Origin of the sequence: Caproicibacterium argilliputei (assembly GCF_029211325.2) — a bacterium.
Classification (GTDB): domain Bacteria; phylum Bacillota; class Clostridia; order Oscillospirales; family Acutalibacteraceae; genus Caproicibacterium; species Caproicibacterium argilliputei.
Genome location: NZ_CP135996.1, coordinates 2,181,298 through 2,296,640, shown reverse-complemented (window position 1 = coordinate 2,296,640; position 115,343 = coordinate 2,181,298). Strand labels below are relative to the sequence as shown.

Annotated in this window: 102 protein-coding genes, 4 tRNA genes and 5 pseudogenes (2 of these 111 only partly in view); 83 read left to right on the top strand and 28 right to left on the bottom strand. The window is 52.0% G+C overall.

Annotation, left to right across the window (positions count from 1 at the left end):
- Positions 1–1,214, bottom strand: the 5' portion of a protein-coding gene (locus PXC00_RS11035) for a response regulator transcription factor (protein ID WP_275845157.1). 316 nt of this gene lie to the left of the window's left edge; only the first 1,214 of its 1,530 coding nucleotides appear in the window; it begins with the start codon at positions 1,212–1,214; its stop codon lies off the left edge, out of view.
- Between the two features lie 280 nt (positions 1,215–1,494).
- On the opposite strand from PXC00_RS11035, the gene PXC00_RS11030 reads away from it, so the two are divergent.
- The 6 genes from PXC00_RS11030 to PXC00_RS11005 all read left to right on the top strand — a co-directional run bounded on the left by PXC00_RS11030 (position 1,495) and on the right by PXC00_RS11005 (position 9,975).
- The gene (locus PXC00_RS11030) at positions 1,495–2,421 is read left to right on the top strand and encodes an ABC transporter permease (protein WP_316934963.1); all 927 of its coding nucleotides are present in this window, start codon (positions 1,495–1,497) and stop codon (positions 2,419–2,421) included.
- 13 nt (positions 2,422–2,434) lie between these two features.
- On the top strand, positions 2,435–3,358 hold the full coding sequence (locus PXC00_RS11025) for a carbohydrate ABC transporter permease (RefSeq protein ID WP_275845156.1): 924 nt from the start codon (positions 2,435–2,437) through the stop codon (positions 3,356–3,358).
- Between the two features lie 57 nt (positions 3,359–3,415).
- On the top strand, positions 3,416–4,924 hold the full coding sequence (locus PXC00_RS11020) for an ABC transporter substrate-binding protein (protein ID WP_275845155.1): 1,509 nt from the start codon (positions 3,416–3,418) through the stop codon (positions 4,922–4,924).
- Positions 4,925–5,053: 129 nt separating this feature from the next.
- On the top strand, positions 5,054–6,388 hold the full coding sequence (locus PXC00_RS11015) for a glycoside hydrolase family 30 protein (RefSeq protein WP_275845154.1): 1,335 nt from the start codon (positions 5,054–5,056) through the stop codon (positions 6,386–6,388).
- 384 nt (positions 6,389–6,772) lie between these two features.
- A complete protein-coding gene (locus PXC00_RS11010) occupies positions 6,773–7,957 on the top strand; it encodes a glycoside hydrolase family 5 protein (RefSeq protein ID WP_407654271.1) in 1,185 nt (394 codons plus the stop codon).
- Positions 7,954–9,975, top strand: a complete 2,022-nt coding sequence (locus PXC00_RS11005; RefSeq protein ID WP_316934962.1) for a beta-galactosidase — start codon at positions 7,954–7,956, stop codon at positions 9,973–9,975. Before PXC00_RS11010 ends, PXC00_RS11005 begins: the two co-directional genes overlap by 4 nt.
- 123 nt (positions 9,976–10,098) lie before the next feature.
- Here PXC00_RS11005 and PXC00_RS14165 read toward each other — a convergent pair whose 3' ends face one another.
- A complete protein-coding gene (locus tag PXC00_RS14165; RefSeq protein ID WP_407654270.1) occupies positions 10,099–10,248 on the bottom strand; it encodes a hypothetical protein in 150 nt (49 codons plus the stop codon).
- Between the two features lie 143 nt (positions 10,249–10,391).
- Positions 10,392–10,862, bottom strand: coding sequence for a hypothetical protein (locus PXC00_RS10995; protein ID WP_275845152.1), 471 nt, complete (start codon positions 10,860–10,862; stop codon positions 10,392–10,394).
- Between the two features lie 457 nt (positions 10,863–11,319).
- On the opposite strand from PXC00_RS10995, the gene PXC00_RS10990 reads away from it, so the two are divergent.
- Genes PXC00_RS10990 through PXC00_RS10975 form a run of 4 tightly spaced genes read left to right on the top strand, consistent with a single transcriptional unit; the run spans position 11,320 to position 15,129 of the window.
- Complete coding sequence (locus PXC00_RS10990; RefSeq protein WP_275845151.1) at positions 11,320–12,372, top strand: sulfate ABC transporter substrate-binding protein; 1,053 nt, start codon at positions 11,320–11,322, stop codon at positions 12,370–12,372.
- 37 nt (positions 12,373–12,409) lie between these two features.
- Positions 12,410–13,249 (top strand): sulfate ABC transporter permease subunit CysT, encoded by an 840-nt coding sequence (gene cysT, locus PXC00_RS10985; RefSeq protein WP_275845150.1) that lies wholly within the window; start codon positions 12,410–12,412, stop codon positions 13,247–13,249.
- Positions 13,250–13,255: 6 nt separating this feature from the next.
- Entirely contained in the window at positions 13,256–14,065 is an 810-nt protein-coding gene (cysW, locus tag PXC00_RS10980; RefSeq protein WP_275845149.1) for a sulfate ABC transporter permease subunit CysW, read from the top strand.
- Positions 14,066–14,070: 5 nt separating this feature from the next.
- Positions 14,071–15,129, top strand: coding sequence for a sulfate/molybdate ABC transporter ATP-binding protein (locus PXC00_RS10975; protein ID WP_275845148.1), 1,059 nt, complete (start codon positions 14,071–14,073; stop codon positions 15,127–15,129).
- Positions 15,130–15,194: 65 nt separating this feature from the next.
- Here PXC00_RS10975 and PXC00_RS10970 read toward each other — a convergent pair whose 3' ends face one another.
- The gene (locus tag PXC00_RS10970; RefSeq protein ID WP_275845147.1) at positions 15,195–16,244 is read right to left on the bottom strand and encodes a LacI family DNA-binding transcriptional regulator; all 1,050 of its coding nucleotides are present in this window, start codon (positions 16,242–16,244) and stop codon (positions 15,195–15,197) included.
- Between the two features lie 249 nt (positions 16,245–16,493).
- Here PXC00_RS10970 and PXC00_RS10965 point away from each other — a divergent pair, with 249 nt between their 5' ends.
- The 10 genes from PXC00_RS10965 to PXC00_RS10920 all read left to right on the top strand — a co-directional run bounded on the left by PXC00_RS10965 (position 16,494) and on the right by PXC00_RS10920 (position 27,912).
- A complete protein-coding gene (locus PXC00_RS10965; protein WP_275845146.1) occupies positions 16,494–18,173 on the top strand; it encodes an adenylyl-sulfate reductase subunit alpha in 1,680 nt (559 codons plus the stop codon).
- Entirely contained in the window at positions 18,157–18,471 is a 315-nt protein-coding gene (locus PXC00_RS10960; protein WP_275845145.1) for a 4Fe-4S dicluster domain-containing protein, read from the top strand. Before PXC00_RS10965 ends, PXC00_RS10960 begins: the two co-directional genes overlap by 17 nt.
- Before the next feature lie 11 nt (positions 18,472–18,482).
- Complete coding sequence (gene cysD / locus PXC00_RS10955) at positions 18,483–19,379, top strand: sulfate adenylyltransferase subunit CysD (protein WP_275845144.1); 897 nt, start codon at positions 18,483–18,485, stop codon at positions 19,377–19,379.
- Complete coding sequence (locus PXC00_RS10950; protein ID WP_275845143.1) at positions 19,379–20,989, top strand: sulfate adenylyltransferase subunit 1; 1,611 nt, start codon at positions 19,379–19,381, stop codon at positions 20,987–20,989. The genes cysD and PXC00_RS10950 overlap by 1 nt, the downstream gene beginning before the upstream one ends.
- 592 nt (positions 20,990–21,581) lie before the next feature.
- Positions 21,582–22,871: an MBOAT family O-acyltransferase gene (locus PXC00_RS10945; RefSeq protein ID WP_316934961.1), complete on the top strand. Its 1,290-nt coding sequence runs from the start codon at positions 21,582–21,584 to the stop codon at positions 22,869–22,871.
- Positions 22,872–22,887: 16 nt separating this feature from the next.
- A complete protein-coding gene (locus PXC00_RS10940) occupies positions 22,888–23,874 on the top strand; it encodes a hypothetical protein (protein ID WP_275845141.1) in 987 nt (328 codons plus the stop codon).
- Between the two features lie 280 nt (positions 23,875–24,154).
- Positions 24,155–24,901 (top strand): hypothetical protein, encoded by a 747-nt coding sequence (locus PXC00_RS10935; RefSeq protein WP_275845140.1) that lies wholly within the window; start codon positions 24,155–24,157, stop codon positions 24,899–24,901.
- A gap of 85 nt (positions 24,902–24,986) precedes the next feature.
- The gene (locus PXC00_RS10930) at positions 24,987–25,685 is read left to right on the top strand and encodes an ABC-2 family transporter protein (protein ID WP_316934959.1); all 699 of its coding nucleotides are present in this window, start codon (positions 24,987–24,989) and stop codon (positions 25,683–25,685) included.
- A gap of 38 nt (positions 25,686–25,723) precedes the next feature.
- Complete coding sequence (locus PXC00_RS10925; protein WP_275845138.1) at positions 25,724–26,662, top strand: ATP-binding cassette domain-containing protein; 939 nt, start codon at positions 25,724–25,726, stop codon at positions 26,660–26,662.
- A 527-nt stretch (positions 26,663–27,189) separates the two neighbouring features.
- Positions 27,190–27,912: an NAD-dependent protein deacylase gene (locus PXC00_RS10920; RefSeq protein WP_275845137.1), complete on the top strand. Its 723-nt coding sequence runs from the start codon at positions 27,190–27,192 to the stop codon at positions 27,910–27,912.
- Positions 27,913–27,983: 71 nt separating this feature from the next.
- Here the strand turns inward: PXC00_RS10920 and PXC00_RS10915 are convergent, their stop codons facing one another.
- Positions 27,984–28,316, bottom strand: coding sequence for a DUF1540 domain-containing protein (locus PXC00_RS10915; protein ID WP_275845136.1), 333 nt, complete (start codon positions 28,314–28,316; stop codon positions 27,984–27,986).
- A 57-nt stretch (positions 28,317–28,373) separates the two neighbouring features.
- Positions 28,374–29,576 (bottom strand): bifunctional phosphopantothenoylcysteine decarboxylase/phosphopantothenate--cysteine ligase CoaBC, encoded by a 1,203-nt coding sequence (coaBC, locus tag PXC00_RS10910; protein WP_275845135.1) that lies wholly within the window; start codon positions 29,574–29,576, stop codon positions 28,374–28,376.
- Between the two features lie 188 nt (positions 29,577–29,764).
- On the opposite strand from coaBC, the gene PXC00_RS10905 reads away from it, so the two are divergent.
- Together PXC00_RS10905 and PXC00_RS10900 are read left to right on the top strand one after the other, a co-directional pair.
- Entirely contained in the window at positions 29,765–30,412 is a 648-nt protein-coding gene (locus PXC00_RS10905; RefSeq protein ID WP_275845134.1) for an ECF transporter S component, read from the top strand.
- Between the two features lie 55 nt (positions 30,413–30,467).
- On the top strand, positions 30,468–31,247 hold the full coding sequence (locus PXC00_RS10900; protein WP_275845133.1) for a type III pantothenate kinase: 780 nt from the start codon (positions 30,468–30,470) through the stop codon (positions 31,245–31,247).
- Between the two features lie 43 nt (positions 31,248–31,290).
- Here the strand turns inward: PXC00_RS10900 and PXC00_RS10895 are convergent, their stop codons facing one another.
- The 5 genes from PXC00_RS10895 to PXC00_RS10875 all read right to left on the bottom strand — a co-directional run bounded on the left by PXC00_RS10895 (position 31,291) and on the right by PXC00_RS10875 (position 36,381).
- Positions 31,291–33,312 carry an ABC transporter permease gene (locus PXC00_RS10895; protein ID WP_275845132.1) on the bottom strand — a complete coding sequence of 674 codons (2,022 nt, stop codon included), beginning with the start codon at positions 33,310–33,312 and terminating at the stop codon, positions 31,291–31,293.
- Entirely contained in the window at positions 33,305–34,072 is a 768-nt protein-coding gene (locus PXC00_RS10890) for an ABC transporter ATP-binding protein (RefSeq protein WP_275845195.1), read from the bottom strand. Before PXC00_RS10890 ends, PXC00_RS10895 begins: the two co-directional genes overlap by 8 nt.
- A 270-nt stretch (positions 34,073–34,342) precedes the next feature.
- Positions 34,343–34,555, bottom strand: a complete 213-nt coding sequence (locus PXC00_RS10885) for a hypothetical protein (RefSeq protein WP_316934958.1) — start codon at positions 34,553–34,555, stop codon at positions 34,343–34,345.
- Between the two features lie 162 nt (positions 34,556–34,717).
- Positions 34,718–35,710 (bottom strand): sensor histidine kinase, encoded by a 993-nt coding sequence (locus tag PXC00_RS10880; RefSeq protein ID WP_275845128.1) that lies wholly within the window; start codon positions 35,708–35,710, stop codon positions 34,718–34,720.
- Positions 35,707–36,381: a response regulator transcription factor gene (locus PXC00_RS10875; protein WP_275845127.1), complete on the bottom strand. Its 675-nt coding sequence runs from the start codon at positions 36,379–36,381 to the stop codon at positions 35,707–35,709. Before PXC00_RS10875 ends, PXC00_RS10880 begins: the two co-directional genes overlap by 4 nt.
- Positions 36,382–36,754: 373 nt before the next feature.
- Here PXC00_RS10875 and PXC00_RS10870 point away from each other — a divergent pair, with 373 nt between their 5' ends.
- Together PXC00_RS10870 and proC are read left to right on the top strand one after the other, a co-directional pair.
- Positions 36,755–39,142, top strand: coding sequence for a phosphoketolase family protein (locus PXC00_RS10870; RefSeq protein ID WP_275845194.1), 2,388 nt, complete (start codon positions 36,755–36,757; stop codon positions 39,140–39,142).
- Between the two features lie 233 nt (positions 39,143–39,375).
- Complete coding sequence (proC, locus tag PXC00_RS10865; protein ID WP_275845126.1) at positions 39,376–40,170, top strand: pyrroline-5-carboxylate reductase; 795 nt, start codon at positions 39,376–39,378, stop codon at positions 40,168–40,170.
- Between the two features lie 71 nt (positions 40,171–40,241).
- On the opposite strand, the gene PXC00_RS10860 is transcribed toward proC, so the two are convergent.
- The 7 genes from PXC00_RS10860 to PXC00_RS10830 form a co-directional block, all read right to left on the bottom strand.
- Positions 40,242–40,943: an alpha/beta hydrolase gene (locus PXC00_RS10860; protein ID WP_275845125.1), complete on the bottom strand. Its 702-nt coding sequence runs from the start codon at positions 40,941–40,943 to the stop codon at positions 40,242–40,244.
- A 163-nt stretch (positions 40,944–41,106) separates the two neighbouring features.
- Entirely contained in the window at positions 41,107–42,078 is a 972-nt protein-coding gene (locus PXC00_RS10855) for an ABC transporter ATP-binding protein (RefSeq protein WP_316934957.1), read from the bottom strand.
- Entirely contained in the window at positions 42,078–43,100 is a 1,023-nt protein-coding gene (locus tag PXC00_RS10850) for an ABC transporter ATP-binding protein (RefSeq protein WP_275845123.1), read from the bottom strand. Before PXC00_RS10850 ends, PXC00_RS10855 begins: the two co-directional genes overlap by 1 nt.
- Before the next feature lie 6 nt (positions 43,101–43,106).
- On the bottom strand, positions 43,107–44,099 hold the full coding sequence (locus tag PXC00_RS10845) for an ABC transporter permease (RefSeq protein ID WP_275845122.1): 993 nt from the start codon (positions 44,097–44,099) through the stop codon (positions 43,107–43,109).
- Positions 44,100–44,108: 9 nt separating this feature from the next.
- The gene (locus tag PXC00_RS10840; RefSeq protein ID WP_275845121.1) at positions 44,109–45,062 is read right to left on the bottom strand and encodes an ABC transporter permease; all 954 of its coding nucleotides are present in this window, start codon (positions 45,060–45,062) and stop codon (positions 44,109–44,111) included.
- A gap of 333 nt (positions 45,063–45,395) precedes the next feature.
- Complete coding sequence (locus PXC00_RS10835) at positions 45,396–47,120, bottom strand: peptide ABC transporter substrate-binding protein (RefSeq protein ID WP_316934956.1); 1,725 nt, start codon at positions 47,118–47,120, stop codon at positions 45,396–45,398.
- Between the two features lie 844 nt (positions 47,121–47,964).
- Entirely contained in the window at positions 47,965–49,761 is a 1,797-nt protein-coding gene (locus PXC00_RS10830; RefSeq protein ID WP_275845118.1) for a peptide ABC transporter substrate-binding protein, read from the bottom strand.
- A 501-nt stretch (positions 49,762–50,262) separates the two neighbouring features.
- On the opposite strand from PXC00_RS10830, the gene PXC00_RS10825 reads away from it, so the two are divergent.
- The 14 genes from PXC00_RS10825 (at position 50,263) to PXC00_RS10760 (ending at position 64,822) form a co-directional block, all read left to right on the top strand.
- A complete protein-coding gene (locus PXC00_RS10825; RefSeq protein WP_275845117.1) occupies positions 50,263–51,429 on the top strand; it encodes a phosphopentomutase in 1,167 nt (388 codons plus the stop codon).
- A gap of 120 nt (positions 51,430–51,549) precedes the next feature.
- Positions 51,550–52,680, top strand: a complete 1,131-nt coding sequence (locus tag PXC00_RS10820) for a BMP family lipoprotein (protein ID WP_275845193.1) — start codon at positions 51,550–51,552, stop codon at positions 52,678–52,680.
- A 119-nt stretch (positions 52,681–52,799) separates the two neighbouring features.
- Positions 52,800–54,341: an ABC transporter ATP-binding protein gene (locus PXC00_RS10815; RefSeq protein ID WP_275845192.1), complete on the top strand. Its 1,542-nt coding sequence runs from the start codon at positions 52,800–52,802 to the stop codon at positions 54,339–54,341.
- Positions 54,325–55,455: an ABC transporter permease gene (locus PXC00_RS10810; RefSeq protein WP_275845116.1), complete on the top strand. Its 1,131-nt coding sequence runs from the start codon at positions 54,325–54,327 to the stop codon at positions 55,453–55,455. Before PXC00_RS10815 ends, PXC00_RS10810 begins: the two co-directional genes overlap by 17 nt.
- A complete protein-coding gene (locus PXC00_RS10805) occupies positions 55,445–56,365 on the top strand; it encodes an ABC transporter permease (protein WP_275845191.1) in 921 nt (306 codons plus the stop codon). The genes PXC00_RS10810 and PXC00_RS10805 overlap by 11 nt, the downstream gene beginning before the upstream one ends.
- Positions 56,366–56,431: 66 nt before the next feature.
- A complete protein-coding gene (locus PXC00_RS10800; RefSeq protein ID WP_275845115.1) occupies positions 56,432–56,689 on the top strand; it encodes a TfoX/Sxy family protein in 258 nt (85 codons plus the stop codon).
- A gap of 29 nt (positions 56,690–56,718) precedes the next feature.
- Positions 56,719–57,384 carry a deoxyribose-phosphate aldolase gene (deoC, locus tag PXC00_RS10795; RefSeq protein ID WP_275845114.1) on the top strand — a complete coding sequence of 222 codons (666 nt, stop codon included), beginning with the start codon at positions 56,719–56,721 and terminating at the stop codon, positions 57,382–57,384.
- 25 nt (positions 57,385–57,409) lie between these two features.
- The gene (locus PXC00_RS10790; protein ID WP_275845113.1) at positions 57,410–58,744 is read left to right on the top strand and encodes a pyrimidine-nucleoside phosphorylase; all 1,335 of its coding nucleotides are present in this window, start codon (positions 57,410–57,412) and stop codon (positions 58,742–58,744) included.
- 280 nt (positions 58,745–59,024) lie between these two features.
- Positions 59,025–60,557, top strand: coding sequence for a DEAD/DEAH box helicase (locus tag PXC00_RS10785; protein WP_275845112.1), 1,533 nt, complete (start codon positions 59,025–59,027; stop codon positions 60,555–60,557).
- Between the two features lie 25 nt (positions 60,558–60,582).
- Positions 60,583–61,551 carry an alpha/beta hydrolase gene (locus PXC00_RS10780; RefSeq protein WP_275845111.1) on the top strand — a complete coding sequence of 323 codons (969 nt, stop codon included), beginning with the start codon at positions 60,583–60,585 and terminating at the stop codon, positions 61,549–61,551.
- Positions 61,552–61,626: 75 nt separating this feature from the next.
- Complete coding sequence (locus tag PXC00_RS10775) at positions 61,627–62,889, top strand: hypothetical protein (protein WP_275845110.1); 1,263 nt, start codon at positions 61,627–61,629, stop codon at positions 62,887–62,889.
- Between the two features lie 22 nt (positions 62,890–62,911).
- The gene (locus PXC00_RS10770; protein ID WP_275845109.1) at positions 62,912–63,571 is read left to right on the top strand and encodes a DUF6320 domain-containing protein; all 660 of its coding nucleotides are present in this window, start codon (positions 62,912–62,914) and stop codon (positions 63,569–63,571) included.
- Positions 63,572–63,595: 24 nt separating this feature from the next.
- Positions 63,596–64,360 (top strand): threonine/serine exporter family protein, encoded by a 765-nt coding sequence (locus tag PXC00_RS10765; RefSeq protein ID WP_316934955.1) that lies wholly within the window; start codon positions 63,596–63,598, stop codon positions 64,358–64,360.
- Between the two features lie 9 nt (positions 64,361–64,369).
- Positions 64,370–64,822, top strand: coding sequence for a threonine/serine exporter family protein (locus PXC00_RS10760; protein WP_275845190.1), 453 nt, complete (start codon positions 64,370–64,372; stop codon positions 64,820–64,822).
- 67 nt (positions 64,823–64,889) lie between these two features.
- Here the strand turns inward: PXC00_RS10760 and pap are convergent, their stop codons facing one another.
- Positions 64,890–66,401: a polyphosphate:AMP phosphotransferase gene (pap, locus tag PXC00_RS10755; protein ID WP_316934954.1), complete on the bottom strand. Its 1,512-nt coding sequence runs from the start codon at positions 66,399–66,401 to the stop codon at positions 64,890–64,892.
- Between the two features lie 258 nt (positions 66,402–66,659).
- Between pap and ruvC the strand changes: the two genes are divergently transcribed.
- The 13 genes from ruvC to PXC00_RS10690 all read left to right on the top strand — a co-directional run bounded on the left by ruvC (position 66,660) and on the right by PXC00_RS10690 (position 79,686).
- A complete protein-coding gene (gene ruvC / locus PXC00_RS10750) occupies positions 66,660–67,169 on the top strand; it encodes a crossover junction endodeoxyribonuclease RuvC (RefSeq protein WP_275845106.1) in 510 nt (169 codons plus the stop codon).
- Positions 67,170–67,181: 12 nt separating this feature from the next.
- The gene (gene ruvA, locus PXC00_RS10745; protein WP_275845105.1) at positions 67,182–67,787 is read left to right on the top strand and encodes a Holliday junction branch migration protein RuvA; all 606 of its coding nucleotides are present in this window, start codon (positions 67,182–67,184) and stop codon (positions 67,785–67,787) included.
- A gap of 27 nt (positions 67,788–67,814) precedes the next feature.
- A complete protein-coding gene (gene ruvB, locus PXC00_RS10740; RefSeq protein WP_275845104.1) occupies positions 67,815–68,870 on the top strand; it encodes a Holliday junction branch migration DNA helicase RuvB in 1,056 nt (351 codons plus the stop codon).
- Between the two features lie 59 nt (positions 68,871–68,929).
- Positions 68,930–70,279 carry a phosphoglucosamine mutase gene (gene glmM / locus PXC00_RS10735; protein WP_275845103.1) on the top strand — a complete coding sequence of 450 codons (1,350 nt, stop codon included), beginning with the start codon at positions 68,930–68,932 and terminating at the stop codon, positions 70,277–70,279.
- 53 nt (positions 70,280–70,332) lie between these two features.
- Complete coding sequence (locus PXC00_RS10730) at positions 70,333–71,193, top strand: class I SAM-dependent methyltransferase (RefSeq protein ID WP_275845102.1); 861 nt, start codon at positions 70,333–70,335, stop codon at positions 71,191–71,193.
- 67 nt (positions 71,194–71,260) lie between these two features.
- Positions 71,261–72,133: an energy-coupling factor transporter ATPase gene (locus tag PXC00_RS10725; protein ID WP_275845101.1), complete on the top strand. Its 873-nt coding sequence runs from the start codon at positions 71,261–71,263 to the stop codon at positions 72,131–72,133.
- Complete coding sequence (locus PXC00_RS10720) at positions 72,130–72,996, top strand: energy-coupling factor transporter ATPase (RefSeq protein WP_275845100.1); 867 nt, start codon at positions 72,130–72,132, stop codon at positions 72,994–72,996. Before PXC00_RS10725 ends, PXC00_RS10720 begins: the two co-directional genes overlap by 4 nt.
- Positions 72,993–73,805 carry an energy-coupling factor transporter transmembrane component T family protein gene (locus PXC00_RS10715; protein ID WP_275845099.1) on the top strand — a complete coding sequence of 271 codons (813 nt, stop codon included), beginning with the start codon at positions 72,993–72,995 and terminating at the stop codon, positions 73,803–73,805. Before PXC00_RS10720 ends, PXC00_RS10715 begins: the two co-directional genes overlap by 4 nt.
- A gap of 37 nt (positions 73,806–73,842) precedes the next feature.
- A complete protein-coding gene (truA, locus tag PXC00_RS10710) occupies positions 73,843–74,601 on the top strand; it encodes a tRNA pseudouridine(38-40) synthase TruA (RefSeq protein ID WP_275845098.1) in 759 nt (252 codons plus the stop codon).
- Positions 74,594–75,853 (top strand): DUF5711 family protein, encoded by a 1,260-nt coding sequence (locus tag PXC00_RS10705; protein WP_275845097.1) that lies wholly within the window; start codon positions 74,594–74,596, stop codon positions 75,851–75,853. The genes truA and PXC00_RS10705 overlap by 8 nt, the downstream gene beginning before the upstream one ends.
- Before the next feature lie 92 nt (positions 75,854–75,945).
- Positions 75,946–76,572, top strand: coding sequence for a CvpA family protein (locus PXC00_RS10700; RefSeq protein WP_275845096.1), 627 nt, complete (start codon positions 75,946–75,948; stop codon positions 76,570–76,572).
- Complete coding sequence (locus PXC00_RS10695; RefSeq protein WP_275845095.1) at positions 76,556–77,170, top strand: CDP-alcohol phosphatidyltransferase family protein; 615 nt, start codon at positions 76,556–76,558, stop codon at positions 77,168–77,170. The genes PXC00_RS10700 and PXC00_RS10695 overlap by 17 nt, the downstream gene beginning before the upstream one ends.
- 215 nt (positions 77,171–77,385) lie before the next feature.
- Positions 77,386–79,686, top strand: a complete 2,301-nt coding sequence (locus PXC00_RS10690) for an ATP-dependent Clp protease ATP-binding subunit (RefSeq protein WP_275845094.1) — start codon at positions 77,386–77,388, stop codon at positions 79,684–79,686.
- An 82-nt stretch (positions 79,687–79,768) separates the two neighbouring features.
- Here the strand turns inward: PXC00_RS10690 and PXC00_RS10685 are convergent, their stop codons facing one another.
- A complete protein-coding gene (locus tag PXC00_RS10685) occupies positions 79,769–80,656 on the bottom strand; it encodes a DegV family protein (protein WP_275845093.1) in 888 nt (295 codons plus the stop codon).
- Positions 80,657–81,013: 357 nt separating this feature from the next.
- Here PXC00_RS10685 and PXC00_RS10680 point away from each other — a divergent pair, with 357 nt between their 5' ends.
- The 6 genes from PXC00_RS10680 to PXC00_RS10655 all read left to right on the top strand — a co-directional run bounded on the left by PXC00_RS10680 (position 81,014) and on the right by PXC00_RS10655 (position 84,122).
- Entirely contained in the window at positions 81,014–82,057 is a 1,044-nt protein-coding gene (locus PXC00_RS10680; RefSeq protein ID WP_275845092.1) for a hypothetical protein, read from the top strand.
- Between the two features lie 247 nt (positions 82,058–82,304).
- On the top strand, positions 82,305–83,633 hold the full coding sequence (locus PXC00_RS10675; protein WP_275845091.1) for an MATE family efflux transporter: 1,329 nt from the start codon (positions 82,305–82,307) through the stop codon (positions 83,631–83,633).
- A gap of 121 nt (positions 83,634–83,754) precedes the next feature.
- Positions 83,755–83,828: transfer RNA gene (locus tag PXC00_RS10670), tRNA-Gly, on the top strand.
- Positions 83,829–83,840: 12 nt separating this feature from the next.
- Positions 83,841–83,917 (top strand) — tRNA-Arg (locus PXC00_RS10665).
- A gap of 4 nt (positions 83,918–83,921) precedes the next feature.
- Positions 83,922–83,998, top strand: a tRNA-His gene (locus PXC00_RS10660).
- A gap of 49 nt (positions 83,999–84,047) precedes the next feature.
- Positions 84,048–84,122, top strand: a tRNA-Gln gene (locus PXC00_RS10655).
- Between the two features lie 77 nt (positions 84,123–84,199).
- Here the strand turns inward: PXC00_RS10655 and PXC00_RS10650 are convergent.
- From PXC00_RS10650 to PXC00_RS10625, 6 genes are all read right to left on the bottom strand, one after another.
- Positions 84,200–85,291, bottom strand: coding sequence for a tyrosine-type recombinase/integrase (locus PXC00_RS10650; RefSeq protein WP_275845090.1), 1,092 nt, complete (start codon positions 85,289–85,291; stop codon positions 84,200–84,202).
- Positions 85,292–85,357: 66 nt separating this feature from the next.
- Entirely contained in the window at positions 85,358–85,588 is a 231-nt protein-coding gene (locus PXC00_RS10645; protein ID WP_275845089.1) for a hypothetical protein, read from the bottom strand.
- Positions 85,589–85,743: 155 nt separating this feature from the next.
- On the bottom strand, positions 85,744–87,168 hold the full coding sequence (locus PXC00_RS10640) for a zinc ribbon domain-containing protein (RefSeq protein ID WP_275845088.1): 1,425 nt from the start codon (positions 87,166–87,168) through the stop codon (positions 85,744–85,746).
- Positions 87,169–87,297: 129 nt separating this feature from the next.
- Complete coding sequence (locus PXC00_RS10635) at positions 87,298–87,528, bottom strand: type II toxin-antitoxin system MqsA family antitoxin (protein ID WP_275845087.1); 231 nt, start codon at positions 87,526–87,528, stop codon at positions 87,298–87,300.
- A 3-nt stretch (positions 87,529–87,531) separates the two neighbouring features.
- Positions 87,532–87,852: a DUF4258 domain-containing protein gene (locus PXC00_RS10630; RefSeq protein ID WP_275845086.1), complete on the bottom strand. Its 321-nt coding sequence runs from the start codon at positions 87,850–87,852 to the stop codon at positions 87,532–87,534.
- A gap of 231 nt (positions 87,853–88,083) precedes the next feature.
- Positions 88,084–88,428 (bottom strand): helix-turn-helix domain-containing protein, encoded by a 345-nt coding sequence (locus PXC00_RS10625; RefSeq protein WP_275845085.1) that lies wholly within the window; start codon positions 88,426–88,428, stop codon positions 88,084–88,086.
- Between the two features lie 252 nt (positions 88,429–88,680).
- On the opposite strand from PXC00_RS10625, the gene PXC00_RS10620 reads away from it, so the two are divergent.
- The 12 genes and pseudogenes from PXC00_RS10620 to PXC00_RS10570 all read left to right on the top strand — a co-directional run bounded on the left by PXC00_RS10620 (position 88,681) and on the right by PXC00_RS10570 (position 99,113).
- Positions 88,681–89,625, top strand: coding sequence for an IS5 family transposase (locus tag PXC00_RS10620; RefSeq protein ID WP_316935217.1), 945 nt, complete (start codon positions 88,681–88,683; stop codon positions 89,623–89,625).
- Positions 89,626–89,701: 76 nt separating this feature from the next.
- The gene (locus PXC00_RS10615; protein ID WP_316934953.1) at positions 89,702–90,343 is read left to right on the top strand and encodes a LytTR family DNA-binding domain-containing protein; all 642 of its coding nucleotides are present in this window, start codon (positions 89,702–89,704) and stop codon (positions 90,341–90,343) included.
- Positions 90,344–90,354: 11 nt separating this feature from the next.
- Positions 90,355–90,798, top strand: a complete 444-nt coding sequence (locus tag PXC00_RS10610) for a preprotein translocase subunit YajC (RefSeq protein WP_275847045.1) — start codon at positions 90,355–90,357, stop codon at positions 90,796–90,798.
- A gap of 105 nt (positions 90,799–90,903) precedes the next feature.
- Positions 90,904–93,013: pseudogene (locus PXC00_RS10605) on the top strand (DNA topoisomerase).
- On the top strand, positions 93,010–93,312 hold the full coding sequence (locus PXC00_RS10600) for an immunoglobulin (RefSeq protein ID WP_275847047.1): 303 nt from the start codon (positions 93,010–93,012) through the stop codon (positions 93,310–93,312). The pseudogene PXC00_RS10605 and the gene PXC00_RS10600 overlap by 4 nt, the downstream one beginning before the upstream one ends.
- A gap of 68 nt (positions 93,313–93,380) precedes the next feature.
- A pseudogene (locus PXC00_RS14160) lies at positions 93,381–94,361 on the top strand (ArdC family protein); the annotation flags it as partial.
- Between the two features lie 57 nt (positions 94,362–94,418).
- Complete coding sequence (locus tag PXC00_RS14155; protein WP_407654336.1) at positions 94,419–95,882, top strand: YodL domain-containing protein; 1,464 nt, start codon at positions 94,419–94,421, stop codon at positions 95,880–95,882.
- A gap of 1 nt (position 95,883) precedes the next feature.
- Positions 95,884–96,087 carry a transposon-transfer assisting family protein gene (locus PXC00_RS10590; protein WP_275847051.1) on the top strand — a complete coding sequence of 68 codons (204 nt, stop codon included), beginning with the start codon at positions 95,884–95,886 and terminating at the stop codon, positions 96,085–96,087.
- Between the two features lie 105 nt (positions 96,088–96,192).
- Positions 96,193–97,005, top strand: coding sequence for an ATP-binding protein (locus PXC00_RS10585; protein WP_275847052.1), 813 nt, complete (start codon positions 96,193–96,195; stop codon positions 97,003–97,005).
- 38 nt (positions 97,006–97,043) lie between these two features.
- Positions 97,044–98,009 (top strand): IS5 family transposase, encoded by a 966-nt coding sequence (locus PXC00_RS10580; protein ID WP_316935212.1) that lies wholly within the window; start codon positions 97,044–97,046, stop codon positions 98,007–98,009.
- A 196-nt stretch (positions 98,010–98,205) separates the two neighbouring features.
- On the top strand, positions 98,206–98,547 hold the full coding sequence (locus tag PXC00_RS10575) for an STAS-like domain-containing protein (protein WP_275847062.1): 342 nt from the start codon (positions 98,206–98,208) through the stop codon (positions 98,545–98,547).
- A gap of 11 nt (positions 98,548–98,558) precedes the next feature.
- A complete protein-coding gene (locus PXC00_RS10570) occupies positions 98,559–99,113 on the top strand; it encodes a hypothetical protein (RefSeq protein ID WP_275847060.1) in 555 nt (184 codons plus the stop codon).
- Positions 99,114–99,156: 43 nt separating this feature from the next.
- On the opposite strand, the gene PXC00_RS10565 is transcribed toward PXC00_RS10570, so the two are convergent.
- Positions 99,157–99,723 carry a hypothetical protein gene (locus PXC00_RS10565; RefSeq protein WP_275847058.1) on the bottom strand — a complete coding sequence of 189 codons (567 nt, stop codon included), beginning with the start codon at positions 99,721–99,723 and terminating at the stop codon, positions 99,157–99,159.
- A gap of 93 nt (positions 99,724–99,816) precedes the next feature.
- Positions 99,817–99,990 (bottom strand): hypothetical protein, encoded by a 174-nt coding sequence (locus PXC00_RS10560; RefSeq protein WP_275847056.1) that lies wholly within the window; start codon positions 99,988–99,990, stop codon positions 99,817–99,819.
- Positions 99,991–100,012: 22 nt separating this feature from the next.
- On the opposite strand from PXC00_RS10560, the gene PXC00_RS10555 reads away from it, so the two are divergent.
- The 14 genes and pseudogenes from PXC00_RS10555 to PXC00_RS10505 all read left to right on the top strand — a co-directional run.
- On the top strand, positions 100,013–100,366 hold the full coding sequence (locus PXC00_RS10555; RefSeq protein ID WP_275847054.1) for a TnpV protein: 354 nt from the start codon (positions 100,013–100,015) through the stop codon (positions 100,364–100,366).
- Positions 100,367–101,640: 1,274 nt separating this feature from the next.
- Positions 101,641–102,968: pseudogene (locus PXC00_RS14150) on the top strand (N-6 DNA methylase); the annotation flags it as partial.
- A gap of 65 nt (positions 102,969–103,033) precedes the next feature.
- A complete protein-coding gene (locus PXC00_RS10545) occupies positions 103,034–103,402 on the top strand; it encodes a helix-turn-helix domain-containing protein (protein WP_316934952.1) in 369 nt (122 codons plus the stop codon).
- Positions 103,396–104,058: an IS3 family transposase gene (locus tag PXC00_RS10540; protein WP_316935216.1), complete on the top strand. Its 663-nt coding sequence runs from the start codon at positions 103,396–103,398 to the stop codon at positions 104,056–104,058. Before PXC00_RS10545 ends, PXC00_RS10540 begins: the two co-directional genes overlap by 7 nt.
- On the top strand, positions 104,055–104,240 hold the full coding sequence (locus PXC00_RS14145) for an IS3 family transposase (RefSeq protein ID WP_407654335.1): 186 nt from the start codon (positions 104,055–104,057) through the stop codon (positions 104,238–104,240). The genes PXC00_RS10540 and PXC00_RS14145 overlap by 4 nt, the downstream gene beginning before the upstream one ends.
- 208 nt (positions 104,241–104,448) lie before the next feature.
- A pseudogene (locus PXC00_RS10535) lies at positions 104,449–105,744 on the top strand (tetratricopeptide repeat protein); the annotation flags it as partial.
- Positions 105,725–105,862: pseudogene (locus PXC00_RS14140) on the top strand (hypothetical protein); the annotation flags it as partial. The pseudogenes PXC00_RS10535 and PXC00_RS14140, both read left to right, overlap by 20 nt.
- A gap of 57 nt (positions 105,863–105,919) precedes the next feature.
- Entirely contained in the window at positions 105,920–107,605 is a 1,686-nt protein-coding gene (locus PXC00_RS10530) for a DUF4274 domain-containing protein (RefSeq protein WP_275845504.1), read from the top strand.
- Between the two features lie 25 nt (positions 107,606–107,630).
- A complete protein-coding gene (locus PXC00_RS14135) occupies positions 107,631–107,852 on the top strand; it encodes a DUF4240 domain-containing protein (RefSeq protein WP_407654334.1) in 222 nt (73 codons plus the stop codon).
- A gap of 407 nt (positions 107,853–108,259) precedes the next feature.
- Positions 108,260–109,177 (top strand): ABC transporter permease, encoded by a 918-nt coding sequence (locus tag PXC00_RS10525; protein ID WP_275845503.1) that lies wholly within the window; start codon positions 108,260–108,262, stop codon positions 109,175–109,177.
- A gap of 26 nt (positions 109,178–109,203) precedes the next feature.
- Positions 109,204–110,100: a carbohydrate ABC transporter permease gene (locus tag PXC00_RS10520; RefSeq protein ID WP_275845502.1), complete on the top strand. Its 897-nt coding sequence runs from the start codon at positions 109,204–109,206 to the stop codon at positions 110,098–110,100.
- Positions 110,101–110,136: 36 nt separating this feature from the next.
- Positions 110,137–111,732, top strand: a complete 1,596-nt coding sequence (locus PXC00_RS10515) for a DUF3502 domain-containing protein (protein ID WP_275845500.1) — start codon at positions 110,137–110,139, stop codon at positions 111,730–111,732.
- 76 nt (positions 111,733–111,808) lie between these two features.
- Positions 111,809–113,908, top strand: coding sequence for a beta-galactosidase (locus tag PXC00_RS10510; RefSeq protein ID WP_275845499.1), 2,100 nt, complete (start codon positions 111,809–111,811; stop codon positions 113,906–113,908).
- A gap of 16 nt (positions 113,909–113,924) precedes the next feature.
- Positions 113,925–115,343: the 5' portion of a sensor histidine kinase gene (locus tag PXC00_RS10505; RefSeq protein WP_316934951.1), read on the top strand. It continues 432 nt past the right edge of the window; 1,419 of the gene's 1,851 nt are visible here — the first part of the coding sequence; its start codon is at positions 113,925–113,927; its stop codon lies off the right edge, out of view.

Genomic DNA, 115,343 nt, shown 5'->3' with positions numbered 1-115,343 from the left:
GAATTGCGCTTTTCTCGCTCTCCTTTTTCTGCGTAAAAGGTTTGAATACGGCCCGAAAGATATTGATGCATTTCCTTAAGTGTTTGCACACGGTCAAGAAAGGAGCCGGAAAGCTGGGGTATGGTATCCTTTCTACAGGCGTACTGCTGTTCTGCCCGCAGAATTTCGCAGTCGAGTTGATAGTATAAATTTTTGATATTAAAATTCAAAATTGTATGGTCCTCTGTCAGTTTGTAAAAAAATTGTACAAGCCGTTTTTGCACATCTTCCTGTTTCCCACACAGAAGCTGCTTGAAAAATGCACTGCGCGTGGCTTCGGGCAGTTCTGCTTTCCATTCGGACTGTGGTTCGTCATAGAAAGCGAAAGCGTTCCACCCTTTATAAGAGAGGGCAAGCACTGCGCTTTCAGCAGACTGGAGCGAGTCAGAGAGCAGTTCTAACTTGGAAACAGACTTTCCAATACCCAAAAAGCAGGGGCTGTTTTTTCCTGCCAAGCGTAAGAGTGTTTCACAAATCTCGGGCCATTGCTTCTCTCGGTTAAAGTGAAGCGAAGATGAGCCGGAAAGCAAAACAAACATGGAAGTGGGTCCGGCAAGGTCAGCAGTAAAGTGGAGGTGCTGATTTGGAAACTGCAGCTGCAGAGCAGTTTGGCAGGTTTCGGCAAGACCGGCTGTGGAACATCCCTTTGCTTGCAGCTTCATAATGCCGACACGGAAGGTTTTATCATTGCGCAGGTTTTTCTGCTGCTGCCATTGCGGAAAAACCTGCAGGGCGTCTGCGCGCTCTTTGGCGTCCGCACACAGCAAAGTATGTAAGCAGCTGGTTTCCTGCTGGTTCAGGCGGTGCAGGCAGCGAGTGGCCTTACGAACCGCGTCGGACAGCTCTGCAATGGAAACTGGCTTTTCAATATAACTGACAGCGCCTAAGTGAATGGCAGCCATCAAATATTCCTTATCGGAATAACCGCTGATAAAAATGATTTGGCTGTTTGGGAACCGTCTGTGAAACTGTGAACACAACTCAATGCCGCTGATACCGGGCATACGGATGTCAGACAGGATAATGTCCGGCTGAAAGGTATTGCTAATCTGCAGTGCGTCATTTGCATTTGCGGCGGTTCGTATGCTGTCGATGCCAAGCTTTCGCCAAGGCATATGGTGCAAAAGCCCATTGCGAATTAAAGGTTCGTCCTCTACAATCATGAGTTGAATCATGTGCTGCTGCTCCTCTCATACACACTTCCGGTCATTTTTATGAAAGATGGGGAAAAGTACAGGCTGTTCTCCTGTATTATAGCACAAGACCCTATATAGAATAAACATAAAAATTTAATTATCAAGCAGAATGATGTGCAAATGATAAAAAACATTATTTTTTCCTCTTTATCGTAATATTTTTCTCTTACAAATTTTAGGGTAACTTTGTATACTATTTTTATCAAATGAAAAGAAAGTATATGAAAAATCACATTACTGAGGAAAGGGAGAGAACATTGTGAAAGCACATTTTCAGGGATTTGCCTGTGAGGTTCGCCGCAACCGGGCATTGTTTCTTATGATTCTGCCGGCCACAATTTTTACGTTCGTATTCTTTTATCTGCCGATGTCGGGGCTTGTGCTGGCATTTAAGAATTACCGGTTCAACCTTGGCGTGTTTGGAAGCGAATGGAACGGAATCGAAAATTTCAGGTATCTATTTTCCTCCGGAACCGGCTGGCTGATTACCAAAAACACGATTCTTTATAACATTGTCAACTTAATTACCTCGCAGGCACTGGCGATTATCATTGCCATTTTCATTACGGAAATGAACGCCAAGGTCTTTAAAAAAATCACGCAGTCCGCCATCTTTCTACCTTACTTTATTTCATGGGTCATTGTAGGAACGTTTGTGTATGCGCTTTTTAATTACGAAACCGGTCTGCTGAACCATGTGATTACCAGTCTGGGCGGAAAGCAAGTGAATGTATACTCCATGCCGTGGGTATGGCCGATTATCATTTGCTGCTTTAATTCCTGGAAGTGGTGCGGCTATAATTCCGTCATTTATATTGCCGCGATTGTAGGCGTGGATCAGGGCATCTATGAGGCGGCTTACATTGACGGTGCCAAGATTTCTCAGCGCATTCGGTATATCACACTGCCTTGCATCCGACCGATGATTATCATTATGCTGCTGCTGCAGGTAGGGCGGATTCTCCGCGGGGACTTTGAAATGTTCTATCAGATTGTGGGCAACAACGGACAGCTTTTTAATTCCACAGATGTCATTGACACCTATGTGTTCCGTTCTTTGCTGCAAAACTCAAACCTGGGCATGACGGCAGCCGCGTCTTTTTATCAATCCACTTTGTGCTTTATTATTATTGTAGTCGTCAATTCCATCGTCAAGCATGTAGATGCAGATTACGCATTGTTTTAAGGGGTGAGTAAAAATGAAGCAAACAAAAAGTGCGGTTGTGCAGACGCAGAGTCACATACGCTTGCCGGCATCTTCAAAAGTATTCTATGTTATTTGCTATATGGTTGTAACCATTGTAGCGCTTTTATGTCTGATACCGTTTATCATTATGATCTCTGCTTCATTTACGTCGGAGCAGTACATTCGATTTCATGGATTCAGTATTTTGCCGGCGGATTTTTCCGTAAAAGCCTATCAGCTGATTTTTAAATCCCCGCTGATGGTGGCGCAGGCCTACGGGGTATCCATTTTGATTACCGCCGTGGGAACCGCCATTGGAATGGTGCTGACGACGATGACAGCTTATGTAATCAGCCGCAAGGATTTTAAGTATCGCAATAAGTTTTCTTTCTATTTTTACTTTACAACTCTGTTTAATGGCGGCATGGTTTGCACGTATATCTTCTATATTCAGTATCTCCATTTAAAAGATAACTTATGGTCGCTGATTCTGCCGGGGCTTTTCAATGTGTTTTATCTGCTCATCATGCGTAGCTTTGCCGCGGAGATTCCCAAAGAGCTGATTGAATCCGCAAAAATTGACGGCGCCGGTGAATGGCGGACTTTCGGACAGATTGTGCTGCCGCTTTTAAAGTCAGGCATGGCCACCATTGGACTTTTTATTGCGCTGGGATACTGGAACGACTGGTACAATGCCATGCTTTACATCAATTCCGAAACGAAGTATCCCCTGCAATATATGCTGTACAATTTGTTGCAGAAGACCGAGGCATTGGCACAGATCGCCAGCCGCGCAGGCATACCGACTGCCGATTTGCCTTCTAATACATTGAAGATGGCCATGGCAGTGGTGGCGACTGGGCCGATTCTGGTTGTTTATCCGTTTGTGCAGAAATACTTTGTGAAAGGCATTACCATTGGCGCCGTGAAAGGCTGAAACCCTTTTTGGAATAGCAGGTATATCAATCCACATGAAAAAGGAGAATGAAAAGGTATGAAGAAGAACAGAATTATTTCTCTGGTTCTGGCTGGTGCATTGGTGCTGGGCAGCATGGGCGGCTGTGGGGAGCAGAAGACAGCGTCTAAATCTGTCAGCACCTCCGGAAAGCTGGATACTTCAAAAGAAGTTGATCTGGTGATGTACGTGATCGGTGACCGTCCGTCAGGGCAGGATGCAGTTGACAAGAATTTTAATGAGCTGATTAAAAAGAAGTTAAACTGTACTTTGAAAATCAACTGGATTCCTTGGGCAAACTACGCAAATAAGTATCCGCTGATTTTTTCTTCCGGCGAGTCATTTGATATGGCGTACAGTGCGACCTGGCTGAATTTCTACTCGATGGCACAAAAGGGCGCATTTATGAATCTGGATGATTTGTGGAAGACCTATGCGCCGAAAAACTATGCCGCGCAAAGCAAGGCGGCCCTGCAGGAAGCGAAGGTTCAGGGACACTATTACTGTGTTCCGACGCTGTTGCCGACATACAGCGCGTATGGCCCGTTGTACCGTACGGACATTATGAAGGGTACAAATTGGAATGGGAAAATGGATTCGTTTGAAGATGTGGAAGCGTACTGCGATATAGTAAAGAAAACACATCCGGAAATGGAGCCGCTGAATATTTATTCGGCCGGTTCTGAATGGGACGACACCTGGATGAAGTCTAAAGGGTATCGCTCTACGACCGGGACGACCAATGATTTTCTGTTTCTTGACCCGACACAAAAGGATCCGAAACTCTTTACTTATTATGAAACACCGAATATCAAGGACTTTCTGAGCATGATGACACGCTGGAACAAAAAGGGCTTCTTCACGAAATCTGCACTCTCTGATACAGACTCCACAAAGTTGCAAAACGGGAAGGCAGCCATGATGACCTATAATTTGGACAACCTCTCGAACTTTGCAGTGCTGCACCCCGAATATGACATGAAGTTCAACAACTTTGACAAGCACGTATTCCATTTACCTTATACACAGGACTGCATGGTGATTTCCAATACTTCGAAAAACCCGGAGCGTGCAATGGCGCTGTGGGACTTGATCACCAGTGACCGTGAAGTGTTTGATGCCTTTATGTACGGCATTAAAGGAAAAACCTATACCCTCAATGATAAAGGGCAGTATAAGATTACAGATAGCAACCAGTATGCCGCTTCTGATATGTGGGCGGCACGCACGAAAGAATTTAATCGTGATGCTGCCGGTACACCGGAGTCCTATACGCAGTGGAAACAGACATTCGAGAAGCAGATTTCTTCCGATAATTCTTCGGAAAAATACGCCGGATTTTCCATTGACACATCAAAAATTGAAACAGAGTATGATGCCTGCGTAAATGTCCAGAAGCAGTACTGGTGGCCGTTGGAATTAGGCTATACCGATGCTTCTTCTGGCTTGGAGCAGTATAAACAGCAGATGCAGGCTGCCGGTATTGAAAAAGTACGGGCGGAACTGCAAAAGCAGCTGGATGCTTATGTGGCCAGCATGAAGTCATAAAGAAGCGTATGAAACAGATTTTTCGTTAATGCCGCGTCATACGGTATAACCGGGCCGGCGGCTTTTGCCGCCAGTCCGGTTTTTGAAATGCTTTTTTGAACTGGAGCAGGCGATGATCAGGAGGTTTTTATGAACATACAATGGTTCCAAACAACCACGGCACAGCCGTTTTTTCAAAGGAATATTTTGCCTTTACAGGAAGAAAGCCCAAACACCCTGCAGCTTACCGGTGCGCGGGGACAAACGCTGCGGGGATTTGGCGGGTGTTTTAATGAGTTGGGGTACTTGGCACTTGCCCACGCAAATGCCGCACAGCGGCAGGCGTGGATGCAGACACTGTTCAGTCCTGCAGAGATGGGGCTTTGTTTTTGCAGGATTCCTATTGGCGCAAGTGATTATGCAGCCGAGTGGTACAGCTGCGATGAAACAGAAGACGACTATGCGCTTCGCCGGTTTTCCATCGCTCGGGACCGTCGGTATTTAATCCCTTATATCCGGGAAGCACAGGCAGTGAATCCGAATTTGCAGTTTTTTGCATCGCCTTGGAGCCCTCCTACTTGGATGAAAAAACCGAAAGCCTATAACTATGGCACGCTGCGCATGGAGCCGAAGGTATTAGCCGCATACGCACACTACCTGCAGCGGTTCGTGCAGGAATATCGGCAAGAGGGCATTCCGATTGTGCAGGTGCATGTACAAAATGAACCGTTTGCCGACCAGAAGTTTCCTTCCTGCCGTTGGAGCGCAGAGGCTTTCCGCGTGTTTATCGGCGAGTATCTGGGTCCTGTTTTTGAGAAAGACCGAGACGGAGCAGATATTTTTTTGGGCACTTTCAATGGGCCGGAGGAAATGACGCTGCTGCCCGGCAACCGGATTCAACTGGAAAACTATAACCGGTATGTGGATTCTATTTTGTTTGACCCGCAAGTACTGCGCTATGTCAAAGGAATTGGCTATCAGTGGGCAGGGCGTACAGTCATTGATAAAACGCATCTGAGCTTTCCGGAGTTAGAGCTGATTCAAACAGAAAATGAATGTGGAGACGGTACAAACAGCTGGGCATATGCACAGTATATGTTTAGCCTGATGTGCCATTACTTTCGCTGCGGCGTTACAGCGTATGTTTATTGGAACTTCATCTTGGAGGCCGGCGGGGAGAGTACTTGGGGTTGGAAGCAAAATTCCATGGCTACGGTGGAGAAAGATGGAACGGTCTTATATCAGCCGGAGTTTTATGTTATGAAGCATTTTGCAAGGTTTGTGCGCCCCGGCGCAGCGGTACTTGGTTTGTCCGGACATTGGAGCAGCGCTGCTACCGCATTTGAAAACCGGGACGGAAGTCGGGTATTGGTTATGCAGAACGCACTGGATCGTGCAGAGCCGGTTACCCTTTGTGACGGTGGCAGAAAGTTGACGGTGGAACTGCAGCCACGTTCATTTCACACATTTGTTGAAACAGAGTAGGTAAGAAGCAGCTTATAGGTTTATGCCATTGCATACCATTTGTCTTTCTGCTACAATTCAGCAAAAAGAAGGGGTACGTTATCCGTGCATATCCTTTGCAGAAGCAATGGCAAATATTACGGGAATGGACGTTTCATGAACAGAATCGGATGGGTATGATTTGTCGCAGCTTTGTGAAAATGCCAAGCCCAAAATTCTTAAGAGCAATTATGGGAAAAACGACATAGGCTATACGCTGAGATGGGTGCCAAGTGATGGAGAAATGCCGGAAAACAGAAAGCGGTACTGTTGTGATGCAGCAAAGATTATAAGATTTCCGCTACTTGCGTAAAATCTGTCGACAGCGGGAGTTCGATCAAACTGAAAAATTGGAGGTTATCAATCGTGGAACAAGTAAAAGGCGTCAATTTAGGAAATTGGCTGGTACTTGAAAAATGGATGAATCCTGCTTTGTTTGCAGGAACCGATGCCGCGGATGAGGATGCGCTTCCGCGGCAGCTGCCGCGGGAAGTTTATGAGGCGCGCATTGCCATTCACCGTTCGGAATATATTACGGAACGGGATTTTCTTACCATTCATTCAATGGGATTAAATACTGTGAGAATTCCAGTTCCGTATTCTATATTCGGCGACTGCCCGCCGTTTCTGGGCTGTGTGCAGGAGCTTGACCATGCGTTTGCGTGGGCAGAGCAATATGATTTAAAAATTCTCATTGACCTGCACACGGTTCCGCACGGGCAAAACGGCTTTGACAATGGCGGTATCAGCGGCGTGTGCAAATGGGCACAGGAACCGGAGAGCGTTCTCTTTGCACTTTCTGTTCTGGAGCGTTTAGCAAATCGTTACGGGCACCGGAAGGGACTCTGGGGAATAGAAATTTTAAATGAACCGGCAATGGGTTCTCTGTTTGAAGCCATGCAAGTGCAGAAGCGCTATCCGCCTGCAGATCCAGAACTGGCGAAGGGCAGTAAAAGTATTCCGCAGACCTTTCTTCGGAAGTTTTATACAGATGCATATCACCGGATGCGCCGCTACCTTCCTACTGAAAAATATGTGGTGTTTCATGATGGCTTTCAGCTGACTGCATGGAAGGATTTCATGCAGGAGAAGGAGTACCAAAATGTTGTCTTGGACACGCACCAGTACCTGATGACGGCAGAAATGATGGGCTGCCCGCAAACCCTGGACGGGTACCTTTCCTATATCCACGAGCATTTTGCAAGGGGAATTGCGGAAATGCAGAACCATTTTCCTGTCATCTGCGGGGAGTGGTGTCTGTTTAATTCCCTTGCCTGCGGCTGTGATACTAAGGGTGGACAGACCGTTTTGAACGGGCAGAAAAACACGCCGCAAAACATTCTGAGCGATGTACAGAAACAGGAAATTTACCGTGCCCTGGCGCAGGCGCAGCTGCAGGCATGGGCGAAAGGTTCCGGCTATTTTTATTGGAGTTATAAGCTTTTGACAGATACGGTAAATACGACCGGTTGGGCTGGCTGGGAAAGCTGGGATTTCGGCAGGTGCGTGGATTTCGGCTGGTTCCCACGGCAGAAAGAAGAGAATCATTGAAAAACCGTCAGCTTTTGTTTGGAGCGGCCTATTACCCGGAATATCTGCCCTATGACCGAGAGGAGCAGGACTTCCAAATGATGCGCCGCGCCGGCATGAATGTCATCCGCATAGCAGAATCCACCTGGAGCACGCTGGAGCCGCAGGACGGTAGATTTTGCTTTTCTTTGCTGGACCGGACGCTGCAGCGCGCGCAGCAGGCCGGTTTGCAGGTGATCCTTGGTACACCGACTTATGCGATTCCACCGTGGCTTGCGAAAAAGCATCCGGAATTTCTGGTGGTAACCGAAAAAGGCCAGGCACATTACGGGCACCGGCAGCTGATGGACCTTGCAAATCCGGATTTCCGCTTTTATGCAGAACGGGTGATTCGCGCTTTGCTGGCACACGCCGCAAAGCACCCTGCGGTGATTGGGTTTCAACTGGACAATGAAACGAAGCATTATCACACGGCTTCTGTGTGGGTGCAGCGTCTTTTTCGCTCGTATCTCATGCAAAAGTTTCACACGCCGCAGCAGTTGAACCGTGCCTTTGGTCTGGCGTATTGGAGCAATGCAATTGAAGACTGGAATGATTTCCCAGATATGCGCGGGTGCGTCAATGCGGGGCTGGCCTGTGAGTTTGACCGGTTTCGGCGCAGTTTGGCGGCGGATTATTTAAAATGGCAGGCAGAGTTGGTAAATGCGTACAAACGCCCGGCACAGTTTATTGTCCATAACTTTGATTTTGAGTGGAAGACGTTTGGTACACCTCCCGCACCGGACGGGTATTCTTATGGGGTGCAGCCGGATATCAACCACTTGGAGGCAAGCGCGGCACTGACCGTTTGCGGCGCTGATATTTACCATCCAACCCAAGACAAGCTGACTGGTGCGGAAATTGCGTTTTGCGGAGATTCTACCCGTTGCCTGAAGCAGAAAAACTATCTTGTCTGTGAAACACAGGCGCAGGCATTTCCGGCGTGGACGCCGTATCCCGGGCAGCTGCGCCTGCAGGCATACAGCCATTTGGCCACCGGCGCAAATGGAATGCTGTACTGGCACTGGGGAACCACTTATAACGGCGTTGAAACGTACTGGCGCGGTTTGCTGGGGCAGGACTATGCGGAAAACCCGCCGTATCGGGAAGCGTGTGTCATTGGGCGGGAATGGGAGCATCTTGGCGACAAACTGTATGGGCTGCAGAAAAATAATCGGATTGCTTTGGTGGTGGATACGCTTTCCCTTCATGCGCTGCGTTGGTTTCCAACCGGGAAGGAACTTTCCTATAACGATGTGGTTCGCTGGATGTATGATGCTTTGTACACAGAGAACATGGAATGTGATGTTGTGGATATACACGGACTGGATTTCAGCCGCTATCACATGCTGGTGGTGCCGGCGCTGTATTGCGCCAGTGAAGAAACGCTTGAAAAATTAGACCAGTTTGTAAATGCGGGTGGAGTTCTGGTCAGCTCGTTTCGTTCCTTTGTGGCGGACGAGCAGCTTTCGGTTTGGGCGGATACACCGCCGCACCGTTTGGCGCGCTGTTTTGGAATGCACTACTGCCAGTATACGCTGCCGCACAACGTGACCCTGCAGGGGGAGCCGGTTTTAGACTGGATGGAGCTTTTGGTACCGGACAGCGCGGAAACAGTGGCGCAGTACACACATCCGGTGTGGGGTGCTTACGCAGGCATTACACGGGCCAAATACGGAACGGGGACAGCTTATTATATCGGCTGTCATACAACAGAAAAACTTTTAAAGTCAGTCTTTGCGCAAGCAGCAGAGGATGCAGGTCTGACAGCGGAAATTCCGCAGACTTCTTTTCCGGTTATTCTGCGCAGCGGCAGCACAGCAGGAGGAGAGCGCTGGCACTATTTGCTGCATTACAGCAGGCAAAGTCGACAGTGGTGCTGCGCTTACCCACGGGTAAAAGATTTGCTGACCAATCAGGTGTTTTGCCGTGGGGAAACGGTCCCTTTGGCGGCTTGGGATGTGCGGATTTTGCAGGACGTTCCGGAGCAAAATTCCTAAATGCATCTGCTCTGTCAACGGTTTTGTACGGCACCTTTATTCGCCTGTAGGGTCTGAAGGGTTCCTCTTTTCTGTTTTTGGTTTTGGTTCGATACAATCGATTCAAGAAAGGCATTTGTACAGTCAGACTGCACAGATGCCTTTCTTTTTGACGGGATGGATGTAGGGGATGCTCCGGTCTAAGACGTTTTTCACAAACGGGCTGAACCCGCCATAACAGCACTTGCTGATGAGAATCAGTTCGTCACATTGGGAAAGTCCCCATATCGCCATACTTGTCGCGAATCACGCACTGCGCCGGGGTTTTGATCCAGCACCCAAAGCAACCGGTGCAATGGTGTATGGTACGGTCATCTCCGATTACCCGCATCTCGGTACGGGGTAGCAAAATCTTTTAAAGCTGTTCCTTTGTTAAGTCATGAACAAGTAGTCGCATGGTTTCCCTCCTTGATTCTTTGCAGAAAAGATGCATATGCAAATTGGATTTTCGCGGAAACAATTTCACGAGAAAAATATACAGCATCTGCCGCAATTATGCAGGCAATGCCATGGGTGTAGAGCATCATATGGGTATACAGTTTTTCTGCATCCGATGTGGAAAGGCCGAGTGTCGCTGAGATATCCTGTGTAACGTCTGTTCTTGCATACATCCGGTAGAAGTCTTCGATACTGCTGGCTTTGAGGTAAGGAGATTGGAAAAGGAAGCAAAACAAAAACTTTTCGTCCCGCGCAAAGCTGATATGGCAGTTCTCGATGGACGCAAAGTATTTCCTTCGGTCTGCATGGGCATCCACATAGCGGTCAAGATACTTTTCCCATGCAAAAACAACTGCTGCGTCAATCCTTGCATACTGCCGAAGCAGCTGTAAATCGGTTGTACCGAACAATTCATTCTTTTAGCAATGTTTCTGGCATTGATTTTTAGTTTGGGCATAAGGACCCTCCTTTCTATTATTACAACAGTTATATAACATATGTAATGATAAGAAAGTGTATGTTGTCAACAGCTGCCGCCGGTAAACAGGAAAAGGGAGTGCAGAATAGCACAGCCGTATTGCTTGCAGGACAATTCAGATTGCAAATGCAAAGCGCGTACAGGAGATTTTCACCTGTACGCGCTTTGCGGTATAAACGAGTGCCGGATGCTCCTAGCACGGAAGGAGCACACTTTTGCAGACAGCAAACGTTTTCCTAATTTTCAATTGCAAAGTGTTGTCTGAAAACATATACTATATTTCATATAAGTCTTATATAACATATATGATTAAATTGGCTGGCGTTCCGACTGAAACGGTTTAGGAGAAACGCCTTGTGCAGAAAAAGTGACACTGGGGGGATTTGACCGTGGGCAATCGAAAGCTGCTCCATACCAGAACCATTGCGTGCGGGCTGTTGGCGGCAGGACTGCTGAACCTTTTTGCCGGCTGCGGCAGCCGCGCGCAGCAGGCATCCTTAAGCGGTTCCGCAGCGGTTTCCATCGTGAATGTTTCTTACGATGCGACACGAGAATTTTATGAAGAGTACAATGCGCTGTTCCAAACCTACTGGGCGAAAAAGACAGGGCAAAACGTGGAGGTTACCCAGTCACACGGCGGTTCAGGAAAGCAGGCGCGCTCCGTTCTGGCGGGGAATGAGGCAGACGTTGTAACGCTGGCGCTGGAAAGTGACGTGGATGAACTGCAGAAAGCCGGTTTGACGGCGGATGGGTGGATTCATCAGCTGCCCAGTGACAGTGCGCCTTATACCTCCACCATTGTGTTTTTGGTTCGTAAGGGAAACCCCAAAAACATCAAAGACTGGAATGACGTGGTCAAATCCGGCAGGCAGGTCATTACGCCGAACCCGAAAAGTTCAGGAGGAGCCAAGTGGAATTTTCTGGCTGCCTGGGCATATGCGGACCGGCTGTACGGCGGAGAGGAATCCAAGGATCTGGCGTTCATGAAAGCTTTGTACAGAAACGTTTCCGTGCTGGATTCCGGCTCCCGCGGGGCGGCTGCGACCTTTGTGGAAAACGGACAGGGGGATGTTCTGCTGACCTGGGAAAATGAGGCTTTCCTTGCCATGCGCGAGCATCCGGGCGCGTTTGAAGTGGTGACGCCGTCTGTCAGCATTTTGGCACAGCCGTCGGTGGCGGTTGTGCATACATACGCCAAGAAGCACGGCACCGAGAAAGTGGCAAAAGCGTATCTGCAATATCTGTATTCGGATGAAGCACAGCGGTTGGAAGCTCAAAACGGCTATCGGCCGACAAACAAAAAGATCCTGCAGGAGTTTCGCCGGAACTTTGATTTAAAGGTTCAGCTGGTAACCATTGCGGATGCGTTCGGAGGCTGGAGCAAGGCAGATCAAAAATTCTTTGCGGATGGCGCTGTCTTCGATCAAATTTATGAGAAGTAACCGCACTGCCGAACCATCATTTTGAGGAGGAAAAATCATGCCAGCGTTCAAAAAAGCAGCTCAAAACCGGGTGATTCCGGGATTCGGCCTTTCCATGGGGATTACCGTTTCCATGCTGAGTCTGGTTGTATTGATTCCCCTATTTTCCATCGTTGTGTATCTTTCCGGCTGCTCTTTTTCTGCTTTTTGGCAGGCGGTTACTGATGCAAAAACAGTCGCCGCGTATCGGGTAAGCCTGACTTGCTCCGCGGCTGCGGCTGCTGTGAATGCGGTTATGGGAACGCTGCTGGCATGGGCGTTTACCCGCTACCGGTTTCCGTTTTGCCGCCTGCTCAATGGAATGATAGAACTTCCTTTCGCACTGCCCACTTCCGTTGCGGGGATTTCTTTAACGGCTATGTATTCTGAAAAAGGGTGGGTTGGCAGCTGGCTCAGCCAGTTTGGCATCAAGATTTCTTATACCACGGCCGGTATCACCATGGCGATGATTTTTATTGGGATGCCCTTTGTTGTTCGCTCCATTCAGCCGGTTTTGGAAAAGCTGAATCCGCAGTATGAGGAGGCGGCTTTGACTATGGGGGCCAGCCGGACACGGATTTTTTTCAAGATTCTGCTGCCCGAACTGCTGCCTGCCATTTTAACCGGCTTTGGTCTGGCTTTTTCCCGTGGTCTGGGCGAGTACGGAAGCGTTGTTTTTATTGCGGGCAATATTCCTTACCAGACGCAGACTGTACCGCTGCTGATTATGAATCAACTGGAGCAGTTTAACGATGCGGGGGCAACCTCGATTGCGCTGGTCATGATTCTGTTTGCATTTCTGCTTCTTCTCGGCATGAACTTCATCCAAGCCCGGGTCAGCCGAATCGCGAGGGGGTAAAAACACATGAAACAAAAAGTGGTGAAATGGGTCATGATTGCAGTGGCCGCGGCTTTTTTAACGGTCATGCTGGTGCTGCCTTTCATTACGGTGTGCACCTATGCGCTGAGTCAGGGCTGGCGCGTGTTTTGGGCGGCGGTTACGGATGTGTATGCACAAAAAGCACTTCGTCTGACGCTGCTGGCAACGGCCATTGCCGTGGCGGTTAATACCGTTTTCGGCGTGTTTGCGGCGTGGGCGGTCGGAAACTTCCGGTTTCGCGGGCGGCAGGTGCTGGCGGCGCTGATGGATATTCCCTTTTCGATTTCTCCGGTCATTGTTGGGCTGATGTTCCTTTTGATCTTCGGGAGAAACGGGTGGGCGCACCCGCTGCTGGATCATTGGAATGTGCAGGTGGTGTTTGCGGTTCCGGGCATTGTGCTGGTCACCGTTTTTGTGACGTTCCCGTTTGTTTCAAGGGAGCTGATACCGGTGATGCAGACACGCGGACATGAAGAGGAAGAGGCGGCGGCTCTGATGGGTGCCAAGGGATTCACCATATTCCGAAAGGTTACGCTGCCGCATATCAAATGGGCACTGTTGTATGGAGTAATCCTCTGCACAGCCCGCAGCTTGGGGGAGTTTGGCGCGGTGTCGGTGGTGTCGGGCCATCTGCAGGGAAAGACCGACACATTGCCGCTGCACATTGAGGCCCTGTTCAATGCGTTTCATCTGTCCGCTGCCTTTGCGGTTTCCACCATTTTAATGTGCATGGCGTTCGTGATTTTGGTTTTGCGCAGCCTGGTGGAATATCGCTTGGAGAAAGAAGAGAGGTAATAAGTATGGATGTCGAGCTGAAAAACATCAACAAAAGATTCGGTTCCTATCAGGCGGCGGATGCTGTCAGCTTTTCAATTCCCAAGGGAGAGCTTGTTGGGCTGCTGGGCCCTTCCGGCAGTGGAAAGACAACGATCCTGCGGATGATTGCCGGACTGGAAACGCCGGACAGCGGCAGCATTTTTATTCACGGAAAAAAAGTCAATGACTTGCCCGCCGGTGGAAGAGGCATCGGCTTTGTGTTTCAGAGTTACGCACTTTTCCGGTATAGGACGGTTTATCAGAATATTGCGTTTGGGCTGGAAGTGCAGAAGCGGGAAAAAGCGTTTATCAAAAAGCGGGTTGACGAACTGATTCATTTAATTGGTCTGGAGGGTTTGGAAAACCGGCGGCCGTATCAGCTTTCAGGCGGACAGTGCCAGCGGGTCGCATTTGCCCGTGCGCTGGCGCCCAATCCGCAGCTGCTGCTGTTGGATGAACCGTTTGCAGCCATTGACGCGAAGGTTCGTAAAGAACTGCGCCTTTGGTTGAAGCAGACCATCCATCGCGTGGGCGTCACCAGTATTTTTGTGACGCACGATCAGGAAGAAGCGGTTGAGGTGGCGGATGAAATCATTATTATGAATCAAGGCAGGATTGAGCAGATGGGAACACCGCTTGACATTTATAAGAATCCTGCCACGCCGTTTGCCGCCCGGTTTATCGGCGAGCCAATTGTCCTCTGCGAGTACGGACAGCTGCATGGGTTTGCCACTGTACCGGAGTACGCGCACGCGGTGCTGCGTCCGGAATTTGTGCGTGTGACCAAACTGGAGCAGGAGCTTTATCCCAATGCCGCCGAGCACGCTGTGGTCGAAGAAGTGCTTTTCCGCGGAAGTGTGTTGGAACTGCGGCTCCAGCTGGGCGAAATCCGCTTTTCGGCTTATCGCCAGCTGGAAGATGAGACAGTCGCGGTCGGGGAAACTGTCAGCGTGCTGATTTACCGCTTATACCTTTATAATGAGCAGCAGGTGCAGCTGGTCGAAAACACCTCTTTAAAAACGGAGCAGACTTTCGTCATTTAAAAAAGTGCCAAGGAGACGTTGGCACTTTTTGAAAACGAAACGGCACCCCTCTCGCTTCCGGCGGCTCAGACAACAACCTCTTTCTGCGAAATTGGGTCGCAGCACTGCTGAACGACGCTTTTTCGAATCATTAAGCTGCTTGGCAGAAACGTGCGCAGTGGAAGCGTGTGCTTCTTTTCAATGCGGTCAATCAGCGTTTTCACAGCCAGACGCCCCATTTCCGACGCGGGCATACTGACGGTTGTCAGCATCGGAGATGCATAGCCGGAAAGGTCGATGTTGTCTAAGCTGATGATTGAAAGCTGTTCCGGCACTTTGATCTTTGCTGCTGCAAAGCGGTGCAAAGCGGCGATGGCGGTTACATCCGCCGCGCAGAAGACTGCAGTCGGCAGGTGCCCGTGCTTTAAAAGCTGATTGGCACCCAAATAACCGCCCGCTGCGTTTTGTGGGCAGTCGCAGATCCATTGGGGAGAAACTTCCAGCCCGCTTTCCTGCAGCATATCCAAATACGCGCAGTAGCGAACTTCGTGATGTGTTTCACCGATATAACCGATTTTTCGATGCCCGCAGTGCAGCAGGTAGGCAATGGCGGTCTGCGCGGCTTCGTAGCCGTCACAGAGAATCTGGTCGCACTTTACGGGAATGGCGCTGCGCCCCACGTAGACGAAGTTTTTATACTGGTGCTCCAGAAATCGGATGGAGTCGCTTCTGAATCGCCCGAGCACGATGGCGCCGTCCGTTTTTGTATGCCGGATTTTTTCAGGAACGGAGTCCTGCACATCTAGCAGGGAGTAGGAAAGCCGTACCGGGAAGCCGTATGCCAGAGCCTGCTGCTCAATGGTGCGGGCAAGCTGCTCGAAAAAAGGGTTTTCCTCCAAACATTCGCTTCTGCCCAAGATGCAGGCAATGGAGCCTGCGGGGGCAGACACGGCGGGAAGCTTTCCGCACTTCAGGGCGCGGGCGTGCAGGTTGGGTGTGTAGCCAGTTTCCTTGATGATTTTCCAAACCTGGTCGCGCACTTCTTTGCGGGCGAAGCTGTTGTCAGGAGAATTGATAATTCGCGAAACAGTGGAAACGGATACGCCGGCCAAAGATGCGATTTCTTTCAGTGTCAAGTGACTCCCTCCTGTCAATGGGTGTGCAGCGATTACAAAGTATATATATTTTATATGTTTTATATGATTTATATCATACGCCTTTCCCATGCAGGACTTCAAGTGAAAATACAGAAAACGTTTGCGTTGTTTTTTGGCAGGTGTGCACAGGTGTGTGTAACGTTTGCGGAAATTTCGCTGGTGTTTTTCTCTGCCGGTGTCTATAATATTCTATATCATATATGATTACTATGTAAAGAAGGTGATGACATGGATTTGGCTGTGAAATGGATGGATACGGACTTTTTAATTGTGGGCGGCGGCGCGGCAGGATGCTACGCCGCGTTAACCTTTTGTAAGCATACAAAAGGCCGTGTCCTTCTTGCGGAAAAAGCGAATATCCAGCGCAGCGGCTGTTTGGCGGCAGGTGTCAATGCATTGAACGCTTATATCACTGCGGGCAAGACACCGCAGGATTACGTTGACTATGCAAGGCAGGACGCGGAGGGAATTGTACGCGGGGATTTGCTGCGCACCATGGCAGAGGGTTTGAATCGCACCGTCAGCACACTGGAATCCCTCGGACTGACCATCCTCAAAGACCGGAACGGGAAGTATGTGGCACGCGGTACCCGCAACATTAAAATAAACGGGGAAAACATCAAACCCCTTTTGGCGCGGGCGGTGGCGGCACAAACACAGGTTACGGTGCTCAATGAGGTCAATGTGTTTGACTATATTGTGAAAGACGGCAGGGTGTGGGGTGCCTATGCGGTGGGAGTCAAAGAGCCGGTTTTGTATGTGCTGTCTGCCAAAGCAGTGCTGTGTGCTACGGGCGGCGCTTCCGGTCTTTACCGACCGAACCATCCCGGATTTTCCCGACACAAAATGTGGTACCCGCCGTTTAATACCGGCGCGGGGTATGCCATGGGCATTCGTGCCGGTGCGGAAATGACAACGCTGGAAATGCGCTTTATTGCACTGCGCGTAAAGGATACCATCGCTCCGACCGGCACACTGGCACAGGGCGTGGGCGCTAAACAGATCAATGCACTTGGAGAAGTTTACGAGCAGCACTACGGGCTTACCACTTCCCAGCGGGTTTACGGTACGGTGCAGGAAAACCTTGCGGGACGAGGCCCCTGCTGCCTGCGCACGGAGGGAATTTCCGCACAGCAGGATTTGGATCTGCAGAAAGCATACCTGAACATGGCACCCGGTCAGACCCTGCGCTGGCTGGAAAGCGGGCAGACGCCGCGTTTGCGCAATGTGGAAATTGAAGGTACGGAGCCTTACATTGTTGGCGGGCATACCGCCAGCGGTTACTGGGTGGACACCGACCGGCAGACCACTTTAAGAGGTCTGTTCGCGGCGGGAGATGTGGCAGGCGGATGTCCGCAGAAATATGTAACGGGTGCTTTTGCGGAGGGGGAAATTTCCGCAAAAGCGGCGGCGGCTTCTTTGACCGAGCCGCAAGTTTTGCCGGACGCACAGGAGGTGCAGGCGAAAAAGGACTGGATTGCCTCCTTGTTTGATTCGCGCGGCGCATCAGCGGAAACCGATGCGCTGGAGGAAGCCATGCAGGCAGTGATGGACGAATATGCCGGCGGTATTCAAACACAGTATCGCTTTTCGGAAGCGTCCCTGCAAACCGCAGACAAGCGGATTGGCGAGCTGCAGCAGAGGGCAAAAGGGCTGAAAGCCGCCGAACCGCAGGAGGTCGTTTATATTTTGGAACTACTGGACCGCCTGACGCTCTGCCGCGCCGTGATTGCGCATTTAAGGGCGCGGCGCGAAACGCGGTGGCACAGCTTTGCCGAGTATACGGACTATCCGCAGCAAGACCCTGCGTGGGATCTTTATGTGAATTCACGCATGAAAAACGGAAAGCTGGAGATGGTTTTCAGACCACTGGTGAAGGAGCAGGATAGATATGAGCATTTCCATTAACCAGAAACGCTGTATCGGATGCGGCCGGTGCTGCAGGGTGTGCCCCGGAAGCCTGCTGCGTCTGAATGAGGCGGGCAAAGCGTTCCTTCCGCATCCGGAGCGGTGCTGGGGCTGCACGTGCTGCATCAAAGAATGTCCCACGCAGGCGGCGGCGCTGTATCTGGGCGAAGACATGGGCGGCCTGGGCGGAAAGATGACCGTCCGCAGAGAGGGTACCCGGCTTCACTGGATGGTGTCTATGCCTGACGGAAGTACAAAAACCATTGTGGTGGACAGCCGCAATGCAAATCAATATTAGGAGTGATTTCCGTGCCACTTTCTCATTTGGATCAGTTAGAAGCGGAGGCAATTTATATTTTTCGCGAGGTTGCGGCGGAGTGTGAGCGTCCCGTTATGCTCTATTCCATTGGTAAGGATTCCTCTGTGATGCTGCACCTGGCCCTTAAAGCCTTTTACCCCGAAAAACCGCCTTTCCCGTTTTTGCATATTGATACGGGATGGAAGTTTCATGAGATGATTGCGTTTCGGGACCGGCGTGCCAAAGAGCTTGGTATTCAAATGCTGGTACACCGCAATGAAAAGGCTATCGCCGCAGGGGTCAATCCCTTTGATTACGGTGCAGCTTATACAGACATCATGAAAACACAGGCGCTGAAAGAGGCGCTGACACAGTACCACTTTACGGCTGCTTTTGGCGGAGGGCGGCGTGACGAAGAAAAATCCCGTGCAAAAGAGCGCATCTTTTCCTTTCGTAACGAGCATCAGGCTTGGGACCCGAAAAACCAGCGACCCGAAATGTGGAAGCTGTACAACACCCAGCTTCATAAAGGGGAGAGTATGCGGGTATTTCCTATTTCCAATTGGACGGAAAAAGATATCTGGCAGTACATCCGGCGGGAAAATATCGAAATTGTCCCCCTGTATTTTGCGGCAGAGCGGCCGGTTGTGTACCGTGACGGAGCCATCATTATGGTGGATGACGACCGGATGCGGCTGCTGCCCGGCGAAAAGCCGCAGATGAAAAAGGTGCGCTTTCGCACGCTGGGCTGCTACCCGCTGACCGGCGGAATGGAATCGGACGCGGATACACTGGATAAGGTGATTGCCGAAACACTTTCAGCGGTGACTTCTGAGCGGACCAGCCGGATGATTGACAAAGAAGCAAACGGCAGTATGGAACGGCGCAAGCGGGAGGGATATTTCTAATGAATAACTTGGAAAACGGACTTTTAAAATTTATCACCTGCGGCAGTGTGGACGACGGCAAGTCCACACTGATTGGTCATATCCTGTATGATGCAAAGCTGCTGTACGCAGATCAGGAGCAGGCGCTTTTGCTGGACAGTCAGGTCGGCAGCCGCGGCGGCGCGATTGATTATTCCCTGCTGCTGGACGGCTTAATGGCGGAACGAGAGCAGGGGATTACCATTGATGTAGCCTACCGCTACTTTACAACAGAGCGTCGCAGCTTCATCGTGGCGGATACGCCCGGTCATGAGGAGTATACACGCAATATGGCGGTGGGCGCCTCCTTTGCAGACTTGGCGGTCATTCTGGTGGATGCTTCGCAGGGGGTTTTGGCGCAGACCCGGCGCCATGCGCGTATCTGTGCGCTGATGGGAATTTCCTATTTTGTATTTGCGGTTAACAAAATGGATCTTGTACAGTACAGCCAGAACCGTTTTGCGGAAATTGTGCAGGAACTCAACAAACTGTGCGGGGAGCTGAAACTGGTTCATACCGTTTATATTCCGGTTTCCGCGACAGAAGGAGACAACGTGACGCGCCGCTCTGAGACCATGCCGTGGTACAGCGGCGAAACGCTTCTGGAGCATTTGGAAACCGTGGACGTTTCGTCGGGAACACCGGAACGCGGCTTCTATATGCCGGTGCAGCGGGTCTGCCGGCCGGACCACACCTTCCGCGGCTTGCAGGGGCAGGTTGAAAGCGGAACCCTTTCCGTGGGGGAATCCTTGACGGTGCTGCCCAGTGGCGAATCCGCAGTGGTAAAATCTATTTTGACGGGAAAGCAGAACCTGCAGTGCGCACAGCAGGGGCAGGCAGTTACGGTGCAGCTTGACCGCGAAGTGGATGCCTCGCGCGGCTGCGTTTTAGAGCGGAATGCGGATTTGAAAACAGCGAAAGAATTTACCGCGGCCCTTTTGTGGATGGATGACCGCGAGCTTGTTCCCGGAAACGCCTGGTGGATAAAGCTGGGCAGCAAAATGCTGCCGGCTGCAGTGACAGAAATTGATTATCGAATCGATGTGAACACCGGGAAAAAACTGCCCGCACAGACCATTGTTAAAAATGGAATTGCGCGTTGCAAGCTGGTGCTTTCCGAGCCGGTCGTGCTGGATGAATTCCGCAAACATCGAACAGCCGGCGCATTTATTCTCATTGACCGTGTCAGTTGTGCGACTTCTGCCTGCGGCGTGGTAGAAGAAATCGGGGAGAATCAGCGGGAAGGAGTATTCCTGCGTGACGGCTCCAAACAAATACAGGTTTACTTATTTGACCGCTTTTTCTATCACGCAGAACTGCACACCGTTTTGCGTTATCGTGCAAAGCCGGTTGTATACGGCAAGGGAGAGAAACTGCCCCTGCAGCAGGAAGCGTTTGCTTATCCGACGGATTTCGATTTGGCAGCGGACGGCATGACTGCAAGAATTCGCAAAGGGGTGTTTTTAGGCTTTGGAAACCATGACGAAGCAGTTCTCCTGCTTGACGAAAACGGCATCGAAGCGAAGCTTGGCTGCGCGCAGAGCTTCAGCAGGTACCGTAAAATCACCGTTGGAAAGCCGGAACGTCCATAACCGGCAATGTGATTGACGGATGGCAATTTTGCAGAAACGCCGCAGTCCAGCGGCCGTTTTCGGCGAAAAGTTTGCCCGTTTGTTGCTGCTAAAAAATCTTTTGACGCAGAAAAATCCAGAAAATCAGCCATTTTTCTGGATTTTTTTGTGTCCAATTTTATGCATACCTGCAAGCTGAAAAATGTCTCCTCTGCTTTTTTTCGATTCTGTAAAGGAGAGTGCCTGTTGGAATATTATCCTAATATCAAAAACAAAAATCAGAAGTTTTGCGAATTTTTTTGTTTTGAAATTGACCGCGCTTCACACAAATGCTATACTAATTTTAATTGGATTGTTTCACTGTCACTGCAATGATTTCACATGGGAGACGTTCCCAACTTGTTCTGTACCTTGGTACAAGGGAAAGGAGAACGGGGCTATTTCTATTTTTTCTGTAGAGTATCTCTTCTTTGTTCCGGCTTGTGCGCTTCTTTACCGCGTGCTACCCAAACGCTTAGGCATCTATGTCCTTTTGGCGGCGTGTGCCTTTTATTATCTGACATGGACGCCGGCAGCTTTTCCAATTCTTTTGGGCGTTGCAGCGGTTTCTTTCTTGGGCGGCCTTTGGCTGCAGAAATGCCAGAAAAAAAGAGGCGCGGTGCTTGCGGGTGGCATCATTCTGACCGTTGCTGCGCTGCTGGTCTGTAAGTATGCGGCATTCTTCACCGCTGCGATGCAATCCCTGCTGCGGCGTTTCTCCATTTCGGTTTCTCTCCAATCGCCGAATTTTCTGCTGCCGGTTGGCATTTCCTTCTTCACGCTGCAGGCAGTGTCGTATCTGGTGGATGTTTATAAGCAGAAACTTTCTGCGGAACGAAATTTTTTGTTTTATTTCCTGTATATGAGTTTCTTTCCCTCTGTTACGTCCGGCCCCATCTGCAGAGCTGGTGCGCTTCTGCCGCAGTTCCGGCAGAAGCATATGGTGACATACAGTCAAGTGAAACATGCCTGCCTGCGTATGCTTCGGGGGTACTTTTTAAAACTGGTGATTGCCAACCGCATTTCGCCTTGGGTGACTCTGCTTTATGCCGCACCGGAAAAGTACGCGGGCTTGCCTGTGTGGAGCGCGGTCGTGCTGTATGCGTTTGAAATTTACACGGACTTTGCGGGATACACGGATATTGCGCTGGGTGCGGCGGAGTTGTTTGGGTTCCGTCTGCCGGAAAATTTTGATATGCCTTACCTTTCCAGAAGTATGCGCGAGTTCTGGCGGCGTTGGCATATTTCGTTCTCCACGTGGCTGCGGGATTATATTTATATCCCGCTGGGAGGCAGCCGCTGTTCCAAACTGCGGAAGTACGGCAATGTGTTGGTAACCTTTACGGTCAGCGGCTTTTGGCATGGGGCAAGTTGGAACTTTGTCCTGTGGGGAATGCTGCACGGCATTTATCAGGTTTTCGGCGGCATTTTGGCGCCGCTGAGAGCGCGCGTATGCGCGGCACTGCACCTTTCCCCAAAAGGGAAGCTGCACATTTTTTTGAGTACCCTGTTTACATTCGGCTTAGCGGACTTTGCCTGGATATTTTTCCGTGCAGAGAGCGTCAGCAAAGCGCTCAGAATTGTGAAAAGCCTGTTTTACAGTGCGCACACATCCTTTTTAAGCCTTGTTTCAGCCCAGTTTGCCAATGGGATCGCCGGTTTCGCGTTGGTGGTCGGGTGCCTTGTACTGATGGCTGTGCTGGAAATGGTGCAGTACAGCCGCGGACCGCTTTATCCCAAGTGGCTTCAGCTGCACGGCGTTCTGCAGTGGCTCAGCGTGTTTGTGCTTCTGTGGGTGGTTCTCGTTTGCGGGGTTTACGGGCCGGGTTACAGTGCGCAGTCATTTATTTATGCGAAGTTTTAAAGGAGGAACCGAAAGCGTGAAGCAGCATAAAATTTCCCGCCGGGTGCTGGGGCTTGTTTCTCTGGTACTTTGCCTTTGTTTTGGACTGGCATTTTTAAACGAGTACATGGTGGATAAAGGGCATTACCGTGACTTGAAGCGGATTCTTTATACGGATGCGAAAAACAGCTATGACCTTCTTTTTGCCGGGGGCAGCCACATGAGCGGCGCAATCAATCCCCAGTATTTCGAAAAGGAGTTCGGCGTGAAGTCTTATAACACTTCCACCGGTGGGCAGGAATTTTATGAAACGTATTATTTGCTGAAAGAAGTTTTAAAGCGACAAAGCCCGCAGGTTGTTGTGCTTGATATTTACTATGCGCTTAACAGCTCTCCTTACGGGGATGAGAGTTTTGCACATCGCGTTTTGGATCCCATGAAACTCAGCAGCAACAAAATAGAGGCAATTCAAGCTTCAGTAGCACCCAAAAGCCGAAAAGCGTATTTCTTTCCGTTCTTGCTGTACCATGATCGCTGGAGCGATGCGGCGGAGCTGGTGCAGGAGTGGAGCGATTACATAGGAGAGTACACAGGTGCGCTGGGTTTTGCCGGAGGCGCGCAGCAATATGGCAAAGCAATGACTTATGACGATTGGTCGTATTCCGTTTGCACGCCGCTGGCAGAAAAGCAGGAAGCGTATCTGCAAAAGTTTTTCCAGTTGGCGCAGGATGAGAACTTTCAGCTTGTGCTGATTAACTTTCCCTGTGAGATGGACAGCGATGAGCTTACGGAATGGGCGGGTGACGCTCCCGGGAAGCTCAATCAGATTCGGAAAGAGGCCGCCGCGGCAGGCGTCCTTTTCCTAGATTTGAACCGGCCGGAGCAGATGGAACAGATGGGGTTTGATTTTGCAACGATGATGAACAATGCATCACACGTCAATTATAACGGCGCCTACACGGTAACGGAATACGTGGGAAAATATCTGCAGACTCATGCTTCACAGCTGTTTGACCTTTCGTAACGGACTGCTCGCGAATGCCTTTTTGGGGAGGCGTTACACAGGGAAAGATGGATTCTTTTCGGCGCTGAAAAAAGCAGAGAGAATTGTAGACTTTATCTTGCTAATGCTGCAGAGATGTGATAAACTGAAACAACCAGAAAATATTGGGAAAAATCATCACCCTTTGCCGCAGGAAGTATGAAGCAGTCTGGAAAGCGGCAATGTGAAGCTTGGCGCAGGTCATTTTTGCGCGGCGATTTTTATACAAACGTAATTCTTCGGTGCAGGGAGGGGGATAGCAATGCTGCTCCATTTTATGCGGATGCAGTTTTGTAAGATAAAACTTTATAAAGCTTCCGTCGCTGCAAATTCTATTTTTTCAGTTTTGGCAATTTATGTGATGTTTTCTTTGTATCGCCTGCTGCCAGACAGCGGTTACTCACAAAGTTACCTGCTGCAGTATGTAATCCTTGCGGTCCTGCTGGAGCAGACAGCCGCCACCGCTCGAATCCCCATCTTTTGTAAAACTGTCAAAAAAGGAACCGTTGTAAAGTATTATAAATATCCACTTTCCCTGTATGTGCAGTTCTTTTATGAGGAACTTGGTGAAACGTTCTTTTCTATTTTGTGCAATAGTCCGCTGCTTTTGTTTGCTTTAATCGTTGCCGGAAGGCCTGCGCCTTCGGTTTTTTTATTTTTTACCGCGTTTCTTTTGTCACAGATCGTTTCAATCCTGCTTACGTTAAATGTTTTCAGCTTAACCTTTCTCTTGTGGAACTATAAAAGTTCAAAGGCCATTTTAACAGCAGTCAGCGGGATTTTTTCGGGTTCGATGATCCCGCTGATCCTTTTGCCCAAATGGTTTACAGATGTAGCCTATAAAACTCCGTTTTCGTATATGGTGGATTTTCCAATTCATGTATTGCTAGATGACAAGCCGGATCTTTACGGCCTAATTCTGCAATGCGGCTGGATTGTTTTCTCTTATGCAGCCGGCAAGGTGATTTATAAAGCAGTCGAGCCGAAAATGAATATTTATGGTGGGTAACATGAGAATGAAACTGTTCTTGCAGTATTGGAAAATGAGTATTCACTCGCAGATTTCTTATAAAAAGGATTTTGCGGCAGAACTGATGGTGTGGTTCTTCTATTCCAGCGTTCCGTTTTTTGCATTATCGTTGCTGCTGGAGAGATTCGGAAGAATCGGGAATCTTTCGATTGGACAGATTGCTGTGTTGTATGGAATCAGTCAGATTTCATATGACCTTGCCCGTATGGTGGGCAGAGGATTCGACAACTTTTCGGAAATTGTCTTTTCTGGAGATTTCGATTTATTTTATATTCGGCCATTAGGAATCCTTTGCCAAGTGTTTGCCAGCGATTTGTTTTTACGGCGGATGGCAGGTATCCTGCAGGGATGCGCTTTGGTACTGTACGGAGTCGAGAAGCTCCGCCTGTTTTCGCCGCTAAACTTTGCGGAAATGATCCTCATCATTTTTTCTGCATTTTTTATGTATCTGGCTTTTTTTATCCTGCGTGCTTCATTGACATTGGTTACTTTGAGAGAAAATGTTTTTATCGGTTATTTGTTTGACCTGGTTTCGCAAACCGGGTATTTCCCAATTCATTTGCTTAAAAATCCTATCAGATTTATCTTAACATATCTCTTGCCAGTTGGTTTATGCATTTATTATCCGGTGATGAACCTTTTACTTGGCTGGCACACAAGCAGGTACCTTTTTCTTTCTATGGCAGTCAGCTTTTCTGTGTTTATGGTTTCTCTGCTGCTGTTCTCACTGGGGAGAAGACATTATCAGAGTATCAATAATTAGCTTGCATTGTTTAAAACTGAGGAAGAGGAACAGAGCCTATGATTGAAATTGATGACATTACCTATGGATACAGCCGCGGAGCACCCGTGTTCCGTGGATTCTCTGCGAAAATGTGTGATGGAGAAGCTTGGGGCCTTGTCGGTTTTAACGGTGCCGGAAAATCGACATTGTTGAAAATCATTTTAGGGATTATCAAACCGAAAACAGGCCATGTGGAAATAGATGGAAAGGAGACTTACAAACATCGCAGAAAGCTGATGTATGAAATCGGCGTAACATGGGGGCAGAAACCGACCTTGTGGTGGGACGTGCCTGTCCGTGAAAGCTATCAAATGCTGAAGAGCATCTATAAAATACCGGCGGAAACGTTTAAACATCGGTTGGAAGAATTGGATGCGGCATTTTGCGTATCAGCATATTGGAAACAGCCACTCAGAACTTTGAGTTTGGGGCAAAGGGTCAAGGCGGAGATTGTTGGTTCCCTGTTGCATACGCCCCAGATTCTCATCTATGATGAGCCTTTTCTTGGGCTGGATTTTTTAACGCGCAAAAAAATCATTGAAACCCTGCTTGTCTATCGACGAAACCATCCCTGCACCTTTCTGTTAACGTCGCATAACCTTGCGGATATTGAGGAACTGTGTGACCATTTTCTGCTGATCAGTTCCGGGGAAACTTTGTATCAGGGCCGCGTGGAGGCAGTTACCCAAAATTTTTGTTCAAAACGAAAAATTAATGTGTCCTATCAAAATGCTTCCTTTCATCTCTCAGAGAGTTTGCAGCGCCAGGTGAAGTTGTCTGACAAAGCGGAGAACGTAAAGCAGATTTTTTTCGATACGAAGCAAATTGGATATCAGAAAATTCTACAGGATATTTTAGCTTCTAACACAATCTGCAATATTAAAACGGATGATAATTTACTGGAACAGGTTATTGAGAATTTGGTTTCCACAGCAAACGCGGAACATGGTGCATAATGCGCTTGCTGCTTTAAAGACCAGCTTACGGGAGCCGGAGCGCGGCGGTATAGTGGCTCGATTGTCAAGATAAAAAGCAGACCAAGATTTAATGAACTTGATATTTTCAAATTGTTTTGCTACGTGACCCGTACCGCCAAGAATGATTGCGGTCAGATAGACAAATCCGTGGCGTAATTTGATATAAGTGATGTCAATGAACCAAGCTTGATTCGGGCGGGTAATCACTGCGCCGGATTGTCCGTATGCAGCCGGTCAATCAGATCTTTTGCTGCCCGTTCTTGCTCCGAAGAGTCAGCCGATGAGATGAAGTTTCCACAAAATCCCCAGGAACGTCATCAAAAGTGCAATTGTAAGGAGCAGGGTGTGCAGAATATTATCAGCCTGCTTCGGAAATTTTGCCATGCGCCCGCCTCCCTATGTCTGTGATGAGTTCAGTATAGCACAGGCGGGTACCGGAAAACAAGCGGGGGTCTTGCTGTTCCGGACAAAACGCGCTAAGATAAAGGCAGAAAGAAGGGAATGCCATGGAACAGATTGCGCAATTGCAGAGAATGCTGGATGCAAGCAGCAAGGTTGTGTTTTTCGGCGGGGCAGGTGTTTCCACAGAAAGCGGAATTCCGGATTTTCGCAGCACTGACGGACTTTACAACCAGAAGTATCCCTATCCGCCGGAAACCATGCTGAGCCACACCTTTTACCGGCAGCACACAACGGCTTTTTTTGACTTTTACCGGGACAAGATGCTTTATCCGCAGGCTAAACCGAATGTCGCACATAAAAAGCTGGCAGAGCTGGAGCGGGCAGGAAAGCTGACCGCCGTGGTTACGCAGAACATAGACGGTCTGCATCAGGCAGCCGGCAGCAAGCAGGTTCTGGAACTGCACGGCAGTGTTCTGCGCAATTTCTGTGAATCGTGCGGAAAGGAGTACCCGGAGGAGGCAGTCCTGAACAGTATCGGAATCCCGCGGTGCCCCTGCGGCGGAATTATCAAGCCGGACGTGGTGCTGTATGAGGAGGGGCTGAACCAGGAGATTTTAGAGGCCGCCGTGCAGGCCATTGAGCACGCGGATATGCTGATTGTGGCGGGAACTTCGCTGGTGGTGTATCCGGCGGCGGGCTTAATCCGCTACTACAGCGGCAGGCGTCTGGTGCTCATTAACCGCACGCCCACTTCTGCGGACAGCGAGGCAGACCTGGTGCTGCACGCGCCGGTGGGAGAGGTGCTGGGGCAGCTTCAGGTGAACTGATGGCTGTCCATTACAAAAAGGCTGTTCTGTGTCGTTTTCACAAGACATAGAACAGCCCTTTTTCAGCGGATTTACCGCATTTTAAATGTGCCGCATTCTGTTTCAGACTTACAGGTTGCATTCTGGCAGTTAGAGCCGCGCACCGCTACATCATCTGCACTGCACTCGCCCTGTTGGTTGTAAATACACTTTTCCGCTTCGCAGCGAATGTGCAGCTGCGGATTGGGACTGGAGCAGCCGCAACTGTTCTGTGCACTGTCAGAGCCGCTTTTCTGTTCAAAGTCGGCACAGCAGGTTTGCTCACAGCCGCAGGCTGACTTGCCGCCAACCATGATGTCGGGGCGGCAGCAGTTGCGGGAACTGTTGTTGATGCATTCCGTAACGGAACATTTCAGATTCGTCATTGTCATACACCTCTTTTATTTTTGGATATGACAATAGAATGCGTCAAAAAGAAAGGATTATGTGCGGCGCAAATGCAGCAGAGCAGACCAAATCCTGCCGGCCGCTTCATATTTGCTCAGTTTTGGCAGCGCTTCGGCGCCGTCTTTGGTCAGCAGTGTTAGCACGTTGGTGTCGGCGCCGAATCCGGCTCCTTCTATTTTCAGGCTGTTGGCGGCAATTAAATCCGCGTGCTTTTTTTGAAGTTTTTTTCTCGAATTTTCGAGCAGGTCGCACGTTTCCATGGAAAAACCGCACAGCAGCTGATGCGAAAGCTTGTGGTCACCCACATACTGCAGGATATCCTTTGTGGGAGCCAAGGGGATGGCCGGCAGCGCGCCGGCGCTTTTTTTGATTTTTTCCGTGGCGGTCTGTGCCGGACGATAGTCGGCAACGGCGGCGGAAAAAGCCAAAAAATCTTGCTGCGGAGCGGCGGCTGTAACGGCGTCAAACATTTCAGCGGCGGAGCGAACCGGAATCGTGTGTACAAACGGCGGCGGTTCCAGCGCGGTGGGGCCGGTGACCAAAGTGACCTGCGCGCCGCGGCGGGCGGCATTTACGGCAAGCGCAGTCCCCATTTTTCCGGTGGAATGATTGGTGAGAAAACGCACGGGGTCCAGTGCCTCCTGCGTTGGCCCGGCAGTCACCAAAACGCGCAGGCCCGCCATGTCCTTTTCCTCGGCAAGCTGCTGCAGCACATACTCGACTAGCACCGCAGGCTCCGGGAATTTTCCGGCGCCAGTGTCGCCGCAGGCCAGGCGACCGCAGGCAGGCTCCACAACTGTCCAGCCGTAATGCCGCAGCTTGTCCAGATTCTCCTGCGTGACGGGATTTTCATACATTCCCGTGTTCATGGCGGGGGCAATCATCTTCGGACAGCGGCAGGCCAGCACGGTGGTGGTCAGCATATCGTCCGCCAGACCATTTGCCAGTTTGGCGATGCTGTTGGCAGTGGCGGGCGCTACCAGTACCAGATCCGCCTGTTTGGCGAGTGCCACGTGCTCGACGCTGTAAGAAAAGTTCCGGTCAAAGGTATCTGTTACGCATTTGTGCCCGGTGACACCCTCAAAGGTGACGGGGGTTACAAACTGCGCGCCGCTTTTGGTTAAAAGGGTGTGCACAGCGGCGCCCTGCTGCGTGAGTTTGCTGGCGAGCGCGGCGGCCTTGTAAGCGGCGATACTGCCAGTAACGCCCAGAAGTATGGTTTTGTTTTGAAGAAGCAAAGTTCAGCCCTCCCTGTATGTTTCTGCCTTGCGGGTTTGAGTGCTTTTTTAAAAGTATAGCACAATCCGGTGAAAGACAGCAAAGGAATCGGAAAGTATTTTCTTTTGAGGCGGTTTCTGCTATAATGGGTTTTGTTCAAATTTGCGCTGCATCTTGTCAAAAGAGCGGCAGCAGGAGGAAATGAAAGATGAAAAAAGATGCAAAGTACTACCGTTTTACGCTCATGGCCCTGTTTGCAGCCATCACATTGATTATGGGGCTGACACCACTGGGGTACATTCCACTTCCGTTTATTAAGTTGACCATCCTGCACATTCCGGTGATTTTGGGGTCGGTGTTGCTGGGGCCGGGGTACGGCGCCGGCCTGGGGGTGCTGTTTGGACTGACCAGTCTGCTGAACAACACGATGGCACCGGCGCTGACTTCCTTTACATTTTCGCCGTTTGTGCCGCTGCCGGGCACGACGCAAGGCACACCGGTGGCGCTGCTTGTCTGTTTTCTGCCGCGGATTCTGGTTGGGGTTTTTCCCTATTTTGTGTATCAATGGCTGCAAAAACGCCTGAAAGGCCGCCGAAAAACCACTGCGGCGCTTGCAGTCAGCGGTGTTGCCGGTTCTCTGACGAATACCCTTTTGGTCATGGGGCTCATCGGCTTTCTGTTTCGGGATGCGTACGCGGCGGCAAAGGGAATCGCGCCGGATGCCGTGACCGAAATCCTGCTGGGCATTGTCGGGTTTAACGGCGGCATTGAGGCTGTGGCGGCCGGCGTTCTGACGGCGGCGCTTGGCATCGTGCTGCAGCGCCTAGTACAGCCGGACAGGGATAGGACAGTTTGACAGATTTTTACGCGCACAGCGGATGTGCGTGTTTCTTTTAGAAAGGCGAGTTTTTATGATTATAGCGATTGATGTTGGCAACACAAACATTGTTCTGGGCTGTTTGGACAGTGAATATACGTATTTCACAGCGCGGCTTTCCACGGATGTCCAGAAAACCAGCGACGAATATGCCCTGATGATTCGCAACCTGTTCCATTTGCATGGCATTGACCGGCACGGGGTGGAGGGCGCCATCATTTCTTCTGTTGTACCGGCGCTGTCGGTGCCGCTGCAGGAGGCGGTGCGCCTGGTAACGGGAAAAATTGCGCTGATTGTCAGCTCCGGGCTGAAAACCGGGCTTAACATCCGAATGGATAATCCGGCAACGCTGGGGGCGGATTTGGTGGTGGACGCAGTCGCGGCGTTGGCTGCATACCCCAAGCCGATTTTTATTTTTGACATGGGCACGGCAACGACGCTCTCTGTTATTGACGAAAAGGGCAGCTACATCGGCGGCATGATCATGTCCGGCCCGGTGGTGGCTTTAAATGCACTGGCAAATAACGCAAGTCAGCTTTCCCATGTGGATCTGGACACGCCGCAGCGGATGATTGGGCAGAACACCAAGGACTGTATGCGCTCCGGCGCGGTTTACGGTCACGCAGCCATGATTGACGGCGTGATTGACCGCGCGGAGGAGGAATTGGGCGCAAAGGCTACGGTGGTGGCAACCGGTGGTGTCGCGCCGACCATCGTGGCGCAGTGCCGCCATTCCATCATTTTGGACGATACACTCATGCTGAAAGGACTTTTAATTCTGTACCGCAAGAATACCAAAACGATAAAGGCATAAAAAGAAACAGCCGCACGGAAACTTATCCGGGCGGCTGCTTTTCTTATGCCTGTTTGGCTGGAGAAACAATTTTGTAGTAAGTGCGTGTTGTAGCACTGTAAACCAAGGTATAAACGATTGCGAACACCGCAACGGTACAGACCGTGCACAGCGCAAAAAGCGGTACGTTGCCCAAGTACATTGCCTTGAGCAGGAGCGTCATAAAGCGGAACACCCCCGCCATGTGAATGACTGCCACAAGCAGCGGCAGGAAAAAGACAATCAGAATTTGGCTGTGAATGGATTTTTTGACCTCCGCGCGGCTCATGCCAACCTGCCGCATAATCCGGTAGCGGTCCGCATCCTCATAGCCTTCAGAAATCTGCTTGTAGTAGATGATGAGCACGGTTGCCATTAGGAACAGAATGGAAAGGAACAAGCCGAGGAACAGCATCCCGCCGTACATTTCGTGAAAAGCATTTTCCGCATCTTGCCGACAGTCAACAGAAGAGGAAACAGTGCCGTTATTACTCTGCGTGATTTCCGAAATACTGGAGAAAGCACTGTGCATCAGGTTGATTTTCTGTTCCGGTGTGCCGTCGGTATTAAACGAAAGGGAGTAGGCATATGCGGTTCTCGAAGCATCCACAAAACCGTGCAGGGCCTTTTCCTGCCCCTTCTGCAGCGTGTCCAGAACCTGCTCGTCTTTGACAGCGATGATGTATGTATCGCCTAAGGCTGCGCTTTTGCTGAAAGGCGTGCGGGACAGCTGCTTGGTAATCTGAAAGGTCTGCCCCAAAATGGAAAAAGAGGTGGGGAGCGAAGCGCGGTTTGCATCGTAGACGGCAACTTCACCGTTCTGCAGGGAAAGCGGCACGCCCATCGCTTCCTGATAGGATTTCGCAGTCAAAAAATAAAAATGGGTGGAGTTGCTGCTGTAATATTCGTCGGTGCTGGTCGGCAGCCGATAATTGCCGTTTGCAGTTGGAAAAGCTTCTACGCATAGGTAGCTGGTTCCGTGTTCGTCCCGGATGGTTTTGCTAAGGGAATCAAACGCGATGGCATTGTTAAATTTTTTTTGAAAGGATTTCCCATCTACTTTCGGGGTGTTGTACATGGTGACCGTATAGTCATATGGGTACTGGGTGTCCAGTACGTCATTTGCGCCGATGTTGAGTGAAACCGTCGCAGAAATCATCACAATGACCATAGTTGCCAGAATGCAGATGCTCGCCAGACCGGCAGCGTTTTGCTTCATCCGGTATAAAAGGCCGGAAACAGCCGTAAAATGATTCGTTTTGTAATAGAATTTTTTGTGCTTTTTCAGCAGCTTGAGTAGGGCGACTGTGCCGGCAATAAAGAGAAAATAGGTGCCGATAATCACTAGAACCACAGCGAGAAAGAAATTCCGAATGGCGGCAATCGGTTCGTTGGTGGTCAGGGCAATGTAGTAGCCGATGCCGGTCAGGACAAGCCCCAGCACCGCGAGAAACCAGTTTGCCTTCGGCTCTTTTTCACCGACATTGCCGCCGCGCAGCAGTTCCACCGGATTGGAAAGGTGGATTTTAATGCGGTTCAGTACCAGCAACAGCAGGAAAATACCCGCAAACAGAATCAACGTCTCTGCAATTCCCGTGCTGTCGATAAAGAAGGTGAATGCGTCTGTCACATTGGTCAGCTTGTAAAGCAGCAGCAAAAACAGCTTGCTCAGCAAAATACCCACAGCAAAACCGCAGAGCATGGTGATTCCGTAGGAGTAAACCGTTTCCCAACCGAAAATGCGGCCGATGTGCCGCTTTTCCATGCCGAGCACGTTGTAAAGCCCAATTTCCTTTTGCCGCCGCTTCATGAGAAAGCTGTTGATGTACAGCAAGATAATCACGGCGAAAATACCGATGATGTAAGTGCCCATTTGCAGAAAGACGGTTTGGGTTTGGTGGTCCTCTAAAGCCGGGTTGTGCGTCAGAAACGAAATGATGTAAAACATTGCAGCGGTGATGGAGCTTGCAGTAAAGTACGGAATGTAAAATTTGCTGTTTTTCTTGAGATTCTGTGCGGCGAGCTTTGCGTAAAAGGTCTTACCCATTCTTTTCACCGCCTGTTGCAATCAGAGTCAGGGTATCGGAAATTTTCGCGAACATTTCCTCCTCGGTATTCCGGCTGCGGTAAATTTGATGAAAGATTTCCCCGTCGCGGATAAACAGTACCCGGCGTGCGTGGCTGGCGGCCATGACACTGTGTGTAACCATGATGACGGTTTGCCCGGCGGCATTCAGGCTGTCAAAGACTTTCAGCAGTCCGTCGGCGGAGCGGGAATCCAGTGCGCCGGTGGGTTCGTCTGCCAGCAGCAGCTTGGGCTCGGTGATGATGGCGCGTGCCACAGCGGCACGCTGCTTCTGTCCGCCGGAAACTTCGTAAGGATATTTTTGCAGAAGCTCTGTCAGGCCCAGCTTGGCGGCGATGGGGTCCAGCTTTTCTTTCATTTCGGGGTATGCCTTTCCGGACAGCACCAGCGGTAGAAAAATGTTGTCTTGCAGGGAGAAAGTGTCCAGCAGGTTAAAGTCCTGAAAAACAAAGCCAAGGTTGTTCCGCCGGAAAGCGGATAAATCCTTTTCTTTTAAGTCGGACAGGCGCTTTCCGTCCAGAATGACCTGACCGGAAGTAGGGGTATCCAGTGCCGCAAGGATGTTCAGCAGGGTGGTTTTGCCGCTGCCGCTTTCTCCCATGATGGCAACGTACTCGCCCTGCTCTGCAGAAAACGTGACATTGCGCAGCGCTTCTACGTGTGTTCCACCCAGGCGGGTGGTATAAATTTTTTTCAGGTTACTGACCTCTAAAATTGCCATGTAGCGAATGACCTCCCGTTCGTTGATGATTCCAGTATAGCAAGTGCAGAAGCGCCCTGCCATCGAATCAACTTACGTTTTGCAGGTCAATCTTACAGTTGTGTAAGGTTGGAGGCTTGCAGCCGGAACCTGCTTCTTATTAAAGGTCGCGGCGGGTTTCACCACCATACCCCGCCACTTCCTGAAAGAGCGGCGGAAAATAACCTGTTCGAAGCACCGCCTTTACGTTGACGCAGACTGTAAAAGAAAGGAAAGCACGCTCCGTGAACTTCAGCACACCGCCAGCGGGGGCTTCCCCGCGCACACCGCCCGCGGGGACTTCCCCGCCGCTTTCGCAAAGAACGGCGGAAAATAACCTGTTCGAAGCACCGCCTTTACGTTGACGCAGACTGTAAAAGAAAGGAAAGCACGCTCCGTGAACTTCAGCACACCGCCCGCGGGGGCTTCCCCGCGCACACCGCCCGCGGCAGGCTTTGTCCACACTCCGTTCCTTTCTGAAAGAGCGGCGGAAAGCAGCCTGTTCGAAGCACCGCCTTTACGTTGACGCAGACTGTAAAAGAAAGGAAAGCACGCTCCGTGAACTTCAGCACATCGCCAGCGGGGGCTTCCCCGCGCACACCGCCAGCGGGGGCTTCCCCGCGCACGCTATTCGAAGGGAAGATGGTTGCTTTCCAGACCAATTTTTACGATTGTACCTTTGCCGACTTCCGATTCAATAGAAAAGGTGTGCGACAGTTTGCCCAGAACCCGCCTGCATAAATACAGCCCGATACCGGTCGACTTTTTATCCGTGCGCCCGTTGTAGCCGGTAAACCCCTTTTGTCCGATGCGCGGCAGATCCTCCGCCGCAATGCCGATGCCGGTGTCTGCGATGACCAGAGTGTCGGGGGACTGCAGGCGGATTTCTACCACGCCGCCGGATTTGGTGTATTTCAGCGCGTTTGAAAGCAACTGCTCCACGACAAACAGAAGCCACTTTTCATCGGTAAGCACCGTATAGGCAACCGGCTGATACCGCAGGGCGATTTTTTGCCGGATGAACAGCGGCGCGTATTTGTGAATCGCTTGTTTCAGAATGCTGTCCAGAGAATACCGTTTAAACACAAAGTCGCTGGTTTCACTGTCCAGACGCAGATATGACAGAACCATGCCCACATATTCCTCAATTTTAAAAAGCGAGTCTGTCAGCGCGGAGCGTTCCCTGCTTTCATCATCCTGCAGCAGGATGTGCATGGCGGCAATCGGCGTCTTAATCTGATGCGCCCACAGCGTGTAGTACTCCACCATCTCCCGGCGGGAACAGTCCTGCTCGGCGGCCATTTCTGCGGCGGTACGGTACAGCGCTTGCAGCAGAGTCTGATAGTCCTTCTCAACTGGCGATTTCGGCGCAGGCAGGCAATCCAAACCGTACTTTACCCGTTCGGTAAGGTCCTGCAGGGCGAAGTGCTTTTTCCGAAAGTGCAGAAAATCAAGGAGCAGAAACAGCAGACCGATAAAGCCGCACAGCAACGCGGCGTAACCGACCGCATCAAGCGGCAGACTGTATAGTGCAAAAATGGTGCAGAAAATCAGTAGAACCACGGTGAAATAAACGATGGTTTTGCTGTGCATCCGCAGATACGAGAGAAAAAGTTTCATGATTTCACCAGATATCCTAGACCTTTTTTAGTAAGGATTAAATCGTTTAGGCCAATTTTAGCAAGTTTGCGGCGCAGGCGATTGATGTTGACCGTCAGCGTGTTTTCATCAATGTAGCAGTCCGTTTCCCACAGCCGTGCCATTAAATCTTCACGCCGCACCACTTTGCCGGCGCTTTCAAACAGGGACTGCAGAATTTTCAGTTCGTTTTTGGAAAGCGCGGTTTTCTGTTCGTTAAAAGTAACGGTTGCCTCCGAAAGGTTCAGGATGGCGCCGCCGCACGCCAGCAAATCCTCCGGCGTGCCGAAAGCATAGGTTCGCCGCAGCACCGCCTGAATTTTTGCGGTCAGAACGTTCAGGTCAAACGGTTTCGCAATAAAATCATCCGCGCCCAGATTCATTGCCATGACCATGTTCATGTTGTCTGCCGCAGAGGAAAGAAACAGGATGGGCACCTTGGAGATTTGCCGGATTTGTTCACACCAGTGAAATCCATTGTAAAACGGAAGCGAAAGATCCAGCAGCACCAGCTGCGGGTCAAAGGCGGCAAATTCTAAATCAACCGCGTGAAAGTCCCGCACTGCCTTTGGCTGCATTCCCCAGCCGCTCAGGTGCTTGGCCACAGCAGACGCAATAATGGCATCGTCCTCAACAATCAAAATTTTGTACATTTGCCGGCTCCTTTCTCTGTTTTCTTTTCCACATTGATTATAACATATTTGTTGCGGAAAAGCAGTCGGCGCTTTTCTATCAGCATTTTGCAGTAGAATTTGTACAGGAGTAAAAACATGTCTATACAATTTTGCAAAAAACACAGAAAAGTATTGACAAATAATTCACAACAGAATATGCTTATTACAAATGACCAATGCCTGATCATTAACAAGCAACCTACTTGTATTGTTGAAACTTGCGAATTTGTCAGTACCAATGTTGCAAAGCACATCAAAACACTGTAAAATTTGTCAGTGCAGGCTGCCTGCTGACCATGCAGACAATCGGTCAACTCTAACAGAAAGAGACTGATTCTAAATGACAAAAGCCATGCAAGACCAGGGGTGTGTGGAAAAGCAGCCCCTGACCGATGACTATCTGAAAAAGATGGATGCATACTGGCGTGCTGCCAATTATCTTGGCGCAGGTCAGCTGTATCTGCTGGACAATCCGCTGCTCAAGCGCCCGCTGACCATGGACGACGTCAAGAAAAAGATTGTCGGCCACTGGGGCACTGTGCCCGGGCAGAACTTCGTTTATGTGCACCTGAATCGTGCCATTAAGAAGTATGACCTTGACATGATCCTGATTTCCGGTCCGGGCCACGGAGGCAACTTCTTCGTAGCCAATACGTACCTGGAGGGCACTTACAGCGAAGTTTACCCGAACATCAGCCGGGATGAGGAAGGCATGAAAAAGCTCTTCAAGCAGTTCTCTTTCCCCGGCGGAATTTCCAGCCACGTTGCGCCGGAAACCCCCGGCTCCATCAACGAGGGCGGCGAGTTGGGCTACTCCATTGCCCATGCGTTCGGCTCTGTGTTTGACAACCCGGATTTGATTACCGCCTGCATCGTGGGCGACGGCGAGGCGGAAACAGGCCCGCTGGCCACCAGCTGGCACTCCAACAAGTTCCTCAATCCGGTTTCCGACGGTGCTGTGCTGCCGATTCTGCACCTGAATGGCTACAAAATCAGCAACCCGACCATCTTCTCCCGGATGTCCCACGAGGAAGTGGAAAACTTCTTCAAGGGCTGCGGCTGGAAGCCGTACTTTGTCGAGGGCGACGACCCGATGACCATGCACCGCAAGATGGCGGAGACACTGGATACGGTTGTTGAGGAGATCAAGGCGATTCAGAAGCACGCCCGTGAAACCGGCGATGCAACCCGCCCGCAGTGGCCGATGATTGTTCTGCGCACCCCGAAGGGCTGGACTGGCCCGAAAGTGGTGGACGGCAAGCAGATTGAGGGTACATTCCGTGCCCATCAGGTGCCCATGACCATGGAGGCTCCGGAGCATCTGCAGCAGCTGAGCGACTGGCTGCACAGCTACCATCCGGAAGAGCTGTTTGACGAAAACGGCCACTTGGTTCCGGAACTGCAGGCACTGGCGCCGACTGGGGAGCATCGCATTGGTTCCAACCCGCACGCCAACGGCGGCAAGCTGCTGCACGACCTGCGCCTGCCCGACTTCCGCGATTATGCGGTGGATGTGCCGGCACCCGGCGCTGTTGAAAAGCAGGATATGATTGAGCTGGGCGGTTTTGTCCGCGATATTTTCAAGCTCAACAAAGCCAGCCGCAATTTCCGTATCTTCGGGCCTGACGAAACGATGTCGAACCGTTTGAACAAGGTCTTTGAGGAAACGAACCGTGACTGGAACGCAAAACATCTGGACAACGATGAATTCCTGGCAACAGACGGCCGCGTGATGGATTCCATGCTCAGCGAGCATATGTGCGAGGGCTGGCTGGAAGGTTACCTGCTGACCGGCCGTCATGGTTTCTTTGCAAGCTATGAGGCGTTTATCCGCATTGTGGACAGCATGGCTGCCCAGCACGCGAAGTGGCTCAAGGTTTGCAACCAATTGCCGTGGCGCCAGCCGATTTCTTCCCTGAACCTGATTCTGACTTCCAACGTGTGGCAGCAGGATCACAACGGCTTTACCCATCAGGATCCCGGCTTCCTTGACCATATTGCCAATAAGAAAGCGGATGTTGTGCGCCTGTACCTGCCGCCGGATACGAACTGCCTGCTGTCTGTGTTTGACCACTGCGTGCGCAGCAAGAACTATGTGAACGTTATGGTTACTTCCAAACATCCGCGCCCCCAGTGGCTGACCATGGAGCAGGCTGTCAAGCACTGCACCCAGGGCATCGGCATCTGGGAGTGGGCAAGCAGCGACCAGAACGCAGAGCCTGACGTGGTCATGGCGTGCTGCGGCGACACCCCGACGCTGGAAACACTGGCGGCAGTCACCATTCTGCGTGACAGCCTGCCGGAGCTGAAAATCCGCGTAATCAACGTGGTTGACCTGATGAAGCTGGAGCCGAGCACCAAGCATCCGCACGGCCTTACCGACGTGGACTACGACGCACTCTTCACCACCGATAAGCCGATTATCTTTGCGTTCCACGGCTACCCGACGCTCATTCATGAGCTGACTTACCATCGCCATAACCGCAACCTGCACGTCTGCGGCTACCGCGAAGAGGGCACCATTACAACTCCGTTTGATATGCGTGTACAAAACGAGATCGACCGTTTCCATTTGGTCAAGGATGTCATCAACCGCTTGCCGCAGCTTGGCAATCGTGGGGCATACCTCATCCAGAAGATGAACGATACCCTCGTTGCGCATAAGCAATATATCAGCACTTACGGTCAGGATCTCCCTGAGGTTCGCGACTGGAAGTGGCACACGCCGGAACAGAAGTAAGCGCTGCTCCGAAAAAAGGACTGTGGCTGGTATTCCTTGGCAGCCGCTGAATCTTGCACTCCGATAGAAAACATGTAGAACCGCACCCCACTTTGTGAACTTTGGCAAGGCGGGGTGCGGTTCTGTTTGGCGGCAAAGCTGTGCTTGCGCTTTTGCGTAAAAAAGTCTAAAATAAAATTAACCTGTACAGCTTTCACTTGTGCCGGAAATGAAGGAAAAGGAGCCTGAATCATATGAAACTTGGATTTATCGGCTGCGGAAATATGGCAAACGCCATGATGGGCGGCATTATCCGTAACGGCCTTTGCAAGCCGGAGGAAGTTTTAGCTGCCAATCCGTCTGCTCCCGCTTTGGAAAAGGCGAAAAAGAATCTGGGGATTTCTACAACAGCTGACAACACCGAAGTGGCGAAGACCTGTGATGTGGTGGTGCTGTCTGTCAAACCGCAGTTTTATGAGGAAGTTATTGCCGAGATTCGGAATGCAGTGCGCCCTGAGCAGCTGGTGGTTACCATTGCACCCGGCAAAACGCTTGCGTGGCTTGCCGAGCAGTTCGGTAAGCCGGTGCAGATTGTGCGCACAATGCCCAATACGCCGGCTTTAGTGGGAGAGGGAATTACGGCTGCCTGCCCGAACGAAAACGTCTCAGAGGCTTCTCTGGACTGCGCAATGCGTATCCTGAAAAGCTTCGGCAAGGCGGAGATCATTCCGGAGCGATTGATGGATGCGGTGGTTTCTGTCAGCGGCAGTTCACCCGCCTATGTGTTTCTGCTGATTGAGGCCATGGCGGACGCCGCTGTTGCGGATGGAATGCCGCGCCAGCAGGCGTATACTTTCGCGGCTCAGGCGGTGTACGGCAGTGCGAAGATGGTGTTGGAAACTGGCAGGCACCCCGGTGAGCTGAAGGATATGGTGTGTTCTCCGGCAGGCACAACGATTGCCGCTGTGCGTGTGCTGGAGGAAAAGGGCTTTCGCGCCAGCATTATGGATGCCATGAAGGCTTGTACCGAAAAAGCCAAGTCCGTATAAATGAATCTCATAAAAAAATGAGTACAACAAAAGACCGAAAGCAGTTTTTCTATCCTGCTTTCGGTCTTTTGTTAGGTCGCTAGTTCGGTATGCATCCAACTACTGGCAAACGCGAGCTGCTCTTTGGTGTGAAACCAATGCTCACCGTTTTCCATGACGGTCAGACGGCAGTGGTGCGCTTTTACAAAAGCATCTAAAACCGAGCGCTCTGTCATGGAATCGGTCGAGCCGTACAGAATGGCAGTCGGTACATCCCAGCATTCCACCGGATGTGCTCGGACGTAACAGAGATATGCCCAGTCCAAGGTTTCTCCGAAAGCGGTTGGAATCTGTTTTTGTGTTTGCAGCTGCGCTTCCGTTACGCCGCTCCACTGCATCATGTTTTGAATCAGCTGTTCCATGTTCAGAATTGGAGAGTGAAACAGACAGTGCTGTATCGGGCAGTCCTGATAAGCAAGCAAACTGAAGTATGCCCCGATGCTGCAGGCGTACAGGGAAATTGCCTGCCAGTGCTTCCGGGCGTATTCCCAGATGCTGTGCAGGTCTTGGGTGCTGTTAGGAATGTCACAGGGGGTAGGCAGATTTTTACGGTCACCGTGTTGCGGCAGGTCAAAGCTTAATACTTGAAAGCCGCGGGCTGTGGCTTCCGCAGCAAAGTCGGCTGCGTCCGCTTTGCTGCCTTGCTTTCCGTGTACGAAGAGATAAACGCGCTGGGACGGCTCTCCCCACAGCACAGCGGGAATTTGGGAAATCGTAAGGTTTTGTGTATGCAATTTATGCCTCCTGACTCGTTTCGTGAAGCATGGGGTGGTACAGCTGCGTGTTCTGTGAAAATCCCGCAGATTCAAAATAAAAGAGAGCAGCAAAATCGAAAGTATTTCCGGTTTTGCTGCTCTCTTTGCTTGGCTCGGTTATAAAAGGAAATTGTATTTTGTGTTAGGCTTTTTCTGCCTCGACTTTGTGGCAGGCAACAAAGTGATTCGGGCGAACCTCTCGCAGTACCTGGGTCTGGGTAAGGCAGGTTTCATCCGCATAGGGGCAGCGGCCTGCGAAGGGGCAGCCCGGCTTCGGGTTAATAGGGCTGGGCACATCGCCGGAAAGCACCTGAATCTGCTTTTGCGCCTCTTTGTCCGGGTCCGGAATCGGCACAGCGGCCAGCAGCGCCTGGCTGTAGGGGTGCATGGTGTGTGCGTAAATTTCATCGCTGTCTGCCAGTTCCAGCAGATTGCCAAGGTACATGACCGCGATGCGGTCTGAAATGTACTTGACGATGTTCAGGTCATGGGCAATGAACATATAGGTCAGGCCCAGTTTCTGCTGCAGATCTTTGAGCAGGTTAATAATCTGGCTTTGAATGGAAACGTCCAGAGCGGAAATCGGTTCGTCGCAGACGATGAATTCCGGCTCAATCGCCAGTGCGCGGGCAATGCCGATGCGCTGGCGCTGACCGCCGCTGAACTCATGCGGGAAGCGGTTTGCGTGCTCGCGGTTCAGTCCGACGGTTTCCAGCAGTTCATAAACACGCTCCTGACGCTTTTGAGCGTCATACATATTGTGAATTTCCATGCTCTCCGCAATAATCGTACCGACCGTCATACGGGGGTCCAGTGAAGCGTAAGGGTCCTGGAAGATAATCTGCGCTTTTTCAGAGTAAGCGAAACGGTCGCGCGTGTGCTGCAGGTTCACCGGCTTGCCGCGGTACTTGATGGTACCTTTGGTTGGGTGGTAAATACCCATGACCACACGGCCCAGCGTGGACTTGCCGCAACCGGACTCGCCGACGATGCCCAGCGTTTCGCCTTTGTAAATATCCATGGTAATGTCGTTCACGGCAACCAGCGTCTGCTTTTTGCCAACATGAAAGTGTTTGGAGATATGCTCCAGCGTAATCAGCTTTTCTTTTTCCATTATGCGTCGGCCTCCTTGCTTTCACTGGATTTTTCAGCGCTGCCGGGGAAGTCGGAATGCAGACGCCAGCAGGACGCGGTGTGGTTTTCACCGACGGTAAATTCCGGCGGCTGCTGCTGCCGGCAGATTTTCATGCAGTGCGTGCAGCGGCTTGCAAACGCACAGCCCTGCGGCGGCGCATACAGATCCGGCGGGGTGCCGGGAATGCTGACCAACTGCTCGTCACGGTTTGTTTCAATGGTTGGCAGGCTGCGCAGCAGTGCGGAGGTGTAAGGATGTGCATGGCGGTAAAAGATGTCTTGTACACTGCCGTGCTCCACTACCTTGCCGGCGTACATAACCGCCACACGGTCTGCAAGATTTGCCACAACGCCGAGGTCGTGGGTAATCAAAATGATGGCGGTGCCCGTTTTTTCGCGGATCTCACTCATCAGTTCCATAATCTGCGCCTGAATGGTCACATCCAGTGCCGTAGTGGGCTCGTCAGCAATCAGAAGCTTCGGGTCGCAAGAGAGCGCCATGGCAATCATGGCGCGCTGCCGCATACCGCCGGAAAATTCGTGGGGATACTGCATGGCGCGCTGTTCCGCATTTGGAATCTGCACCATCTTCAGCAGCCGTATCGCTTCTTTTTTACATTCAGCAGTAGGCAGGTGCTTGTGCTTGCGCAGGGTTTCTGTCAGCTGCTTGCCGACGCGCATGGTCGGGTTCATGCAGGTCATCGGGTCCTGGAAAATCATGCTGACCAACTGACCGCGGATGTCCTGCATTTCTTTTTCAGTTGCGGCGACAATGTCTTTGCCGCAAAGGGTGATGCTGCCCTCCTTAATGCGGGCGGGGGGCATGGGGTTGAGCTTCATGATGGTCTGTGCGGTCACACTTTTACCGCAGCCGGACTCACCGACAATTGCCAGGACTTCGCCCGCGTCCACATGCAGGGAAACGCCGCGCACAGCGTGAACTTCGCCTGCATAGCTGTCGAACGAAACATGGAGATTGTCAACTTTCAGTACCTGTTCCATTGTAAGTTACCTCCTCAGTTTCGGATCGAATGCATCGCGCAGCTGGTCGCCCAACAGGTTGAAGGACAGCATTGTAACACAAATGAAGAGAGCCGGCACGACCAGCTCAAACGGATACTGCTGGAACACAGCGATGCCGTCGTTGGCCAGAATACCCCAAGAAGAATTCGGCGGGGCAATGCCCAGACCCAGCATGGACAGAAATGCTTCGGTAAAGATGATGTTTGGAATGTCCAATGTGACATTGACGATAATAACGCTCAGAATATTCGGCACCAGATGGCGTGCGATAATCCGCCGTGGTTTGGCGCCCATGGCTTCTGCGGCAATCAGGAATTCCTGCTCTTTGAGTGCCATAACCTGGCCGCGCACCAGTCGTGCCATGCCGGTCCAGCCGGTAATGGAGTAGGCGATTATGATACTGCCCAGACCGCGGTCCATGACAATCATCAGCAGCATTACGATGATGAGGTAGGGGATACCACTGATGATTTCCAGAATACGCATCATGACGTTGTCGACTGCACCGCCGAAGTAACCGGAGATGCCGCCGTAAACCACGCCGACCACACAGTCAATCAGCGCAACAGCAAAGGCAACGGTCAGCGAAACACGCGCGCCTGCCCAGGTGCGTACCCAGATGTCGCGCCCCAGTGCATCGGTGCCGAAAATGTGGACATTGCCGCTGGTGGGGTCAACAAACATCGGCGGTTTGTTGGAAAACGCCACGTGCTGCTCGGAAATTGAAAATGCACTGAAAAACGGAATGAAAACAGCGCCGAGAATCAGTAAAATCAAAAGTACAAGGCAGACCATTGCGGTGGGGCTGCGGCGCACACGGTTAAAGGCATCTTTCCAGAAACTGATGGAAGGCCGTGCAATGGCTTCCATATCGGCGGCGTCGGTGCCGACGCGCTCAAACGCTTCGGTATCAATGTGACCGTTCGGATCATACAGCAGCGCCTCTGTTTGCGCTGCAGGCTGCATTTTTTTTGCCATAGGTCTTCCTCACTCCCTTCCGCCGGTCAGCTTGACACGCGGATCAATCAGACCGTAAACAATATCGACCACAAAGTTTGCAAAAACAAGGAACGCGCCGTAGAACAAAGTCGTGCCGGAAATAACCGTGTAGTCATTTGACTGTACACACTGCACGAAGTATTTGCCCATGCCGGGAATGGTGAAAATGTTTTCGACCACGAAAGCACCGGTCAGTACGGCAGCTACCAGCGGCCCCATGACAGTGACCACCGGCATAATGGCGTTGCGCACGGCGTGCTTCCAAATAATCTGGTTGCGCGAAAGCCCCTTTGCCTTAGCGGTTTTTATATAATCCTGACTTAAAACATCCAGCATACTCGTTCGCATCAATCGGCTGATGGTCGCCATGGAACCGAACGCCAGCGCGAATGCGGGCAGAATCTTACTGTTGGGGCTGTCCCAGCCGATGAGTGCAAAAACGTGCACACCGGTTGCCTGGTACAGCTTCAGGCCAAGGAAATACTGAATCAATGCGCCAATGATGAAGGACGGGACGGAAACACCAATCAGTGCAACAAACATGGCTGCGGTGTCGCCGGCTTTTCCGCGGTGTATGGAGGCAACCACACCCAGCAGCAAACCAATGAAAAACGCAAAAATCAACGACCGGATGCCGAGATCCAGAGAAACCGGAAAAGCCTGGCCGATGATGTCTGTAACCGCGCGCTTGTCAGCCAGTGAAACGCCTAAGTCGCCGTGAAGGATGTTGGCAATATAAACAATAAACTGGACAAAAAGCGGCTTGTCAAGCCCGTACTTTGCGTACAGGGCGTCTTTGGTTGCCTGCGGAATGGCTTTCGCACCGACAAACGGGTCACCGGGGACCATGTGCATGAGCCCAAAAGTTACTGCGATGAGCACGAAAATCGTGATCAGCGAGTAAAGCAAACGTTTCAAAATGTACGAAACCTGTTTTGGCAAGCAAAATCAACTCCTTTAATTTTGCAGCGGCAGCTTCCGCGGGTCAGCGCAGCGGCGACGGGCCGTCCCGAACCCCGTGGCAGTCGACTGTTTCGGCGGTACTGTGCTGTGAATAAATTTTTTGCAGATTTCCATGAGAAAGAGCAGGAGGCTTCTGCGGCCTTGTCGGTTTTCGGAAAAACCGAGCGGGGATTTATGAACTGCAGGGGAGCATTCCCTTGCTTATGAAGGCTGCAAACCAAGGAAGGGTTTGCAGCTTTCATAAGCAAATAGAGCCACGGTAGCCATGGCTCTATTTGCAGGTGAAACAAAATAGAGATGATGCTGAAAGGATTACTTCGTTGTAATCTTCGCTCCGTCAGTAAAGTCATACTCCTGGAAGCCGGAGCGGGTCATGCCGGAAATCTTCGCGGAGGTTACATAAGGAACCACCTGGAAGTACAGCGGGTATACGGCGCAGTCTGTGGAAGCAACCAGTTTTTCTGCTTTGCGCAGGTCATCCTGGCGCTTTGCGGCATCCGATTCTTTTGTGGCTGCGGCAATCAGCTTGTCATATTCCGGATTGGAGTACTTGCCGTTGTTGTTGCCGTTGCCGGTGGTCCACATATCCAGGAACGTCATGGCGTCGTTATAATCCGGCGACCAGCCTGCCATAACGATATCGAAGTCACCTTGGTTCATGGCGGCAATCCGTGCCTTAAAGGACATTGGTTTCAGTTCCACGCTGATTCCGAGGGTGGATTTCCACTGCTCCTGGAAGAAAGCTGCCTGCTGCTGTGCGGCAGAGGTGTCATCGGTAATAAAGGTGAGCTTCAGAGAGTCTTTGGTCAAACCAGTCTCCTTGAGTCCCTTTTCGAGTAGGGTTTTCGCCTCATCCACGTTATAGGAAACGAGCTTTTCGCGGCCTTCCGCATAGGGTTTGCTGTCGGCGCCCTTGATGTTTGTGGGAACCAGACCGTCCGCTACAACCGAGTCGTCCTTCAAGACATCTTTGATGAAGCTGTTGACATTAATTGCTTCGCCGAGTGCCTTGCGGATGTTGGCGTTGTCCAGACCTTTTTTCTTGGTATTGTACTGGAAGTACCAGTTAGAGCCGGCAACGTAGCTTTCAATCGGCTGTCCCTCGGCCTTCATCTGTGTAATCTGGTCGCCGGTCAGATTGATGCAGTCCACCTGCGCACCCTTGAATGCGTTCATGCGGGCGTTAGTATCTTTCATCATCAGATACTTGACATTCGAAATCTGATTGTTGGCGGCATTCCAGTAACTGTCGTTTTTCGCCAGGGTGATGTGGTCGTCGTGTACCCATTCGGAAATCTTGTATGCGCCGTTGGTGACAATCTGGCTTGCTTCCTTGGCGTACTTGTCAGCGCCGATGGATTCGTATGCCTTCTGGTCAAGCGGCATATAAGCGGTAAATGCCATCAGAGGCAGCGCATACGGCAGTGGGTTTTCCAGAGTCAGAGTCAGGGTGTAATCGTCCGCAGCTTTACAGCCGAGGTTCTTTTCTGCCGCGTCCACTTTTGCCTTTTCGGCAGCGGTGCGTTTTGCGGCCGGTGTTTTGGTTGCGTCAAAGTATGCCTGACCGTTTTTGATGTTCGTATAAAGGATAAAAGCATAAGTTGCACCATTGGACTGATCCATGCCCTGCTTCCAGGCATAAAGAAAGTCTTTTGCGGTTACCGGATCTCCGTTGCTCCACTTGGCATCCTTGCGCAGGTGGAAGGTGTAGGTCTTTTTGTCTGCGCTGATGTCCCACTTTTCCGCCATATCGGGTTGCGCATTATCGTCTTTGTCCAGACGAACCAGACCGGACATCACCATGCGCAGAATATCCGCGGAAGCGGTGTCCTGCGTCTGGGTAGTGTTCAGCTCCGGCGGCTCTGTGCGCATATCAACCGTGACCGTATTTGGGTCGGTGGTACCGGCGTAAAGGTTGGTACTTGCGGCAGATCCGGTGGAACCGGACGCAGTGGTGGTGCTTCCGCCGCAGGCCGTGACGGAAACCGCCATGGCACCGGCGAGCAGAAGCGCGATGGATTTTTTCATAAATTTCATGAGTGTAGAATCATTCCTCCATATGAATTTTGGCGAAGCGCCACTTGCATATAATACTGCAAAAATTGTTGTAATGCAAGGAAAAATGCGCATTAGCAGGATTTGCTTTCAGGGGCAAAGCAGCGCTGCAGGGGCGCTTTTTTGTCAGATTCACACAACTATGAAAATTTAATCAGAATAGATGCATACTTTATGCACATTAGAAAGAAGCTGTTGAAAAACACGCTTTTATGCATTGAATGAATAATTCAGTACTCTTTTAAAGTATCAGCGAACCAACGCGACAGCACAAATTTACATATGCGTGCTGCTGTTTTAGCAGGAAAAAGCACCTCTTTTCTATGGGGCGAGAGAAAAACAGGAGCCAGTGAAACCGTGTGTGCTTCCGCCGAGCAGGCTGTAAATGCCTGAAAAGTGGGGAGCGATGTACAAACAGGCGGCAGCTGTGCACCGTCTGCTTTTCAGAAGCTGTGAAAAAATATACAGGAACGCTTCTACTGCCAGCCGGCGGAAAATGTTTCTTGTACCGAATCCGGCCAGCCGGAGAAAATGAACGCCTGCCAAATCGGCACCGTCAAAGCTACAGAGTGGAATCCGGACTGAAATTTTTTAGAAAATTATAAATATGCGAAAACAGGGAGGAAAGAGCCGGAGAAAAAGCAACCCGCGCCGGTAAAAAAACGGCTTTTTCATTTTACAGACGGCCAGCAGAAAGGCGGCAGCCGGTCGGCTGGGAGTGGGCATCTGCGGCAGAAAAGCAGGCAAAGATGCATGGAACTGCTTCTTTGCCTGCTTTTTAAGATTTATTCTGCGGTTTCAAGTGTAGCTGAAAGAAGATTCCCGCTTAGCCGGCAGTGTTGATTTTTGCACCGTCACAGACATCAAATTCCTGGAACGGCGTACGGGTCAGGCCGGAAAGCTTCTTGCTGCAGGTGTACGTTTTCACGCGGAAGTACAGCGGGAAGGCTGCGCAGTCGGTTTCTACAACCAGTTTTTCTGCTTTCAGCAGGTCATCCTGACGCTTTACGGAGTCGGACTCTGCGATGGCGGCTTTCACCAGTTTGTCATATTCCGGGTTGGAATATTTGCCGTAGTTGTTGCCGTTATCGGTCATCCACATATCCAGATAGGTCAGGGCATCGTTGTAGTCCGGAGCCCACAGCGCCATGACAATCTGGAAGTCGCCGTCGTCCATGGCTTTGATACGGGACTTAAAGGGCATTGCTTTCAGATCAATTGTAATGCCAAGCGTGGATTTCCACTGCTCCTGCAGGAATGCAGCATCCTGCTGGGAATTGGAAGTATCGTCGCAGGTGAACGTAAGCTTCAGCTGGTCTTTGGTCATGCCGAGTTCCTTCAGACCCTCTTCAAACAATGTCTTTGCTTTTGCTGCGTCATACGTTGCGTAAGATTCGGTACGGCCCTTGGCGTATGTTTCACCGTTCGCGCCGCCGATGGTGCCGGGAACCAGACCGGGCGCAACCGTGGAGCCGTCTTTCAAAACATCATCACAGAAACTCTTAGTGTTGATGGCCATGCCGAGTGCTTGGCGAATCTTTGTGTTGGCAAGGATTTTGTCTTTAGTGTTGTACTGCAGGTAGCAGTTGGTGCCCTCTTCGTAAGGAACGAGCGGCTGTCCCTCATTTTTCAACTGGGTAATCTGGTCGCCGGTCAGACCAATGCAGTCCACCTGGCCGCCCTTCAGGGCGTTCATTGCGGTGTTGGTATCCTTAATCATAACAAACTTGACTTTCGGAATGTTGATGTTCTTTGCATTCCAGTAGTCATTGTTCTTGACAAGGGTAATGTGGTCATCGTGTACCCACTCGGAAATCTTGTAAGCGCCGTTGGTGACAATCTGGTTTGCTTCCTTGGCGTATTTGTCGGCGCCGATGGATTCATATGCCTTCTGGTTGACCGGGCAGTAGGTCTGGAAAGACATCAGCTGCAGGGCATAAGGAATCGGGTTGACAAACTCAATCTGGATGGTTTTGTCGTCAATGACTTTGCAGCCGAGGTTCTTTTCGGCTGCTGCGACCTTTGCCTTTTCGGCAGCGGTGCGCTTTGCAGCCGGTGTCTTGGTGGCGTTGAAGTAATCTTCGCCGCCTTTGACGTTATCATAAATAATGAAGCCGTAGCCTGAGCCGTTGGACTGATCCATCGCCAGTTCCCAACCGTAAAGATAATCTTTTGCGGTGACTGTTTCGCCGTTGCTCCACTTCATGCCGTCACGCAGGTGGAAAGTGTAGGTCTTTTTGTCTGCACTGATGTCCCAGCTCTTTGCCGCGCCGGCAATTGGCTGATCCTTGGCATCAAGCTGCGTCAGGGTGTCGATGGTCATACGCAGAATATCGGCGGAAACCGCATCGGTGGTCTGCGAAGAGTTCAGCTCCGGCGGCTCAGCACCAAGGTTCAAAGTGACCGAGTCACTGTCGCTGGTGCCGGGATACTGGCTGTTTGCGAAAGGATTGGAAGTGGAAGTATCTGTTGTGGAAGCCGTACCGGAAGCGGTGCTGTCTGCCGCAGAGGAATCAGTACCGCTGGCGGAAGTGCTGCTGGTGGTTGTCCCGCCGCAGGCTGCCATGGAAACTGCCATGGTACCGGCCAGGAGTACCGCCAGAAATTTTTTTGCATTGTTCATAACTCTTTCCCTCCATTCAAATAACACATTTGAATTATTAAATTGAACTACTTGCACATTATACCGTTTCACTTCGGAAATTGCAAGTACTTTTTCCGTAAAGTGAAAACAGGAAACGCATAACTTGCAAAAACGCGGACATTCTTTATTAGAATTGCCCAATAGACACAGATAATTCAAACGGCATGTTGTTGCATATTAACAAACTAAAGGAATAGCACTTTACAAAATAAACACTTGAAATCAAAAAAGTTTTCATAAAAAGGTGTTATGATTTATTACACAAAAGTAGTAAAACAGCAAAGCAATAAAACGCTCTACCTATATATAGTACCGTTTCGGCGCCTTCGCACGGGGGTGTAACGGTGTTCGCCGCATCCTTCTTTATTTTCTCATTTTTTTTGAAAAAAGATAGCGAATTTGCCTGTCTTGTATTATAATAAAGATAACGCTTTACCGACCCGCGGCTCGGCTGCAGGCAAAAAGAAAAAGAGGTGTGCCATGAAACGCATTTTTTTGATTGTGCTGGACAGTGTTGGCATCGGTGAAATGCCGGATGCCGGCACTTATGGGGACGAGGGCAGCAATACCCTGGCAGCCGCGGCTTCCAGTGCGGCTTTTTCTATGCCCAATTTGCAGAAGATTGGTCTTTTTAACATTGACGGTGTTTCCTGCCGTCCGGCGGCAGAGCACCCGACCGGCGCTTTCGCCCGCATGACAGAGGTGTCTAAAGGAAAAGATACCACCATCGGGCACTGGGAGATTGCCGGCATCAATTCGCAAAAGCCGCTGCCCACATACCCGAACGGCTTTCCGCAGGAGCTGCTGCAGGAGTTCAGCCGCAAAACCGGCCGTGGCGTGCTGTGCAACAAGCCATATTCCGGTACGGAAGTCATCCGCGACTATGGGCAGGAGCATGAGCGCACCGGCGCATTGATTGTTTACACATCGGCTGACAGCGTGTTTCAGGTTGCGGCGCATGAGGATGTTGTTCCGGTTGACGAATTGTACCGCGATTGCGAGATTGCGCGCAAGATGCTGGTTGGCGAGCACAACGTTGGGCGGGTGATTGCGCGCCCGTTTGTCGGGAAATATCCCGACTATACGCGCACGACCCGCCGCCATGATTTTTCAGTGCTGCCGCCGGCAGTCACCATGCTGGATCAGCTTTCCGAGGCGGGCAATGACGTGATTGCTGTGGGAAAAATCAATGATATCTTCGCGGGCAGGGGCATTACTGAGTTTACCCGCACCACTGGAAACGACGACGGGCTTGCAAAGACCATCGAGCTGACCGAGCGGGATTTTCACGGCCTTTGTTTTGTCAATCTGGTGGATTTTGATATGCTGTACGGTCACCGTAACGATGTGGAAGGCTACGCAAAGGGTTTGACCGCGGTGGACAAGGCGGTGCCCGCCCTGCTGGAGCATTTGGAAGAGGACGACCTTTTGATGTTCACAGCGGACCACGGCTGTGACCCCAGCACCCCCAGCACCGACCACTCCCGCGAGTACACGCCATGGGTCATTGCCGGCCCGGGTGTAAAGGCAGGGGCAAACCTGGGCACACTGCCGACTTTCGCGGACATCGGCGCAACCATACTGGACGCATTCGGCGTTCCGTCAAAGGTTACAGGGACTTCCCGCCTGAGCAGCATTGTGCGCTGATTCAGCGGAAAAAAGAGAGGCTGGCACTAAGACGGATTTCCGCGCCTGTACGGGCAGCCGGCGGGATGCGGATTTCAATATTTACTTCTACTAACAGGAGGAAAGCAGCAAATGAAAAAGATGAAAAAACTACTGGCAGCTGTTCTGGCCGGCACCATGGCGGTTACAATGGGTGCCTGCGGCGGGGCCGGAACCACTTCCAGCACAGCGGCAGGCTCCGGCAGCGCCGCTGCGGACAGCACCGCTTCGTCACAGGCCGACGCGGCCGGCACTGCCAGCAACACCACATCTGTTGACGGAAAAGGTTACAAAATCCGCATGGTCACCGACACCGGCGGTGTGAACGACCAGTCTTTCAACCAGTCTTCCTGGGAAGGCCTGCAGAACCTGCAGAAGGCGACCGGCGCGGACGTCAACTACATTGAGTCTAAGCAGGAATCCGACTACGCAACCAACCTTGACAAAGCCGCTGATGACGATGCCAAGCTCATCTGGGGCATTGGCTTCGCCATGGCGGAATCCATCGGCAACGCCGCCAAGCAGAATCCCGACATCAATTACGCTATTGTGGACAATGCCTATGACGCCAAAACCATGCCCAGCAATGTGGCAGGCGTGATGTTCCGCGCACAGGAGCCGTCCTTTGTTGTCGGCTATATTGCGGGCAAAACCACAAAAACCAACAAAGTTGGCTTTGTCGGCGGCATTACCAGCAACATCATCGACCAGTTTGAGTATGGCTACAAGGCCGGTGTCGCTTATGCTGCTAAAGAGCTGAACAAGAAGATTACCGTGGACGCACAGTACGCGGAAAGCTTCTCGGACTCCTCCAAGGGCAAGGCGATTGCAAACAGTATGTTCTCCAGCGGATGTGACATTGTCTTCCACGCGGCGGGCGGTGTCGGCGTCGGTGTCATCGCGGCAGCCAAGGACGCAGGTAAGTACGCCATCGGCGTTGACCGCGACCAGGCATACCTTGCGCCGAAAAACGTTCTGACCTCTGCACTGAAGCTGGTGCACGCGGCGGTTGAGGATGTTTCCAAGAAAGCCATGAGCGGCGAAAAAATCGGTGGCAAAACCTACACCTATGGCTTGACAGAAGATGCAGTCGGCATTCCGGAAAAGCATGACTTGATGGGAGACGACACGTACCAGGCGGCGCTGAAGGTGGAGCAGGACATTAAGAGCGGCAAGATTACACCGCCGGCCACCAAAGACGAGTTCACAAAGTACACCGCTTCCCTGAAGTAAAGAACTGCCGGGAAACTCCTCAATCCGGGTTTCCTGAAAAGCGGGGCGTTCTCTTAAACGGGGCGCTCCGCTTTTTATAAAGAAAGCAGATGTCAAACGACGCGGAGGTAAAAGGCATTATGGAGGTCAGCAGTGAGTATGCAGTGCAGATGCACGGTATTACCAAAACTTTTGGCACTTTCTGCGCGCTGAACGGAGTGAACCTTGATGTCAAAAAAGGAACGATTCACTCTTTGCTCGGTGAAAACGGTGCGGGAAAAAGCACCCTGATGAATGTGCTGTACGGGCTTTATCAGGCGGACGCAGGGGAAATTTACCTGAACGGTGAAAAGGTGGATATAACCAATCCCAACGTCGCCATTGCCCACGGCATCGGCATGGTGCACCAGCACTTCATGCTGGTGGAAAACTTTACGGTGACGCAGAACATGATTCTGGGTCATGAAACAACCAGCCGCGCCGGCGTGCTAAATATGAAAAAAGCGCGCGAAAACGTGGAGCAGCTGGTTCAGAAGTACGGACTGGAAGTAGACCCCGACGCCAAGGTAGAGGATATTTCCGTCGGAATGCAGCAGCGTGTGGAAATTTTAAAGGCGCTTTACCGCGGCGCCGACCTGCTGATTTTGGACGAACCGACGGCAGTGCTTACGCCGCAGGAAATCGAGGATTTAATCGGCATCATGCACAACCTGGTTGCGGACGGCAAAACCATTATCATTATTACCCATAAGCTAAAGGAGATTAAAGCAAGCTCCGACACTTGCACCATCATCCGCCGCGGCAGGTATATTGATACGGTCAGTGTTGCAGACGTCAATGAGGAAGAACTGGCGGAAAAAATGGTCGGGCACGCGGTGAAGCTGGTTGTGGAGAAAACACCGGCGCAGCCCGGCGAAACCGTGTTTGCGGTTGACCATCTAAACGTGAAGGATGATCGCGGGCTGCCTGCTGTGCAGGATCTTTCGCTGCAGGTGCACGCCGGCGAAATTGTCGGGCTTGCCGGGATTGACGGCAACGGCCAGAAGGAACTGGTCGAGGCAATCACCAACCTGGCTCGAACGGAAAGCGGCACCATTAAGATGAAAGGCGAGGAGATTCAGAACACATCGCCCCACAATGTGATTGAACACAAGATTGCAACCATTCATGAGGACCGTCAACGCCGCGGGTTGGTCATGGACTTTACCGTAGCGGAAAATGCGATTCTGGAAACCTACCGCACCGGTCGGTTCAGTAAAAAAGGTCTGCTGAACCGCGAAGCAATTCTGGACTTTACAAACAGCCTGATTCAGGACTACGATGTCCGGCCGGAAGATTGTGCCGAGCAGCCGGCCCGCGGTCTTTCCGGCGGCAACCAGCAGAAGGTGATTATCGGGCGGGAAGTGGCAAATGAGCCGGATCTGCTGATTGCTGTGCAGCCGACTCGCGGGCTGGATGTTGGTGCCATTGAGTATGTACATCAAACACTGATTCGCGAACGAGACCGCGGCCGCGCCATTTTGCTGATTTCCCTGGAGCTGGACGAAATCATGAGTGTTTCGGACACCATCGCTGTGCTGTACAAAGGGCAGATCGCGGGCAGTTTCCGGCAGGGCGAGGTAGACGAAAAGACCATCGGTCTGCTCATGGCAGGAGGAAAACAGAATGGAAAAGACAGTTAAGATTCTGAAGAAGCCGATTACTTCGACGATTATCGCCATCGTCTGCGGCTTCGCGGTGGCGGCCGTCATTCTGGCTGTTGCGGGCTACAATCCGGGCGCGGCATTTGGCTCGCTGTTTGAGGGCATCTTTGGCAGGCCGAAGTACGTTTCCAATGTCATCATCAAAGCAACGCCGATTATCCTCACCGCGCTGAGCGTGGCGTTCGCTTACAAAGTCGGTTTGTTTAATATTGGTTCCGAGGGGCAGTATATTGTCGGTGCAGCCGCGGCAAACATTGTTGGCTATCTGTGCAATTTTCCGGCGGTGGTGCAGATTCCGCTGGTGGTGCTGGCCGGTGTTGCTGCCGGTGCTGCCTGGGGTGGCATCGTGGGGTTTCTCAAAGCAAAGTTCGGCATTCATGAGGTACTTACAAGCATTATGCTCAACTGGATTGCGTTTTACCTTTCCAATCTGGTCGTAAATTCCAACGCCTTTCATCAGCCGAACTCCACAGCCGCCTATCCGGTCAACCCCAGCAGCTACACGATGCTGCTGCCCAACTGGAAGGTCAGCGACGCCGGTTTGGCGGTGCTGGGCAAAAACAAATGGCTCAAGGAAATTCTGCTGAAAACCGATGTCAACTTCGGCTTTCTGGTTGCGGTTGCGGCGGCAATTCTGGTTTCTATGCTGCTGTACCGTTCCACCAAGGGTTACGAACTGCGTGCGGTCGGTCTGAACCGCGATGCGGCGGAGTTTGCGGGCATTCCGGTGGCGAAAAACGTCGTACTCACCATGCTGATTGCCGGCGCGCTTTCGGGTTTGGCAGCGGCACTGGTGATTACGGGCACCAATCCGCACCGGATTTCCACCCTTTCCGCTTTTGAAAACAACGGCTTCAACGGCCTGTCTGTAGCATTTATTGCGGGAGGCTCTCCGATTGGATGTATTTTTGCCGGTCTGCTGTTCGGCGGTCTTCTGTACGGCGGGCAGTCCATTCAGGCAAATATCGGCGCGCCCAGTGAAATCATCAACATCATGACCGGCACCATCGTGTTCTTTGTTGCGCTGACAAAGGTGGTTCCCGCGCTGGCGGTCCGGCTGGAAAAGAGGGGGATGCGCAATGCTGATCAATGATATATCTCTGCTGATAGGCAACACGTTCATGTACTCTGCACCATTGATTTTTGGTGCGCTGGGCGGCGTGATTTCCGAACGCTCCGGCGTTGTGAACCTCGGCATCGAGGGCATGATGACGGTTGGCGCGTTTGTGGGTACCGCAGTCGGCTACTTCAGCGGCAACCCATGGGTTGGCTTTCTGGCAGCCGGTCTGGCGGGCGGCGTGTTTGCCCTGCTGCACGCGGTGGCGTCCATTACCTTTAAAGCAGACCAGACCATCTCCGGCATTGCATTGAACCTTATTGGGCCGGGGCTGACTTTGTTCCTGTGTCGGATGTTCTTTAACGGCGCCACCATGTCGCAGCCGGTGCCAAACAAGCTGCCAAAGATTCTGGGCGGCGCGCAGAGCAATACGGTTGCGCAGAATTTGAACTTTGACAGCACCGTCATTCTGGCGTTTCTGACCATGCTGGTGATGTGGTTTGTGCTGTACCGCACCAAGTGGGGGCTGCGCATTCGCTCCGTGGGCGAACATCCCGCGGCAGCGGACACCCTGGGTATCAGCGTTACGCGCACGCGGTATATCTGCGTGCTGCTTTCCGGCGTGTTGGCAGGCTTTGGCGGCGCGGCCATGACGCTTGCCGTGATTCAGCAGTTCACACCGACTGCCATCAGCGGTCAGGGCTTTATTGCGCTGGCGGCGGTGATTTTTGGCAAGTGGACGCCGCAGGGCGCGTATGGCGCGTGCCTGCTGTTCGGTTTTGCACAGGCACTGTCTGTTTTTATGGGCTTGGTCAAAGTACCGATTCGCTCGGAAGTGCTGGCAATGCTGCCGTATATCCTGACGATTGTGGTGCTGATTCTATTTGTTGGGCGTTCCGTTGCACCGAAGGCAGACGGCCTGCCCTACGAAAAGGGAACACGCTGAAAAAAAGGAGTGGGGCGGCTGCGAAAGCCGTTCCGCTTTTTACTTGCACAGACAGGGGGATGTTTCATGGGCGAATTAGCACAGCTGCCGAATATTGGCGAAAAAGTCGAAGCGCAGCTGAATCAGGTTGGTATCACAACATATGATGAACTGAAAAGGCAGGGCGCGCAGCAAGCGTGGCTGCACATACAAGTGATTGACCCATCTGCCTGTATCCATCGGCTTTTGGCGCTGGAGGGCGCACTGCAGGGGATTCCTAAAAAACTGTTGCCTGCGGAACGCAAGGCAGAGCTAAAAGAATTTTATCAGTGTCATAAATTATAAGAAATTCTAACCGAAAAGGGGCTTTCTAAATGGAAAAACAAAAAATTCTCAGCATGGTCGACCACACGCTGCTGGCGCAGACCGCAACCTGGGCGGAAATTAAGCAGATTTGTGACGATGCGATGCACTATAAAACCGCCTCTGTCTGCATTCCGGCAAGCTATGTGAAGCAGGCGAAAGAATATGTTGGCGAACGTATGGCGGTTTGTACGGTCATCGGCTTTCCGAACGGCTACACCACCACGGCGGCGAAAGTTTTCGAAGCCAAAGATGCGCTGGCAAACGGCGCGGATGAAATCGATATGGTGATTAACCTCGGCTGGGTCAAAGACGGTCTGTACGACCGGGTGCTGGCGGAAATCCGCGCGCTGAGGGAAGCCTGCGGCAGCCACATCCTGAAAGTCATCATTGAAACCTGCCTGCTGACAGAGGAGGAGAAAATCCGGATGTGCGAAGTGGTGACGGAATCCGGCGCGGACTTTATCAAAACCTCCACCGGCTTTTCCACAGCGGGCGCGACCCTTGCGGATGTGGAGCTTTTCCGCAAACACATCGGTGCAAACGTGCGCATCAAAGCGGCGGGCGGCATTTCCTCGCTGGAAGATGCCGAAAAGTTCGTAGAGCTTGGCGCGAGCCGCTTGGGAACCAGCCGTATTGTGAAAATTGTGAAACAGGAAGAAGCACAGAACCGCTGAAAGCGGAACAAAGGGGGAGTTTGCAGTGCGGATGTATGACATCATCGCCAAAAAGCGGGACGGCGGCACTCTGACAGAGGAGGAAATCCAGTTCTTTGTCGGCGGCTACGTTGCAGGAGAAATTCCGGACTATCAAGCGAGTGCTCTGCTCATGGCAATTTTCTTAAAGGGAATGACCCCGCAGGAAACCGCGCAGCTGACGCTGTGCATGGCGAAGTCGGGCGATACTGTAGATTTGTCTGCAATCGAAGGCGTGAAGGTCGATAAGCACTCGACCGGCGGCGTAGGGGACAAAACCACACTGGTGGTGGCGCCGATTGTCGCTTCGCTTGGCGTTAAGGTTGCCAAAATGAGTGGCCGCGGGCTGGGTCACACCGGCGGCACCATTGACAAGATGGAGTCAATTCCCGGTCTGCGCACCGACTTGAACCGCGAACGCTTCTTTGAGATTGTGCGGCAGGTGGGCTGCTGTGTCGTGGGGCAGACGGGCAACTTGGTGCCTGCCGATAAAAAACTGTACGCGCTGCGGGATGTGACGGCAACGGTCAATTGCCTGCCGCTGATTGCTTCCAGCATCATGAGCAAAAAAATTGCAGCCGGTTCGGACTGTATCCTGCTGGATGTCAAAACCGGCAGCGGCGCGTTTATGAAAACAGTGGAGGATTCCATCCGTCTGGCGCAGGCGATGGTGGAAATCGGCGAGCACGTCGGCCGCCGTACCGTGGCGCTGATTACCGACATGGACCGCCCGCTCGGCAGAAAAATCGGCAATGCGCTGGAGGTGCAGGAGGTCTGCGATACCCTGCACGGCAAAGGCCCGCAGGACTTGACAGAAGTGTGTCTTGACCTTGCCGCCAATATGCTGCATCTGGCGGGAAAGGGCGAGCCGGATGTTTGTCGGGAACTGGCGCGTGCCCAGATTGCAAACGGGCAGGGCTTTGCAAAGTTTCGGGAGATGGCGGCGGCACAGGGCGGCAGCACAGCGGTTCTGGACAATCCGGTGCTGTTTGCGCAGGCGGACACTGTTTATGAAGTGCCGGCGCAGCAGGACGGCTGGATTACCGCGATGGATACCGAAAAGTGCGGCATTGCCTCTGTGGAACTCGGCGCGGGCCGCGAAAAGAAAGAGGACACAATCGACTACAGCGCGGGCATTGAGCTGCTGAAAAAGACCGGCGACCGCGTGCACAAAGGCGAACCGGTCGCGCGTTTTTTCGCTGCCAGCCGTAAAAAATGCGCGGCAGCCGAAGCCTGCTTTGCAGGCGCGGTGACCATTGGCCCGACAGCGCCCAAACCAGAGCAGCTCGTGTATGCGCGGGTGTCTGCTAAGGGCGTGGAACGGTACGAAGCGCGAAACTAAACGAAAATTTTCGGAATGCGGAAGCGGGGCGCCCTGCTTCCGCATTTTTGGGTGCGAAGCGTCATAAACTGACCGTATACGGCGGACAGCGCAAAAGAATGTGTTTGTCATGTGCAGGAAAGCATGGTATAATCAATTTAACCATCGCTCTGCCGCGGTACGGAAAGGCACTGTGCGGTCTGACAGGGTTCAGAGTGCCGGAATTTTCCACGGAAGAGCAGGGACTGTACCGCACGGTGCGGGCCGGGAAGTATATTGGACGAGAAGAAAAGAGAGTTTTATGGATTTTCAATCATTACAGATCATGCAGCCGATTCTTAAAAACCTGGAGCGGGCGGGGTACCAAACGCCGACGCCGATTCAGCAGCAGGCGATTCCGCAGGTGCTGCAGGGGCGCGACCTTTTTGGCTGCGCCCAAACCGGAACCGGCAAGACAGCGGCATTTGCAGTGCCGATTCTGCAGAAGCTGGAGGAAAACCGCGTCAGCGGTCGGCCCATCCGCGCACTGATTTTGACACCGACCCGCGAGCTTGCCATCCAGATTTTTGACAACTTTCGCGCGTACGGCAAAAGCCTGCACCAGAACTGCTGCGTGATTTTTGGCGGTGTCAGCCAAAACGGCCAGGTGCAAAACCTGCAGCGCGGGGTTGACATTCTGGTTGCCACGCCGGGTCGGCTCAATGACCTGATTGGGCAGGGCTATATTGACCTTTCCCATTTGGAAATTTTTGTACTGGATGAAGCCGACCGGATGCTTGACATGGGCTTCATTCACGATGTGAAGCGCGTGATTGCCCAGCTGCCGGCGCAGCGCCAGAACCTGATGTTCAGCGCAACGCTGCCCAAAGAAATCCGCGCACTGGTGGACAGCATCCTGCAGGACCCGGTCAAAATCAGCGTGACACCTCCGGCTACCACCGTGGAGGCGATTGACCAGAGTGTGTACTATGTGGACAAAGGCAATAAGTGTCGGCTACTCATTTGGCTGCTGAAAGACCCGCGCATTTCCTCCGCGCTGGTGTTCACTCGTACCAAGCACGGCGCGGACCGCGTGGTGCGCGACCTGAGCCGCGCGGGGATTGCTTCCGCGGCAATTCACGGTGACAAAACACAGAATGCCCGGCAGGCGGCGCTGACCAAGTTTAAAAGTCACCAGGTGCGTGTGCTGGTTGCAACAGACATTGCCGCGCGCGGCATTGATATTGACGAGCTTTCGCACGTGATCAATTATGACATCCCCGAAGTGCCGGAAACCTATGTGCACCGCATTGGGCGCACCGCGCGCGCAGGGCACAGCGGCACCGCGGTTTCGTTCTGCAGCATTAACGAAAAGGCGGACTTCCTCGGTATCCTCAAGCTGATAAAAAAGGAAGTGCCGGAGATCACGGAGCATCCGTATCCTATGCAGGAGTTGGTTCCCATGAGCAAAGAGGAACTGCGCCGGAAGCAGGCGGAACGCCAGCAGGCCGCGCGCGCTGCCAGGGAACGCCGCCGCCAGCAGGAGCAAAACCGCCGTCCGGAAAAGAAGCGGAACCCTGCGCCTGCTGCCAAAGCAGCCGGTGCGCAGCAGCGCCCGCCGAAAAAGCAACACACGGCGTCAAAGGTTCAGCAGCCCCCCCGCCCGCAGGAAACGGCACAGCCGCCGGTGAAGCAAAAGCCGAAAGCACCGCGCGTGAAAACCGGAAAGACCGGGAAGGCGCCGGTGCAGAAGCGCACTCAGCAGCACCGCGAGCCTCGGCCGGATTTGGAAAAATACCTGCCCAAGCCGCTGCGCAAGCGCCCGACGGATCAGCCGCTGAAACATCATCTGTAATCGCCTTTTTGTGAAGGAGGAGCCGATGGCACTGTCCAAACCCATGCGCTATGCAATTGCGGCGCTGACACGCAGAGCAGAGAAAGTGGATATTAAGCAGAAGTACAAGCTGGTGCGCAGCTTTACGCGGGCAGCGCACCCGCCCTTGCTCAAGACTTCTTACCTGCCATGGGACCACCGGATTTCCTGTGGGGACCACGAAGTGCCGGTGCGCATTTTCACGCCGGACGGTGCGCTGCGCCGCCCCGGCAGCCTGTTGCTGTTCTTTCACGGCGGCGGTTGGGTGACCGGCGATATCGACTCTTACAGCGACTCGTGTGTACTGATGACGCGCATGACCGGCTGTAAGGTGGTCAGCGTGGACTACCGGCTGGCGCCGGAGTACCGCTTCCCTGCGGGTCTGGAAGACTGCTACGCCGCCGCGCAGACTATTCTGCAAAATGCGGATGCGTTTGGCGCCTTTGCAGAGCAGGTGACGCTGATTGGCGACTCCGCAGGCGGCAATCTGGCGGCCGCGGTTTCTCTGTTGGCACGCGACCGCGGCGGTCTGGTGCCAAAGCGGCAAATCCTTTTGTACCCGAGCACTTACAATGACCACAACCCCGCGACTTCTCCGTTTGCCTCTGTATGTACCAACGGACAGGGCAATATGCTGACGGCACAGCGGGTGGAAGATTATATGGATTTGTACAAAAGCAGTGACGCGGATTTTCAGAACCCTTACTTTGCACCGCTGCTTGCGGAAGATTTGTCCCGACAGCCCGAAACGTTGGTGCTGACCGCAGAACTGGACCCGCTGCGGGACGAAGGGGAAGCGTACGGCAAAAAAATCGGCGGGGCCGGTGTTCGCGCGGCGGTATACCGGATTCCAGACTGTCTGCACGGGTTCCTTTCGCTGCCGGGGCTTCCCCTGCCGGTGCGGCAGGCGTACCAGCACATCAATGCCTTTCTGGAGCAGAAACCATGTGCGGAGTTCCATCCGGAAAAGGCTTGACAGATACAAAAGCAAAACGGGAGTTTTTGCAAAAACGGTTTGCGGTGTTCTCCCGCTTGAAGAAGGTGAATTCCTTTGGGGCATCCAAAATTTCAGTGGACAGGGCTTGACACAGCCGCAAAAATTTTTCCCTGTACCAGCGGGCGGCGCGACACCAAGGTCTTCCGCATGGTCTGCGAACTGAAAGAACCGGTGCAGCCGCAGAAACTGCAGGAGGCACTGGATCAGACCATGGACTTTTTTCCGGGATTCCAGACGTTTTTGAAGCGCGGTCTGTTCTGGTACTATCTGGAGCATACGGATTTGCAGCCGGTGGTGCGGCAGGAATACCGCGCGCCCTGTGCGCAGATGTATGACCGGGAAGTTCCGTCACTTCTGTTTGAGGTAACCTACTTTCAGCGGTGCATCAATCTGGAGGTATTCCATGCCATTTCAGACGGCACCGGCGCCATGCATTTTCTGCGGGTGCTGGTGTTTCGCTATCTGAAGCTGATACACGCAGCGGAACTGGCGCATCTGCCAGAGTTGGACTACGACGCCAGCGAATCGCAGAGCATGGACGACAGCTTTGAACATTATGCCAACCGCCAGAAGCACCCCAAAATATCGAAGGTCAAAACCGCGTTCCGTCTGCGTGGCACAAAAACGCCGAATAATCGCCTGAGCGTGACCATTGGCACGGTGCCGGCAGGGGCGCTGCTGCAGGTCAGCCGTCAGTATGGCACCAGCCTGACCATTTTGCTCTGCGCGTTAGTGATGCAGGCTGTACATGAGGAAATGGCGGTGCGCGACGAGCGAAAGCCGGTTGTGCTGGCGGTGCCGATTAACCTGCGCAACCATTTTAATTCTGCCTCTGCCCGCAACTTTTTCGGGGTTATGGATGTCAGCTACGACTTTTCCCAGGGCAGCGGAACGCTGGAGGACCTCATTGCGAAGCTGAGCGAGCGGTTTCACGCGGGGCTTTCGCCTGCGGAGCTGCAATTTCGCGTCAACCAGTACATTGCGCTGATTGAAAACCCGTTTGCGCGGGTGACGCCGTTGTTTTTTAAAGATTTGGGTATGCGTCTGGGCAACCATCTGGTCAGCAAGCGGGAAACCAGCGCGGTTTCCAATGTGGGAATTGTGCGGATGCCGGAAGAACTGCAGGCTTACATTGAAAAGCTGGAAGTGTTTGTCAGCACAGAAAAGGTGCAGCTTTGCGCTTTGACCTATGCGGAAAAAATGACGCTCAGCTTTTCTTCCGCGTTTTTAAACGCGGACCTGCAGCGGCATTTTTTCCGTTCCCTTACGGCGCTGCATATTCCGGTAGAGATTGATACCAATGATTTAGAAGGATAGAGAACCCTTTGGGAGCATACTTATGAAATACTGTGAGAAATGCAGAGTAAGCGTGCGCGGCGCGCGGGAGCGCTGCCCCCTGTGCAACGCGGTTTTGGAGGGAGAGGCGGAGCCGGGCGGCTTTCCGGTTTTGCCGGACAGCTGCCGGAAGCGGCGTATCTGGACCTCCATTTTGGCGCTTGTCAGTGTGGCCGCCTGTGTGGTGTGTATGCTGCTGAACTTTATGTTTCGGGAAAATGGCCTGTGGAGCCTGTTCGTTTTGGGCGGGGTGGCGTGTCTGTGGATTATGCTGGGCGTTGCCCTTCGCAAGCAGCGCAATATTCCCAAAACACTGATTTGGGAAGTGTTTGTGGGTAGTGTGCTTTGTGTCTGCTGGGACGCGGGCACCGGTCGGCAGGGTTGGAGCATTAATTTTGTGATTCCCATCATCTGTATGTGCGCCATGGTGACGCTGGTGGTCACGTTCCGGCTGTTTCATGTTTCTGCCGGAAGCTTGATTGTGTATTTACTGGTGGATTTTCTTTTGGGGGTTTTGCAGCTGGTGCTGCTTTTGTCCGGATGGATCACGGTGCCGCTGCCCAGCCTGCTGTGCGTGGGCATGAGCCTCATCATGCTGGCGGCCATGCTGATTTTTCGCGGCAGACAGGTGCAGGAAGAATTAAGGCGGCGGCTCCATTTATGAGCGTGCACAAGGGGTTATGTGGAAATGGACTACAAGGAACTGGTGTCTGTGGGAACAGAAATCGGCAGGCTGCTGGTACAGTACGGGGCTGAAATTTACCGTGCGGAAGAATCCATGAAGCGCATTTTTGTTGCTTACGGTGCGCCGGACAGCCATATTTTTGCGCTGACCACCTGCATTAACGTGACGGTATGCCAGCCGGACGGTATGCCGATTTCGCGCATTTGTCGGGTGGAAGACCGGTGCATTGACCTTGGAAAAATTGACCGGCTCAACGACCTTTGCCGCCGCGCCTGCAGCAGGCGCCCCGCGCTTTTGCGTCTGCGGTGGGAGGTTGAGCAGATTGAACAGGATAAGGGAAATTCCAAAGCACTGCGAGCCTTGGGCTTTGCGGGAGTTGCCTTTGCCTTTACCCTCTTTTACGGCGGCAACGCGGCGGATGCCTGTGTGGGGGCGGTGACCGGTCTGCTGGTGTATTGGCTGCAGAACTTTTTCTTAAAGTACCGTGCCAATTCGTTTTTTGCCACACTGCTTGAAAGCGTTGTGATTGGTCTGGTTTGTCTGGGTGCGGCGCACTTTGACCCATACCTGAATGTGGACCGCATGATTATCGGCAGCGTGATGAACCTGGTACCGGGCATTGCTATTACCAGCTTTATGCGGGACATTCTTTCGGCAGACTATCTTTCCGGTTTGCTGCGTTTTGTGGAAAGTTTGCTGGTGGCCACGGCCATTGCACTGGGTGTCGGTACCATCATGGTGCTTTCCAGACTTTTGTGGGGGGTGTGACGCGTGCAGATGCTGCTGCCCTGTTTTTACAGCTTTGTCGCCTGCGTAGCGTACTGCCTGTGTGTCAATCTGCGCGGCAGACAGATGATCTGGTATTCCCTTGGTGGAGCCATCGGCTGGGGGATTTATCTGCTGTTTGGGTTCGTTCATCAGGATATTTTTCAGTTCTTTATGAGCGCGCTGGCATCTTCTGCTTATTCGGAAGTAATGGCGCGCGTCAACAAAAGTCCGGTCACCGGCTTTCTGCTGGTTTCCATGCTGCCAATGGTGCCGGGCGGCGGGATTTACCACACGATGGAGTACGCGGTTTCCGGCAATAATAGTATGTTTTTGAGCACAGGCCTGCACACGTTTGGCATTGCGGGGGCGCTTGCCATGGGGGTGCTGCTGGTGTCCTCAGTGGTGCGGCTTTCCGCGACGATTCACCGTCAGAAGCAGGCACAGCGGAATCTGCGGAAATAAGGAACAATAAAAGAGCAGACGGAAAGGAGGATTCCTTCCATCTGCTCTTTTTCTGTTCGCAGGCTTTTTACCGCGTTTTTTTACCCTCGGCAATGCGCTGCTCGATTGCTTTGTTAATCAGTTTCAGCGTTTTGACGCGGGCGTACTTTTTGTCGTTGCCCGCGATGATGTGCCACGGCGCAAAGTCGGTGGAGGTGTACTGCAGCATATCGTTGACCGCCGTTTCGTACTGCGGCCATTTTTCACGGTTGCGCCAGTCCTCCTCTGTGATTTTCCACTGCTTGGAGGGGGTGTTCTGCCGGTCTTCAAAGCGCCGGAGCTGCTCGTCCTGGTCAATGTGAATCCAGAACTTAAGGATGACGGCGCCCCAGTCGTACAGCTGGCGTTCAAACTCGTTGATTTCCCGATAAGCCCGCTGCCAGTCCTGCGCGGAGCAGAAGCCCTCGATGCGCTCTACCATGACGCGCCCGTACCAGGTGCGGTCAAAGATAGCGATATGGCCGTCTTTGGGCAGGTGCTGCCAGAAGCGCCACAGGTAGTGTCTGCCATGTTCCTCTTCGTTGGGGGAAGCAATCGGAACCACTTCGTAGCCGCGCGGGTCCAGCGCTTGCGCCACGCGCTTGATGTTGCCGCCTTTTCCGGCGGCATCCCAGCCTTCGTAAGCGATGATGACCGGAATCTTTTTGCGGTAAATGGTATTGTGCAGCTCCGCCAGCCGTTCCTGTTCCTTTTTCAGCTGCTTTTTATAGGAATCTTGACGCAGAGATTTGGAAAGGTCCACTTCGGCGAGCTTTGGCATTTTGAGAAAATGGTACTGCCCCGGCTGAATGACACCGGAAGCCGGGCGCGGCGCCGCTGCCTGCTCCTGCCGCAGCGCCAGTGCAGTCTGCACGGATTCTTTGACGATACGGAACACTTCCAGTGTGCGCACTTCGTCGTTCATGCCGGAAATGACGTGCCACGGCGCGCAGGATGTGTTGGTGTACTCCAGCATTTGGTCGAACGCATCGCAGTATTTGTCATACTGCCGGCAGCGGCGCCAGTCTGCCGGTGTGACGCGCCACTCGGTGTTTTTGTCACTGTCGAGTTTTTCCAGGCGGGCTTTCTGCTCTTTCTGCGAGATGTGCAGGAAAAACTTGATGATCAGGTAACCGTTGTCTGTCAGAGCGCGCTCAAAGTTGTTGATTTCATTCATGTGGCGCAGATTGGTCAGGTCGTCCACTTCGTCTTCCAGACGCAGGATGCTGACTTCCTGGTACCAGGAGCGGTCCATGATGGACATCTGCCCTGCTTTGGGGATGGTGAGCCAGTGGCGCCACATGGCCGGTTCACGGCGCTCCAGCTCGGTTGGGGGCTGGGTATTGACCACAGTGAACCAACGGGGGTCAAAGTTTAAAATCAAGCGTGAAATTACGCGCCCCTTGCCCGCGCCGCCCCAGCCTTCAAACAGGATGATGACGGGCAGCCCGGCGGCTTTTAGCGGAGCGTCCAGTGCGGTCAGCGCCTCCTGCAGGGGCTTGAGCTGTTCCTTATATTCTTTTTTGGAAACGGTTTTTTTCAGGTTTGCTTTTTCCAGCATAACGGGAACCTCCTGTTTCATCTTCTGCCTGCAGCGCCGGACGATGGATTCGTCCGTGCCGGCATCTAGTTACATTCTTTTAAAAGTTGTAATAAGTATACACGAATTTTGTGTGAACTGCAATTATTTTTAGAAATAACAACGAACTTTTTTCCGCCTTCCGCGGCACGGTTTGTGTTTTGCTTTTGCATGAAAATGTGGTATAATGACGTGTAACTGAATACAGAGAGAACTGTACAGAACAAAGGGGGCGCTGCCGTGATTGTTTTGGGTATCGACCCCGGCTACGCAATCGTGGGCTGGGGTGTGCTGCGCGCAGAGGCCGGGCGGTACATCCCATTGGCCTCCGGCGCGGTGCTGACCCCGGCGGGGATGCCTTTCGGTCAGCGGCTGCAGCAGATTTATGAGGAACTGACAGCGGTGCTGCAGAAGTGGCAGCCACAGGCGGCCGCGATTGAAAAGCTGTACTTCCAGAACAACAAGACAACCGGCATTGGTGTGGCGGAGGCGCGCGGCGTGATTCTGCTTGCCTGCCAGCAGGCGGGCTGTGCGGTGTATGAATATACGCCCATGCAGGTGAAGCAGGCGGTCACCGGCTATGGCCGGGCGAAAAAGCCGCAGGTCATGGAGATGACGCGGCGGCTGCTGCACTTAAAAGAAGTGCCGAAGCCGGATGATACCGCCGATGCGCTCGCCATGGCCATTACGCACGGGCAGGCAAGCATCAGTGCCATGCGCCGCCGCACGCTGGAGGCTTTCCGCCAGTAAGAGGAGTGCAAAATGTTTTACAGTATTAAAGGAACACTGACCCATGTCGAGCCGAACATCGCGGTGGTCGAGTGTGGCGGTGTCGGCTTTTTGTGCCGCACAACCATGCATACGCAGAAAGTCCTGCCGCCGCTGGGGCAGGAGACGAAACTTTTCACGCACCTGAATGTGCGTGAAGATGCTCTGGAACTTTTCGGCTTTGCAACCCAGGCGGAGCTGAACTGCTTTAAGCTTTTAACCAATATCAGCGGCGTCGGTCCGAAAGTCGGCCTGGCGATTCTTTCCACGCTGACGCCGGAGCAGGTGGCTGCCGCCGCCGCAACCGGCAACAGCAAGGCGTTTACCAGTGCAAACGGGGTCGGCCCAAAGCTGGGGCAGCGCATTGTACTGGAATTAAAAGACAAGGTGAAGTCCATGCAGGCGGCGGATGCCGGTTTATCGTCGCTGCCCGCAGGGGTGCCGTCTGCCGCCGGCAATGCGGAGGCTGCGGTCAGTGCGCTGACGGTGCTGGGTTACTCCAACAGCGAAGCTGCCAGCGCGGTGGCGCGGCTGGACAGCAGCCTGCCGGTGGAGGAACTGATTCGGCTGGCGCTGCGGGGCTTTGCTTCCGGTCAGTAAAGCAGCAGAAGGGAAGGAGGCTGGCGCATGGAGTATACCGAAGAAGACTTTGACTTGGAAAACCGGATGGTGGCGCCCGAATACACGCCAAATGACGAGGAAACCGAAAATCCTCTGCGCCCGAAGCGGCTGGATGAGTATATCGGGCAGGAAAAGGTAAAGGAAAATCTGGCGGTTTTCATTGAAGCGGCAAAGCAGCGCAAGGAAACGCTGGATCATGTGCTGCTGTACGGCCCGCCGGGACTGGGCAAAACCACGCTTGCGGGCATTATTGCAAACGAACTCGGCGTCAACCTGCGCATCACCTCCGGCCCGGCGATTGAGCGCCCGGGCGATTTGGCAGCGCTGCTGACTAACCTCAATGCGGGCGATGTGCTGTTTATTGATGAAGTGCACCGCCTGCCGCGCACAGTCGAGGAAATCCTGTATCCGGCCATGGAGGACTACTCCATTGATATTATCACCGGAAAGGGGCAGATGGCGGCAAGCTACCATCTGCCGCTGCCGAAATTTACGCTGGTGGGCGCGACCACCCGTGCGGGGCAGCTTTCCGCGCCGCTGCGCGACCGCTTCGGCGTGGTGCTGCGGCTGGAGATGTACTCCCCGGAGGAACTGGCGCAGATTGTGACGCGCTCGGCGCAGATACTCGGGATTGAGATTGAGGCGGACGGCGCCTTGGAAATCGCCTCCCGCAGCCGCGGAACGCCGCGTATTGCTAACCGGATGCTCAAACGTGTGCGCGACTTCGCACAGGTGACCAGTGACGGCGTTATTGACTACAACGCGGCGAAACTGGGACTTGACCGCATGGAAGTGGACGAATTGGGTCTGGATGCTAACGACCGTCGGATGCTGACCACGATGATTCAATATTACAACGGCGGGCCGGTCGGCCTGGATACCCTTGCCGCAGCCATTGGCGAAGAAGCGGTGACGCTGGAGGATGTGTATGAGCCGTACCTGATGCAGATCGGCTTTTTGGCACGCACGCCGCGCGGGCGGGTTGCAACCAAAGCAGCGTACCTGCACCTCGGTCTGCAGCCGCCGGCAGAGGAAGCGCCGGGGCAGCAGCGGCTTTTTTAGATTCCTTTTACAGAAAGACAGCGAAAAGATAAATTTTGATAAACAGGAGAGTTAACGGTATGGGAAGACTTTTTGGTACAGACGGTGTGCGCGGCATTGCCAACAGCGAGCTGACCTGTGAGATGGCGCTGAAAATCGGCCGCGCGGCGGCTTTTGTTCTGACAGATTCCGGCAACCGCCACCCGAAAATCCTCATTGGAAAGGACACCCGCATTTCTTCGGATATGCTGGAGGCTTCCATCACAGCGGGTCTGTGCAGCGTCGGCGCGGATGTGGTGCAGCTGGGCGTGATTCCGACGCCGGCGGTTGCGTTTTTAGTCGGCAAGTACAAGGCGGACGCGGGCGTTATGCTGACCGCGAGCCACAACCCCTGTGAGTTTAATGGCATTAAAATTTTCTCCGGCGACGGCTACAAACTGCCGGATGCATTGGAAGATGAGATTGAAAGAATTGTTTTGGAAGGCAGCGAAACGCTGCCGATGCCAGTTGGCGGCGATATCGGCACCGTGACCGTGGCGCCCAATGCGGTACGCGATTACATTGACCATATTAAAAGTACGGTGCCCTTTTCTCTGGACGGTATGCGCATCGGCGTCGACTGCGCAAACGGTGCAGCCTCCAGCACAGCAGAGCAGCTTTTTACCGAACTCGGCGCCACGTGCTGCATGATTTCCAACCATCCCAACGGTGTCAATGTCAACAACAACTGCGGTTCCACACACATGGAAAACCTGATGGCATTCGTGCGGGAAAACGGTCTGGACGCGGGCGTTGCGTTTGACGGCGACGCGGACCGCTGCCTTGCGGTGGATGATAAAGGGGCGCTGGTTGACGGCGATTTTGTCATGGCTATCTGTGCGGCGGATATGAAATCCCGCGGCAAGCTGGCGAAGGACACGGCGGTCGGCACCATCATGACAAACATGGGCTTTTCCCGTTTCTGCGAAGCGAACGGTTTGCACTTTGAGGCCACCAAGGTCGGTGACCGCTATGTACTGGAAAAAATGCAGCAGGAGGGATACAACTTCGGCGGCGAGCAGAGCGGCCATGTGATTTTCCTCGACTTTGCAACCACCGGCGACGGCCAGCTGACCGCCGCGCAGCTGCTGTCGATTCTGAAGCGCCGGCAGGCGAAGCTGAGTTCGCTTGCCACGCTGATGACGCGTTTCCCGCAGGTGCTCATCAATGTGGAAGTCGCGGCGGACGGCAAGCAGCGTTTTGCAGCAGATGAAGCGGTGCAGCAGGCTGTGGAAGCGGCAAAGCAGAAGCTTGGCCGTGACGGCCGCATCATCGTGCGCCCTTCCGGTACCGAGCCGCTTCTGCGCGTGATGGTGGAAGGACTGGATCAAACCCTGATTCATACCTTAGCGGAGTCGGTCGCGCAGGTGCTGCGGGAGCGGTTGGCGTAAAGCGGAAGAATTTTTTACCGCCCGTTGCGGGCGGTTTGTGAAGGAGAGACACAATGCGTACCGCAGATTGGCAGGATTACGAGTTGATTGACACTTCCGGCGGCGAGCGGCTGGAGCGCTGGGGCGATGTGCTGCTGATTCGCCCCGATCCGCAGATTATCTGGGAAACACCCCGAAAGGATCCGCGCTGGAAGCAGGCGGGCGCACGCTACATCCGCTCCAGCTCCGGCGGCGGGCACTGGGAAATTCTGCGCGGTGTGCCGCCGGTGTGGAACATCGGCTGGCAGGGCATGACGTTTCGGCTCAAAACCATGGGGTTTAAGCACACCGGCATTTTTCCGGAGCAGGCGGTCAACTGGCAGTACGCGATGGAGAAAATCCGCGCCGCGCACCGCCCGGTCAGTGTGCTGAATTTGTTTGGCTACACCGGTGCGGCGTCCCTTGCGTGCGCAAAGGCGGGGGCAAAAGTCTGCCATGTGGATGCAAGCAAGGGCATGGTACAGTGGGCAAAGGAAAATGCTGCCGCAAGCGGCCTTTCGGACCGACCGGTGCGCTGGCTGGTGGATGACTGCATGAAGTTTGTGCAGCGCGAGCAGCGGCGCGGTCACCGCTATGATGCGGTGATTATGGACCCGCCCAGCTACGGGCGCGGCCCCGGCGGCGAGGTGTGGAAGCTGGAAGAGCAGCTGTATGCGCTGGTGCAGATGTGCATTCCGATTCTCAGCGAGCAGCCGTTGTTTTTCCTGCTGAATTCCTACACGACCGGCCTTTCTCCGGCGGTGATGGAGTACCTGCTGGGGGTCATGCTGCAGCCGCGCTTCGGCGGGCAGGTTTCTGCCGGCGAAATCGGCCTGCGGGTCAGCAGTACGGGCAGAAGCCTGCCCTGCGGCAGTACGGCGATTGCCGAATTTTAAATTTGAAAGTCTGTCTGGGGTGCGTTCAGGTTCCGGGGGAACCGCGCGACACGAAAAGGAGACAAAGATGGAATTTATCAAAGCTGAAAATGTTTGCTTTACCTATGATGAACCGGACGCGGAACATCCGGATGCGCCGGTGCGCGCGGTGCTCAAGGGAATTGACCTGTCCGTGCAGCGGGGCGAGTTTGTCGCGCTGCTGGGGCACAACGGCTCCGGAAAGTCTACCATGGCAAAAATGTTTAACGCCATGCTGACGCCCATTTCCGGTAAAGTGTATGTGGACGGTATTGACACCGCGGATGAGGAACGTGCCTTTGACATCCGCCGCCGGGTGGGCATGGTGCAGCAGAATCCGGACAACCAACTGGTGGCATCCATTGTCGAGGAGGACGTTGCTTTCGGCCCGGAAAATCTGGGCATTGAGCCAAAGGAAATCCGCCGCCGGGTGGATGAAGCGCTGAAAGCGGTGGAAATGTACGAGTACCGCACGCACGCGCCATACAAGCTTTCCGGCGGGCAGAAGCAGCGCGTCGCCATTGCGGGTATTCTGGCAATGCAGACGGACTGCATCGTGCTGGACGAGCCGACCGCCATGCTGGACCCGCGCGGCCGCGCGGAAGTAATGGAAACCATTCGTCGACTGAACCGCGAAAAAGGGATTACCATTCTTTTAATTACCCATTATATGGATGAAGCGGTGCAGGCCGGACGCGTGATTGTCATGGACAGCGGAAAAATCCTGACACAGGGCACGCCGCGTGAAGTTTTTGCACAGGTAGAACTGCTGAAGCGGCACAAGCTGGACGTGCCGCAGGCGACAGAGTTGGCGTTTCGCCTGAGCGGCGCCGGCTGCAAGCTGCCGCCGTGTGTGCTGACGGTTGAGGAATGTGTGAAAGCACTGGAACCGCTGCTTTCCGGAAAGGGGGCCTCCGCGTGAACCCGCTTTTAGAGGCACGAAACCTTTGCTATACCTATGGTGCAGGTACCCCGTTTGAAAAGAAAGCAGTGCAAAACGTCAGCTTTCAGATTGCGAAGGGGGAGTTTGTCGGCATCATTGGTCACACCGGTTCCGGCAAAAGTACGATGATTCAAATGCTCAATGGCTTAATTCGCCCCACATCCGGGCAGGTGCTGCTTTCCGGGCGGGATATCTGGGAAGACCCCAAGAAAATCCGCGCGGTGCGGTTTAAGGTCGGCATGGTGTTCCAGTATCCGGAGGATCAGCTGTTTGAAGAAACCGTTTTAAAGGACATTGCTTTCGGCCCGCGCAATATGGGACTGACCGAGGCAGAAATTGAGCAGCGGGCACATGATGCGGCGGATTTTGTCGGGCTGCCGGAAGAGCTGCTTTCGAAAAGTCCGTTTGAGCTTTCCGGCGGTGAAAAACGCCGCGTCGCGATTGCGGGCGTGCTGGCGATGGACCCGGATGTGCTGATTCTGGATGAACCCACTGCGGGGCTGGACCCCGGCGGCCGTGATGTGCTGCTCAGCGAAATTGTGAGTTACCACCAGAAACGTGGCAATACCGTTCTTTTGGTTTCACACAGTATGGAGGACGTGGCGCGTGTTGCGGATCGTGTGTTGGTGATGAACGCTTCGGTGCTGCAGATGTTTGACACGACGGAGCAGGTCTTTTCTCACGGCGCGGAGCTGGAGTCCATCGGACTGCAGGTGCCGCAGGTGACAAAAATCATGCTGCAGCTGAAAGCGGATGGCTACCCGGTGAAGCCCTGCCTGACACTGGAGCAGGCAGTGGGGCAGCTGCTGCCGCTTTTGCAGCGGGGAGGTGACGCCGTATGACCAGAGATGTTGCGCTGGGGCAGTACTTTCCCGGTGAATCGCTGCTTCACCGACTGGACCCGCGTGTGAAGCTGACCCTGACGATTGCCTTCATTGTGTATATTTTTGTGGCGTCAAACTTCTGGGGGCTTGGCTTTTTGGCGGCCGTTACAGCCGGCATGATGGTTTGTTCCGGTGTACCGATTCAGCTGTACTTCCGCAGCATGAAGGGCATCCTTTTCATTGTGCTGTTCACAGCGGCGCTCAATCTTTTTTACGGCACCGGGCCGGTGCTGGTGCAGATTGGCTTTATGCAGATTACCATGGAGGGTATCCGAAACTCCATTTTTATCGCCGTGCGGATTGTGTGCCTGATTTTGTTCAGCTCCATTTTAACTTTTACCACCTCGCCCACCGACCTGACCGATGCGATGGAACGGCTGTTGTCCCCCTTGAAAGCGCTGCACATAAAGGTGCATGAAATTTCCATGATGATGACGATTGCGCTGCGCTTCGTGCCGACGCTGCTGGAAGAAACGGACAAAATCATGGCGGCACAGAAAGCCCGCGGCGCGGACATGGAGTCCGGCGGGCTGATGCAGCGCATTAAGGCGCTGGTGCCGGTGCTGATTCCGCTGTTTGTTTCCTCTTTCCGCCGCGCGTATGACCTGGCAATGGCGATGGAGTGCCGCTGCTACCACGGCGGCGAGGGGCGCACCAAGATGAAAATCCTGCATCTGCAGCGGATAGACTTTGCCGCGGCATTCTTTGGCGCGGCGGTGCTTGCGGTCGTCATTTTGCTGAATGTAACCCTGCCGGCGGTTTTGTAGTGCCGGTGTAAAGAATGTATCGGAAAGGAGTGCCTGCGTGCGCAATCTTCTTTTGACGCTTTGTTTTGACGGCGCCGCCTACCACGGCTGGCAGATTCAGCCGAATGCGCTGACGGTGCAGGAAGTCCTGCAAAATGCACTGTATAAGGTGCTGCAGGAAACGCCGAGCCTGAAAGGCTGCTCCCGCACAGACGCGGGGGTGCACGCGCGGATGTTCTGCGTGTCGTTCCAAACACAGCGGCAGATTCCCTGCGGGAGGCTGCTGTGTGCGGTCAACCACTTTTTGCCGCCGGACGTGGCGGTGACTGCCTGCCGGGAAGTGCCGGAGGCGTTTCATGCCCGCTTTTCCTGTAAGGGGAAGCAGTATGTTTATCAAATCTGGAACGCACCGGTGCGCAGCCCGTTTCTGCGGAACCGCGCGCTGCATTACTGGTATCCGCTGGATGAAGCGAAGCTGAACGCGGCGGCGGGGTATTACGTCGGTGCGCACGATTTCACCTCGTTCTGTACGCAGGACGGCAGGAAGATGGGCAGCTTTGTGCGTACGGTTACACAGGCGCAGGTGCAGCGCGAGGGAGACCTCGTTACGTTTACGGTGGCGGCAGATGGGTTTTTGTACAACATGGTGCGTATCTTGACCGGAACGCTGCTGTACGTGGCGCAGGGCAAGCTTGCACCGCAGGAGATACCGAAAATTTTCGCGGCAAGGAAGCGTTCCTTTGCGGGGCCGACTGCCCCGCCGCAGGGATTGTACCTGAACCGTGTGGATTATGAGGAGGCACAGCTGCATGCATAAATTTTTGCGGAGCGCGCAGCGAAAGGGCAAGCGGACGCCTCTGCCGGGAGAGCTTCCGCCTTTCGGCGACTCCGCGCGCAGAAAGGACAAGCGGCAGCGCAAAAAGGCACGCCGGGACGGCCGACCGCCAAAGGGCATTTACGCTGCCATCGCGGTTTTGCTTTTCTGCGCGGTTGGCATGGTTCTTTGGGTGAACCGTGAAAATCTAAAGCCTGCCAATATTTCCGAGTGGGTGCAGACGCAGATGCTCGGCCTTAGCAAGGGCAGCGGCTTTCCGGTACACCTGACGGATGAAAATGTGCAGCCGTGCAATTTTATTGCGGCAAATAAGGAACTGTTTTTAACCAGCGACACTGCCGTGCAGGCATACAACAGTTCCGCGAAGCAGCTTTTTTCCCGCAAGCACAGCCTTTCCAGCGCGGTGATGAAGGTCAACGGAAACCGTGTGCTGGTTTATAATCTGGGCGGCACCGGTTATCGGCTGGAAAGCCAGCTCAAAACATTGGTGGACAGCAGCACAGACGGCAAGCTGTTGGGCGGGGCGGTCTGTGCGAACGGGCGATTTGCGCTGCTCACGGAGGAGGACGGCTACTGCGGTCAGTTGACCGTTTATCAGCAGAACGGTCAGGTGGCTTATCAATATTCGTTTTCAGAATATTATCCCACGGCGGTTGCCGTCAATTCGGACGGCACACACGCTGTGGTGACTGCGGTCGGCGCGAGCGGCGGTGCGCTTGTCAGCGCGGTGTACGAATTGGACTTTAACTCAAACCAAACGGTGAAGCCGGCTGCAACGTATGCAGATACCACTTTTTTGGATGTTGCCTACACCAGCTTCGGCATCCTTGCCGTGGGGGACACGCAGACGGTGGCGCTGGACAGCGCTGGCAAGACCTTGGGCGCGTACAGCTACGGGGATGCACAGCTCGCCGCGTGGAATTTAAACAGCAGTACAGCCGTGCTGGGTCTGCTGGACTTTCGCAATGCAACGGCCAGCCATTTGACTGCAGTGAACGCACAGGGCAAGGTGCAGGGCTCCGCAAAAGTGGATGGCTCGATTGTAAGCGTTTCCCAGTATGCGGATGTCATGGCCGTGCTGAGCAGCGGTAAGGTCAGCGCTTTTACCACATCGGGGAAGGCTGTTGGCAGCTGCAGCGCAGGCTCCAATGCGCGTGCGGTCGCGCTGCGCAGCGCAAATCAAGTGTTCCTGCTGGATGTGTCAGAAATCCGTCTGGAAACCCTGCGTGGATGACAAGGACGCTGCTTGCGGCAGAATCAAATTTATAGTATAATCGTTAAGTATATCTGCATCTGCGTGTTCTGCAGAAGACAGGAGGCGTGGTCATGGGAATTGCGGTTGATGTGGTGCTGCTGGTGATTTTGATTGCCTGCGTGGCTGCGGGCGCACATAAGGGAGCAGTGCGGACTTTGGCGGGGCTTGCCGGTGTGGTGGCTGCCGTGCTGCTCTCTCCGCGCTTGGGTACCTGGCTTGCGGGCGTGCTGCCGTGGGTCAAGCAGGAAAATCATTATGCGGGCAGCGTGCTTTACACGGTGCTGGCGTTCCTTCTGATTCTGTTTGCGGCGTGGCTTTTGGGGCGACTGCTCAACACCGTGTGTCGGCTGCCGGTTCTGCATGGCATCAATCGGGTGTTCGGCGGCATTTTCGGCGGTGTGAAGGGGGTTCTGCTGGTTTTGCTGCTGTGTGCGCTGCTGCGGCTCTCTTTGCCGCTGTTGGCGGTCAAATATCCCGATAAAATCCAGCTTTCCAGCTTTGACGACTCGGTCGTTCTTCAACTGCAGGAAGCGCCGGTTTCGGCGGCCTCTTCCGGAAGCAAGTCTGCCGGTGCTGACATTCGCCAAAAAACGCAGACTTTTTTGGCGAAGCTGCCGGAGCAGATTCGGAACCCTGTATATGCATGGTATGACAAACTGCTGAGAGGGGATGTGCAGGCGCATGCAAATCAAAAATAAGAATTTCAATATTCCCAATGCGCTGACGGTGCTGCGGATGATTCTGGTGATTCCGTTCATGATCTGCTATCTGAACGGATACGTGAAAACTGCCGTGGTGGTGCTGGTAATCGCTGGCCTGACGGATGCGCTCGACGGCTTTGTGGCGCGGCACTTTAACCAGTTCACGGAGCTGGGGCAGGTGCTGGACCCGATTTCCGACAAATTGACGCAGGGGGCGGTTGCCATCAGTCTGGCGGTGCGCCACCCGGTGCTGCTGCCGTTCCTGATGATTTTTGTTGTCAAGGAGTGCATTATGCTGGTGGCGGGTGGCGTCCTGCTGAAAAAGGGCAAAAAGCCCTGTGCGGCAAAGTGGTACGGCAAGCTGGCAACGGTGCTGTTTTATGTGACATTTGTTACCATTATGCTGATGGATATGTTTCGATTTTATCATGCGGGGACGGCGGCGGTGATGCTGCTGATTACCGCGGCATTCATGATTTTGGCGCTGGTTCTGTATGCGCGCGAGTTTTTTCGGATTCTGAAAAGCAACGACCCGGAAGACCAGATTGACCTTGCGGAAATGATGGATAAAAAGAAGCGCCTCAAAAAAGAATGAACGTGCAGGCCCGGCAGAACATCCGGTGGAACCCACTGCGACTCCCCGCTTCAGCCGGGATTTTTGCATTCGGCGAGTGGATGCAAATTCGGATTATTTATAAATTATTTAATTTTGTCTGCTTGAGATGGATTATAATAAGAGTGAGTCCGAATTTTCCGCAGCATCTGGGCGGTGGAAAATTCGCAAATCCTAGAAAAAGCGAAGTGATTGCTATGTTGTGTTCCAGATGCCACAAACGTCCCGCGGTTGTGTTCCTTTCCACCTCCGCGGATTCAAACGATACACAGGGGCTTTGCCTGACCTGCGCCAGAGAGCTTGGAATCAAACCGGTCAATGACCTGATGGATAAAATGGGCCTTACAGACGAGCAAATGGAGGCGATGGAGGAGGAACTCGGTGAGTTCATGAATCCGGAGGAAACAGGAGAGGACGGCAGCGGTGACAGCGAGGATGGTTTTGTCCCCGGCGGTGCCGCGCTGTTCCCCGCAAACCTGCTGCGCAATCTGTACGGCGGTCGCGAGAATAAAAGCGAAAATTCCCCCGAACCGCGCAGCCAGCCGAAAGCGGACAAGAAAAAAGCCGAAAAGGCAAAAAGCAAGCGCAAGCACCTGAACGCATACTGCACAGATCTGACTGCCAAGGCACGCGCCGGGCAGATCGACCGTATTGTCGGCAGGGAAAAGGAAATCAGCCGCGTCATCCAGATTCTTTCCCGCCGCACGAAAAACAACCCTTGCCTGATTGGCGAGCCGGGCGTCGGCAAAACTGCCGTCGCAGAAGGGCTTGCCCTGCGGATTGCAGAGGGCACTGTTCCGATGCACCTGCAGAAAAAGGAAATCCACCTGTTGGATTTGACCGCGCTGGTTGCGGGCACGCAGTTCCGCGGTCAGTTTGAAAGCCGCATCAAAGGCTTGGTGGAGGAAGTGAAGCAGGAGGGGAACATTATCCTGTTTATTGACGAGGTGCACAATCTGGTCGGCACCGGCGACGCGGAGGGCAGCATGAACGCCGCCAATATCCTAAAGCCGGCGCTGTCGCGCGGAGAAATCCAGGTGATTGGCGCCACCACCTTTACAGAGTACCGCAAGTATATTGAAAAGGATGCTGCCTTGGAGCGCCGCTTCCAGCCGGTTACGATTGCGGAGCCGTCTGTTGCGGATGCGGATGAAATCCTGCGCGGTATCAAGGAATATTACGAAAATTTCCACCGGGTGCGTGTTTCAGACCAAATTGCACACCGCACCGTGGTGCTGGCGGAACGGTACATCAACGACCGCTTCCTGCCGGATAAGGCCATCGACCTGCTGGACGAAGCCTGTGCCTGCGCGGCTTTGCGCAACACCTCCATGAACGAGTATGACCGCCTGACCGGCGAGCTGGAGCACCTGCACCGCGAGGAAGAGGATATGACCGCAGACGGTGAAACCACCAACTATGAGGAATTGGCACGTGTACGCACCGATATTTCACGGCTGCAGCAGCGTGCAGAAACGCTTGCCCCCGCCGCACTGGGCGCGCCGGTTGAGGAGCAGGATCTTGCCCATGTCATTGAACTTTGGACGGGGATTCCCGCCAGCCGGGTGCAGGAGAGCGAGCTGAAGAAGCTTTCTCACATTGAAGATACGCTGAATCAGCACATCATCGGGCAGAAAGAAGCGGTTGCAGCGGTTGCAGCTGCCATTCGCCGCAGCCGGGTGCAGATTAGCCCGCGCCGCCGCCCGGCATCGTTCATTTTTGTCGGCCCCACCGGTGTTGGTAAGACAGAACTGGTGAAGGTGCTTTCCAAAGAATTGTTTGACAAACCAGAAACCTTGATTCGCTTGGATATGAGCGAGTTTATGGAAAAACACAGCGTTTCCCGTATTATCGGCTCCCCGCCGGGTTACGTCGGTTACGATGAAGCCGGTCAGGTCACAGAGAAGGTGCGCCGCCAGCCGTACAGCGTCCTGCTGTTTGACGAGATTGAAAAAGCGCATCCGGATGTGATGAATATCCTGCTGCAGATTCTGGACGAAGGACACATCACGGACGCGCAGGGTCGGAATGTCAATTTTGAAAACACCATTCTGGTCATGACCAGCAACGCCGGCAGCACCAATCGCGAGTCTGCCCTCGGTTTTAACCGCAGCGAGCAGGATGTCAGCAAGGAACACGCGCTGAAGGCGCTCTCAGAGTTCCTGCGGCCGGAGTTCCTCAGTCGTGTGGATGAAACCATTGTGTTCCGCAATCTGTCTGTGGAGGACTTTGAGGACATTGCCCGCCTGATGCTCAATGAGTATGTGGATTCCCTCAAGGAGCGCGGGATTCTGTTTACCTACGACGACGCGGCAGTGCACTGGCTTGCCAAGAGTGCCTATGGCGGCAAGAGTGGCGCACGTGACCTGCGCACGCTGATTCGCCGCAAAGTGGAGGATCGCCTTGCGGAAATCATCATTGAAACAACCGACACCGGCTTGACCGGCGTGAGTCTGACCGTCAGCGGGGAAGAGCTTTCCCTGTGCACACTGGCATAAAACAGCTGAAAAAGAAAGAGTTCCGTCAATCCCTGCGGGGACTGCGGAACTCTTTTTTGTTGGGTTCTTTACAAGCAAAAACTTATTTGCACATTTTATCTTTTCCGTAAAAATTCACAGTCAGCATACCCGGACCGACGTGCGTGCCGATGATGGCGCCCACCGGCAGAATGATGACGTGCTGAATCTGCGGGCAGCGCGCCAGAATCGCGTCGCGCATGGCTTCCGCCTCTTCCTGACAGTCGCCATGCCCGATGGTCAGCGTGTCGTTTTCTGCCCCGGGCAGCAGGTTGCGTTCCAGTGCGGAAAGCTGGTATTCCTGCGCCCGCTTGCGTCCACGCATTTTGGCAACGTTCTGCAGTTTGCCCGCATGGTCAACCACCAGAATCGGCTTAATCTGCAGGGCAGAGCCGACCACGGCCGTCGTAGCGGAAATCCGCCCACCGCGGCGCAGGTGGTCAAGGTCTTCCACTTTGAAGCAGTGGCACACATGATCCCGCATACGTTCCACCCACTGCCGGACTTCCTCCAGGGAAGCACCTGCCTGTTTCTTCTTGGCGGCTGTGTAGGCAAGCAGCCCCTCTCCGGAAGAGGCGCAGAGCGTGTCGATGCAGACGATGCGGCGGTCTGGGTACTGCCTGCTGAGCTGCTCCACGCAAAGGCAGGCGGCGTTGTAGGTATTGCTCAGTCCGGAGGAAAAGCAGAGGTACAGGATGTCCTCGCCGTTTTCCAAATGGCGTTTAAACCGATCCATGTAGATGGTTTCGTTAATTTGAGAAGTATGCGCAAACTTTCCCTCGCGCAGCAGGTCGTAAAACGTCTTCATGCGCAGGCTGTCGTCAAAGCAGGTAAATAAGTATGGCTTTCCGTCAATATCCAAAGGCATGGGAATCAACTCAATGCCCAGTTCCTGTGCCAGCGGCAGGCTGAGGTCTGCGGGGGCATCGGTTAACAGACAATAGTTTTCCATAAACTTGAATTCTCCTTTTTCACCCGTTAAAAAACAGGCGTGGGTTTTGTTTTTTAACTCTTTTTCCGTATTCCAAAAAGCAAGCAATCTTAGCATACCAGAAAAAAAGCATTTTGACAAACTGTCGCTGAAAAAGAATACGACAACTGAAAAAAACCGTCTATTTTTCTGACACATCAGCAGGTTTGTCTATTTAGCGATTGCCGCAAAGCGTTTATAGTTATTATTATAATAAGGAACGGGGAAGATGTAAAGAACCGTGGAAGAAAGCAGAGATTGCCAATTGCTTTTTTCTGCTTTTCCGAAAGCTCATTGGGAATCAAATAAAACGAACTGACGCGGAAAGAGGGCGACAGTATGAAGTCAGATGTCATGATGCGTGCGTTCATCAGCGCGGCGGTCGATAAAGGATTCAAGGATATTGCCCGGGACCCCAAGCGCAGTGTCCGACAGTTGGTGGATTTGGGCACCTTTTTTGCAAAGGGCAGATTTCAGCGCTATTTTTTTGATATTTTCGGGGAAATGCTGCATAACGAAAGCAGCTCTTACTATAAACTGATTCATGATTTGGTGACGGAAACCAACCAGAAACAGCTGAAAACATTTGGCATGAACATGGCTTACAACAGCTGGACGGTGGGTGCCAAAACCGTCCGGGCACTGGAGGCTGCGCATGGGCACAATGTGCCGTGGACGCTGGTGTTCCGCATGGAGGCAGGCGGTGCGCTGTCTGTGGAGATGCTGGACGATGTGATTCGGCAGGGCCGGGAAATGGGCATTTACTGCTATGTGTTTTTCTGCGGAGGTGACTACCCGCCGCTGACGCTGGCACCACTGCTGCGAAAATACCGCGACTGCGCATTCCTGCTTTTTCTGCAGGATGTGCAGGTTGACCGGCCGTTGGTCAAAGAAATGCTGGAGGTGGGCAATACGCTGGCCTGTCTGCAAAGTGAGTCGCGCGGCTTTTTGGAAAAGGCTGCGCTGTTGCACAGCAGTGGCTGCTTTTACGCCGCGTGGTGTTCTTACGGAAACGGTGGTGGTGGCGAAGCGTGCAGCAGGCGTGTACTGCCGCAGGTTTTGCAGGCAAAAACCCCCTTTTTCTTTTTTGTGGCGGAAGAAACCTGCTCCGCACAAACGCAGGAGCAGATGCGCAACTATACCGTGCATACCCGTCAGGCACAGCAGGAGCCTGTGTTTTGTGTGGATTTTTACACGGACATTGCGTTTATTGACCATGTGATTTCCTCGGATGCGTGTGTGCTGTCCTTTGACAAAGATGGTACGGCGGGCTCCATTCCGGGGGCAGCGCCGGTGCAGCCGCTGGTTCTACGGCGAGGTACGCTGCTGCAGACACTTTTGCAGAACATCCTGCCGTATTCTCCCACGCCGCAGACCGTGTGAAATGCCTTAGAAATCCTGCAGCAGAGACAGTGCTTTACCTGTCCCTGCTGTTTTTTGTGCATGAATATGAAATCGCTTTCACACGGAAAAAATCAAAAATTTTTGCAAACCCCTTGCACTTTTCGCGGTTTTGTGTAAGATAGTATCTGTTTGCAAAACAAGCTGAAGGGCTGTTGTCTGGGAAATGGTCAGCGGCTTTCCGTACTTCCGCGTATGATTTTTGTCAGGCAAGAACAGGAGAGAAAACATGACCAAGGATATGACCAGCGGCTCCCCGATGAATCTGCTCTTTCACTTTACGCTTCCGCTTATTTTCGGAAATCTGTTTCAGCAGCTTTACTCCATTGTGGATGCGATTGTGGTGGGGCGCTTTCTGGGAGAAAAGGCCCTGGCGGCAGTTGGCTCCACCGGTTCGCTGAATTTTATGATTATCGGCTTCTGCTTGGGAATCTGCAGCGGCTTTGCCATTCCGATTGCCCAGTGCTTTGGCGCCAAACAGATGGAGGACCTGAAGCGCTATGTCGGCAATATTATTTGGCTTTCGGTCATTTCGGCGGTTGTACTGACAGCGGTGACGGTGACATTTTGCCGGCAAATTCTGCTTGCCATGAATACACCTTCGGATATTTTGGAGAGTGCTTACACCTTTATTGTCATCATTTTTGCGGGCATTCCTGCGACTTTTTTCTACAATATCCTTGCCAGCATCCTGCGGGCACTGGGCGACAGCAAAACGCCGGTATTCTGCCTGGTGCTTTCTTCGGTGATCAACATTGCGCTGGATCTGCTGCTGATTATTGTGTTTCCGCTGGGCGTGGCGGGCGCGGGAATTGCGACAGTCACCGCGCAACTGTTCTCCGGCTTTGCCTGTTTGTATTTTATTCGCAGACGGTACGCGATTCTACGTGTCAGCCGGGACGATGTGCGGCCACGCGGCGCGTACATCAAGCGTTTGCTTGCCATGGGGCTGCCGATGGGTCTGCAGATATCGATTACCGCGATTGGCAGCGTGATTTTGCAGGTTTCTGTGAATGCACTGGGTTCCCTTGCAGTGGCTGCCATGACCGCGGCCAATAAGATTTCCTGTTTTTTCACCTGTGCCTATGACGCCTTGGGTGTTGCGATGTCCACTTACGGCGGACAGAACGTTGGCGCACGGCAGAAAGAGCGTTTGACACCCGGTTTGCGGGCGGGGCTGCTGATTGGTGTGGGTTACTCCATTCTGGCGCTTCTGATTTTGATTTTATTTGGCAAACCGCTGGCGTCGTTGTTTGTCAGCGGTTCTGAAACCGAGATTATTTCCAATGCCTATGAATGTCTGGTGATTAACGCGGCATTCTACATCCCGTTGACGGGTGTTAATGTGTTCCGCCTGCTGATTCAGGGCATGGGGTACAGCCGGGTGGCGGTTTTTGCGGGTGTGTGCGAAATGACCGCGCGGGCGCTGACAGGCCTGTTTCTGGTGCCGGTGCTGGGCTTTACCGCTGCCTGCTTTGCCAGCCCGATTGCCTGGGTGTTGGCAGACTGCTTCCTGGTGCCGGCGTATTTTCATGTTTTAAAGCAGGTGTCTGATTAAGCCGCCCTGCGGCACTTTGTCCTGTGGGGCTGGATTCGGACAAAAAAATCCGTTTTTTGTGGTCTGTGTACTTGACAAAACAGAGGAGGTTGTGGTATATTATTATCCGTTGCTAATAATTGCGAGTGTAGTTCAATGGTAGAACTCCAGCCTTCCAAGCTGGTCGTGTGGGTTCGATTCCCATCACTCGCTCCATAAAAGGGATACGCGCCAATAGCTCAGCCGGATAGAGCAACTGCCTTCTAAGCAGTGGGCCAGGGGTTCGAGTCCCTTTTGGCGCGCCATATGGTGGATGTAGCTTAGCTGGTTAAAGCGCCAGATTGTGGCTCTGGAGACCGAGGGTTCGAATCCCTTCTTCCACCCCACGCGATCCAGTACGGGGCTTGGAGCAATCCTTGCTCCGTATTTTTATATTGGGCTGTAGCCAAGCGGTAAGGCAATGGACTTTGACTCCATCATGCGTGGGTCCGAATCCCGCCAGCCCAGCCAGAAGAATATACCGGAAATCCGCGCTGCAAAGCCATTTTTAGGGTTTTGCAGCGCGGATTTTTTCGCAACGAAATATTTCATTTGTTGTTTATTTGTTGTTTGTTCCCTTTGAAGATGTTGTCTAAGGCCGCTGCGGCAGTTGCGTCAGCAGACTGAATTGCGTGAGCATAAATGTTAAGCGTCGTGCTCGTCTGGCTGTGTCCAAGTCGCGAGGCAACAGTGCGAATGTCCTGGTGCGTTGCAATTTGCAGAGTTGCATTCGTATGACGCAAACTGTGCGTATGAATGTTTTCAGGCATATGGTGCGCACGTGCAAAACTGCGGAACCATACGGTAAGAGCGTTTGGACTTTCCGGGTTTCCATTCCACTTAACGAATAATTTCCCGCTATCCTCCCATTGGTCGCCACAGGCTAGCCGCTGCTCATTGTACCACGCGCGGTATTCGTGCAGCACTGGAAGACAAAAATCCGGTAGCTTGATTACTCGATAACTGCTGTCGTTTTTTGTCTCCCCTCGAACTATGCCCTCGTGGGGCACATATACGGATGTTTCATGGATAGACACCGTTATGCGGTCAAAGTCAATATCACCCCAGGAAAGGCCGTATAACTCCGATCTGCGCATTCCGGAGCACAAAAGCAGAATGACGGCGGTTCTGCGATTAATAGGCGCACTCTGCAAGGCCGCAATTAGGTCACGGGTTTGTTGCTCATCAAGACACGCCTGTTCAATATGTTCTTTCTTTGGGGTAGCTACACGGTCGGCAGGGCTAGATGGAATAACTTGCCATTTAACTGCCGTGGACAGAATTGACTTGATTAAATTGTGACAGTGCAAGATGGTGTTTCCAGATAGCTTTTTCTTTCCGACTGCAGAAAAAGCCTTTTCGAAAGTTAGGCCGAGTGCGGCACAGACGGCCGCGGCTGTTTTTTGGGATACCCGGTGTTTGCGGCTGACCTGCAGCAGAGTAGTATTCGATACGCCGATTTGTTTGGCAAAGTCTGTTTTCCGAATGCCTCTTTTATGGAGGAGAGCCGTCAAATTAAATTCTGCAGTATAGGATGTATCTCTCCGCATACCATCTTCTGCTAAATTTTTGTAAAGCTCAGCAAGGTGATGCGGCTGCAGCTTTGCGAGTTTTATATGCCCGATTGCCTGACAAATCACTGGAATCCAGGCTTTATATCCGGCTACCGTGTCGGCGCGCAGATTTACTTCTGCATAGTCAGCCAGCTACTTTTCAGTAAAGTCTTTAAAAGTAATTGTCGGGTCAACATACTGTCCACTCTGAACCTGATCTTCGAAGCGCACGGCAGCAGCTTCTACAGCTTTTTTCTCCTGCCGAGCGGTCATGCCATGCTCCGGCTTCCAGGTTGTTGTTTTCCGAATTTGTTTGCCGGCAGAATCATATCCACATGATGCAGTGATGAGGTAAGACTTCCCGCGCTTTTGAATATTTGCCATGCTTGTACCCCCTTAAAAAAGGCATAAAAATGCCCGGACTGTTGATTTTAGGCCGGGTTTGGAGTACAATATTTAAGCAATTATATTGTATGCTCCGGCTCCGGCCGGTTGCTGCCGCTCTATCCTGTTCCAGCAGGGTAGGGCGGTCTTTTACTTTACTGAATATCGATATATTGTGCGGCCATTGCCGGAATCGTGACGGAAGCGCCTAAAGTGCTTGTGTATGTTTCGTTTCCAGCCAATGTACCATACATTGTGATGATGTCATCTTCAAGGATTTTTGGAGAACTGGAATCCGGGTAGGAATATACAATGTACATTGTGTCATCCCAAAGGCCGTATTCTCCTTTTGTCACATTTACTCTTAAGGCTACCTCATTACCATCATTTATGACTTGAATAACTTGACCGGTAAATTTTGCGCTCTTGCCAGTATAGGAGTCGGGATTGCGCGCGATTTCTTTGTAGGAGTAAGAGCCGCAGCTGTTTTTGAAATCTTTGATTTCCTGAACTTTTTGAGCAGCTTCCTGCTCAGCAGCTTGAATGGACTGCAATTCAGATTCAGCCGATACCAAATCATCGTAATTCGTCACGGCCTGCTTTGCGCCATCAGGAAGGGAATCATAAAGCTTACGTGCAGCATCTATATTCTTACCGCTGTCTTTTGTAACTGTTCCGATTTTATCAATTGCCTGAATAGTGGGCGCTGCTTTAGCTTTTGCCAGATCAGCAATGGTGTCTTCTGCGTCATAAATTTTTCGATTATTTGACACAAGGCTTTTTGCATATTCCGGCAGATTTTTATAGGCAGAATCCAATTTTTGAACTTTATCATAATCATCAAGCGTTACATTTGATAAAGCATCAATTTGCTTAATAATGTCGTCAGCCTGTTTTTTCTGCGCAACTTTATCAATGACCACGATGGAGACTACATTGGAAGTCTTTTCACCATTGGATTTCGACTGATATTTGATTTTCAAAGTGACTGATCCAACTTTTTCAGGATTTATTTTTGCGGAAATACTACCGTTTTCCTTTACAATTGCGAATGTTGCTACTTTGGAATCACTCCCGATTAGCTGAAAGGAGCGGCTTGAAGCATTTGACGGGGTGACTTTTAATGGAATCTTTGGCGACTCGTTTAAGCCAACCGTCAGAGTGTCTTTAGAAATTACAATTTGCTCTGGTTTCGGTTTATAAATAGCGATGGCACAAACGGCGACTACAACCACTGCAGACAAAGTTCCTATACCAATCTTTTTCCATGTTTTTTTAGAAAATTTGTCCCTGACTTTTTTCCAAAAAGACACATGAGAGTCGTTCTGTATGGACTTGAGAATTTCCCCCATATCACTTTCCGTGGTATTTTTAGTTGATTCTTCCGCTTGGAATTTATTGACGGATGTAGCAACGGATTCTGCATCTTCAGTTGGAGCCTTACGGGCTTCAGAAGATGGTGATTTGGAACCTTCTGTAGGATTCAGGGCCTGGGGCTCCTCTTGCTCAATTTTTGCACCACAATTTGAGCAAAATTTTACGGCATCATCAAATTCTTTTCCGCATTTCGGACATTTCATAAATCATTCTCCCTTTCATACCTAGTTGACAAATTTCGCCAACCAATTATAATAGTATTTAGGGATTTGCGTTCCTGTTTTTTCCTTGTTAAAGCCTTTCGGTGTTCGTAGCACCGGAGGGCCGTTTTTTTATGCTACTCTGCCGGAATAGTCTACAATGGCAACTTCTGTTACAACTTTGCGAAGAGCATCAACAATTTCCTCGATGCGTTCCATGGTTTCACCATCATAAACGGCTTCTCCACACTGCGTGCATTCATAGCAAGGGACATGCTTAATGATAATGACACAATCATCGAAAGTTGTTACGCTGGTCGTGAAAGATTCTTTCATATCGCCTTTGCATAACCCACAAGTCATTTGTCATAGCTCCTTTCGCGTTTTAAAATTATTATCCCACTTTTCGGAATTAGGAAAGTATGCTGTTATAATCCACAGTATCCCTGTTCCAATGCTACAGACAAGATGCAGCGGTTTGTGGTTTACGGTAACGCCCAGCAGCAGGCAGCTAGGATACGGCGTATCGGTCGGGTACTGTTCAATGATTTCGCCGGTCAAGATAGTAGATTTTAGATCTTTATATTTGATGCCGCGCTCCCGACAGCGGTCGTGCGCGTGCTGTGTCATGAAAATTGTCTGGTCGCTGCACAATGCCCAAATATCCTCTATCCGTATTGTGTCCACTTTTCACGCTCCTTTTTCGGGCAAAGGTCCAAATTTGAACCACAGAAATATTTGTTTGGAAAAATTTATATTTTGCTCTTACATTTTGTGAACAGCTGTTCTATTATAAAAACAAGGAGTTTCGTCGAACGTGCGGGAGAATTGTGGAGGTTTGAGTGAATAACATAGAAGAAATGCGAGAATTGATTGTTGGTTTAAGCGAAGCTGAAAAGATGAAGATTTACAAAAAAATTATTCTTGCTCTTGATCAGCAGCATACAGTCTCGCAAGTTCAAGAATCTTCCGTTGGTTTTCTGAATTAAGCTTTTGGAATGTTTTAAGAATGAGTTCGTCGTTAGCATTTACTGCAGCGACGAACTTTTCTTCTGTTAAATCGGATTTTAAAACTTCCAGCCAATCCGCAAGCCGTTGTACTTTGTCTACTCTGGGATACTTCTTTCCGTTACACCAATCTGATGCCGTGGAAGACGAAACGCCCATATAGTTAGCTAGGTCTACTTGATCATATCCTTTTTGTTTTAAAATTCTGCGTAGATTTTCTGCAAATATAAAGCGTGAATCTTTTTTATTATTCATGTGGAATTCCTCCGTCCATACTGTAATCATAGACTAAAAGCGGAACAAAGTCAATATTTTATAAAAAAGTATCGCTTATAGCTTGATATATCGTTATAAGCGAGTTATTATTAGTGTGCGAGGAGGTGACAAACTTTGAATTACCCACAAATATCTCTTGAAGCTGCACGAATTAATGCTAAGGCAACACCGCACAGAAAAAAAGCTGCGGTAAGAAGCGAGATATGATAAAATAGGTATATGGATAAGCAGATGAGTATGTTAGCTCTGTGCGATGAACTGGCACAGGTGCGTACGAAGAAAAAAGAATTTCTCGAATGGGGGAAATGGGTGGCCATGATCAAGCCGTGCTACTACAAAGGAGAGCACGGAAACAAGCCCTATGATTTGGAACTGATGCTGCGGCTGTATCTGCTGCAAAACCTATATAATCTATCCGACGAAGCAACGGTGGCTGAAACGATCGACAGTCGTGCCTTTTCGGATTTCTGCGGCGTGGAATCAAGCAATCAGGTGCCGGACGGGGATACGCTGGGAAGATTTCGTAATATTCTCATACAAAACGGTTTGCAGGAGCAGTTGTTTGCGCAGGTGGCAAATTTGCTGCAACAAAAGGGACTGCTTCTGAAAAAGGGTACCATTGTGGATTCCACCATCATAGCCGCTCCGTCCTCCACGAAAAATCAGGAGAAGCAGCGAGACCCGGATGCACATCAGGTGAAGAAGGGCAATGCGTGGCACTTTGGCTACAAGGCACATGTTGGGGTGGATAAGGATAGCGGGCTTGTTCACACGGTTGAGGTAACGGCCGCCAATGTCCATGATGTCGCCATGACCTCCAAACTGCTGACCGGAGAGGAAAGCGTTGTATACGGAGACAGCGGATATTTGGGAGCGGAAAAGCGCGAGGATGCCATTATAAAGAACAATGCTGGCAAGCGTATCCGTTACAAGTTCAATCGTCGCCCATCGCAAATCAAAAAGGGTTCCAACAGGTCGCAAGCCCAACTCAAGCGCAGAGAGCACGAAAAGTCATCGGTTCGTGCCAAAGTAGAACATGTTTTTGCCGTTGTGAAAGGTCTGTTACGGTACCGAAAGACGCGATACCGAGGTCTGCAAAAGCAGACCGCCAAACTGAATATGATGTTTGCGTTGGCGAATCTGATTCTGGCTGACAGGCCCTGCCTGTCAGTCTGATTGCGTTTGCCTTCGCAGATATAATTGGGAGAGTTCCTCGCTGTTTGCCGCCTTTGGCAGATGGCGTGGATTTTTTATGCCATTGTGCGGTGTTGCCTTAAATGATTGCTTGGATAAAAATCCGAATCACGCATCATTTATATTACAAGTAAAAAACGTTGCGGTTTTACCGCATATGTTCTTTATTATACCGCTTAAGCAGATTCCCTTGAATGTGGGAAAAGGGATAGATATAATAATGCTTGTAGCTACAAGGAGGCGCAAGAATCTGAAAATATCAATTCTTACAGGTCATCCTTTGTCACATCCAGAAGTGGACATACGATGCCATGAGAAAACCCGAGAAGTGGATGCAATTGTTTCTGCATTAAATACCTACTGCGATAAAAAAATTGCCGCAAAAATCGACGATGAAGCAGTCATGATATCTCCTTCGCAAATACTGTATTTTGAAGCCGTTGACAGAAGGACTTTCGCTTATTTGGATAACCAAGTTGCAGAAGTCATGTTACGACTTTATGAGTTGACAAGTTGCGATTTATTTTACGGCTATGTGCGTATCTCTAAGTCAATTGTAATCAATATTATCCATGTGAAAAATGTAGTCAAATTACTGAATGGAAATTTGGATATTACAATGGACAACAGTGAGCACATTATCGTGTCCAGAAGATTTGTCAAAGAGTTTAACAAATTTATAAAAATGGGAGCCAATTAGGAGGTAGAACTATGGGCAACAAAAAAGATCAATTTTTCTTTATATTGAAAATTTGCATAACATTTTTTGCAATTGCCATGATAGGAGCATATATCTATTGTATTGTCATGAGCAAACAAATGTTTAGGACAGAATTTATTGGACAATTATTGCTGATTGATGCGTTTTTGTTTTTTGGTGGCATACTAGGTGTTACTGACATTGTAATTCCAATTCATTCTTCAAAAATCAGAATAGCCATCGTTGGTGCATCCCTTTACGGATTATCACTGTATCTTCTGAGCTTTGTCAGTTTCAATCCCCTCCGGGACGTTGCAAAATTTTTTGCTTTTACATTTTTGTTTGTTCTCATAGTTGCATTCGTAGTTATTATATTTAGCACTTGGCAAAAGAAGCAGTCTCAAAAATACATGAATTGCATTAACCAGTTTCAGAAAGAACACGATATTAAATAGCACAAAAAGCATTATAAGCATTACTTGGAACCGAAATTTTCAGCATTTCAAAATGAATAACTGCTACTGTGTAAGGGCAATCGAGAAATCGGTTGCCTTTTTTCTATGTTTGCACGAAAGGAGAAAGAATTGAAACTCATAATAAGTGAAAAGCCCTCGGTTGCTCAAAGCATCGCCGCCGTAATCGGCGCAAAGCAGCGCGGCGACGGGTTTCTGGAGGGTAATGGCTACCTCGTTTCATGGTGCTTCGGCCATCTGGCGGAGCTGGCAAGCGCCGACGCTTATGATAAAAAGTACGCCAAATGGCGGCGCGAAGATTTACCTATTCTGCCGGAAAACTGGCGGTTTGCCATAAGCGGCGATAAACAAAAACAGTTCAGTATTCTCCGTACCCTGCTGCGCCGCGACGATGTGGATGAAGTCGTCAATGCCTGCGACGCCGGACGCGAGGGCGAACTGATTTTCCGCACCGTATACGACATGGCGGGCTGCACCAAGCCAATGAAACGGCTCTGGATTTCCTCAATGGAGGACGAGGCTGTCCGGCAAGGCTTTACCGACCTGAAACCGGGCCGGGACTATGACGGTCTGCATCAGTCCGCGCTCTGCCGGTCCAAGGCCGACTGGCTGGTGGGTATCAACGCGACGCGCCTGTTTTCAGTTTTATACCATCGTACTCTGAACGTCGGGCGCGTCATGTCCCCGACGCTGGCGCTCATCGTGCAGGGGGAAGCGGAGATTTCCGCGTTTCAGCCGGAGCCGTTCTATACGGTCAGCCTCGACTGCGGCGGCTTCACCGCCACCGGCGACAAGCTCAAACAGAAACCGGAGGCCGAAGCCGTTGCCGCCGCCTGCAAAGAGAAAACGGCAACCGTCAGGGACGTGGAGCGGAAAGAAAAATTTGAGAAAGCTCCCGCGCTCTACGACCTGACCACCCTCCAGCGCGACGCCAACCGTCTGCTCGGTTACACAGCCCAGCAGACGCTGGACTATTTGCAATCGCTCTATGAAAAAAACTCTGTACCTATCCCCGCACCGACAGCCGGTTTCTGACGAACGATATGGAAGGAACCGTTCTGGCGCTTGCTTCCGTCGCCGCCGCAATCTGTGGCGCGGATATTCCCGAAAAGCTCAACGCCGGTCAGGTCTGCGACAGCGTGAAGGTCAGCGACCATCACGCCGTCGTTCCCACCTCCGGCGCGGGAAAAGCGGACTGTTCCGCGCTGCCTGCCGGGGAGCGTGAAATCCTGCGGCTGGTTTCCCGGCAGCTTCTCTGCGCGGTCGGCAGACCGCACCAATACGCCGAAACCGCCGTCACGCTGGACTGCGCCGGGTATGGTTTTGCGGCCAAGGGCAAAACGGTCCTCATTCCCGGCTGGAAAGCCTATTTGCGGGAACAGGCCGACAAGTCCCTGCCAGAGTTGACGGAAGGGCAAAGTGTCCCTGTTTCCTCTGTTTCCGTCAAGGAGGGCAAAACCTCGCCGCCCAAGCATTACACGGAGGATACCCTCCTTTCCGCGATGGAGACGGCGGGTGCAAAACACGGGGTCCCCGCGAAGTCGAAAGACTTTGTGGGGAAAGGAGGAACAACGGAGCGGGCGAGTTTTTCGCCGCAAGGCGGAAATGAGCAAAGCGAAGTTTGCGACGACGCGCCGGACGATGCGGAAAGAAAGGGCCTCGGCACCCCCGCCACCCGCGCGGCCATTCTAGAAAAGCTCATTACCGCCCTGCGGAACAGCTTCAATCCCCGCTGCTGACCGCCGAATGGGAAAACCGGCTCAAACAGGTGGATCGCGGAGAGTTGGAGCCGGACGCCTTTATGGACGGCATCGCCGGGATGCTCCGGGAACTGGTGAAAACCTATGCGCCGGTCAGGGGCGCGGAGGTGCTGCTTCCCTCCGGGCGCGAGATAATCGGCAAATGCCCCCGCTGCGGCGGCAGCGTGAACGAGAGCAAGAAAGGCTTTTTCTGCGAGAACGACGGTTGCCAGTTTGGGCTTTGGAAAGACAACCGGTTTTTCGCCGCCAAGAAAAAGACGCTGACAAAGCCCGTCGCCGCCGCGCTCCTGAAGGATGGGCGCGTAAGGCTCACCGGCTGCTATTCCGAAAAAACCGGCAAGACCTACGACGCGACGATGATTCTGGAGGACACCGGGGAGCACGTCAATTTCAGGCTGGAATTTGATCCGGGGACGAAAAAGCGGGGCGGATCATGAAACTTACGAAATATGAGCGGGAGACGATCATCTGCTATAACGAGGAAGAAACGACGGCCAGCGTTTACACGCATAATAAGAAACTCATGCAAAAGCTCAAACGGCTCTCCGAAAAATACCCCGACAAAGTGAAACCGGAGCGCCCAGAGCATCGCGGGGCCGTCAGCTATCTCGTCCCCAAACGCTGTGTTTCCGTCCGGGAACCGTACAGCGACCGACGGCGCGAAGCCGACAGTTTGCGGGCTAAAGCAGCGAAAATACGCCCTCCCAGCAGGAGCATACGCTCCGAAGACAAATAATGAGCGCGCTCCCACATGGGTTTATCCCGGCCTGTGCGGGGGCGCGCTTTTTTCAATTTTATGATCTGCGAAAGGAGCACTATATGGCCGAAAAAAACAAGGAACGGCTGAAAGAAATCACCGACAGCATCGAACAGGGCATCCAAAATCTGTTCCAGAGCGACCGATACGCGCAGTACCTCCAAACCATGTCCCGGTTTCACCGATATTCCGGCAACAATACCATGCTGATTTACATGCAGAAGCCGGACGCCACCCTCGTTGCCGGGTTCAACAAATGGCGCGATCAGTTCAGCCGGAACGTTATGCGGGGCGAAAAAGGCATCAAAATCATCGCGCCCACGCCGTTCAAAAAGAAAATCGAGGAAGAAAAGCTCGACCCGGATACCAAGGCTCCTATGCTGGATACGGACGGTAAGGTCATTATGGAGGAAAAGGAAATCAAAATCCCCATGTACAAGGTGGTATCGGTCTTTGACGTGTCCCAGACCGAGGGAAAGCCGCTACCGACGCTTGCAAATGATCTCATGGGGAACGTGAAGCAATATGAGATTTTCGTGGAGGCGCTGCGGCGTTCGTCCCCCGTCCCGCTTGCTTTTGAAGCGATGGAGCCGAATACGGACGGCTATTTCAGCGTGACAAATCAGCGTATCGCTATCCGGTCCGGCATGAGCGAGGTGCAGACCGTCTCCGCAGCCGTCCACGAAATCACTCACGCCACGCTGCATTCCGGGGTCCCCGCGAAACCAGCGGTTTCGTGGGGTGGAAGCTATGAGCAGGCCCGCCTTGCTGCCGCGCAGGGCGACGAAACCGCCGAACCGCCCAAACCAAAAGACCGGAATACCGAGGAAGTGGAGGCCGAGAGTGTTTCTTATGCCGTCTGCCAGTATTACGGCATCCAGACCGGCGAAAACAGCTTCGGCTATATCGCTTCATGGAGCAAGGACAAGGAATTGCCGGAGCTGCGGGCTTCTCTGGAAACCATCAATAAAACCGTCTCCGGCCTGATTTCCGACATCGACCAAAGTTTTCGCGCGGCGCTGAAAGAGTATGATACCGTTCTGGAACAGTTCGCTGGGGACGCATACCGGTACACGGCTTCTGTCATGGAGCCGCCGTTCCCGCTCAACTCCATGGAGGAAGAAGTCCCGGCCACCGTGGAAGATTTGAAAAGCGGTTACGGAAAGAGTGCCCGCGACGATATTTTGAACGCCGCAAAAAAAGACGGCGCTCTCTCCCCAGATGAGCTGCTGCGGCGGCTGGATGAAATCGAAAAAATCTACCCGCCGAGGGAAATCGAGGCGATGTATCTGCTGGACAACGCCGCCTATCTTTATTTGAAGGAAAACGAGGACGGATACGGTTATACCCTTTACGATAAGGAAAGCCTGCGGGAAACGACAAACGGATTTGCCGACGAGGACGTCAGTTCCATTTCGACCGCGTATCAACAGGCGCTTGTCCTTGAACACCTGACCCCTGCAACCTCGGAAAAGGTGTCGCTTGATATTTTGAGCAAGATTGCCGCCGTGCGGGAACAGGATGTACAGGAATATATCCGTAAAAATAATTTGGGCGACCATGAGCCGGACGCACTGGAGACGCGGACAGCGCCCGACCAATCGAAAGCGGCGGATATGCTGCCGGACGCACCGGAGCTGGCGCTCGACGAATACCCCATGCCGGATTCAGACCTAACCGTAGCCGATCTGGAAGCCTGTGGGTATCTGGACGGCGATCTGCTGCCCCTCTCCAAAGACCGGGCGCTGGAACTTTTTGAGCAGGATCTCACCGTTTACATGATTGAGGACGGCGGTGCGAGTATGGCATTCGACCCGGATGAGATTCAGGCACACAGCGGCCTGTTCGCCGTAAGCCGCGAGGAATGGGAAGAAAGCCGAGAATTTTCCTCTGCCATAGAGGACCGAATGAAGCATCAGGAGCAGCGGGAAGCCGCTTTTCTGAAAACCTCTCAGGACGCTTTCGCCATCTATCAGGTCAAGGGCGGCGACGAACTGCGGGACATCCGGTTTGAACCGCTCAGTTGGCTGGAATCCAAGGGGATCGCCGTAGACCACGGAAACTATGATCTCGCCTATACTGCCCCGCTCACCGATACCGGCAACACAGATGACAGGCTGTCCGTTTTGTGGGACAGGTTCAACAACGACCATTCCACCGATTATCACAGGCCGAGCCTATCTGTCAGCGACATCGTTGCATTAAAGCAGAACGGCGTTGTATCCTGTCATTACGTGGACAGCTTCGGTTTTCAGGAGCTTCCGGCCTTCCTGAAACCGGAAAATTACCTGAAAAGCGCGGAAATTGCGATGGAGGATGATTACGATATGATCGACGGCATCATCGACAACGGAAAAAATCCCACCGTCGCGGAGCTGGAGCAACAGGCCAAAACCGGTCAGCCGATCTCCCTTCTGGAGCTTGCCGAGGCGTCTCGGCGGGAACATGACGAAAAGAAAAAATCCGTCGTGGAACAGCTCCGAAGCCAGCCGGTCAACCGGGAACACAAAAAAGCAGCGCCCGACAGAGGCGCGGAAATGGAGCGTTGATATGTTTACCAACGATGAAATCAACCTGATGTGCATTTATAATACCGGGACGCGGGAGGGACTGATTGCAGAACTGACGCAGATGCGCAGCTATCTCGGCGCGGAGGAAACGGAGCTTCTGGCCCTGACGGATTCCGTGCTGGGAAAGCTCCAGGGCATGAGCGACGCCGAGTACGCTGGGCTTGACCTATTCCCAGACTATTGAAAAGCGAAGAAGGGCAATGGATTTGTTACTACGCATATGATATAATATAAAGTATTAAAGAATTTTGGTAACTTGATTTTCACCACAAGAAGGGAAGGCGATTTTTTGAAGACCATAAACTTGCAGATGTCGTTAATATCCACAAAGCCTTCCTACGATAGATTTGCAAAACTTCAACAAGAGATCCTTACATCCCCTGAGCATGAAATTGAGTTGCACATTGATATTGAAAAGCGATTAGGGCTATCGTTCTTATTTTGTATCAGTACTTTACCAACACTTGCTGAATGCCATGGAAAAACCGTTCACATTATTTGCAATAATAGGAGTCAATTACTGTTTTACAAGAGTGGATATATACCCAACTTAAATGGAATACAGGACCATGTTGATATTGCTCCCTATTTGCAAAAAAACTCCCGTATTATCAAAGGGGTTAAAGACATCTATACGTTAGTAAAGGAGATAACGATGGATGCTCCTGTCGAAATGAGTGATGATTTGGCAGCCTTATTCACATCCAAGGTTGGTGAAATGTATAATAACAGTCTGGAGCATTCTGAAGGAAAATGGGTAATCGGTGGTAAATTTTTTAAGAATCAAAAGTATAAATACTGTTTTGCATGTTACGATACAGGTATTGGAATCCCACAGAAAATAATTCAAAATGTGGATACAAACTTAACAGAGATTCAAGCATTTAAATGGGCAATGAAACGAGGAAATAGCACCGCCAACAAGGGAAAAGGCTCATTGATTCCTCGTGGCCTAGGACTTGATTTACTACAAGGATTTGCAAAGGCGAATGAAGGTGCTATCCGAATTTGCAGTAACAAAGTATTTTATACATATAATCAGAGAAATAAATCTCAATATTTTGAATTAGGGCAACACCGCACAGAAAAAAAGCTGCGGTAAGAAGCGAGATATGATAAAATAGGTATATGGATAAGCAGATGAGTATGTCAGCTCTGTGCGATGAACTGGCACAGGTGCGTACGAAGAAAAAAGAATTTCTCGAGCAGATTGAGCGCATCGTTCCATGGGGGAAATGGGTGGCCATGATCAAGCCGTGCTACTACAAAGGAGAGCACGGAAACAAGCCCTATGATTTGGAACTGATGCTGCGGCTGTATCTGCTGCAAAACCTATATAATCTATCCGACGAAGCAACGGTGGCTGAAACGATCGACAGTCGTGCCTTTTCGGATTTCTGCGGCGTGGAATCAAGCAATCAGGTGCCGGACGGGGATACGCTGGGAAGATTTCGTAATATTCTCATACAAAACGGTTTGCAGGAGCAGTTGTTTGCGCAGGTGGCAAATTTGCTGCAACAAAAGGGACTGCTTCTGAAAAAGGGTACCATTGTGGATTCCACCATCATAGCCGCTCCGTCCTCCACGAAAAATCAGGAGAAGCAGCGAGACCCGGATGCACATCAGGTGAAGAAGGGCAATGCGTGGCACTTTGGCTACAAGGCACATGTTGGGGTGGATAAGGATAGCGGGCTTGTTCACACGGTTGAGGTAACGGCCGCCAATGTCCATGATGTCGCCATGACCTCCAAACTGCTGACCGGAGAGGAAAGCGTTGTATACGGAGACAGCGGATATTTGGGAGCGGAAAAGCGCGAGGATGCCATTATAAAGAACAATGCTGGCAAGCGTATCCGTTACAAGTTCAATCGTCGCCCATCGCAAATCAAAAAGGGTTCCAACAGGTCGCAAGCCCAACTCAAGCGCAGAGAGCACGAAAAGTCATCGGTTCGTGCCAAAGTAGAACATGTTTTTGCCGTTGTGAAAGGTCTGTTACGGTACCGAAAGACGCGATACCGAGGTCTGCAAAAGCAGACCGCCAAACTGAATATGATGTTTGCGTTGGCGAATCTGATTCTGGCTGACAGGCCCGGCCTGGCAGTCTGATTGCGTTTGCCTTCGCAGATATAATTGGGAGAGTTCCTCGCTGTTTGCCGCCTTTGGCAGATGGCGTGGATTTTTTATACCATTGTGCGGTGTTGCCTTAGATAATGCATTTGCGGGGACCCTATATGAAATGGATATTATTGCTGACAATCAGCATAGATACGTATTAAAATAGAACTAAGAGGAGTAATGATTCATGATAAAAGCACGTCAATATATACAGACGGGTTTTTCAGCTGATGATGCTGAAAAATTGTTATCTGTTATGCAGCCTCTAATTAAAAAGAAAGAAAAAGTGATTCTCGATTTCTCCGAAATTAAAATTTTTACCACTCTTTTTTTCAATAATGTTCTTGCAAAATTTTTAGTTGAATTCGGTCCGGAAAGGTACAATGAAATGTTTGAAGTAAACAACCTTTCCGACGTTGGTAAAAACACCTATCAGCATTCAATTGAGAACGCGAAGGAGTACTATAAAATGTCTCAAGAGCAACGAGAAGCGCAGGAAAATATAACTGCTGACTTGGACGATGATTGAAGGAGACACATATGGCCATAATAAAAGCAAATAATTTCGACATTACAAAATATTCAGATGAAGTTCAGTTCGTAATTGATACAAATATTTTGTATTTTGTTCACTCCGGATATTATCTTCCAACAGATCGAAAAAGGACAGTTTACTCCAATTTATTGCAAAAAATACTGAGTGGAGATCGTAAAATTATCGTTTCTGCCCTTAGTCTACAAGAACTGCTATTTGGAGTAGAGAACAAGGAATACTTGTTATATCTAGCAGCACATGGTATTACTGATAAGCGTACATATACAAAAAAAGATTTTCGTAGAAATCAAAAAGAACGGTCTAAATTAAAAAGTAAAATGCAAACAATACTATCTGAAATTACTACAGCCTACAAATTAAGCGACGGAGATATTAAAGGTGTGCAGGTTGTTCATTTTGTCGATGATTTGTTGTCATATAAATATGATCCAATTGATTATGTTCTTGTAGACAATTACTTAGCCCAAAGTAGTACTGTATTTATTTCGGACGATACTGATTTTCAATATGATAGCCGAATTAATATTGTTACTGCTTGATGATGTTATACCTTAGAAATTTGCAAACAAATCGAAAAATATCTCAAGAGCGGCGTTTTAGCCGCTCTTTTCTTTTGCCCAAAAGACCGAAAGGAGGATTTTTACTATGCCGGATAATGTGCAGGCTCTGGCGCAGATGGCCGACCGCGCGGCGACGCAGATTACCGCCAGTCATACAGACTGGACGGACTTTCTGAAAACCGCCGCGCGGCTTTACAAATATCCATATCACGAGCAGCTCATAATTTTCGCCCAGCGCCCCGACGCGACGGCCTGCGCCGGATATGAGCTTTGGAACGAAAAAATGCGCCGGTATGTCCGGCGCGGCAGCAAGGGGATTGCGCTCATCGACGCTTCCGGCGACAGGCCAAAAATCCGGTATGTCTTTGATATTTCCGACACGGGCGAACGGAAGCCGTCTGCCAGCAGGGAAAATTCCCGCCGCCCGTTCCTTTGGCAGTACCATCTGGAGCATGAGGACGCGGTTGCGGCGGCGCTGGAGCAGGAATATGAGATTTCCGGCGAAAAGGGCCTTGCCGACCAGTTGGAGCAGATCGCCGGACAGATGGCAAAGGAGTATTGGGAAGATCATCAGTACGACATTCTCCACATCGTTGACGGCAGCTTTTTGGAAGAATATGATGAGTTCAACATCGGAGCACAGTTCCGAAGCGCCGCAGCCGTCAGCGTCGCCTACACAGTTTTATCCCGCTGCGGCCTCGATCCTGACGAATACTTTGAGCATGAGGATTTTCTGAGCATTTTCGATTTCAACACGCCCGATACCGTCGCCGCCCTCGGTACGGCGGTCGGCGAAGCGAGCGAACGGGTGCTGCGGCAGATCGAAGTCACCGTCAAAAAATACGAATGCGAGCATCTCGCGGAAAGGAGTGCCACATATGGAGAACAGTCTGACTTACACGAAGAACGGGGATTACCTGATTCCCGACCTGACGATCTCGGAGCAGACGGAGAGTATCGGCAAATACGGCAGGATGCGGAAAAATTACCTCAAGGAGCACCGTCCGGTCCTGTACAGCAGCCTGCTGCTGTCGGAGAAGCTGTACCCGCACCTGTTGGAGATCGAGCGGACGGCGACGGCGCGGCTGGAGCGCATGATGCCGGAACTGATGAAATCGGCGGGCGTGACGGAAAGCCTGAAAGCGTCCGACCCGATGCGTTGGGTGGGCCTCATGAACAACCTGAAAGCCCAAGCCGAGGAAACGATTCTGACGGAGCTTATTTACAGCTAAGTTTCTTCCCGTCAGAGCAGGAACAAATACAGCGGATTAACGAAGCGGAGAGCGAAAAGCCCTCCGCTTTTTCTATGCCCAAGCCGGAAAAGCGCGGCACAACCGAGGCCGACATTGACGCCGCCCTTCAGGAATGGAACGGCGACATCAAGAGCAAGTACGCCGTTGCCGAGTATATGCGGGAACATGCCCGCGACAAGGACACGGCGGCTTTTCTGCGCGCCGAGTACGGCGACGACCTCCCAACGTTTCCTGTAACCGTGGGCAGCACATCGACGGACTTGCCGTGGCCGAAGGTGCAGCGGCGAATCGCCCAGTTCATCCGGGAAAATCGCTTTTACACACAAGAAGAACAGGCAGCGCCGCCCGATCTGAACAGCCAGCCGATCACCCGCACCGGCGACACCATCACCATCGGAAACGGCGATGCTTTCCATGAAGTGGACGTAACGCTCACCGACGAACAATGGGCGGCGTTACAGCGGGCGGTTCCCGACAGCGCCGCTACTCAGTTCCCCTACAAGATTGGCAACACGGTATATCTGGACAATAAGCCCTTTGAAATCACCGACATCGGCATTTCCGACATCCAACTCCGTGACCCGGAGCTTGCCTATCCCATCTTTCGCGCCGAGAACCGTGAAAACTTTGAAAATCTGCTGCGGCAGGATTCCCGGAACGGCCCTATCACGGAATTTCTGGCTGCGGACTTGGATTACACGGACGCCGATCTGCGCGAAGCCCTGACTTCCGGCCTTCTGAAACAGCGGGACAAGGAACATATCGCGGGGTATTTCCGCGAAAACGGGGGCAATACCCGCGTGGCCCAGCACCTTTCCGATACCTATGTCGGTACTTCCGAAACGATGGAGCTTGCTACCGGTGACACGGCGGATTTCTTTGCTACCACCACGGGTTTCGAGGTTGATATTCACGACAAGTACAACAGCAAACGGAGCGCCCGGTGGGAAGAAATCGCCCCCATTCTCCGCGCCCTGTATCAGCGGAAACAGGACGACTTTTCCCATGAACCGGTTCTTCAGGAGTCTGCGCATTTGGATGGCAAGCCGTCCTATCAACCGGGCGACCACGCGGCTTTGGATTACGGCGGGCAGGAACTGTCCGGCACCGTAGGGTACGTCGGGGAAAAGGACGTGCGCATTGACACCGGCCCCTATTCGTGGAGCCATGAGGTGGTCAGCCGCGATGCCTTTGAAAACGGCATCCGGCAGGACGAACGCAACGCCTCTTTATTTACGCCGGAACAGCCCGCCGCCGAAAACTTCCGCATCACCGACGATCATTTGGGAGAGGGCGGCGCGAAAACCAAGTATGGGTACAATATCGCAGCGATCCGCACCCTGAAACAGATCGAGGCCGAGGGCCGCACGGCGACGCCGGAAGAACAGAAAACTCCCTCCCACTATGTCGGCTGGGGCGGCATTCCGCAGGCGTTCGACCCGGACAACACTTCGTGGACAAAGGAGTATACCGAGCTGGTCGGCGCGCTGACCACCGAAGAATACGAAATGGCGCGGGCCTCCACCCTGAACGCTCACTACACCAGTCCAACGGTGATTAGGGCCATTTATGGGCTGTCGGCAACATGGGCTTTCAAGCCGGCAACATTCTGGAACCGGCCTGCGGCGTCGGTAATTTCTTTGGCCTGCTGCTGGAGAGTATGGCGGCGTCCCGGCTCTACGGCGTGGAGTTGGACAGCATCACGGGCCGGATCGCCAAGCAGCTCTATCCAAACGCCAACATCACCGTGGCGGGCTTTGAAACCACCGACCGGCGCGACTTTTTTGACCTCGCTGTTGGCAATGTGCCGTTCGGCAGTTACAAGGTTTCCAACCGTGCTTACGACAAGCTCGGTTTCCCCATCCACGATTACTTCTTCGCCAAAACGCTCGATCAAGTACGTTCGGGCGGCGTGATTGCATTTGTGACCAGCCGCTACACGATGGACAAACAATCGCCGGAGGTGCGGCGGTACATCGCACAGCGCGCGGAATTGCTCGGAGCGATTCGTCTGCCCAGCAACGCTTTCAAGGCCAATGCCGGAACGGAAGTCACCACCGACATTCTTTTTCTCAAAAAGCGCGACCATCCTATCGACATCCAGCCTGATTGGGTGCATCTCGGTCAGACCGGGGACGGCATTCCCGTCAACAGCTATTTTGCCGATCATCCCGAAATGGTGCTGGGGACGATCAAATGGGATGATAAAATGCACGGCGACAAAAAGGAAACGACGTGCGAACCATTCCCCAACGCCGATCTTGCCCAGCAGCTTCACGAGGCGGTTTCCCACCTTCAGGGGCAAATTGAGGAAGCGGAGCTGCCCGATCTCGGTGAAGATGAGGAAATCGACGATTCCATCCCGGCAGACCCGGATGTGAAAAACTATTCCTATACCGTTGTGGACGGCAAGGTGTACTATCGGGAGAATTCCCGCATGGTGCGGCCGGAGTTGAACGAAACAGCCAAGGCCCGCGTCATGGGTATGGTGGAGCTGCGGGACTGTGTACAGAAACTTATCAACCAGCAGCTTGACGAATATGCTTCTGATACGGAGATCAGAAAAACACAAGCGGAGCTGAAATGAACTGCACCCTTTTAGTTAGACAGTATGATATACTGAAATAACTAAAGGGGTGTTTTTATATGCCAAAAGGAATACCAAACAAACGCTATACGCCGGAATTCAAGGTTATGGTAGTGGAAACGATGCGTAAGGAGAAGTTAAACTACTGTGAGGCCGCGCGACAATTTGAAGTAAGTGATTCTAAGCGAATTGCCTCATGGGAGCGTATCTATCTCACAGAAGGTCCTGAAGGTCTGGCTGTAGAACGACGGGGACGTGCCAGTGCCGCCAGCGGCACGCGAAAAGGCCGTCCGGCAAAGTTGCCGCTAAAGGTGGAAGAGGACTTAATTGCAGAGAATCAGCGTTTACGAGCGGAGAATGATTACTTAAAAAACTTGCAAGCCTTGGTTTTGGAAGACGAGCGAAAAGCGCGCAAAAAACGCTGGTAATTCGAGGACTGAGGCAAAGTTATTCACTGGACATTCTGCTGGAAGTGGCCCAGCTTGCGCGTTCGACCTACTACTACCATGAAAAACGGCTGACAAAAGCAGACAAATATGGCATTGCTAAAGAGACTGTTACCGCAATCTACCATGAAAACAAAGGCCGCTACGGTTACCGGCGTATTACAGAGGAACTGGGGCACCGCGGCTTTCCGCTGAACCACAAGACCGTGCAGCGATTGATGAAGCAACTAGGTCTTGTCTGCCGAGTCCGTATGAAAAAGTACCGCTCTTACAAGGGCGAAGTGGGTAGAATCGCACCAAACTTGTTGGAACGGAACTTCGAGGCTGAAAAACCGAACCAGAAATGGGTGACCGATGTGACGGAATTCAGTCTGTTCGGTCAGAAGCTTTATCTTTCGCCAATTCTTGATTTGTGCAGCAGAGATATTGTCAGCTATACCATCTCCGACAGACCTGTGCTCTCCATGGTGACCCAGATGTTGGACAAGGCTTTTGTAAAAATTTCCGATGAAACCAATCTCATTTTACATTCTGACCAGGGCTGGCAATATCAGCACAAACAATACCAACGAATGCTCAAAGAAAAAGGGATTCGACAGAGCATGACCGCAAAGGCAATTGTTTGGATAACGCTGTGATAGAAAATTTCTTTGGCTTACTAAAAACAGAATTGCTGTATTTACAGGAATTCGAGTCCATGGAGCACTTCAAGGCCGAACTTATTGACTATCTCGATTACTACAACAACCGCCGTTCTAAGGCAAAGCGAAAGGGCTTGCCGCCTGCTATTCACAGACTACAAGCCCTTTCGGTTGCTTAATGAAATTATTTGTCTAACTTTTTGAGGTCATTTCAAAATGGCACCTCCATTTTACTTTCTGCGTTGGCTGCGCTTGCAAATTTCAGTCACATACCAAACGTATCCTCCTTTATTTGCGTTGCTTGCCGCCTTGACTTGCAGGATTTTCAACGGACTACCAGTTCTTTGATAAGCTCAGACATAATCAATTTGTATAAGGAGTTTTCATATGAAAAATAATCGAATTCTTTCCCCGGGCAGCGAGGATCCTGAAAACAGTTCCTCAGTGTTTTTCCTGAATCCTCAACTGATAGCCAGTGCCGCAGCCTCTGTAAGACAGCGGCAGGAGAATTTTCAGGCACTAACAGCACGCGCGGAAGGCAATGATTTGCAGGCGCAGCATGAACTGGCTTTGTGTTATTATACCGGTGACGGTACAAATCAAAATTATGAAAGAGCTGCCCATTGGTTTTCCTGTGCTGCCAATATGGGGCATGTGATTGCGCAATACCATCTCGGAGTCTGCTATGAAAACGGTTTTGGAGTAGAGCAGGACGATGAAAAAGCGTTGGAGTGGTACCGTGAAGCGGCTCAACAGGAATTTCCGCAGGCACAATGTGCCTGCGGTTGGTTTCTAGAATTGGGCAAAGGTGTAGAGATGGATAAGCAACAGGCCGAGCAATTCTACCGCTTATCTGCAGAACAAAGCTATGCTCCTGCTCAGTGCAACTTAGGTTTTTTCTATTATCATGGTATCGTTGTAGAAGAAAACGATACCCAAGCGTTCAATTGGTTTGCAAAAGCGGCGAATCAAGGATATCCCCGTGCTCAATTTTTATTGGGTGAATGCTATGAGAATGGTTACGGAGTGGAACAGGATATAGGAAAAGCAATCACGCTTTATCGAAGCGCCGCTACGAACGATTTTGCTCTGGCGCAAAGTAGGCTTGGCTTATTGTACCTGCGAGGAGACGGAATCGAACAAAGCGATGCGGAGGCATTCCACTGGCTTTCCCGCGGCGCGCAGCAGGAGGAGGCTTCCGCGCAGTGCCTTTTAGGCGAGTGCTTTGAATTTGGCTACAGTGTCGAAAAGGATTTCAACAAAGCGCGTGAGCTATACTGGCTGTCCGCCGGGCAAGGCTATTCTCCCGCCCAGTGCAATCTGGGCTACTTATATTATCGGGGGATTGGCGTAGAGGAAAACAACGAGGAGGCCGTGCACTGGTTTTCGGCGGCGGCGGAACAGGGCAACGTACGCGCACTGTTTCTGATGGGTGCATGCTATGATAATGGCTTTGGTGTAGAGAAAAATACAAACAAAGCGGTTGACTGTTATGCAAAAGCTGCCCAGCATTCCTACCCCGATGCGCAGTATGCGTTAGGCGTTTGCCACGAGCTTGGTAACGGGGTGGAACAGAATACGGAAAAAGCTTGCGAATGCTACCAGTCTGCTGCCGAACACGGTCAGCCTGCCGCACAATGCAAGCTGGGCTTTTTCTATTATCATGGCATCGGCGTTCCGGAAAACAATGAAGAGGCGGTCCGTTGGTTTTCGGCGGCGGCGGAACAGGGCAACTCCCAAGCGGAGTATTTTTCTCGGGGAATGCCACCGGTTTGGCTACGGTGTGAAAAAAGACCCCGGGCAGGCTTTCTCGCTTTACAAAAAAGCGGCGGGCAAAGGGCACCTGGGCGCACAGTATATGCTGGGCGTATGCCATCAGCATGGGATTGGCACCGCGCAGGACAAAGCCAAAGCCGTTGCGGCTTACCGCACTGGGGCGGACAGGGGTGACGCAGCATGCCAGTACGGCCTTGGCATGCTGTTTTGCAACGGTGAAGATGAAGAGGTGCGCTATGCGGTAAGCTGCTTTGAACAAGCGGCGGAGCAGGGATACCGTCTGGCGCAATACGAGCTGGCAAACCTTTACTGGTGCGGAAGGAGTGTGAAAAAAGACCGGCGGAGGGCGATGGAGCTGTACCGGCATTCGGCGGAGCAGGGCTACGGACTTTCCATGTGTGCGCTGGGAGAGGCCTATCTGGAAGAACAGGATTATGCGCAAGCGGTTTTGTGGCTGGAGAAGGCTGCCGAAAAGAAGGAACCCAAGGTTTATTATTTGTTGGGCATCTGTTATGAAAACGGGTATGGCGTGGAGCAGGATGTGCGCCGGGCCTGCGAGCTTTACAGTCTTGCCGGCAACGATGCGCAAGCCAGAAAAGCAATGCTTCGTCTTGCGGAAAGCGGGAACGCCTTTGCACAGCTGAAGCTGGGAATTTCTCTTTTTCACAGCGATGCGGAAGGCGAAGAAGAGGAGCAGGAAAACCGGAAAGCCGCTGTGTGGCTGCAAAAGGCGGCGGAGCAGGGAGATGCGGAAGCACAGTACCGGCTGGGTCGTCTGCATTACGAAACAGGCAGGGAACCTGACAGCCTGCAAACGGCGGTGCAGTGGTTTGAAAAATCCGCCGAACAGAATTACTTAGATGGGCTTCGGCATTTGGCCTTTTGTTATGCATTTGGGGATGGAGTGAAAAGCAGTAAAAGCAAATCACAGGAGCTTTATCGCCGTGCATTCCCCATTTGTTTGGAACTGGCCGAACAAGGCGACTCGTCAGCAATTGCTTTGATGGCAAAATCTTATTGGCTGGGCCAAGGTGTAAAACGCGATTTCACCTTGGCTGTACACTGGTATGAAAAATCCGCCGAATTCGGTGATTTAGAGGCGATGTGCCGTCTAGGCGAGTTTTATGAAAGAGGGCAGGGCGTGCCTAAGGACGCTGCGGCGGCCGCAGAGTGGTACCGCAAGGCCTCCAATCACGGCAGTCCATACGGACTATACAAGCTTGCATTTTTTTACGAAAAGGGCTGCGGCGTTGAACAAGATATGGAAAAGGCCTATGCTCTCTATTGCACTGCTGCCGATTGGGGCAGCGGTGATGCGAGGGAAGCGCTGGGACGACGGTTCGGGCACAAGCCGCAGTGGAAGATACTGGCGGAGAAACAGGAGAAAGGTTCCCGTCTGTTGTCCGACGAGGAGGAGTACCGGGAGTACAGCCGCCGACTGGAGCGCTACAACTGGGACGATGGCTTTGCCTTTCCTCGGTCGTTGCTGGATGATTCCGGCTGTGACCTTGCGCTTGCGTTGAAGATTTTCTATCTTGCGGACGGCTACGGCTATTTGCATCGGTTTTTAGGTCGGGAGCCGACCGGCTCCGAGCAATGGATGGTATTTATGAAAGACCTGTACACGAAAATTTCAGAGCGCCATTTTCAGGATACAGAAATCCTCTTTCCCGGGGAAGTACACTCGTTTGCAATTCCCCTTTCTAAGGTTCAATGTTTCCGTTTGCATAAGGCAGGTGTTCCTGCAGTGTTTCTGGAGAATTTATAACAGGCAGGAATTTTATGCATAAGAGATATGCGATACAGCTTTAAAAGCAGTAACGCCAAATGCCAAGGATTTTTATGAATCGGAATATTTTTCGACAGATGATTTTCTTTATTGCAGATGTGTTATGTTAATCAATGGCAGAACTTATTATAATGCAGTATTGAATAAAATGAAGAAACTTCGTAAGAATATGGCGTGTGAATCTTTGTTGTATGCCCCTGCGAAAGCATTAAAAGGATACCAGTAATTTTCCAGATCCAAGCCACGGAACCAGTAATAATAGGAAAATTTGGAATGATTGATTAAAAAGAAAATCCCCAAGCACTTTTTATGGTGCTTGGGGATTTTGGTGCTATAAACTCTCAACCGATTTGTCTGATAGGTTTGAATTTGCTTGTTTTCTGCAACTTCCTTATGAAGCCCCGTCATAGGCGGGTGTTTTTATGCAAAACCCGTCTGTTTTTTTATGCCCTGCATCAAATCCATAAAAAATTTACAAACGAAAGAAAAAATTGTTTATTTTTTGTGCACAGCAAAATTGCTATAATATAAGTCATGAACAGCAAGTGTTTCATACAAATTTTCAAAAACAAGAGCCTGCACCGGGCTGTGCGGCGTGTCCCGGTATTTTTCAGGCAAAAGGAGAGCTGGAACGTGAAAAGAACTTTTTTCCAAAACGTATCAAAGTATAAAGTGCTGCTGCTGATGCTGCTGCCGGCAACCATTTATGTACTGATTTTTTCGTATCTGCCGATGGGCGGCATTATTCTGGCGTTTAAAAATTACAACTATGCGGACGGCATTTTCGGCAGTCCCTGGTGCGGACTGGACAACTTTAACTTTTTCTTCTCGTCCGGGCAGGCGTTTAAGGTGACCCGCAACACCTTAGTTTACAACCTGCTGTTCATTGCTATCAACCTGGTCATGCAGGTTGGCGTGGCAGTTCTGCTGTCGGAGCTGCGCGGCAAGTATTACAAGAAATTCGCGCAGTCGGTCATGTTCCTGCCGTACTTCATCTCCTGGGTGATTGTTTCTGTCATTGCGTTTAACTTTTTCAGCTATGACTACGGCGCCATTAACAAACTGCTGACAGCCATGGGCAAGTCGCGCGTTGATTTTTACCAAACGACATGGGTGTGGATGCCAATCCTGATCTTTTTCAACACCTGGAAAAACATCGGCTATGGTACGGTGATGTACCTGGCGGCAATCATGGGCATTGACACCTCAACTTATGAGGCGGCGGATATTGACGGCGCCAATGTTTTTCAGCGCATTTTCCATATTACCATTCCAGCTTTGATGCCGACCATCGTCATCCTGCTGCTTCTGTCTGTCGGCGGTATTTTCCGCGGCAACTTCGATATGTTCTATCAGTTGGTGGGCAGTAACGGCAATCTGTATGATACAACGGATGTAATTGATACCTTTACTTTCCGTGCGCTGATTTCCAACAACGATGTCGGCATGGCGGCGGCGTCCGGACTGTACCAGTCGGTATTCTGTCTGGTGGCGATTTTAATCACGAACTACTGTGTGAAGCGGTATGACCCGGATTACTCCCTGTTTTAACAGATCCTTTAAAGAAAGGTATGTGGATGATTGTGCAAAAACGCAAAGATGTACGGGTTCTGAACGTCATCGCTTATGTGGTGACCGCACTGGTGGCGCTGACCTGCTTGATTCCGTTCCTGATGGTGCTGGCGGCTTCGTTTTCCAATGAACAGGACATTTTAAATAACGGCTTTTCCCTGCTGCCGCAGGGCTTTACGGTGGACGCTTACAAAACGGTATTTAAAGAGCCGGTCGTTATTTTCCGGGCTTACGGGGTTACCATTTTTGTGACACTGTTTGGTACCGCGTTGGGGCTGTTCCTGACGGCTATGACAGCCTATGTGCTGCAGCGAAAAGATTTTCCGTGGAGAAATAAGTTCTCTTTCTTCTTCTATTTCACTTCGATTTTCAGCGGCGGCTTGGTTCCGTACTACATTTTAATGATTAACGGCTTAAAGCTGCAAAACTCTTACCTGGCGTTGATTCTGCCGCTGCTGTTCAATGTGTTTAATCTGCTGCTAATGAAGAGTTACCTCAGCGGCATTCCCATGGCGCTGACCGAGGCGGCACGTATCGACGGCTGCGGTGACTTTACCATTTTTATCCGCATCATACTGCCGATGGCAAAGCCGGCGCTGGCAACTGTTGGCTTGTTTATGGCATTGGCTTACTGGAACGACTGGTACAATGCAATGCTGTATGTGAACGATGAGAAAATGTTCCCACTGCAGTATTTCCTGTATCAGAAGGTCAACAACATCGAGGCATACAAGCGCGTCATCGCGCAGCAGGGCGGCAGCGCGGCAGGCGCGATTTCCATGCCAACGCAGTCCCTGAAGATGGCGCTGACCGTGGTTGTGACCGGCCCGATTGTTCTGGCATATCCGTTCGTGCAGAAGTATTTTGTACAGGGGATTACGGTCGGCGCTGTCAAAGGCTGACTGTTTCATAACCTACATAAAAAGGAGAGACATGATATGAAAAACAGGAAAGTACAGCGCTTGCTGGCGGGTGGTGTGGCAGCAGCCATGCTGATGACCAGCGCCGCGGGCTGCGGCAACAGTTCGTCCAGCAGCAGCGGCGGAGACACCCCGACCGCCAGCACCACTGCCTCTGCAACATCGAGCAAGGTGGACACCAGCAAGGAAGTCAAGCTGAAAATGTACCTGCTGGGTGACAAACCCGCTGATTTTGACAAGGTCTATGCGGAAATCAACAAGGAACTGAAGGCAAAAATCAATGCAACTGTGGATGTCAGCTTCCTGTCATGGGCGGAGCATGACCAGAAGTATTCCCTGCTGTTCTCTTCCGGTGAAGATTTTGATTTAATTTTCACCGCGGCAGGTTGGGCACACTACGAAACCACTGCCAGCAAGAAGGGATTCTATAAGCTTACGGACGACTTCCTGAACACCTATGCACCGGATGTGAAAAAGGTGGTGCCGGAAGAAGCCTGGAAGCAGGCAACCATTAATGGCGGTGTGTATATGGTGCCAAATTATAACATCGAGTTCGGGCAGGAGTGCGTTGCGGTGCGCGGCGACCTGATGAAGAAATACGGCTTCAAAGACATTACCAGTACAAAAGATTTGGAAAGTTTCTGCGACAAGGTTGCCAAGAACGAAAAGAACATTACCCCCTTTGGCGCACAGGGCAAGGCACTGCAGTACACCTACCTGCTGAACCGCAACCATTGGAAAGAAATCACCGGCACGCCGCTGACACTCTTTGCGTTCCAGAATAATGACTTGAACAACACAAAGGTCATTTCTGTTGCGGAAACCCAGCAGTTCCGCCAGTATGCCAAGGAAATGAAAACCATGCAGCAGAAGGGCTACTGGTCCAAGGATGCGCTTTCCACCAAAGACACCCGCAGTGATGCATTCCTGCAGGGCAAAGCTGCCTGCATGGTTTGGAACGTTGGCAGCTGCGCGAGCTACAGTGAGCAGGCAAACAAAGACCATCCGGACTGGAACTGCAACGTTTATGATTTGTTCCCCAACGACAAAAAGACTATCAATGTGTACACCAACAATGGCATTGCAATCAACGCCCGCAGCAAAAATCCGGAGCGCGCCATGATGGCAATTGACCAGTTTATGACCAACAAGAAGATTTATGACCTGGCAGCTTATGGTATTGAGGGTGAGCACTACAAAGCGGTTGGCGACAAGAAGTATGTTACCGGCCCGAAGGCAGACAGATATCCGGCCAATACAGCTTGCAACTGGGGCTGGAACAACGAAAACCTGACCCGTTCCTATGACCTGACCAATGCGGACCCTGCCCGTATTAAGGCACAGAATCTGACGGATGCATGGAAAAAATCGCCGGCAGAGGCGCATCCGCTGCTTTCCTTCTCCTTCTCTGAAGACAAAGTAAAAACACAGGTTTCGGTTATGAATACCTTGATTTCACAGTATATGGACCCGATTTGCTGCGGTCTGGTGGATGATCCGGACAAAGCGGTTGATGAGTTTGTAGCGAAGCTCAAGCAGGCCGGGCTGGACCAAGTAAAGGCTGAAATTCAGCGGCAGGCAGACGAGCGTGTCGCAGAACTGAAAAAAGCGTAAAAACGAATACAGCAAAAGAACCGACCCCAGTTTTGAGGCCGGTTTTTCTGCTATCCGTCTTAGGGAGGAAAAAACAATGGAAACTGTAACGATTACGGTACATGATGAACAAAAGCCGCTGCAGGCGCTGCCCTTCGGCGGCGCAGCGCCGGACGGCACACAGTACGGCGCCAATACGCTTTACCTGACAAAAAGCGGGAAGCCATGGCTGCCGGTCATGGGGGAGTTTCACTTTTCACGCTGCCCGCAGGACGAGTGGCGTGCCGAGCTTCGCAAGATGCAGGCGGGCGGCGTGGAAGTGGCTGCCACTTATGTTTTCTGGATTCATCACGAAGAAAAGCGCGGCGAGTGGGACTTTTCCGGCCAGCGGGATTTGCGGCGCTTCCTGCAGCTCTGCCGGGAACTGAACTTTCCGGTTTTTCTGCGCATTGGCCCCTGGGTGCACGCGGAAGCGCGCAATGGTGGTTTTCCGGACTGGCTGCAGCACGACCAAACGATGCACCTGCGCACCAATGATCCGCGCTATCTACAGGAAGTCGGGCGCTTTTACAGCAAAATCGGCGAGCAAGCGCGCGGACTGCTGCTGAAAGACGGCGGGCCGGTAATCGGCGTGCAGATTGAAAATGAGTACGGCCACTGCGGCGGAGAAACCGGAGAAGCTGGTATGCAGCATATGCGTACCTTAAAAGAAATGGCGCTGCAGGCAGGTCTGGATGTGCCGTATTACACCGCGACCGGCTGGGGCGGTGCCAATGTGGTGGATGGCGAAATGCTGCCGGTGCAGGGCGGGTACGCGGACGCGCCGTGGGAACCAACGGCGCAAGAACTGCCGCCAAGCCCGAATTACCTGCTGACGCCAAGTCGGAATGATGCTTTGATTGGAAGCGACTGGGAGAAAGCCAAGGAGACCTTTACGTTTGATGTGGAAAATTCACCGTTTCTCACAGCGGAGCTTGGCGGTGGGCTGCAGGTGACCGCAAAGCGCCGCCCGCTGGTTTCCGGTACGGACACGGCTGCGCTGGCAGTTTGCAAGCTGGCGTCTGGCGCCAATCTGCTGGGCTATTATATGTACCACGGCGGCACCAATCCGCGCGGAAAGGATACCACCCTGCAGGAGTCCAAGGCTACCGGCTCTTACACGGACGTGCCAGTGCTGTCTTATGATTTTCAGGCGCCAATTGGGGAGTACGGTGAATTGCACGCCAGCTACCGAAAACTAAAAACCCTGCATCTGTTTTTGCGGGAATTCGGCGATTTGCTTGCACCGGCGGTGTGCGTGTTTCCGGCGAATATGGTGACGGATGCGTCCGACACGGACACACTACGCTGCTCCCTGCGGCACAACCGCGAATTGGGCGGAGGGTTTCTATTTGTCAGCAATCATCAACGCCTGCGCCGGATGCAGGAGCACACGGCAGTGTTTCAGATTGCACTGAACGGAGAAACCATTCGCTTTCCGGCAATGCGGTTTGCCAACCATGATTTCGGAATTTATCCGTATCACCTGCCGTTGGGAAATACGGTGTTGGAATCCTGCAATGCGCAGCTGCTGTGCCGTCTGGGAGAGCAGTATGTGTTTATCTGTCGGGAAGCGCCGGTTTTTCAATTCCGTGGCGGCAGCCTGCCCACTCTGGTGCTCACGCCGGAGCAGGCTGAAAATGCGTGGAAGTTTGGCGAAAAGCTATTTTTGACGCCGGGCGCCCTGCGGCGGGAAGCAAACACTCTGCGCCTGACAACGGAACGCACGGAAGAGGTGGTAGAACTGCTGCCGACGCATCAGGCGTGGACGGCAAGATTCGTAGAAAAACAGACATCCTGTGAGATTGAACCGGCTTCTGTGGGTGCGGACTGCGCGATATACAGGCTGGCACCGCATATGATACCGGACATTCACTGCCCGGACGGCTTTTTGCGTTTGTCATTTGCAGGAAGCCGTGCAGAACTGTATAATAAAGATGGACAGCTCGCGGCAGACTGGTTCGCTACCGGCAAACCGTGGCGCGTCAGCCTGCGGAGACTGGGTTTTCCCGCAGAACTGACGCTGAAAATTTACCGGGAAACAGAACCGGTTTATTATGAATTGCCGCAGGATTCGGAGCCGCGGCTGCGCCGGGCAGATGTGATTCCGGTTTACAGTACACTGCTGCCGGCAGACTGGGTTGGGGGCGGCTTGTGAGGAAAAGAGCAGTACTATGAAAACGAAGTGCAAAAAGCATCGGAAAATGCGGTGGAAGGATGACTATGAGCGGGGCAAAAAAAGCCTGCGCATGAAGGTGTTCCTGTTGAATCTGGGCGTCGTTTTAGGAGCACTGTTTTTGTTTTGCGGCATTTTTTTGAGCGTGACCTCTGGCAGCCTGCGGCAGGAATCCATGCGTGCGGTACAGTCGGCGCTGGACCAGGCAGGTGTCATGTTGGAAGAACAGACGCAGGCGTTCCGCAGCAGCGCAGATTCGCTTTGCCTGGATGACAGCAATGTGGAGCTGCTTAACCGCGATAACGCGGACCGCTACCGCACGGTGACGAACTGGAATCAGGACTATGTGCTGCTGAAAAAGCGGATTTCCAGCCTGCTGTTTCGCTCCAACATCAGCGATGTAAAAATCATCACCGAAAATGCGGTGTCTATGTACGACACACAGACGGTCATTTCGTTTGACCGCGTTAAAAATACCAAATGGTACAAGCAGATTTCCACGTCGAAATCCGCGTACGCATGGTCAAGCTACTCTTCACTTTTTCCAAATGCGCATGAGGATGCGGATATGCTTATCTTTACGCGGGATTTGCCATATGAATATGCCAATTACCGGACTTACTATGTTGGCTGTGTTAAAAAGGAAAACTTCAACGGACTGCTGTCTGCCGGTGCGGCAGACAGCTACACGGCTTATTATGTGGTAAATTCGGACAATGAGGTTCTGCTGAGCAGCAAAACCGACATTCCGCAGGCAGATGTGCAGCAGATGGTCGGCTGGGTGAAAGGGCGGTACAAGCAGTCCGAGCAGGCAGTTAGCGTGCAGCCGCTGATGCTCGGCAGCGGGCAGTATTTTGTCGGGTCACAGCCGATTTACAATACCGATCTGAAAATCGTGTGTGCCTGCGCCTTTTACGCGAAGCGGGGGGACAGCATTCGCGGCAATTTGTTTTCTATGAGTGTGGTGGCGGCCGCAGTTCTGCCACTGGTTTTGCTGTTTTCACTGCTGATTTCCCGCTCTATCACCCGCCCGTTGGAAAGACTGCAGGAAAACATGATGATTGTCAGTGAGGGAAATTTTGATGTGCCGATTGTGGCGCCCTCTTCTGACCGCGAAATTCATGCGCTGACGCGCTGCTTCAACTATATGCTGTTTAAGATTTCCGACCTGTTGGACAAACAATACAACTACGGCAAGCGCATTAAGGAACTGGAGGTTAAGTCGCTGCAGGCGCAGATCAATCCGCATTTCCTCTACAATACGCTGGATCTGATCAAGTGGAAAGCCGTGAAGTACCGGGACAGTGACGTGCAGAACCTGGTTACCGCGCTTTCAGATTACTATCGCCGCGGTTTGAGCAAAGGCGCCGATGTGGTGACGCTGCAGTCGGAAATCGAACACGTTACCTCGTATGTG

Coding starts and splice junctions, on each gene's coding strand:
- PXC00_RS11025 (WP_275845156.1), top strand. CDS start 2,435: ATGAAGCAAACAAAAAGTGCGGTTGTGCAGACGCAGAGTCACATACGC.
- PXC00_RS11020 (WP_275845155.1), top strand. CDS start 3,416: ATGAAGAAGAACAGAATTATTTCTCTGGTTCTGGCTGGTGCATTGGTG.
- PXC00_RS11015 (WP_275845154.1), top strand. CDS start 5,054: ATGAACATACAATGGTTCCAAACAACCACGGCACAGCCGTTTTTTCAA.
- PXC00_RS14165 (WP_407654270.1), bottom strand. CDS start 10,248: ATGGCGATATGGGGACTTTCCCAATGTGACGAACTGATTCTCATCAGC.
- cysT (WP_275845150.1), top strand. CDS start 12,410: ATGCCAGCGTTCAAAAAAGCAGCTCAAAACCGGGTGATTCCGGGATTC.
- cysW (WP_275845149.1), top strand. CDS start 13,256: ATGAAACAAAAAGTGGTGAAATGGGTCATGATTGCAGTGGCCGCGGCT.
- PXC00_RS10975 (WP_275845148.1), top strand. CDS start 14,071: ATGGATGTCGAGCTGAAAAACATCAACAAAAGATTCGGTTCCTATCAG.
- PXC00_RS10965 (WP_275845146.1), top strand. CDS start 16,494: ATGGATTTGGCTGTGAAATGGATGGATACGGACTTTTTAATTGTGGGC.
- PXC00_RS10960 (WP_275845145.1), top strand. CDS start 18,157: ATGAGCATTTCCATTAACCAGAAACGCTGTATCGGATGCGGCCGGTGC.
- PXC00_RS10950 (WP_275845143.1), top strand. CDS start 19,379: ATGAATAACTTGGAAAACGGACTTTTAAAATTTATCACCTGCGGCAGT.
- PXC00_RS10935 (WP_275845140.1), top strand. CDS start 24,155: ATGCTGCTCCATTTTATGCGGATGCAGTTTTGTAAGATAAAACTTTAT.
- PXC00_RS10930 (WP_316934959.1), top strand. CDS start 24,987: ATGGTGTGGTTCTTCTATTCCAGCGTTCCGTTTTTTGCATTATCGTTG.
- PXC00_RS10925 (WP_275845138.1), top strand. CDS start 25,724: ATGATTGAAATTGATGACATTACCTATGGATACAGCCGCGGAGCACCC.
- PXC00_RS10920 (WP_275845137.1), top strand. CDS start 27,190: ATGGAACAGATTGCGCAATTGCAGAGAATGCTGGATGCAAGCAGCAAG.
- PXC00_RS10915 (WP_275845136.1), bottom strand. CDS start 28,316: ATGACGAATCTGAAATGTTCCGTTACGGAATGCATCAACAACAGTTCC.
- PXC00_RS10905 (WP_275845134.1), top strand. CDS start 29,765: ATGAAAAAAGATGCAAAGTACTACCGTTTTACGCTCATGGCCCTGTTT.
- PXC00_RS10900 (WP_275845133.1), top strand. CDS start 30,468: ATGATTATAGCGATTGATGTTGGCAACACAAACATTGTTCTGGGCTGT.
- PXC00_RS10895 (WP_275845132.1), bottom strand. CDS start 33,312: ATGGGTAAGACCTTTTACGCAAAGCTCGCCGCACAGAATCTCAAGAAA.
- PXC00_RS10890 (WP_275845195.1), bottom strand. CDS start 34,072: ATGGCAATTTTAGAGGTCAGTAACCTGAAAAAAATTTATACCACCCGC.
- PXC00_RS10880 (WP_275845128.1), bottom strand. CDS start 35,710: ATGAAACTTTTTCTCTCGTATCTGCGGATGCACAGCAAAACCATCGTT.
- PXC00_RS10875 (WP_275845127.1), bottom strand. CDS start 36,381: ATGTACAAAATTTTGATTGTTGAGGACGATGCCATTATTGCGTCTGCT.
- PXC00_RS10870 (WP_275845194.1), top strand. CDS start 36,755: ATGCAAGACCAGGGGTGTGTGGAAAAGCAGCCCCTGACCGATGACTAT.
- proC (WP_275845126.1), top strand. CDS start 39,376: ATGAAACTTGGATTTATCGGCTGCGGAAATATGGCAAACGCCATGATG.
- PXC00_RS10855 (WP_316934957.1), bottom strand. CDS start 42,078: ATGGAAAAAGAAAAGCTGATTACGCTGGAGCATATCTCCAAACACTTT.
- PXC00_RS10850 (WP_275845123.1), bottom strand. CDS start 43,100: ATGGAACAGGTACTGAAAGTTGACAATCTCCATGTTTCGTTCGACAGC.
- PXC00_RS10845 (WP_275845122.1), bottom strand. CDS start 44,099: ATGGCAAAAAAAATGCAGCCTGCAGCGCAAACAGAGGCGCTGCTGTAT.
- PXC00_RS10835 (WP_316934956.1), bottom strand. CDS start 47,120: ATGAAATTTATGAAAAAATCCATCGCGCTTCTGCTCGCCGGTGCCATG.
- PXC00_RS10830 (WP_275845118.1), bottom strand. CDS start 49,761: ATGAACAATGCAAAAAAATTTCTGGCGGTACTCCTGGCCGGTACCATG.
- PXC00_RS10825 (WP_275845117.1), top strand. CDS start 50,263: ATGAAACGCATTTTTTTGATTGTGCTGGACAGTGTTGGCATCGGTGAA.
- PXC00_RS10820 (WP_275845193.1), top strand. CDS start 51,550: ATGAAAAAACTACTGGCAGCTGTTCTGGCCGGCACCATGGCGGTTACA.
- PXC00_RS10815 (WP_275845192.1), top strand. CDS start 52,800: ATGGAGGTCAGCAGTGAGTATGCAGTGCAGATGCACGGTATTACCAAA.
- PXC00_RS10810 (WP_275845116.1), top strand. CDS start 54,325: ATGGAAAAGACAGTTAAGATTCTGAAGAAGCCGATTACTTCGACGATT.
- PXC00_RS10800 (WP_275845115.1), top strand. CDS start 56,432: ATGGGCGAATTAGCACAGCTGCCGAATATTGGCGAAAAAGTCGAAGCG.
- deoC (WP_275845114.1), top strand. CDS start 56,719: ATGGAAAAACAAAAAATTCTCAGCATGGTCGACCACACGCTGCTGGCG.
- PXC00_RS10785 (WP_275845112.1), top strand. CDS start 59,025: ATGGATTTTCAATCATTACAGATCATGCAGCCGATTCTTAAAAACCTG.
- PXC00_RS10780 (WP_275845111.1), top strand. CDS start 60,583: ATGGCACTGTCCAAACCCATGCGCTATGCAATTGCGGCGCTGACACGC.
- PXC00_RS10770 (WP_275845109.1), top strand. CDS start 62,912: ATGAAATACTGTGAGAAATGCAGAGTAAGCGTGCGCGGCGCGCGGGAG.
- PXC00_RS10765 (WP_316934955.1), top strand. CDS start 63,596: ATGGACTACAAGGAACTGGTGTCTGTGGGAACAGAAATCGGCAGGCTG.
- PXC00_RS10760 (WP_275845190.1), top strand. CDS start 64,370: ATGCTGCTGCCCTGTTTTTACAGCTTTGTCGCCTGCGTAGCGTACTGC.
- pap (WP_316934954.1), bottom strand. CDS start 66,401: ATGCTGGAAAAAGCAAACCTGAAAAAAACCGTTTCCAAAAAAGAATAT.
- ruvA (WP_275845105.1), top strand. CDS start 67,182: ATGTTTTACAGTATTAAAGGAACACTGACCCATGTCGAGCCGAACATC.
- ruvB (WP_275845104.1), top strand. CDS start 67,815: ATGGAGTATACCGAAGAAGACTTTGACTTGGAAAACCGGATGGTGGCG.
- glmM (WP_275845103.1), top strand. CDS start 68,930: ATGGGAAGACTTTTTGGTACAGACGGTGTGCGCGGCATTGCCAACAGC.
- PXC00_RS10730 (WP_275845102.1), top strand. CDS start 70,333: ATGCGTACCGCAGATTGGCAGGATTACGAGTTGATTGACACTTCCGGC.
- PXC00_RS10725 (WP_275845101.1), top strand. CDS start 71,261: ATGGAATTTATCAAAGCTGAAAATGTTTGCTTTACCTATGATGAACCG.
- PXC00_RS10715 (WP_275845099.1), top strand. CDS start 72,993: ATGACCAGAGATGTTGCGCTGGGGCAGTACTTTCCCGGTGAATCGCTG.
- PXC00_RS10705 (WP_275845097.1), top strand. CDS start 74,594: ATGCATAAATTTTTGCGGAGCGCGCAGCGAAAGGGCAAGCGGACGCCT.
- PXC00_RS10700 (WP_275845096.1), top strand. CDS start 75,946: ATGGGAATTGCGGTTGATGTGGTGCTGCTGGTGATTTTGATTGCCTGC.
- PXC00_RS10695 (WP_275845095.1), top strand. CDS start 76,556: ATGCAAATCAAAAATAAGAATTTCAATATTCCCAATGCGCTGACGGTG.
- PXC00_RS10690 (WP_275845094.1), top strand. CDS start 77,386: ATGTTGTGTTCCAGATGCCACAAACGTCCCGCGGTTGTGTTCCTTTCC.
- PXC00_RS10685 (WP_275845093.1), bottom strand. CDS start 80,656: ATGGAAAACTATTGTCTGTTAACCGATGCCCCCGCAGACCTCAGCCTG.
- PXC00_RS10680 (WP_275845092.1), top strand. CDS start 81,014: ATGAAGTCAGATGTCATGATGCGTGCGTTCATCAGCGCGGCGGTCGAT.
- PXC00_RS10675 (WP_275845091.1), top strand. CDS start 82,305: ATGACCAAGGATATGACCAGCGGCTCCCCGATGAATCTGCTCTTTCAC.
- PXC00_RS10645 (WP_275845089.1), bottom strand. CDS start 85,588: ATGGCAAATATTCAAAAGCGCGGGAAGTCTTACCTCATCACTGCATCA.
- PXC00_RS10640 (WP_275845088.1), bottom strand. CDS start 87,168: ATGAAATGTCCGAAATGCGGAAAAGAATTTGATGATGCCGTAAAATTT.
- PXC00_RS10635 (WP_275845087.1), bottom strand. CDS start 87,528: ATGACTTGTGGGTTATGCAAAGGCGATATGAAAGAATCTTTCACGACC.
- PXC00_RS10625 (WP_275845085.1), bottom strand. CDS start 88,428: ATGAATAATAAAAAAGATTCACGCTTTATATTTGCAGAAAATCTACGC.
- PXC00_RS10620 (WP_316935217.1), top strand. CDS start 88,681: ATGAGTATGTTAGCTCTGTGCGATGAACTGGCACAGGTGCGTACGAAG.
- PXC00_RS10615 (WP_316934953.1), top strand. CDS start 89,702: ATGCCATTGTGCGGTGTTGCCTTAAATGATTGCTTGGATAAAAATCCG.
- PXC00_RS10610 (WP_275847045.1), top strand. CDS start 90,355: ATGGGCAACAAAAAAGATCAATTTTTCTTTATATTGAAAATTTGCATA.
- PXC00_RS10600 (WP_275847047.1), top strand. CDS start 93,010: ATGAAACTTACGAAATATGAGCGGGAGACGATCATCTGCTATAACGAG.
- PXC00_RS14155 (WP_407654336.1), top strand. CDS start 94,419: ATGGAGCCGCCGTTCCCGCTCAACTCCATGGAGGAAGAAGTCCCGGCC.
- PXC00_RS10590 (WP_275847051.1), top strand. CDS start 95,884: ATGTTTACCAACGATGAAATCAACCTGATGTGCATTTATAATACCGGG.
- PXC00_RS10580 (WP_316935212.1), top strand. CDS start 97,044: ATGAGTATGTCAGCTCTGTGCGATGAACTGGCACAGGTGCGTACGAAG.
- PXC00_RS10575 (WP_275847062.1), top strand. CDS start 98,206: ATGATAAAAGCACGTCAATATATACAGACGGGTTTTTCAGCTGATGAT.
- PXC00_RS10570 (WP_275847060.1), top strand. CDS start 98,559: ATGGCCATAATAAAAGCAAATAATTTCGACATTACAAAATATTCAGAT.
- PXC00_RS10560 (WP_275847056.1), bottom strand. CDS start 99,990: ATGCTCGCATTCGTATTTTTTGACGGTGACTTCGATCTGCCGCAGCAC.
- PXC00_RS10555 (WP_275847054.1), top strand. CDS start 100,013: ATGGAGAACAGTCTGACTTACACGAAGAACGGGGATTACCTGATTCCC.
- PXC00_RS10545 (WP_316934952.1), top strand. CDS start 103,034: ATGCCAAAAGGAATACCAAACAAACGCTATACGCCGGAATTCAAGGTT.
- PXC00_RS10530 (WP_275845504.1), top strand. CDS start 105,920: ATGCTGGGCGTATGCCATCAGCATGGGATTGGCACCGCGCAGGACAAA.
- PXC00_RS10520 (WP_275845502.1), top strand. CDS start 109,204: ATGATTGTGCAAAAACGCAAAGATGTACGGGTTCTGAACGTCATCGCT.
- PXC00_RS10515 (WP_275845500.1), top strand. CDS start 110,137: ATGAAAAACAGGAAAGTACAGCGCTTGCTGGCGGGTGGTGTGGCAGCA.
- PXC00_RS10510 (WP_275845499.1), top strand. CDS start 111,809: ATGGAAACTGTAACGATTACGGTACATGATGAACAAAAGCCGCTGCAG.